The sequence below is a fragment of the Streptomyces sp. NPDC032940 genome, from assembly GCF_040636935.1.
Lineage (GTDB): Bacteria > Actinomycetota > Actinomycetes > Streptomycetales > Streptomycetaceae > Streptomyces.
Genome location: NZ_JBEZVJ010000019.1, coordinates 1 through 114,281, shown reverse-complemented (window position 1 = coordinate 114,281; position 114,281 = coordinate 1). Strand labels below are relative to the sequence as shown.

100 protein-coding genes and 15 pseudogenes (1 of these 115 running past the window's edge) are annotated in these 114,281 nt (G+C 69.7%); 55 read left to right on the top strand and 60 right to left on the bottom strand.

Annotated features, from left to right (window positions below):
• A protein-coding gene (locus tag AB0E77_RS22605; protein WP_361573373.1) for a TetR/AcrR family transcriptional regulator crosses the window boundary here: on the bottom strand, nt 1-130 show its 5' end (the start). It extends 449 nt beyond the left edge of the window; the window shows 130 of its 579 coding nt (coding positions 1-130); it begins with the start codon at nt 128-130; the stop codon falls past the left edge of the window.
• Nucleotides 131-212: 82 nt separating this feature from the next.
• Between AB0E77_RS22605 and AB0E77_RS22600 the strand changes: the two genes are divergently transcribed.
• The 3 genes from AB0E77_RS22600 to AB0E77_RS22590 all read left to right on the top strand — a co-directional run bounded on the left by AB0E77_RS22600 (nt 213) and on the right by AB0E77_RS22590 (nt 2,257).
• A complete protein-coding gene (locus tag AB0E77_RS22600) occupies nt 213-473 on the top strand; it encodes a hypothetical protein (RefSeq protein WP_361573371.1) in 261 nt (86 codons plus the stop codon).
• Nucleotides 474-724: 251 nt separating this feature from the next.
• Nucleotides 725-1,663 carry an RNA polymerase sigma-70 factor gene (locus AB0E77_RS22595; RefSeq protein ID WP_361573369.1) on the top strand — a complete coding sequence of 313 codons (939 nt, stop codon included), beginning with the start codon at nt 725-727 and terminating at the stop codon, nt 1,661-1,663.
• Nucleotides 1,664-1,783: 120 nt separating this feature from the next.
• Nucleotides 1,784-2,257 (top strand): carboxymuconolactone decarboxylase family protein, encoded by a 474-nt coding sequence (locus AB0E77_RS22590; protein WP_361573367.1) that lies wholly within the window; start codon nt 1,784-1,786, stop codon nt 2,255-2,257.
• A 292-nt stretch (nt 2,258-2,549) separates the two neighbouring features.
• Here the strand turns inward: AB0E77_RS22590 and AB0E77_RS22585 are convergent, their stop codons facing one another.
• Nucleotides 2,550-3,506, bottom strand: a complete 957-nt coding sequence (locus AB0E77_RS22585; RefSeq protein WP_361573365.1) for a helix-turn-helix domain-containing protein — start codon at nt 3,504-3,506, stop codon at nt 2,550-2,552.
• 380 nt (nt 3,507-3,886) lie between these two features.
• Between AB0E77_RS22585 and AB0E77_RS22580 the strand changes: the two genes are divergently transcribed.
• The 4 genes and pseudogenes from AB0E77_RS22580 to AB0E77_RS22565 all read left to right on the top strand — a co-directional run bounded on the left by AB0E77_RS22580 (nt 3,887) and on the right by AB0E77_RS22565 (nt 7,297).
• A complete protein-coding gene (locus tag AB0E77_RS22580; RefSeq protein WP_361573363.1) occupies nt 3,887-4,885 on the top strand; it encodes a hypothetical protein in 999 nt (332 codons plus the stop codon).
• Between the two features lie 382 nt (nt 4,886-5,267).
• Nucleotides 5,268-5,357 (top strand): annotated as a pseudogene (locus AB0E77_RS22575) (IS5/IS1182 family transposase); the annotation flags it as partial.
• 376 nt (nt 5,358-5,733) lie between these two features.
• Nucleotides 5,734-6,375, top strand: a complete 642-nt coding sequence (locus tag AB0E77_RS22570; protein WP_361573361.1) for a maleylpyruvate isomerase N-terminal domain-containing protein — start codon at nt 5,734-5,736, stop codon at nt 6,373-6,375.
• A 412-nt stretch (nt 6,376-6,787) separates the two neighbouring features.
• Nucleotides 6,788-7,297, top strand: a complete 510-nt coding sequence (locus tag AB0E77_RS22565; protein ID WP_361573359.1) for a DinB family protein — start codon at nt 6,788-6,790, stop codon at nt 7,295-7,297.
• 31 nt (nt 7,298-7,328) lie between these two features.
• Here AB0E77_RS22565 and AB0E77_RS22560 read toward each other — a convergent pair.
• The 4 genes and pseudogenes from AB0E77_RS22560 to AB0E77_RS22545 form a co-directional block, all read right to left on the bottom strand.
• A pseudogene (locus AB0E77_RS22560) lies at nt 7,329-7,915 on the bottom strand (IS630 family transposase); the annotation flags it as partial.
• Nucleotides 7,916-7,996: 81 nt separating this feature from the next.
• The gene (locus AB0E77_RS22555) at nt 7,997-8,470 is read right to left on the bottom strand and encodes a hypothetical protein (RefSeq protein WP_361573357.1); all 474 of its coding nucleotides are present in this window, start codon (nt 8,468-8,470) and stop codon (nt 7,997-7,999) included.
• A 93-nt stretch (nt 8,471-8,563) separates the two neighbouring features.
• Nucleotides 8,564-9,598: a hypothetical protein gene (locus tag AB0E77_RS22550; RefSeq protein ID WP_361573355.1), complete on the bottom strand. Its 1,035-nt coding sequence runs from the start codon at nt 9,596-9,598 to the stop codon at nt 8,564-8,566.
• A gap of 282 nt (nt 9,599-9,880) precedes the next feature.
• Nucleotides 9,881-10,300, bottom strand: coding sequence for a MerR family transcriptional regulator (locus tag AB0E77_RS22545; protein ID WP_361573353.1), 420 nt, complete (start codon nt 10,298-10,300; stop codon nt 9,881-9,883).
• A gap of 398 nt (nt 10,301-10,698) precedes the next feature.
• On the opposite strand from AB0E77_RS22545, the gene AB0E77_RS22540 reads away from it, so the two are divergent.
• Nucleotides 10,699-12,201: a SulP family inorganic anion transporter gene (locus AB0E77_RS22540; protein WP_361573351.1), complete on the top strand. Its 1,503-nt coding sequence runs from the start codon at nt 10,699-10,701 to the stop codon at nt 12,199-12,201.
• Nucleotides 12,202-12,372: 171 nt separating this feature from the next.
• Here the strand turns inward: AB0E77_RS22540 and AB0E77_RS22535 are convergent, their stop codons facing one another.
• From AB0E77_RS22535 to AB0E77_RS22525, 3 genes are all read right to left on the bottom strand, one after another.
• A complete protein-coding gene (locus AB0E77_RS22535; RefSeq protein WP_361573349.1) occupies nt 12,373-13,350 on the bottom strand; it encodes a CU044_5270 family protein in 978 nt (325 codons plus the stop codon).
• Nucleotides 13,343-13,975 (bottom strand): RNA polymerase sigma factor, encoded by a 633-nt coding sequence (locus AB0E77_RS22530; protein WP_361573347.1) that lies wholly within the window; start codon nt 13,973-13,975, stop codon nt 13,343-13,345. Before AB0E77_RS22530 ends, AB0E77_RS22535 begins: the two co-directional genes overlap by 8 nt.
• 312 nt (nt 13,976-14,287) lie before the next feature.
• The gene (locus AB0E77_RS22525; protein ID WP_361573345.1) at nt 14,288-15,721 is read right to left on the bottom strand and encodes a hypothetical protein; all 1,434 of its coding nucleotides are present in this window, start codon (nt 15,719-15,721) and stop codon (nt 14,288-14,290) included.
• A gap of 86 nt (nt 15,722-15,807) precedes the next feature.
• Here AB0E77_RS22525 and AB0E77_RS22520 point away from each other — a divergent pair, with 86 nt between their 5' ends.
• The 6 genes and pseudogenes from AB0E77_RS22520 to AB0E77_RS22495 form a co-directional block, all read left to right on the top strand.
• Complete coding sequence (locus AB0E77_RS22520) at nt 15,808-20,301, top strand: AAA family ATPase (RefSeq protein WP_361573343.1); 4,494 nt, start codon at nt 15,808-15,810, stop codon at nt 20,299-20,301.
• Nucleotides 20,302-20,429: 128 nt separating this feature from the next.
• Entirely contained in the window at nt 20,430-21,170 is a 741-nt protein-coding gene (locus tag AB0E77_RS22515; protein WP_361573414.1) for a class I SAM-dependent methyltransferase, read from the top strand.
• Between the two features lie 446 nt (nt 21,171-21,616).
• Nucleotides 21,617-22,213: an ABC transporter ATP-binding protein gene (locus AB0E77_RS22510; RefSeq protein WP_361573412.1), complete on the top strand. Its 597-nt coding sequence runs from the start codon at nt 21,617-21,619 to the stop codon at nt 22,211-22,213.
• Nucleotides 22,210-24,417, top strand: coding sequence for a polyprenyl synthetase family protein (locus tag AB0E77_RS22505; protein ID WP_361573341.1), 2,208 nt, complete (start codon nt 22,210-22,212; stop codon nt 24,415-24,417). Before AB0E77_RS22510 ends, AB0E77_RS22505 begins: the two co-directional genes overlap by 4 nt.
• A 392-nt stretch (nt 24,418-24,809) precedes the next feature.
• Nucleotides 24,810-24,995 carry a hypothetical protein gene (locus AB0E77_RS22500; protein ID WP_361573339.1) on the top strand — a complete coding sequence of 62 codons (186 nt, stop codon included), beginning with the start codon at nt 24,810-24,812 and terminating at the stop codon, nt 24,993-24,995.
• A gap of 418 nt (nt 24,996-25,413) precedes the next feature.
• Nucleotides 25,414-25,554: pseudogene (locus AB0E77_RS22495) on the top strand (IS5/IS1182 family transposase); the annotation flags it as partial.
• Between the two features lie 70 nt (nt 25,555-25,624).
• Here the strand turns inward: AB0E77_RS22495 and AB0E77_RS22490 are convergent.
• On the bottom strand, nt 25,625-26,194 hold the full coding sequence (locus AB0E77_RS22490) for an SMI1/KNR4 family protein (protein WP_361573337.1): 570 nt from the start codon (nt 26,192-26,194) through the stop codon (nt 25,625-25,627).
• 286 nt (nt 26,195-26,480) lie between these two features.
• Between AB0E77_RS22490 and AB0E77_RS22485 the strand changes: the two genes are divergently transcribed.
• From AB0E77_RS22485 to AB0E77_RS22475, 3 genes are read left to right on the top strand one after another with little or no spacing between them, the layout of a single operon-like run.
• Complete coding sequence (locus AB0E77_RS22485) at nt 26,481-26,894, top strand: GntR family transcriptional regulator (RefSeq protein ID WP_361573335.1); 414 nt, start codon at nt 26,481-26,483, stop codon at nt 26,892-26,894.
• Nucleotides 26,869-27,780: an ABC transporter ATP-binding protein gene (locus tag AB0E77_RS22480; RefSeq protein WP_361573333.1), complete on the top strand. Its 912-nt coding sequence runs from the start codon at nt 26,869-26,871 to the stop codon at nt 27,778-27,780. The genes AB0E77_RS22485 and AB0E77_RS22480 overlap by 26 nt, the downstream gene beginning before the upstream one ends.
• Nucleotides 27,777-28,655 (top strand): hypothetical protein, encoded by an 879-nt coding sequence (locus tag AB0E77_RS22475; RefSeq protein ID WP_361573331.1) that lies wholly within the window; start codon nt 27,777-27,779, stop codon nt 28,653-28,655. Before AB0E77_RS22480 ends, AB0E77_RS22475 begins: the two co-directional genes overlap by 4 nt.
• A 288-nt stretch (nt 28,656-28,943) precedes the next feature.
• Here the strand turns inward: AB0E77_RS22475 and AB0E77_RS22470 are convergent, their stop codons facing one another.
• Nucleotides 28,944-29,945, bottom strand: coding sequence for a DUF389 domain-containing protein (locus AB0E77_RS22470; RefSeq protein WP_361573329.1), 1,002 nt, complete (start codon nt 29,943-29,945; stop codon nt 28,944-28,946).
• A gap of 483 nt (nt 29,946-30,428) precedes the next feature.
• Between AB0E77_RS22470 and AB0E77_RS22465 the strand changes: the two genes are divergently transcribed.
• Nucleotides 30,429-30,794 carry an STAS domain-containing protein gene (locus AB0E77_RS22465; RefSeq protein WP_361573327.1) on the top strand — a complete coding sequence of 122 codons (366 nt, stop codon included), beginning with the start codon at nt 30,429-30,431 and terminating at the stop codon, nt 30,792-30,794.
• Nucleotides 30,795-30,993: 199 nt separating this feature from the next.
• Here the strand turns inward: AB0E77_RS22465 and AB0E77_RS22460 are convergent, their stop codons facing one another.
• Nucleotides 30,994-32,388 (bottom strand): NAD(P)-binding domain-containing protein, encoded by a 1,395-nt coding sequence (locus tag AB0E77_RS22460; RefSeq protein ID WP_361573325.1) that lies wholly within the window; start codon nt 32,386-32,388, stop codon nt 30,994-30,996.
• Nucleotides 32,389-33,226: 838 nt separating this feature from the next.
• Between AB0E77_RS22460 and AB0E77_RS22455 the strand changes: the two genes are divergently transcribed.
• Nucleotides 33,227-33,601, top strand: a complete 375-nt coding sequence (locus AB0E77_RS22455) for a metalloregulator ArsR/SmtB family transcription factor (protein WP_361573324.1) — start codon at nt 33,227-33,229, stop codon at nt 33,599-33,601.
• 152 nt (nt 33,602-33,753) lie between these two features.
• Here AB0E77_RS22455 and AB0E77_RS22450 read toward each other — a convergent pair.
• The 3 genes and pseudogenes from AB0E77_RS22450 to AB0E77_RS22440 all read right to left on the bottom strand — a co-directional run.
• Nucleotides 33,754-33,893, bottom strand: a pseudogene (locus AB0E77_RS22450) (FAD/NAD(P)-binding protein); the annotation flags it as partial.
• Nucleotides 33,890-35,006, bottom strand: a pseudogene (arsB, locus tag AB0E77_RS22445) (ACR3 family arsenite efflux transporter). The pseudogenes AB0E77_RS22450 and arsB, both read right to left, overlap by 4 nt.
• A complete protein-coding gene (locus tag AB0E77_RS22440; protein ID WP_361573322.1) occupies nt 35,003-35,311 on the bottom strand; it encodes a metalloregulator ArsR/SmtB family transcription factor in 309 nt (102 codons plus the stop codon). Before AB0E77_RS22440 ends, arsB begins: the two are co-directional and overlap by 4 nt.
• A 95-nt stretch (nt 35,312-35,406) precedes the next feature.
• Here AB0E77_RS22440 and AB0E77_RS22435 point away from each other — a divergent pair, with 95 nt between their 5' ends.
• Nucleotides 35,407-35,829, top strand: a complete 423-nt coding sequence (locus tag AB0E77_RS22435; protein ID WP_361573320.1) for an arsenate reductase ArsC — start codon at nt 35,407-35,409, stop codon at nt 35,827-35,829.
• A gap of 412 nt (nt 35,830-36,241) precedes the next feature.
• Nucleotides 36,242-36,745, top strand: coding sequence for an endonuclease domain-containing protein (locus AB0E77_RS22430; RefSeq protein ID WP_361573410.1), 504 nt, complete (start codon nt 36,242-36,244; stop codon nt 36,743-36,745).
• Nucleotides 36,746-36,814: 69 nt separating this feature from the next.
• Here the strand turns inward: AB0E77_RS22430 and AB0E77_RS22425 are convergent, their stop codons facing one another.
• Nucleotides 36,815-37,843 (bottom strand): LacI family DNA-binding transcriptional regulator, encoded by a 1,029-nt coding sequence (locus tag AB0E77_RS22425; protein WP_361573318.1) that lies wholly within the window; start codon nt 37,841-37,843, stop codon nt 36,815-36,817.
• A gap of 122 nt (nt 37,844-37,965) precedes the next feature.
• On the opposite strand from AB0E77_RS22425, the gene AB0E77_RS22420 reads away from it, so the two are divergent.
• Together AB0E77_RS22420 and AB0E77_RS22415 are read left to right on the top strand one after the other, a co-directional pair.
• Nucleotides 37,966-38,817: a phytanoyl-CoA dioxygenase family protein gene (locus AB0E77_RS22420; protein WP_361573316.1), complete on the top strand. Its 852-nt coding sequence runs from the start codon at nt 37,966-37,968 to the stop codon at nt 38,815-38,817.
• Nucleotides 38,810-40,240 carry a sugar porter family MFS transporter gene (locus tag AB0E77_RS22415; protein WP_361573314.1) on the top strand — a complete coding sequence of 477 codons (1,431 nt, stop codon included), beginning with the start codon at nt 38,810-38,812 and terminating at the stop codon, nt 40,238-40,240. The genes AB0E77_RS22420 and AB0E77_RS22415 overlap by 8 nt, the downstream gene beginning before the upstream one ends.
• Nucleotides 40,241-40,420: 180 nt before the next feature.
• On the opposite strand, the gene AB0E77_RS22410 is transcribed toward AB0E77_RS22415, so the two are convergent.
• The gene (locus AB0E77_RS22410) at nt 40,421-40,774 is read right to left on the bottom strand and encodes a MerR family transcriptional regulator (RefSeq protein ID WP_361573312.1); all 354 of its coding nucleotides are present in this window, start codon (nt 40,772-40,774) and stop codon (nt 40,421-40,423) included.
• Between the two features lie 22 nt (nt 40,775-40,796).
• Nucleotides 40,797-41,740 (bottom strand): annotated as a pseudogene (locus AB0E77_RS22405) (aldo/keto reductase).
• Nucleotides 41,741-42,096: 356 nt separating this feature from the next.
• Between AB0E77_RS22405 and AB0E77_RS22400 the strand changes: the two are divergent.
• Nucleotides 42,097-43,074, top strand: coding sequence for an L-threonylcarbamoyladenylate synthase (locus tag AB0E77_RS22400; RefSeq protein WP_361573310.1), 978 nt, complete (start codon nt 42,097-42,099; stop codon nt 43,072-43,074).
• A gap of 204 nt (nt 43,075-43,278) precedes the next feature.
• On the opposite strand, the pseudogene AB0E77_RS22395 reads toward AB0E77_RS22400, so the two are convergent.
• The 4 genes and pseudogenes from AB0E77_RS22395 to AB0E77_RS22380 all read right to left on the bottom strand — a co-directional run.
• Nucleotides 43,279-43,744, bottom strand: a pseudogene (locus AB0E77_RS22395) (carbonic anhydrase); the annotation flags it as partial.
• Nucleotides 43,745-43,887: 143 nt separating this feature from the next.
• Nucleotides 43,888-44,118, bottom strand: coding sequence for an ATP-binding protein (locus AB0E77_RS22390; protein ID WP_361573308.1), 231 nt, complete (start codon nt 44,116-44,118; stop codon nt 43,888-43,890).
• Nucleotides 44,119-44,449: 331 nt separating this feature from the next.
• A complete protein-coding gene (locus AB0E77_RS22385) occupies nt 44,450-44,746 on the bottom strand; it encodes a hypothetical protein (RefSeq protein ID WP_361573306.1) in 297 nt (98 codons plus the stop codon).
• A 373-nt stretch (nt 44,747-45,119) separates the two neighbouring features.
• Nucleotides 45,120-45,260, bottom strand: coding sequence for a hypothetical protein (locus AB0E77_RS22380; RefSeq protein WP_361573304.1), 141 nt, complete (start codon nt 45,258-45,260; stop codon nt 45,120-45,122).
• A 262-nt stretch (nt 45,261-45,522) separates the two neighbouring features.
• Between AB0E77_RS22380 and AB0E77_RS22375 the strand changes: the two genes are divergently transcribed.
• The 3 genes from AB0E77_RS22375 (at nt 45,523) to AB0E77_RS22365 (ending at nt 46,935) form a co-directional block, all read left to right on the top strand.
• Nucleotides 45,523-45,726, top strand: a complete 204-nt coding sequence (locus AB0E77_RS22375) for a hypothetical protein (RefSeq protein WP_361573408.1) — start codon at nt 45,523-45,525, stop codon at nt 45,724-45,726.
• A 153-nt stretch (nt 45,727-45,879) separates the two neighbouring features.
• Complete coding sequence (locus tag AB0E77_RS22370) at nt 45,880-46,608, top strand: lytic polysaccharide monooxygenase (RefSeq protein ID WP_361573302.1); 729 nt, start codon at nt 45,880-45,882, stop codon at nt 46,606-46,608.
• A 138-nt stretch (nt 46,609-46,746) separates the two neighbouring features.
• The gene (locus tag AB0E77_RS22365; protein WP_361573300.1) at nt 46,747-46,935 is read left to right on the top strand and encodes a hypothetical protein; all 189 of its coding nucleotides are present in this window, start codon (nt 46,747-46,749) and stop codon (nt 46,933-46,935) included.
• 119 nt (nt 46,936-47,054) lie between these two features.
• Here AB0E77_RS22365 and AB0E77_RS22360 read toward each other — a convergent pair whose 3' ends face one another.
• Together AB0E77_RS22360 and AB0E77_RS22355 are read right to left on the bottom strand one after the other, a co-directional pair.
• Nucleotides 47,055-47,726: a hypothetical protein gene (locus AB0E77_RS22360; RefSeq protein WP_361573298.1), complete on the bottom strand. Its 672-nt coding sequence runs from the start codon at nt 47,724-47,726 to the stop codon at nt 47,055-47,057.
• A gap of 360 nt (nt 47,727-48,086) precedes the next feature.
• The gene (locus AB0E77_RS22355) at nt 48,087-48,785 is read right to left on the bottom strand and encodes a TetR/AcrR family transcriptional regulator (RefSeq protein WP_361573296.1); all 699 of its coding nucleotides are present in this window, start codon (nt 48,783-48,785) and stop codon (nt 48,087-48,089) included.
• Nucleotides 48,786-48,977: 192 nt separating this feature from the next.
• Here AB0E77_RS22355 and AB0E77_RS22350 point away from each other — a divergent pair, with 192 nt between their 5' ends.
• Nucleotides 48,978-51,167 carry an LppP/LprE family lipoprotein gene (locus AB0E77_RS22350; protein ID WP_361573294.1) on the top strand — a complete coding sequence of 730 codons (2,190 nt, stop codon included), beginning with the start codon at nt 48,978-48,980 and terminating at the stop codon, nt 51,165-51,167.
• A 275-nt stretch (nt 51,168-51,442) separates the two neighbouring features.
• Here AB0E77_RS22350 and AB0E77_RS22345 read toward each other — a convergent pair whose 3' ends face one another.
• The 4 genes from AB0E77_RS22345 to AB0E77_RS22330 all read right to left on the bottom strand — a co-directional run bounded on the left by AB0E77_RS22345 (nt 51,443) and on the right by AB0E77_RS22330 (nt 55,840).
• Nucleotides 51,443-51,745: a hypothetical protein gene (locus tag AB0E77_RS22345; RefSeq protein ID WP_361573293.1), complete on the bottom strand. Its 303-nt coding sequence runs from the start codon at nt 51,743-51,745 to the stop codon at nt 51,443-51,445.
• Between the two features lie 380 nt (nt 51,746-52,125).
• A complete protein-coding gene (gene fxlM, locus AB0E77_RS22340; protein WP_361573291.1) occupies nt 52,126-53,487 on the bottom strand; it encodes a methyltransferase, FxLD system in 1,362 nt (453 codons plus the stop codon).
• A 23-nt stretch (nt 53,488-53,510) separates the two neighbouring features.
• Nucleotides 53,511-55,502 carry an ABC transporter ATP-binding protein gene (locus AB0E77_RS22335; RefSeq protein ID WP_361573289.1) on the bottom strand — a complete coding sequence of 664 codons (1,992 nt, stop codon included), beginning with the start codon at nt 55,500-55,502 and terminating at the stop codon, nt 53,511-53,513.
• Nucleotides 55,503-55,708: 206 nt separating this feature from the next.
• The gene (locus AB0E77_RS22330) at nt 55,709-55,840 is read right to left on the bottom strand and encodes an NUDIX domain-containing protein (protein WP_361573287.1); all 132 of its coding nucleotides are present in this window, start codon (nt 55,838-55,840) and stop codon (nt 55,709-55,711) included.
• A 775-nt stretch (nt 55,841-56,615) separates the two neighbouring features.
• On the opposite strand from AB0E77_RS22330, the gene AB0E77_RS22325 reads away from it, so the two are divergent.
• Nucleotides 56,616-56,771 carry a hypothetical protein gene (locus AB0E77_RS22325; RefSeq protein WP_361573285.1) on the top strand — a complete coding sequence of 52 codons (156 nt, stop codon included), beginning with the start codon at nt 56,616-56,618 and terminating at the stop codon, nt 56,769-56,771.
• A gap of 281 nt (nt 56,772-57,052) precedes the next feature.
• Here AB0E77_RS22325 and AB0E77_RS22320 read toward each other — a convergent pair whose 3' ends face one another.
• Nucleotides 57,053-58,396, bottom strand: a complete 1,344-nt coding sequence (locus AB0E77_RS22320; protein WP_361573283.1) for a glycosyltransferase family 4 protein — start codon at nt 58,394-58,396, stop codon at nt 57,053-57,055.
• 654 nt (nt 58,397-59,050) lie between these two features.
• Nucleotides 59,051-59,638 carry a helix-turn-helix domain-containing protein gene (locus AB0E77_RS22315; protein WP_361573281.1) on the bottom strand — a complete coding sequence of 196 codons (588 nt, stop codon included), beginning with the start codon at nt 59,636-59,638 and terminating at the stop codon, nt 59,051-59,053.
• A 1,304-nt stretch (nt 59,639-60,942) separates the two neighbouring features.
• On the opposite strand from AB0E77_RS22315, the pseudogene AB0E77_RS22310 reads away from it, so the two are divergent.
• Nucleotides 60,943-61,420, top strand: a pseudogene (locus AB0E77_RS22310) (DDE-type integrase/transposase/recombinase); the annotation flags it as partial.
• A gap of 73 nt (nt 61,421-61,493) precedes the next feature.
• Here AB0E77_RS22310 and AB0E77_RS22305 read toward each other — a convergent pair.
• The 3 genes from AB0E77_RS22305 to AB0E77_RS22295 all read right to left on the bottom strand — a co-directional run bounded on the left by AB0E77_RS22305 (nt 61,494) and on the right by AB0E77_RS22295 (nt 65,375).
• Nucleotides 61,494-63,374 (bottom strand): SMP-30/gluconolactonase/LRE family protein, encoded by a 1,881-nt coding sequence (locus tag AB0E77_RS22305; RefSeq protein ID WP_361573279.1) that lies wholly within the window; start codon nt 63,372-63,374, stop codon nt 61,494-61,496.
• Between the two features lie 352 nt (nt 63,375-63,726).
• Nucleotides 63,727-64,020 (bottom strand): hypothetical protein, encoded by a 294-nt coding sequence (locus AB0E77_RS22300; protein ID WP_361573277.1) that lies wholly within the window; start codon nt 64,018-64,020, stop codon nt 63,727-63,729.
• Between the two features lie 473 nt (nt 64,021-64,493).
• Nucleotides 64,494-65,375 (bottom strand): SDR family oxidoreductase, encoded by an 882-nt coding sequence (locus AB0E77_RS22295; RefSeq protein ID WP_361573275.1) that lies wholly within the window; start codon nt 65,373-65,375, stop codon nt 64,494-64,496.
• A 105-nt stretch (nt 65,376-65,480) separates the two neighbouring features.
• Here AB0E77_RS22295 and AB0E77_RS22290 point away from each other — a divergent pair, with 105 nt between their 5' ends.
• Nucleotides 65,481-66,062 (top strand): helix-turn-helix domain-containing protein, encoded by a 582-nt coding sequence (locus AB0E77_RS22290; protein ID WP_361573273.1) that lies wholly within the window; start codon nt 65,481-65,483, stop codon nt 66,060-66,062.
• 365 nt (nt 66,063-66,427) lie between these two features.
• Here AB0E77_RS22290 and AB0E77_RS22285 read toward each other — a convergent pair whose 3' ends face one another.
• Together AB0E77_RS22285 and AB0E77_RS22280 are read right to left on the bottom strand one after the other, a co-directional pair.
• Nucleotides 66,428-67,072 (bottom strand): dihydrofolate reductase family protein, encoded by a 645-nt coding sequence (locus AB0E77_RS22285; RefSeq protein WP_361573271.1) that lies wholly within the window; start codon nt 67,070-67,072, stop codon nt 66,428-66,430.
• A 222-nt stretch (nt 67,073-67,294) separates the two neighbouring features.
• A complete protein-coding gene (locus tag AB0E77_RS22280) occupies nt 67,295-67,924 on the bottom strand; it encodes a class I SAM-dependent methyltransferase (RefSeq protein WP_030400823.1) in 630 nt (209 codons plus the stop codon).
• 37 nt (nt 67,925-67,961) lie between these two features.
• Here AB0E77_RS22280 and AB0E77_RS22275 point away from each other — a divergent pair.
• Both AB0E77_RS22275 and AB0E77_RS22270 read left to right on the top strand, forming a co-directional pair.
• Nucleotides 67,962-68,851 (top strand): IS5 family transposase gene (locus AB0E77_RS22275; protein ID WP_361573269.1). Its coding sequence is split into 2 segments (ribosomal slippage): nt 67,962-68,310 and nt 68,310-68,851, totalling 891 coding nucleotides; the frame shifts between segments, so codons are not numbered across the junction.
• A 75-nt stretch (nt 68,852-68,926) separates the two neighbouring features.
• Nucleotides 68,927-69,898: an IS701 family transposase gene (locus AB0E77_RS22270; protein ID WP_361573267.1), complete on the top strand. Its 972-nt coding sequence runs from the start codon at nt 68,927-68,929 to the stop codon at nt 69,896-69,898.
• Nucleotides 69,899-70,200: 302 nt separating this feature from the next.
• Here AB0E77_RS22270 and AB0E77_RS22265 read toward each other — a convergent pair whose 3' ends face one another.
• Nucleotides 70,201-70,416 (bottom strand): hypothetical protein, encoded by a 216-nt coding sequence (locus AB0E77_RS22265; protein ID WP_361573265.1) that lies wholly within the window; start codon nt 70,414-70,416, stop codon nt 70,201-70,203.
• A gap of 198 nt (nt 70,417-70,614) precedes the next feature.
• On the opposite strand from AB0E77_RS22265, the gene AB0E77_RS22260 reads away from it, so the two are divergent.
• Nucleotides 70,615-71,103: a hypothetical protein gene (locus tag AB0E77_RS22260; RefSeq protein WP_361573263.1), complete on the top strand. Its 489-nt coding sequence runs from the start codon at nt 70,615-70,617 to the stop codon at nt 71,101-71,103.
• A 457-nt stretch (nt 71,104-71,560) separates the two neighbouring features.
• Here AB0E77_RS22260 and AB0E77_RS22255 read toward each other — a convergent pair whose 3' ends face one another.
• From AB0E77_RS22255 to AB0E77_RS22240, 4 genes are all read right to left on the bottom strand, one after another.
• On the bottom strand, nt 71,561-72,364 hold the full coding sequence (locus AB0E77_RS22255; protein WP_361573261.1) for an SDR family oxidoreductase: 804 nt from the start codon (nt 72,362-72,364) through the stop codon (nt 71,561-71,563).
• A gap of 153 nt (nt 72,365-72,517) precedes the next feature.
• A complete protein-coding gene (locus AB0E77_RS22250) occupies nt 72,518-73,456 on the bottom strand; it encodes a zinc-binding dehydrogenase (protein ID WP_361573259.1) in 939 nt (312 codons plus the stop codon).
• 1,010 nt (nt 73,457-74,466) lie between these two features.
• A complete protein-coding gene (locus AB0E77_RS22245; protein WP_361573406.1) occupies nt 74,467-76,038 on the bottom strand; it encodes a VWA domain-containing protein in 1,572 nt (523 codons plus the stop codon).
• 83 nt (nt 76,039-76,121) lie between these two features.
• Nucleotides 76,122-77,339 (bottom strand): AAA family ATPase, encoded by a 1,218-nt coding sequence (locus tag AB0E77_RS22240; RefSeq protein WP_361573257.1) that lies wholly within the window; start codon nt 77,337-77,339, stop codon nt 76,122-76,124.
• Between the two features lie 279 nt (nt 77,340-77,618).
• Between AB0E77_RS22240 and AB0E77_RS22235 the strand changes: the two are divergent.
• Nucleotides 77,619-78,823: pseudogene (locus tag AB0E77_RS22235) on the top strand (IS256 family transposase).
• Nucleotides 78,824-78,953: 130 nt separating this feature from the next.
• On the top strand, nt 78,954-79,433 hold the full coding sequence (locus tag AB0E77_RS22230; protein ID WP_361573255.1) for a hypothetical protein: 480 nt from the start codon (nt 78,954-78,956) through the stop codon (nt 79,431-79,433).
• Nucleotides 79,434-79,497: 64 nt separating this feature from the next.
• Here the strand turns inward: AB0E77_RS22230 and AB0E77_RS22225 are convergent, their stop codons facing one another.
• Entirely contained in the window at nt 79,498-80,403 is a 906-nt protein-coding gene (locus tag AB0E77_RS22225) for a LysR family transcriptional regulator (protein WP_361573253.1), read from the bottom strand.
• Nucleotides 80,404-80,528: 125 nt separating this feature from the next.
• Between AB0E77_RS22225 and AB0E77_RS22220 the strand changes: the two genes are divergently transcribed.
• The 3 genes from AB0E77_RS22220 (at nt 80,529) to AB0E77_RS22210 (ending at nt 82,026) form a co-directional block, all read left to right on the top strand.
• The gene (locus AB0E77_RS22220) at nt 80,529-81,035 is read left to right on the top strand and encodes a nuclear transport factor 2 family protein (RefSeq protein WP_361573251.1); all 507 of its coding nucleotides are present in this window, start codon (nt 80,529-80,531) and stop codon (nt 81,033-81,035) included.
• A gap of 95 nt (nt 81,036-81,130) precedes the next feature.
• Nucleotides 81,131-81,631, top strand: coding sequence for a cupin domain-containing protein (locus AB0E77_RS22215; protein WP_361573249.1), 501 nt, complete (start codon nt 81,131-81,133; stop codon nt 81,629-81,631).
• Nucleotides 81,628-82,026 carry a VOC family protein gene (locus AB0E77_RS22210; protein WP_361573247.1) on the top strand — a complete coding sequence of 133 codons (399 nt, stop codon included), beginning with the start codon at nt 81,628-81,630 and terminating at the stop codon, nt 82,024-82,026. Before AB0E77_RS22215 ends, AB0E77_RS22210 begins: the two co-directional genes overlap by 4 nt.
• A 356-nt stretch (nt 82,027-82,382) precedes the next feature.
• Here the strand turns inward: AB0E77_RS22210 and AB0E77_RS22205 are convergent.
• Together AB0E77_RS22205 and AB0E77_RS22200 are read right to left on the bottom strand one after the other, a co-directional pair.
• Nucleotides 82,383-82,575 (bottom strand): annotated as a pseudogene (locus AB0E77_RS22205) (IS1380 family transposase); the annotation flags it as partial.
• Between the two features lie 68 nt (nt 82,576-82,643).
• A pseudogene (locus AB0E77_RS22200) lies at nt 82,644-83,365 on the bottom strand (transposase); the annotation flags it as partial.
• Between the two features lie 455 nt (nt 83,366-83,820).
• Here AB0E77_RS22200 and AB0E77_RS22195 point away from each other — a divergent pair.
• The 7 genes and pseudogenes from AB0E77_RS22195 (at nt 83,821) to AB0E77_RS22165 (ending at nt 89,621) form a co-directional block, all read left to right on the top strand.
• Nucleotides 83,821-84,785, top strand: a pseudogene (locus AB0E77_RS22195) (fumarylacetoacetate hydrolase family protein).
• Nucleotides 84,782-85,729, top strand: a pseudogene (locus AB0E77_RS22190) (VOC family protein). The pseudogenes AB0E77_RS22195 and AB0E77_RS22190 overlap by 4 nt, the downstream one beginning before the upstream one ends.
• A gap of 58 nt (nt 85,730-85,787) precedes the next feature.
• A pseudogene (locus tag AB0E77_RS22185) lies at nt 85,788-86,096 on the top strand (histidinol dehydrogenase); the annotation flags it as partial.
• A gap of 121 nt (nt 86,097-86,217) precedes the next feature.
• Entirely contained in the window at nt 86,218-87,003 is a 786-nt protein-coding gene (locus tag AB0E77_RS22180) for a histidinol dehydrogenase (RefSeq protein WP_361573245.1), read from the top strand.
• Entirely contained in the window at nt 87,000-87,227 is a 228-nt protein-coding gene (locus tag AB0E77_RS22175; RefSeq protein ID WP_361573243.1) for a hypothetical protein, read from the top strand. Before AB0E77_RS22180 ends, AB0E77_RS22175 begins: the two co-directional genes overlap by 4 nt.
• Nucleotides 87,228-87,243: 16 nt before the next feature.
• Nucleotides 87,244-87,747 (top strand): hypothetical protein, encoded by a 504-nt coding sequence (locus AB0E77_RS22170; RefSeq protein ID WP_361573241.1) that lies wholly within the window; start codon nt 87,244-87,246, stop codon nt 87,745-87,747.
• A 176-nt stretch (nt 87,748-87,923) separates the two neighbouring features.
• Nucleotides 87,924-89,621, top strand: a complete 1,698-nt coding sequence (locus AB0E77_RS22165) for a subtype B tannase (RefSeq protein ID WP_361573239.1) — start codon at nt 87,924-87,926, stop codon at nt 89,619-89,621.
• Nucleotides 89,622-90,977: 1,356 nt separating this feature from the next.
• Here AB0E77_RS22165 and AB0E77_RS22160 read toward each other — a convergent pair.
• The 3 genes from AB0E77_RS22160 to AB0E77_RS22150 form a co-directional block, all read right to left on the bottom strand.
• On the bottom strand, nt 90,978-91,505 hold the full coding sequence (locus AB0E77_RS22160) for a carboxymuconolactone decarboxylase family protein (protein WP_361573237.1): 528 nt from the start codon (nt 91,503-91,505) through the stop codon (nt 90,978-90,980).
• Between the two features lie 27 nt (nt 91,506-91,532).
• A complete protein-coding gene (locus AB0E77_RS22155) occupies nt 91,533-91,814 on the bottom strand; it encodes a hypothetical protein (RefSeq protein ID WP_361573235.1) in 282 nt (93 codons plus the stop codon).
• Between the two features lie 128 nt (nt 91,815-91,942).
• Nucleotides 91,943-92,824, bottom strand: coding sequence for a LysR family transcriptional regulator (locus AB0E77_RS22150; protein WP_361573233.1), 882 nt, complete (start codon nt 92,822-92,824; stop codon nt 91,943-91,945).
• 132 nt (nt 92,825-92,956) lie between these two features.
• Here AB0E77_RS22150 and AB0E77_RS22145 point away from each other — a divergent pair, with 132 nt between their 5' ends.
• On the top strand, nt 92,957-93,985 hold the full coding sequence (locus AB0E77_RS22145; protein ID WP_361573231.1) for an alcohol dehydrogenase catalytic domain-containing protein: 1,029 nt from the start codon (nt 92,957-92,959) through the stop codon (nt 93,983-93,985).
• A 79-nt stretch (nt 93,986-94,064) separates the two neighbouring features.
• On the top strand, nt 94,065-95,141 hold the full coding sequence (locus tag AB0E77_RS22140) for an FAD-dependent oxidoreductase (RefSeq protein WP_361573229.1): 1,077 nt from the start codon (nt 94,065-94,067) through the stop codon (nt 95,139-95,141).
• Nucleotides 95,142-95,422: 281 nt separating this feature from the next.
• Here the strand turns inward: AB0E77_RS22140 and AB0E77_RS22135 are convergent, their stop codons facing one another.
• The 7 genes from AB0E77_RS22135 to AB0E77_RS22105 form a co-directional block, all read right to left on the bottom strand.
• Nucleotides 95,423-96,745: an MFS transporter gene (locus tag AB0E77_RS22135; RefSeq protein WP_361573227.1), complete on the bottom strand. Its 1,323-nt coding sequence runs from the start codon at nt 96,743-96,745 to the stop codon at nt 95,423-95,425.
• A 70-nt stretch (nt 96,746-96,815) separates the two neighbouring features.
• On the bottom strand, nt 96,816-97,679 hold the full coding sequence (locus AB0E77_RS22130; RefSeq protein WP_361573225.1) for a cytochrome c biogenesis CcdA family protein: 864 nt from the start codon (nt 97,677-97,679) through the stop codon (nt 96,816-96,818).
• Entirely contained in the window at nt 97,676-98,422 is a 747-nt protein-coding gene (locus AB0E77_RS22125) for a DsbA family protein (RefSeq protein WP_361573223.1), read from the bottom strand. Before AB0E77_RS22125 ends, AB0E77_RS22130 begins: the two co-directional genes overlap by 4 nt.
• A 633-nt stretch (nt 98,423-99,055) precedes the next feature.
• A complete protein-coding gene (locus AB0E77_RS22120; RefSeq protein ID WP_361573221.1) occupies nt 99,056-99,589 on the bottom strand; it encodes a DinB family protein in 534 nt (177 codons plus the stop codon).
• Between the two features lie 151 nt (nt 99,590-99,740).
• Complete coding sequence (locus AB0E77_RS22115; protein ID WP_361573219.1) at nt 99,741-101,219, bottom strand: amino acid permease; 1,479 nt, start codon at nt 101,217-101,219, stop codon at nt 99,741-99,743.
• Between the two features lie 138 nt (nt 101,220-101,357).
• Complete coding sequence (locus AB0E77_RS22110; RefSeq protein ID WP_361573217.1) at nt 101,358-101,822, bottom strand: RidA family protein; 465 nt, start codon at nt 101,820-101,822, stop codon at nt 101,358-101,360.
• A gap of 43 nt (nt 101,823-101,865) precedes the next feature.
• Nucleotides 101,866-103,116, bottom strand: a complete 1,251-nt coding sequence (locus tag AB0E77_RS22105; protein ID WP_361573215.1) for a MalY/PatB family protein — start codon at nt 103,114-103,116, stop codon at nt 101,866-101,868.
• An 81-nt stretch (nt 103,117-103,197) separates the two neighbouring features.
• Here AB0E77_RS22105 and AB0E77_RS22100 point away from each other — a divergent pair, with 81 nt between their 5' ends.
• Entirely contained in the window at nt 103,198-103,683 is a 486-nt protein-coding gene (locus AB0E77_RS22100; protein WP_164366969.1) for an Lrp/AsnC family transcriptional regulator, read from the top strand.
• 181 nt (nt 103,684-103,864) lie between these two features.
• On the opposite strand, the gene AB0E77_RS22095 is transcribed toward AB0E77_RS22100, so the two are convergent.
• Complete coding sequence (locus AB0E77_RS22095; protein WP_361573213.1) at nt 103,865-105,085, bottom strand: IS256 family transposase; 1,221 nt, start codon at nt 105,083-105,085, stop codon at nt 103,865-103,867.
• A gap of 61 nt (nt 105,086-105,146) precedes the next feature.
• On the opposite strand from AB0E77_RS22095, the gene AB0E77_RS22090 reads away from it, so the two are divergent.
• From AB0E77_RS22090 to AB0E77_RS22070, 5 genes are all read left to right on the top strand, one after another.
• Nucleotides 105,147-105,545: a sulfurtransferase TusA family protein gene (locus tag AB0E77_RS22090; RefSeq protein WP_361573211.1), complete on the top strand. Its 399-nt coding sequence runs from the start codon at nt 105,147-105,149 to the stop codon at nt 105,543-105,545.
• A gap of 187 nt (nt 105,546-105,732) precedes the next feature.
• Nucleotides 105,733-106,095 (top strand): Rid family hydrolase, encoded by a 363-nt coding sequence (locus tag AB0E77_RS22085; RefSeq protein WP_361573209.1) that lies wholly within the window; start codon nt 105,733-105,735, stop codon nt 106,093-106,095.
• A complete protein-coding gene (locus tag AB0E77_RS22080) occupies nt 106,092-106,256 on the top strand; it encodes a Rid family hydrolase (protein ID WP_361573404.1) in 165 nt (54 codons plus the stop codon). Before AB0E77_RS22085 ends, AB0E77_RS22080 begins: the two co-directional genes overlap by 4 nt.
• Before the next feature lie 87 nt (nt 106,257-106,343).
• Nucleotides 106,344-107,081, top strand: a complete 738-nt coding sequence (locus AB0E77_RS22075) for a transposase (protein ID WP_361573207.1) — start codon at nt 106,344-106,346, stop codon at nt 107,079-107,081.
• 18 nt (nt 107,082-107,099) lie between these two features.
• Nucleotides 107,100-107,372 (top strand): transposase, encoded by a 273-nt coding sequence (locus tag AB0E77_RS22070; RefSeq protein WP_361573205.1) that lies wholly within the window; start codon nt 107,100-107,102, stop codon nt 107,370-107,372.
• Here AB0E77_RS22070 and AB0E77_RS22065 read toward each other — a convergent pair.
• The 4 genes and pseudogenes from AB0E77_RS22065 to AB0E77_RS22050 all read right to left on the bottom strand — a co-directional run.
• Nucleotides 107,332-108,059 (bottom strand): annotated as a pseudogene (locus tag AB0E77_RS22065) (transposase); the annotation flags it as partial. The gene AB0E77_RS22070 and the pseudogene AB0E77_RS22065 overlap by 41 nt on opposite strands.
• A gap of 301 nt (nt 108,060-108,360) precedes the next feature.
• A protein-coding gene (locus AB0E77_RS22060; protein WP_361573203.1) for an IS5 family transposase occupies nt 108,361-109,181 on the bottom strand; the annotation gives its coding sequence in 2 pieces (ribosomal slippage) (nt 108,361-108,831 and nt 108,834-109,181; 819 coding nt in all).
• A gap of 103 nt (nt 109,182-109,284) precedes the next feature.
• Nucleotides 109,285-110,160: a hypothetical protein gene (locus AB0E77_RS22055; protein WP_361573201.1), complete on the bottom strand. Its 876-nt coding sequence runs from the start codon at nt 110,158-110,160 to the stop codon at nt 109,285-109,287.
• The gene (locus tag AB0E77_RS22050) at nt 110,160-111,653 is read right to left on the bottom strand and encodes an AAA family ATPase (protein ID WP_361573199.1); all 1,494 of its coding nucleotides are present in this window, start codon (nt 111,651-111,653) and stop codon (nt 110,160-110,162) included. The genes AB0E77_RS22055 and AB0E77_RS22050 overlap by 1 nt, the downstream gene beginning before the upstream one ends.
• 387 nt (nt 111,654-112,040) lie before the next feature.
• Here AB0E77_RS22050 and AB0E77_RS22045 point away from each other — a divergent pair, with 387 nt between their 5' ends.
• On the top strand, nt 112,041-112,358 hold the full coding sequence (locus AB0E77_RS22045) for a DUF3085 domain-containing protein (RefSeq protein ID WP_361573197.1): 318 nt from the start codon (nt 112,041-112,043) through the stop codon (nt 112,356-112,358).
• 1,144 nt (nt 112,359-113,502) lie between these two features.
• Here AB0E77_RS22045 and AB0E77_RS22040 read toward each other — a convergent pair.
• Both AB0E77_RS22040 and AB0E77_RS22035 read right to left on the bottom strand, forming a co-directional pair.
• Nucleotides 113,503-113,835: a hypothetical protein gene (locus tag AB0E77_RS22040; protein WP_361573195.1), complete on the bottom strand. Its 333-nt coding sequence runs from the start codon at nt 113,833-113,835 to the stop codon at nt 113,503-113,505.
• Nucleotides 113,836-113,837: 2 nt separating this feature from the next.
• Entirely contained in the window at nt 113,838-114,185 is a 348-nt protein-coding gene (locus AB0E77_RS22035) for a hypothetical protein (protein WP_361573193.1), read from the bottom strand.
• Between the last annotated feature and the right edge of the window lie 96 nt (nt 114,186-114,281).

Genomic DNA, 114,281 nt, shown 5'->3' with positions numbered 1-114,281 from the left:
GGCTGCCCTTGCCAATGCCGATCTCGTCCACGAGGTCCTGTGGCGTCGTCGCGGCGTATCCCTTGCGCCAGAACACGCCCATCGCGCGCTCCACCGCCACGTCCGGATCGAACTGCTTCGGCCTTCCCATGTCGCCACCGTAGCACCGTTTTTGACCTAGAGGTTCAAATCGGAGGGCCTCTCGGCGGCGGCCGCCGCCGGCACGCCCCTGGATGCCGAGCCAGGGATGCGTCGATTGTCTTTGGCCTTCGCCGGGCCCGGACGGAATCGTCTCGAACTCGTACTTCGAGGCGGGTACGGCGGCCCGTCTCCCGGATCGCGCCTGGCTCAGCCTCTATGAGCCTGGAACGGTCCGCAGCCTGCGCGAAGCCCCGGCGCCCGTTCCGGAGGCATCGTCATCCGCGCCGAACCTCGAGGTGGACGGCTGGCAGTACTTCACCGAAGTGGTGGATCGCGCCGGCTTCGATATTTGATCTCGTGCTGGGCCGTGGCGAGGCGACGGACGTGATGTCTGGGGACGGATGTGCGCTCCGCTGCCGGGGGAGGCGGGGCTGGAGCGGGGCCGGTGGGTTGCTGCGGGCGTCGTGTCGTGTCGAGGCCGTTCTCGTTGAGCCGTACGATCCGTTAGTGGAGGCGGGATGCCTGTTGCTGTCCGTCGCGCGCGCCGGCGGGCGCGGCCGTCCCGTCTCGTGTGCGAGGAGTCGAGTGGTGGGAGGGACCGAGAGTGGTGCGGACCGAGGAGTTCGAGGAGCTGCGGCCGCTTCTGTTCTCGATCGCCTACCGGATTCTGGGCAGTGTGAGTGAGGCCGAGGACGCGGTTCAGGAGACGTGGCTGCGTTTCGATGCCTCCCCGGCCGAGCCCAGGTCGGCCAGGGCTTTCCTTGCGACGACGGTGACCCGGATCTCGATCGATGTGCTGCGTTCGGCGCGGGTGCGGCGCGAGGAATACGTGGGGGAGTGGCTGCCGGAGCCGCTGCTCGCGGACCCGTACGAGGATCCGGCGCGGTCGGTGGAGCTGTCCGACTCCCTGTCGATGGCTGCGCTGCTGCTGCTGGAGCGGTTGTCTCCGCTGGAGCGGGCGGTTTTCGTGCTGCGGGAGGTGTTCTCGTTCGGCTTCCCGGAGATCGCGTCGGCGGTCGGGCGTTCGGAGTCGGCTTGTCGTCAGCTTGCGGTGCGGGCGCGCCGGCACATGGATGAGGGTCGGCCCCGGTTCGAGGCGGACCGCCGGGAGCGGGAGGAGCTTGCGGGGCGGTTCTTCAGTGCTCTGAAGGAGGGGGACGTCGACGGGCTGCGGACGATGCTGGCCGCTGACGCCCAGTTGGTCGGGGACGGCGGCGGGAAGGTTCCGCAACTGGCCGGTGCCGTCGCGGGCGCGGACAAGGTGACCCGGCTCCTGGCGTCGTTCTTCCCTCTTCTTGTGGAGCTGGACGTGACGCTGGAGCCGCGGCAGGTGAACGGCCAGCCGGGTGCGGTCTTCCGCGACCGGGACGGCCGGGTGCTGCACATCTGGGCGCTGGACGTGCTCGGCGGCCGGATCCAGACGATCCACTCGGTGATCAACCCGGACAAGCTCGGCCATCTGGGCCCGGTGGCGGACGCCTGGGCGGTCGACGAGGAGGCGCGGTCTCTCCGCTCGGCCCGCCGCCGCACTCCCGATCAGTGATCCCGCACCACCACCTGCCCCAATCAGAGTGACGTACGTCACATTCGCCCGTGTCACAGGCGGTATGGCCCATTTCGTCCCATGAGTGTGAACATGCACCACAACGGAAGGACCACCGCCATGGAGGCACGACTCAACCTCGCCGCCAGCCCGGCCACCGCCGATGTCCTCAAGCACCTCATGGGTGCGGGCAAGGCCGTCAAGGCCTCGCCGCTGCCGGCCACGACCCAGGAACTGGTGGCCCTGCGTGTCAGCCAGATCAACGGCTGCGCGGCCTGCATCGACATGCACACCAAGGACGCCGCCGCGGCCGGCGAGTCCGCGGTGCGCCTGCACCTGGTGGCCGCCTGGCGGGAGGCGACGGTCTTCACGGACGCCGAGCGCGCCGCGCTGGCACTCGCCGAGGAAGCCACCCGTATCGGAGAGGGCGCGGGCGGCGTCGGCGACGAGATCTGGGACACGGCGGCCAAGCACTACCCCGAGGACCAGCTCTCCGCCCTGGTGGCCCTGATCGCCTTCATGAACGCGGCCAACCGCCTGAACATCACCGTCCAGCTGCCCGCGGGCTCCTACCAGCCCGGCCTCCACCACTGACACCACCCACGACAACCCCCAACCTCCCCGGGCCACTGCCCCCACAGCAGCCCGGGGAGAGCCACGCGCGCACAGCCACACCTGAAGCGGTTGATGGTCGCTGCGATGATCACCTGCAACGTCACCGTCATGAAGCGCCCAGTGCCTCAGGCCCCCCTCGCCCCGTGTTCGTGCCGCCGATCGGCTCACGCTGCGCAGAACACGATCCCGAGGTCACTGGGACGCTGTGGCCCCATGGTCACCCGTGCCGGTCTGCCCGGTCTTCAGCCCTGAGCGCAGGTGTCCTTCACATTCAGCGCGAGGAGGTGCGGATCTCGCTCGGCGGCATCCCGTACGCCCGGCGGAAGGCCCGGCTGAAGTCGGCGGGGTGGCGGAATCCCCAGCGCAGCGCGGTTTCGCCGATCGTCTGGTGACGCAGGTTCGGGTCGGTCAAGTCGGCGTGGCAGCGTTCCAGGCGCCGGCGTCGGATCGTGGCGGCGACGGACTCCGGTTCGCCGTGGAACAGCTGGTGCAGCGTCCGCAGGGAGATGTGGTGGTGGGCGGCGACGGCCGCCGGATCGAGCGCGGGGTCGGCCAGGTTCCGGTCGATGAAACCGCTGATCCGCTCGCGCAGGACACTGCGGCGGGTCTCCCGGGGCAGCGACTCCCGGTCGCCGAGCCGGGACGCGAGCAGTGACGCGGCCAGATCCGTGCCGACAGCCCCGAGACGGGCCAGCTCCGCGGGGCCGGAGGTGCGGACGGCCTGGGGAAGTGAGGTCAGGTACATCTCGAGCATGGTGCCGGATCCGGTGTCGGTGGGCAGCGGTTCGGCGAGGAGGCGGTCGACGCGGGCGTCGGCCAGGGGCAGGAGACTGCGGGGCAGACGCAGCAAGGTCAGACGGACGGGGCCGCCGTGGTCCAGGAACTCGCAGGACAGAGCTCTGGAGGTGGAGAACACGGCCATGCCGCGGGGACCGAGGCAGGCCACGCCGCGTCCCTGCTCCAGCCGGACACCGCCGCCGCGGACCAGGACCAGGAAGTAGAGCTCCGGGTCGGCGCGACGGATGTGCACGGGCAGGCGCTGGGCCGACAAAGGGGAGAAGTCGAAGGCCGCCAGGCCGCCCGGCGGTCCTACGACCGTGACCGAGCCCTGGAAACGATCCGCGTAGGGGCTTCGCAGCGACACGGGCATGACCTCTCGGCCGACCATGTCGTGCCACCAGCCGAAGCGGTCCGGAACCGCGATGTCGTCGGTGTCGACGACTGTCACCGCACCCGTGGCAGCTGCTTCCTGCCCTGGCACATCTCTGACGTCGGGCACCCAACGAGTGTACCGCGCAAGTGAGTTGACGTAGCCGGTAATCCCAGGGGAGGAGGACCCCCGGTGCGGGCTACGTACACGCAGACGGGGATGCAGAGCGGTCCCGCATGGCGGGAGCCACCGACTCGGCGGTCTTTGCGCGCCGCCCAGGGGCATGTCACACGCTGACATGCGCTGGATGCGCAGGATGTCTGCGCTCCCGGCCAAAGACCAGGCCATCCGGTGCAGGTGACAGTGGTGCACGCTGGGTCGATTGACGCGTGCATGGCCTAATGAGCTGCCGGTGTCCGGATCTCAGGGGAGCCGGGCACCGGAACCGGGGGGAGCGTATGGAGACAACTGATCTCGCGACCACGGCCGTTGCGATTCTGACCGCGACGGCGACCGGAGCGGCGGGCGCGGTCGGTCAGAACGCCGGCACCGCGGCCATCGAGGCGTTGCGCGCCCGGGTCGGTTCCACGGAGCGGGGCAGGGCGGCCCTGGAGACGCTGCGGGACGCTCCGGAGGACCCTGCCGCACGGGAAGCCGCCCGGTCCGTGGTCCAGGAGGAGATCGAGGCGGACCCGGAACTGCGGCACCGGCTGCACGTGCACATGACCGCACCGGTGACCCACGTCAGGGACACCCTCCTGATCAGCGGCAGCCGAGTGTCCCGCAGTTCCATCTCCCTCGGCCCGCTGACCGTCAACAACACCCGGGGCGGGCGGGCCCTCGTCTCCGTGGTGGCCGCCCTGCTGGTGGCCCTGGTCGCGCTGGTCGTGTACGGAGGTGCCGGGCTGATCCTGGTCGACGATTCCCCCGATTCCTCAGGGGGCGCCGGCGCCGGCCGCGCCGTGCGAGCCCTGAACGCCGGAGAACTCAGACGGGTCGTCCCGGACCTGACGAGCATGCCCTCCGGCTGGGAGAGATCTGGACCCGTCGCGACCGGGACGGACGAGGAGCACGGGTGCTCGATGGCCGAGGCGAGGTTCGTCACCGCCGATGGGCGCAGCAGTGCGGGAAAGCTGGTGCACGCACTGTTCACTGTGTGGTCCTGCCCCAAAGCGGCGGTGTCGGCGCAGGGATACGAGGAGACCGTGTCGGCCATCGCCCACAACAACGAGGCGGCGGGACTCCCGCTCCCGGAGCTCGGCGACCAGCGCTTCGCGATCACCCACTACAACCCGGATCTCGACGAGGCCACAGCTCATGCGGTGCTGCGTGTCGGCACCGTCCTCATCGAGCTCGAGTACGACCCGGTGCTGTCGGAAGACGCCGAATGGAACGCGGAGTTCGAGCAGATGGCCTCAACGGTCGCCACCCGCGCCCAAGAGGTCCAGAACGCCTGAGCCGCCCCCGTCGAGGGCAGGGAGTCACCAGTGCGGCAGGCCGGCGACCATGGGGTCCCCCCCCCGCGGCGACGGCGACGGTCAGTGGAGGCGCGACAGCACGCGACTCCGGTTCGTCCAGTGAGTCTGTTGTTGATCGGCAGACGCCCAGGCGGTCGCACGCCTCACGTCCGCCCAGCCGGCCGTCCGCAGCGGCGGGGCCCGCAACGGCTCGCTCACCGCCACGACTCATCGGCCGGCTCACGACGACGCACCACGGACAGCTCACCCACCCCGTCACCTTGCGGACACTACCTAGGTGTATTGACCCGCAGGGTTGTTGACGCGGCTGATGGGCGGGTGTCCGTCGAGTGCGGTGTGGCAGCGGTGGTGGTTGCGCGCCGGCCGACCACGGCGACTGCCCGATGGCGTCGGCGCCGACAAGGCATACAGCAATAGCCTGATCCGCTCCTACCTGCGCCGCCGTGGCATCCGGCACGTAATCGGAGAAGAGCGATTCCAGAACCGCCCGCTGGCGCAGAGGTTCAAGCGGCGGCCGACCTCCCGGCTTCGACAAGACCCGGTACCGAGCGAGGAACACCGTCGAGCGAACGATCAACAAGATCAAGCAGTTCCGAGCCGTCGCTGCCCGACATGACAAGCGCGGATACATCTACCTCGGCACGGCGACCGCCGCCCCGCTGCTGATCCGGCTTCGTTCCTGGACTGAGCATCTGGCCGCACCCTCGAAGTCCGACGGACGCCTGGGTATCGAGCTCAATGACGAACGCACCATCCATATTTTGGACAGGGGGACCAGAATGTGGACTGTTTGGTCGCTGCGATCTTTGTATGGGCAAGATGCCCGCATGACTACGGAGATACGCAAGGCGTACCTACTGGCTGCTGAACAGGCCGTACAGCTCCTGGCCACCGAAGAGTTGGCGCGTCGCTGGGAGAAAGAGTCCGTGCTCCCAGGGATGTCGGTAGGCGGACTGGCCGGACACCTTGCGCGCAGCGTTCTGCAGGTCGAGTGGTTCCTTGACGGCCAGGTGGTCGGCGCGGAACCGGTGCACCCGGTGCACTACTACGCCAGGCTCGTGGGCACGTCCGTTCATGAGTCCGCGCTGAACGTCGGCGTGCGGGCGCGGAGCGAGGAGACAGCCGCAGCCGGCCCGACCGCCGTTGCCGAGCAGGCGCAGGCAGCATGGCAACGGCTGGCAGACCGGCTCGACAAGGAGCCAAGGGATCGGCGAGTGGCCATCCTCCATCGACCAGGAGAAGAGATGCTGCTCGACGGCTATCTTCAGACCCGCTGCGTCGAACTAGCAGTACATCTGGACGACTTGGCCCTGAGCGTGGGCGCTCGTCGCTCGGCCCCCGAAGCCGCACTGGCCATCGCAGTCGACGTGCTCGTCGCGGCTGCCCGCGAACGGCATGGCGATCAAGCCGTCATGTATGCGTTGGCCCGACGCGAACGTGACGTCGCCGAAGCCCTGCGAGTGCTGTAAGCAGTTTCACCCCCTATCGACGTCCGCTCCCACGAACATCGGGGAGACAGGCCCTACTGCTGTGACCGGGAAGGTTCACCGGGTCAGTGGGTGCCAGACAGCGTGGCGTCGATAGCGGGGGCAGGTTGACGGGTGTGCGGCAGCCGTTGACGGTGCGGGCCGCACGCTGGCGTGAGGAGCTCGGAAGAGATTGCTGCGCAGCTGGGGGAGTGTGCTGACGGCGAGAGAACTGGCTCGGTGGAAGTGCGCGTGGGTTCGGGCCCGTACGTGCTGGGCCAGGCTTTGTCGTACCCCCGGTGTAGCGTCCGGGCAGGAAGTCGGTTCATGCTCTGCGGTTGACGGAGGCGCGCGGATGACAAGTACGACAGACGAGACGTTGGTGGCGGTGCCCCGGCACATCAAGGCACCGGCGGTGAACGCCGAACTCGACGCGCTCAAGGGCGCCCTGAACGGCCAGCGCGCGCACGTCCTGGGAATCCTCGAAGGGCTCTCGGAGGAGGATCTGCGGCGGCCGGTGCTACCCAGCGGCTGGAACTGCCTGGCATTGCTGCGACACCTCACCCTGGATGTCGAACGCTTCTGGTTCCCCGGGGTGATCGCGGGCGAGCCGGATGTGGCCGGACAGCTCACGGCAGGCGCGGAGGCGCACTGGTATGTACCCGAGGGGATGAGCACCGAGGAGGTCTTCGCCGACTACCGGGCGGCCATCGCGCGGGCGGACGCCGTGCTCGCCGCCGCCACGCCTGAGCAGGAGCCCGCCGCCTGGCCCGTGGAGATCTGGCCGACCTGGCGGCTTCCTGACGTGCGACACATCCTGATCCACGTGCTGACCGAAGTTGCTTGCCACAGCGGCCACTTGGACTCGGTACGCGAACTGATCGACGGCACCACCTGGCTCGGCGGCAACCCTTACGCCGGCTGATTCTGCGGCCGGATGAGGCTCACCGAGTTCTTCAGGCCGCGGTGGCGAGGAGGCGTCCGCCCCAGCGGACACCCTTCTCACTGCGGATGCGGGCGCGTTCGCGACGCTGGGCGGCGAGGACTTCGCGGTGGCGGGCGTGGACGTTGCGCCAGCGCAGACAGGCGTGCAGGGCGCGGGTCTGAAGCACAGCTCGCCCCGGTTCTATTCGCCCAGCGCTTGATGGTGTCGCCCTTGCGCGCGGACAGGTTGTCCAAGATCACGTAGATCGGGTCGTCGTCCGGGCGGAGGGCGCGAATCGACCGCAGCGCGGCCAGGGTGTTCGCGGCGCCCTCCTTCCTGCGGTTGACGCCCCACAGGGTGTCGTCACCGGCCGAGTAGCAGCCGTGGAAGTAACGCACGCCGTGGGTGCGGTGGTAGGTCGGTAGGTCGCGGGATGCCGCCCGGGTCGGCCCTGCTCGGCCCCAGCATGACCCGGAGGTGGGCCGGAACCCGAGCGGCCCGGACTCGTCGAACGCGAACACCCGGTTCGGGAAGGCGCTCCAGCACCTCGCCGATCCGGTCCGGCTTGGCGTCGCGCTCCGGGTCTGGCGATTCCTTCCACGTCTTGGTCCGCCGGAAGGGCCACAGCGGTCGGATCGGACGTCAATCCATAACCAACCGCTCCGAGCACCGACCCGGTGAACCTTCCCGGTCACAGCACTAGAGCCGGAACCGTATGGGGCGCCAAGACCATCCCGCGCCGAGGACCGACTCTCGCAACACGTTGCTCATGTCGCGTGTGTCCCACGTCTTGACCCTACGTCGGCGGCCGTCAGGTCCCCGCTGGTAGGTCCACTCCACCGAGAACCCGCCACCACGTCCGTACTCGCGCGACGCGGACGACCTTCCTCTGGTGCTCGTGTGCTGTTCCTGCAGAACCCGCACCTCGTGCCGTTCCGCGTCCAGGCGCATCCTGAGCGTCAGACGCTGGTCGACCTGCTCACCGAACGTCCGGCGCGAGATGCTCCAGTCGGCCACGAGGTCGGCTTTCTCCGCAGGGCCGGCCGGCCGCACACGGTAGGGCACACCCGGCCCGTTCACCGAGAGCAGTGCGTCCCGGACCTCGGCAACGGCGAGCGGTGCGACGCCGCTCGCGGGACGGCTGGTTCCGGTCAATCGTTCGAAGAAGCCCACCGGTTCAGACTACGACGGGCAGACCCACGGCGGACTTCCTGGTCGCTACCGGCTCCCACACCGCCAGCTCGGGGATGCGGAGGACCCGGGTGCCTAGGGGATCCGGCCCGCGTTGGCCGTGGCGATGCGATCGGCGAGGGTACCGGCGAGTTGCCGGAGGCGGCCTGCTCGCTCCGGAGTCCCGTCGTCCAACTGGTGGGCTATGCCGATGAAGGCTCCGTGGCGGAACACCACGGTCCGGTCGAACATCGAAGCCGTCGGGCCGCTGTCCATCGCGAAACCCTGACTTTCCTCGCCGTAGTTGCCCAGGCCGGCGACTGTGCGCTCCTGGCCGGGGCCATGTTCCTCCATGCTGTTCACAAGGTCGACGTACGCCAGGTGGGCTGTCGCCGATTCGGGGAACGCCAGGACGAGGAACTCGGCATGATTTCCCGGATTGCTGTCCGCTGTCTCCCTTGGTCCATAGCTCACAAACCCGGCAGCGGTGGCGTCGTTCTGGCACACGGGTGCTGTCCGGCAGATGTGGATTCCCGCAGCGGACGTGCGGATGACCGGGGTGTCAGCCTGCGGATAGACACGGTCGTCCACAGAGTTCCGGTCAGGGAGGATCAGCCGGACCGTCTCAGTGGTAGGAGGCAGGGCGGACGCTGCCGTCGGCTTGGTGGACCCGGACGCGCCGGTTGCTGAGGGTGTGCCGTCCGGAGGTGCGTCGTCCCCCTGCACCAACTGCGCACCACCGTGTACCGCGAGCACCACGATCAGCACGGTCAGGAGCGCGCCCAGGGCAAGGGCCAGCCATCCCGAGCGTGTGTTGTTGATGGTGAGGGGGCCGAGCGCGATCTGGCTCCGCGACACCTTGCCGCCGTTCACCACCACACTGGCGACGTTCTGCTGCGAGGACGTCCGCAAGAGCATCGAGAGCCGCGCGGCGAACTGGGCATCGCCGGCGATGTTCTCAGCGACCACCTCCTCCACGCTGCGCACGGCCTGCTCGTCATCCGGCGCCGCATCCACGTCCGCCAGCGCGGCCCGCCCGGAGTCCGAAGAGCTGAGCCTGTCTCGGACGAGATCGGCTGCCGCAGTGCTTGCCGCACCGGAGGCCGCAGCTGCAACGGCCTGTGCTGCCATTGCCGCGAGATCAGGTATCTCCAAGATCAGTCCCCCCTGTCGTGCCAGTCCCCGCAGGCGACGTCGTCCCGAGGACGTGGCAGGCCCGGTCGATACAGCGGTGGCACGGCCCCGCACTTCTCGGAGCGGGGCTTCCCCGTATGCCCCTTGATCCCCACAATTCCCTTGCAGCACACCACTGTTGACGACTGTCAAAGGATCCGCTTCCCGGCGGGCGAACCGCTCGTGGAGAGTCTGCCAGGGCCCGTGCCGCATGGGCGCCGCGGGGCGAGGGACGGCAGTTCAGGCCGAGGTGTCCTGCTTGGGTGCGGCGGCATCGAGGCGGGTGCGGAGGGTGGCGGCGAAGTCCTCGGCACGGGTCAGCTGGATACGCAGTTCATCGATCTTGCGGCTGGCGTGCTGCTCGTAGCTCCTCACCCGTTCCAGGAGTGCCTCCCGCTGGGCACCGTCGGTTGACTCGGCACTGTCGAGGCGGTCGGTGGCGTCAAGGAGGTCACGCATCTGATCCAGGGTGAAACCGAGCGGCTTCATACGGCGGATGACCATGAGCCGCTGCACATCGGATTCCGTGTAGAGCCGGAAGCCGCCCTGGGAACGGGCGGAGGGGACGACCAGGCCGGTCTCCTCATAGTGCCGGATGGTGCGCAGGGACAGCTCCGTCCGCGCGGCGACCTCACCGATCTGCATGTGTTTGGCGTCCACGCCGGTGTCCCTGGCCCTTCCTGTCGTGGCGGGCTGCGTCCCGTACGACCCCACCGGTCTCTACTCTAACGTTAGGGTAGAGTTGATGACGGTGAGGGCGGCCCGGCCGCCCCGCCGCTGCCGTTCCGGGGCCGAGGGCGCCTCCGGCGAAGACCCGATTGTTGCAGGAGGCAGCGTGCGCGAGCCCATGACGCCGATCGCCGCCGTCTGCCCGCCGTGACCCTTCGCCCCCGGACGTGACCGGTCCGGCCGGGCACCGCCCAGGCCCGGCGCTCGCGTCCTCCACGACTTCTGGTCCTCATCGGGCCGCCCGCGGGATGCCGACCGGTCTCCCGCGCTCCTTCCCGCACGCCTCGGCCTGCCAGCGGCGTGCCTGAGCACGACGGGTACCCATCTCCTTGTCTTCTGCTGCTGTGACCCCCGCTGCGCGACTGCGCGGCCTCAAGCCCGACTGGCTGAACGACCCGAAGGTCTGGCGGACCGAGGTCCTGGCCGGTCTTGTCGTCGCCCTGGCTCTGATCCCCGAGGCCATCTCGTTCTCGATCATCGCCGGGGTCGACCCGGCGATCGGGCTGTTCGCCTCCTTCACCATGGCCGTCACCATCTCGATCGTCGGCGGGCGCCCCGCGATGATCTCCGCGGCCACCGGCGCGGTCGCCCTCGTCATCGCCCCCGTGAACCGCGAACACGGGCTGGGCCACCTGGTCGCGACCGTCATCCTCGCCGGCGCCTTCCAGATCGTCCTCGGCGCGGTCGGCGTGGCCAAGCTCATGCGCTTCGTGCCCCGCTCGGTGATGACCGGCTTCGTCAACGCCCTCGCCATCATGATCTTCATGGCCCAGGTGCCGGAGATGCACGACGTGCCCTGGCCCGTCTACCCGCTGATCATCGGCGGGCTCGCGCTGATGGTGTTCTTCCCCAAGGTCACCAAGGTGATTCCCGCCCCGCTCGTCTCCATCGTCGTCCTGACCGTCATCACGGTCGCGGCCGGTATCGCGGTGCCCACCGTCGGTGACAAGGGCGAACTGCCGTCCTCGCTGCCGGTGCCCGGCCTGCCGGACGTTCCCTTCACCCTGGACACCCTGGCGACCATCGCCCCGTACGCCCTCGCCATGGCTCTGGTCGGCCTGATGGAGTCGCTCATGACTGCCAAACTGGTCGACGACATCACCGACACCCACTCCTCCAAGACCCGCGAGTCCGTCGGCCAGGGCATCGCCAACATCGTCACCGGCTTCTTCGGCGGCATGGGCGGCTGCGCGATGATCGGCCAGACCATGATCAACGTGAAGGTCTCCGGCGCCCGTACCCGTCTCTCCACCTTCCTCGCCGGCTCGTTCCTGATGGTGCTGTGCATCGTCTTCGGCCCGGTCGTCTCCGACATCCCCATGGCCGCGCTGGTCGCCGTCATGGTCATGGTCGCCTTCGGCACCTTCGACTGGCGCTCCATCGCCCCCAAGACCCTCAAGCGGATGCCCGTCGGTGAGATCGCGGTCATGGTCATCACCGTGATCGTGGTGGTCGCCACCCACAACCTCGCCATCGGTGTCGTCGTCGGCACCATCACCGCCATGGTCGTCTTCGCCAAGCGCGTCGCCCGCCTCGCCCATGTCACCGCCGTCACCGACCCCGACGGCAGTACGGTCGTCTACTCCGTCACCGGAGAGCTGTTCTTCGCCTCCTCCAACGACCTCGTGGGCCAGTTCGACTACGCGAACGACCCGGAGAAGGTCGTCATCGACCTGTCCGCCGCCCACATCTGGGACGCCTCCTCCGTCGCCGCCCTGGACGCGATCGAGACCAGATACGCCCAGCGCGGCAAGACCGTCGAGATCACCGGCCTGAACGATCCCAGCGCCGACCTCCACGGCAAGCTCACCGGCGAACTCGCCGGCCACTGACCCTCGCGCCGCACACTCACAGCAGAGGACCCCGGCCCGACCGGCCGGGGTCCTGTCGTCGTCCTCGGGCACGCCACCGGCGCACACCGCCAGGCCCGGCGCGGCTCCGCGTGCCCGATCCCACCGTGCTCGTCCGGCGCCGCGTGCGGGTCCCGGGAGCGGTACGCCGGCCTACGGGCGCTGTTTCACCCGGTCGACGATCCCCCAGTCCACGACGTGCGACAGCTGGATGTACCTCTTCTGCCCCGAAGCCGAGATCCGCTCGTCGCGGAAGCCGAGGAACTCGTACGACACCGGGTCGAAGATCAGGTACTTGCTGTCGTAGGACCCGCGCCCGGTATGGGCGATGCCCACCCCGGTCCGCCCGGCGGAGTCCTTCACTCCCGGGATCGTCTTGACACCGGGTACGAGGGCCAGCGCCTCGTACGCCGCGGGGCGCAGTCCCCGGGGGAGCACCGGGTTCTTCAGGAGTTCGCCGAGCAACCAGTAGGCCTCGTACCGATCGAGCTCGTCGAGATCGCCGATCGACCGGTCGCCGGACCCGCTGGGGGAGCCGAGGGAGATGATGGCCAGGACGAGCTTCTCCGGGTCCTGGGGCATCCTGTTCAGCTCGCTCCACTTCCGGGGTGGCCACACCCCGCCGCCCTCGTCCGCGGGCTCCTCCCACATCTCGCGGCCCAGTTCCATGGACAAGGAGGGCTTGGAGGCATCCACCGAGTCCCACATCTCGTCGGTGTAGGTCTTGACCTCGCCGGTCTTCTGCTCCGTCTCCCGGATGATCCGCTTCGAATAGATGAACTGGTCGTCGCGCGGCGCCAACGGCTCCTTCTCCTGCTCGCGCTCCCACGCCGCCGCCCCGTTCAGCACCGTTGCGGCGGCGTTCTCCACCCGCGGGGTGCTCGTGCCGGGTGCGCGGCCCTCGCCGGAGCCGTCCGTGCCGATCAGCACCGCCGTCCCCGTGACCGCCGTGGCGACTCCTGCGGCCGCCGCGAGGCGCAGCGCATGGCGTCGACTGGGGCCGGTGCCGGTGTGCTTTCCCGCGTGGGCCATCGCCTTGAGCAACTGGTGCCGGGCCCGGTCCCGGGCCGGACCGGTGAGCGGGGCCTCGTCCGCGTCCCACGCCCTCAAGAGTTCGAGTTCGTCATTCATGGTCGGACACCTCTCGCAGTGCCGTCGGATCGGATCCGCCCAATGCTTCACGCAGCTTGCCGCGAGCCCGGTGCAGCCGTGATCTGACCGTTCCCACGGGGATATCGAGGGCCTGGGCCACCTCCCCGTAGCCGAGATCCCCCCAGGCCACCAGCAGAAGCACGTCCCGGTGCCGAGGGGACAGCGCGGCCAACGCCGCCGCCAGCTCACGGCGTACGGCCCGTGCCACCAGCCGGTCCGCGGCGCGGTCGGCCAGCGGCTCGTCGTGGTCGGCGAGGGCCGGGACGCGGGCCATGGCCTTGAACCGGCGGGCCTCGGCCCGACGATGCCGGCCGATCAAGTTGGTCGCTATGCCGAACAGCCAGGGCCGGGCGTCGGCGCCCGCTGCGCGGGCCGGGTCGTAGCGATGCCGCTGCTGGAAGGCGGTGGTGAAGGTCTCCGCCACGAGGTCATCGGCGACCTCGCCGCCGAGGCGGCGGGCCGCATAGCGGTGCACGGCGTCGGCGTGCCGGTCGAAGAGCGCGGCGAACGCCTCGGGTTCATCCCGGGACCGCGCGATCACTGAGGCGTCGCTCTCGGCATCGGCCCGCGCGGTGCCGATGCCGACGCCTGGTCCGACGGTCATCGGGGCTCCTCTCGTCCAAGGGACGCTCCTCGAATATCTGGGCTTTCACCCGTCCTTCGCCCATCGCGCCGAAGCGGTTCCCTCAGCCCCCCGCCGACACGGAGGTGCCAGCCACCTCGAAGCCGTCCAGGAAGCGGAGGCGATCACCCTCGACCAGGAGAGCCGCGGCACACTCGACGCGGTCCCGCACGCCCGGCCGCCACTCCACACCGGCCCGCCCGGTGCGGCCCTCGGTCAGAACGAGGCCGAGTGGGCCGGCCGGTACAAACCCTCACCGCGACCGGTGACGCAACCGGCGGGGCTTGCCCTGGGTCAGGGCGGGGCTACGACCAGGAGGTCGTCCACGCGGCTCGCTGGGGACTCCTTCGTCGTCTCGACGACGACGTGCCACATGCCGGGCGGCAGGACGAGGTCGGCGGTGTAGCTCCCGGTGCCGTCGGGACGGAGGCGGACAGGGCGGTCGTGGAGAGTTCCGTCGTGGCGCCGCAGCCAGGTGTCGAGGACGAGGTCGGGGCTGTCGGTGCGGACCCGGAGGGAGACGGCCCGTTCGGCCGTCGCCACGGAAGGCAGGTACAGGGACAGGGGACGGGCCGGTGCCAGGGTCGCCTCACGGGGGATCGCGGCGATCTTCTGCCCGAGGTTGCGCAACAACTCCGGGTGGCTGATCAGGCCGACGTGTCTCGCCGGATAGAACGTGGCGGGGGCGTCGTCGTCCCAGTGGGGAGGCACGCTGCTGAACCTGGGTACCGTCCCGTCGCCGCCGTAGTCGAGGCCGCGGTGCCGACGGGTGAAGCGGAGTTCGGACCGGCCGACCTCCACGCTCTGGTCCGTCGGCTGCCAGTCGCCCCCGAACACGTGCAGGAACCGGTCCGGCGTCACCGCCTCCCTCTCCGTGACGACGCCGTGGAAGCGGGCCGCGTGCTCCACGAGGTGCCGGCTGAGTCCGGGAACGCGGCCGTCCGCCAGAAGCACGGCCGCGGCGTCCCGCCCGCTCCCCGAGTCGTTCGCGTCCGGCGCCCCGCTCCCGTCGCCCGACGCAGTGACACAGGGGTAGACCGGAAGGAGTTCGGCGATCGACGGGAAGGTCTCCGCGACGGCGCGCAGTCGTTCCCCGAACCGGTCCATGGCGGGCGGCAGCAGATGACCCGTCAGGGCCCGTACCGCTTTCGTGGAACCCCGGTAGGGAGTACCGATGGTGTACAGCCGTCTGGTCATCTCCCCACCGCCCAGGACGTGCAGGAAGTAGCGGCCGATGAGGCCGCCCATGGAGTGGCAGACGAGCTGGAGCCGTGCGTCGCGACCGCCGCCCCCGTTCCTCCACTCGTGCAGCCACCTCGTGGCCCGGTCCAGGAGCAGGCGCGCGTTGTACGCGTTCGAGAGCCGCCAGTCGTACGGGAACAGCTTGAGCTGGCGCGCGGGATCTTTCAGACACGTTCTCAGATGCCGCACCAGTGCCGGATATCCCGCTCCCGACCAGAAGCCCGGCCAGACCTGCCATCCCGGCATCAACGACCGGGGCCGCAGGGCGTACCGCGCGGGCGGAGGGCCGTCGCCAAGGCCGGGCGGCAGCCGCAGGGACTCCAGGACCCCGGAGAAGCTCCCCAGGACGTGGGCCCCCATGGCGAGAGAGGTGTTCCACACCTCCCGACCGTCGGGCGTGCTCAGCACACTGCCGAGAATGCCCGGCACCACCACCACGAGATCGCGTTCCTGGAGGACGGCTTCCTCCCGATGCAGTGCCAACACGACACCACCCTCCCGCCGTGACGGAAAATCCCACCGAACCCGCCAAACGTCCTGCGGCGCGCACCCGAGGTGACAAAGATAGGAGAGTGCGTGAAGCAACGGGGGGTGAACGGGGCACCGTCCTCGACATCGTCGTGGACGAGTACGACGCTCCGACCTTCGAGAGGCTCAGTCTGCTGCGCCGACAGGTTCACGCGGTGGTCGACCTGCTGGTCGCCGGGGGCTTCCACCGCCACCCCGCCGGTGGGAGGCGGCGGGACGACCTGCGGCACCGCCCGCTCCGTGACCTCTTCTTCGACCTGAAGCTCCCCCCGGACACCCAGCGGCTGCTCGTCTACTGGGCCGGGCACGGCCGCCAGTTGCAGAACAGCGGCCTCTACCTGCTGTGCTCCGATTCCGGCCGCGACGCCGGGTCGGTCACCTCGGGCGACACCATCACGCCCGCCTACCTCGGGGAACACCTGGCGCTGAGCGGAGCCCGCGACATCGTCCTCGTCATGGACGCGTGCAGCTCCGGGAGCGGCGCCGGCCAGGCGGCCGACGCGTTCAGCCGGGTGGTGGACGAACGGCACATCGTTCCGAGGCCCAAGCTGGTGGTCGTGTCCTCGGCGGTCTCCGGAGAGCCCGCCGGGGAACGGGCTCTCACCGAAGCCCTGCGGGCCCTGCTGGAAGATCCGGAGGACCAGGTGGAGAAGCGAGGGTGGGGGCCTCGTGACCAGGGAATCAGGATCGACGAAATGATCAACGCGCTCGAGGCCCGGCTCGGCTCCCGCCAGCCGTTCGAGATCCGCACGACCGGCGTCTTCTCCACACCGTTCTTCCCGAATCCCCGTTACGACCCGGAACTGCCCGCCACCGAGCTCGAACGCCGCCGCACCAGGCCGGCCCTGCTGCGTGCCGACGTCCGTGAGCACTTCATGCTGAAGTTTCGCGGCATCGACGCCGTGGACGGCACGGGCTTCTTCTTCCGCGGACGCACCCGTGCCCTGCAATCGCTGGTGACATGGCTTCGCACGGCCGCCGGCGGCATGTTCGTCGTCACCGGGCCACCGGGCAGCGGCAAGTCGGCGTTGCTCGGGCGGCTCGCCGTGCTGTCCGACGCGTCGTACCGACAGGAGATCCGCGCGGCCGACCCGCATGCGGTCGACGGTGCGGACCCGGGCACCCTGCCCGACGTCGGCGCCATCGACGTGGGCGTCCACGCGCGCGACAAGGATGTGCTGGACTGCGTCGACGCGCTGGCGCGCACGCTGTCGCTGGAAGCACCCCGCGGCGGTTGGCGCACCCCGGAGCAGCTCGTCACCGCGGTCGGCCGGAGGCACGGCAGGCTCACCGTACTCGTCGACGCACTGGACGAGGCGCGGCCGCATGCGGTGGGCACCATCGCCGGACGCCTGCTGCGTCCGCTGGCCGATCTACCGGAAGTGAAGGTGCTCGTCGGCACCCGTCGCCGCGCCGTCGAAGTGCGGGACTCCGCCTCCCGAGACCTGCTCAAGGTCTTGGCACCCGAACCGGGGTGCCTTCTGGACCTCCACCAGGACTCCGACGCGGTGGACGACGTCGAGGCGTATGCGTACAAACGCCTCACCGACCTGGAGGGGTCGCCGTACGCTCTCGCCGACTCCGGGCTCACCAGGCAGACGGCCCGGCGCGTCGCGCGGGAGAGCGAGTCGGTGTTCCTGCTGGCCCGGCTGTTCACCCGGGCGCTGGCCGGCCGCTCCGACATCCTGGACCCGGACGGCCCGGAGGCGCGCGAGATCTTCCGCAGCCGCGACGTGGCCGAGGTCTTCGCGGCCGACCTGGCCCGTTACGGCGGCACACTGCGGCAGAAGGTCACCGACCTGCTCGCCCCGCTCGCCTGGGCGCTGGGCCCGGGGCTGCCCAGGCGGGCTGTCTGGGCCACCGCGGCCACGGCCCTCACCCGCGGTGCGCGGGCCTACACGGAGGCCGACGTGGCCTGGGTCATGACCCACGCCGGTGCGCACCTGATCGAGGCCGGAGAGGAGGGCGAGAGCGTCTACCGGCTCTACCACCAGGCCTACGCGGACTACCTGCGCGGCACCGTCGGCGAGGCGGACCACGTGCCCGCCCTCGTGTACGAGGCCGTCCTGGACACCGTTCCCCGCGTCGACGGCCGACGGGACTGGGAACACGCCACCCGGTACGTGCTCAAGCACCTCCCGGCCTACGCCCTGGCCGCCGGCCGGCTCGGCCACCTCCTTGGGAAGACCGGCATCCTGCCGTACGCGGACCCGGCCCGGATGATGCGGGTCCTCAACTCTCCTGAGCAACAGGGACGTTCCCTGCCGCGCCTGTATCTGCGAGTCTGGGACGAGTTGCGGAACCTGTCCCCGGAGGACCGGGCAGCCGTGCTGTGCCTGCGCGCCGGCGTCGACGAACCGGACGCGCTGCCGCGACTGGGGACAGAGGCGCTGCTGGGCTGGCGTGTGCGGTGGGGCACCGGACGCAGGACGAATTTCCACGGTGTGCTCGTCGGCGGGCCGACCGGTGCGGTGACCGCGGTCGCCATCGACCTGGCCCCGTACGGCGCGCTCACCGTGGCGGCCGGCGACGACCGAGGCACGGTCCGCCTGTGGGACGGCGCTTCAGGAGAATTGGTGCACACGCTGCTCACGGGCGAGGCCCCCGTCACCGCGGTCGGACTCGTCCGTAGCAGGGGCCGGCTGCTGCTCGCCGCCGCTGCGGGCCGTGCGGTGTGCCTGTGGGACGTTCACGACGGCGCGCGGTCGGGGAACCCCTGTCGTCACCGTCGGACCGTGAGGGCCATGGCCCTCAGCGCCACCGAGCAGGGCGAACCGCTGCTCGTGACGAGCACCCGGGGCGGCCGCCTCCGCCTCTGGGACACCGACCGGGGTGAACCGTCGCAGGTCTGGCACGGCGGCGGTCTCGGCACGCCCGCACTCAGCCTCACCGCACTACCCGGCATCGGTGACGTGCTCGTCGCCGCCCACACCACAGGCGGTATCAGCACCTGGAAGCTCGCGCCCTCACCCGGTGCGCGCGAGCCGCGGTTGTGGTGGCGCGTATGGCCGGGCCAGTTGCGCGCCCGCCACGGAATCGCCGTAGCGGCGGTCGACGGACGTGCCGTCGTCGTGGCCCGCGGTGGCACGTTCGTGGACGGAATGCGCTGCCTGGACCTGCGGACCGGGAAGCCGGTCGATGAGGAGCAGACCGACGGCCCGAAGGAACCTGCGGACGACGGATTCACGACCCTGGCCGTGGGAGTCACCCCCGAGTGCGTGGGCGGTGTCAAGGATGATCCGGCGGCATTCGTGGTCGGCGGGCCGGAAGGGAAGGTTCGGCTCAGGAGCGGACGCGGTCCCGTGGGCGGCTGGACGGGCCATTCCGGTGACGTCCGGGCCGTGGCGGGCGTGCGCAGCCCTGACGGCGACACCTTCGTCGTCAGCGGAAGCCAGGACGGAACCGTACGGCTGTGGAACACGGCGGTCTCGACCACGGACGACAACGCGCAGCACGACGAGTCGCACGAGGAGGTCGTCACCTGCGCCGATCTCGTCGCGCTGCCCGACGGCCGCCTGCGGCTGGCCACCGGCAGCGCGGACGGAACCGTGTGGATCTGGGACGGCAGGACAGGGCGGCGGATCGCCCGCTGCGCAGTCGACGCGGAGGTCGAGTTCGTCCCCTCCATGAGTGAGGATGGCACTGGGAATTGGGGGAACCTCGTCCGCTACGTCAGGTCGGGCCACGACGAAAAGGTCAGCGCGATCTCGTGGGTGCCGGCCGGCGACGAGCACACCGCGGTCCTGGTCTCCGGCAGCGTGGAGAAGTCCGTCCAGTTCTGGAACGCGGACGGAACCCCGCTCGTGCGGTACGAGGGCAAGGGGCCGGTGACCGCGCTGACGGCGGCTGCCCCCGACAAGGGCGACGGCGGTCTCGTCGTGGTCGGCCACCCCCGCGGGGTCGCTCGGTACGACGGCAGAGGCAGGGAGTTGCCCGCCCGGCTCGGCTCTCGCCCGCGGCTGCTGCGCAGCCATCGCCGCCAGGTCGCCGCGGTGGCCCTCGTTCCCCGTCCCGACGGGCAGACATGGCTGGCGAGCGGCGACCGTGGCGGCGGCATCACGCTGTGGGACTCCACCAGCAGGCGGATCGGACGGCTGCGCGGCCCAGGTGACGGAGGCAAGGCCCACCGGGGCCCCGTACGCAGCCTCGTCCCCGTCACCGCCCCCGGCGCCGAAGGCTGCTCCCTGCTGGTCAGCGCCTGCCCGGATGTCGTTCGCCTGTGGGACCCGGCGTCCCGGTCGGTCCTGGCGGAGCTCGGCCATGGGCCGGTCGGCGCGGTCGCGGCGGCGGCCGCGGGAGACGGACGGATCCTGGTCGCCGTGGCCAGTGGCGACCGGACCGTGGAGATCTGGGACGCGCGGGCGGAGACCCGGATCGCCGCCGTCCGCGGGCTGTCCCCGCGAATCTCGGCCCTGAGCATGGTGTGTGACCGTCACGCGTCCGGAAGGGTCTGGCTTGCCGTGGGCCACGGCCGAACCGTCCACGTCGTGGAACTGCTGGAGCCCTCCGGCCACAGGGTTCGTGAGGAGACACGATGACCGGCACGGTCCGGCACACGCGTGTACGGCGATACCACCACGCCGCGCGTCCTCCTGAGCACACGCTGCGCCGTGGAGAACGTAAATGCGTCGACAACGCCCCTCGACACCCGGCAAAGTGGCCGACCGTGACGAGCAGCGAACTGTGGACCCGCGCGACCGCCGACCGTTATGACGCCGAGGAGGCCGAAGCATCCTCGGCTGCCGTCCTCGGACCGACTATCGCCTTCCTCGCCGAGCTCGCCGGAGACGGCCGGGCACTGGAGTTCGCCGTCGGAACCGGCCGAGTGGGGATCCCGCTACGGGAACGGGGCGTGCCGGTAGTGGGCATCGAACTGTCCGAGCACATGGCAGCGGTGCTGCGGCGCAAGATCGACGAGCACACACTCCCGGTAGTCATGGGGGACATGGCCACCACCGTCGTACCCGGTCAGTTCTCCCTGGTCTATCTCGTCTACAACACGATCACGAACCTGCTCACTCAGGACGAGCAGGTCGAGTGTTTCCGAAACGCCGCACGGCATCTGGAGCCCGGCGGCCGATTCGTCATCGAGCTGGGCGTGCCGCCGCTGCGATTCCTGCCGCCGGGCCAGGTCGCGGTGCCGTTCGACCTCTCGGAGCAGCATCTCGGCTTCGACACCTTCGACCTGGTCGAGCAGATTCTCGTCTCGCACCACTTCACCCGCGACGGCGACGATGGCCGGTACCGCCGCGACAACTCCCGCCACCGGTACGCCTGGCCGGCAGAACTCGACCTGATGGCACGGATCGCCGGACTCGAGCTGGAACGTCGCGTCTCGGACTGGGACGGGGCTCCGTTCACCCAGGACTCCGCGAAGCACATCTCCGTGTGGCGCAAGCCGGCCTGAGGTCGGCCACTGGGCCGGCACCAGGAGAAGAGGACCTTGTGGTTGCCGTCGCGTTTCTCCCCGTCGATCCGCAGGCGGCGGAGCCCGCTCCAGGACCCAGCGCGGGGCTGCTGAATCGGGAGCCGTGCTCACGCCGAAGGCAACAGCCGTGCGGCCAGGCTCCGCAGCGGGTGGAGGGGACAGCCGCGACGTCGAGGTCGCCGGGCCCCACGGCCAAGCCGTGGGCGGCCGGCGGCCGACCGGGTCGGTCAGAGCCTTCACACAAACCGTCCATAGCGGCACAGGCCGAGCAGACCGGCGTGCGTATCCGGCCAACGGTGGTGCAAACCAGATGGTTTCGGAGTACGTGAGTTTCCGTTGCGTGTTTTGCTCGTTGGCCTGTTGTGACCAGTGGATCATGCGTGGGCCAGACACGAAGCGGGCCAAGGGCGGAAGCGCCGCTCTCCATGCAGGGGGTGTGGAAGTCCTACGGGACGCGTGCGGTATTGCGCGGAGTCGATGTGGTGGTCGAACCGGGCTCTCTGGTGGGCCTGGTCGGCGAGAACGGCGCCGGCAAGACCACCCTGTTGCGCGTGATGGTGGGTGAGCTGGCACCCGACCGAGGCACCGTGCTCCGTCAGGGCGAGGTGGGGTACTCTCCGCAGGACACCGTGATCAATCCGCTGCTGACCGTGGCACAGCATCTCGAACTGTTCCAGGTGGCCTACCGGCTGCCCGATGTGGAGCGGGCCAGGACGTTGCTGGGGGCGCTGGGCTGCCGGGACGTGCTGGAGCAGCGGGCAGGGACGCTGTCAGGTGGAACCCGGCAGAAGCTGAACCTGGTGCTGGCGCTGATGCACCAGCCGACACTGCTGGTCCTGGACGAGCCGTATCAGGGTTTCGACTGGGACACCCATCAGGCGTTCTGGCGTCTTGCACATGACCTGCGCGACGGTGGGCAGTCCGTGGTCGTGGTCTCGCACCTCATCCACGACCTGCAGCGCTTCGACACGGTCCACGAACTGCGCGACGGGGTGCTGATCGAGGGAGCGCGAGCCCTATGACCACCCGCACCACCTCGTTCACCACGGCGCTGCGGTTCGTACTGGCAGCCCATGTACGCAACCGTCTCGCGCTGTTCCTCGCGGTTGCCTTCCCACTGGTGTGGATCTTCCTGACCCGGACGTACGGCTACCACGTGACGCTGCACTTCCAGGTGTTCCCGGCCGGCGGCTACATCAATGCCGACAACAACCGCACCATGCAGCTCAACAGCGCCATGAACGCGGTCACCGTGACCACGGGATTCATGACGTTCATGGAGACCCTCAAATCCGGCCCGCTGGACCGGCGTCTGGTCCTGGCCGGATACCGACGGCATCATCTGATGGCGGCGAAGGTGGCCGCGCTGCTCGTCATCGCCGCCGCGCTCGCCGCGTACACGGTCCTGCTGCTGCGACTGTCCTTTCACCAGGAGCAGATGGGGGCGCTGGCGCTGGCGTTCTTCACCGCGAACGCCGCGTTCGGCGGAATCGGAATCATGCTGGGCACCCTCCTGCGGGGCGAACTGGAGGGGTTCTTCGCGATCATCATGACCAGCATCATCGACAACGGGCTGCAGAACCCGGGCATGAACCCGCCGGCCGACCAGCCGGGCCTGCGGCTCCTTCCCCTGCACGGTCCGTCCCAAGCCGCCTGGGCCTCAGCCTTCACCGAGGCATGGCCCGGCGCGTACGCGGTGCGGGGGCTGGTGTGGTTCGCACTGACCGCGACCGCCGGACTGCTGATCTTCAACCGGCGCACTCGCTCCCATCACCGACCACGCCCGCACAGCACCTCGGCACGCCTGCCCGCACAGGCACCGGGCAGCGGAGCAGCCGCCGGCACCGTTGCCGGTGCCCGACCGGCGCACGAGAGGATCGAGGCACACCCGGCCGCAGGTCCCGGCGGCGACTCGGAACCAGGCACCGGACCCGCCGCGAACACCGGAACGGCGGGCGCCGAGCGGGCGAGGACCTGGCCTCCTGCCGGGCCGCAGGGCGATGGCACACACGAGACGATCGCAACTCAAGACCGGCAGACCGCTGCCATGCTCTGCTCGGGCAACCCGCTTCCCGGTCTCCGCCGGCACAACGCTGCTCCAAACAGTCAGAGCGGAACACCGGAAAAACAGAGCGGGTACACAGCAAAGACGCTGGAACGAGACATCGGGCTTCTGTACCCGGTTCTGCCGCATCCCGCGACGGCCAGGGACCTCATGACCACCGTGCGGACAGAGAGCCTCCTTCCTCACTCCACCCGGCGCCTGCAGCAGCGGCTGCACACAGGGCTCATCGCACCCGTGCGGGAGACCGTGGAACACGGCGGCCGACGCTGGAGGCCGACACTCGCGGCTGCCGTGGCCGAGGCCCTGGGCGCCGACAGCCGCCCCTACGGGCCTTTGTGGGCGGCCTGCGAACTCCTGCACACCGGGTCACTGATCATCGACGACATCCAGGACCAAGCCCCGCTGCGCCGAGGACGCCCCTGCACCCATCTCGTCCACGGCAGTGCCACCGCCATCAATGCCGGCACCGCCGCCTACTTCGCCATGCACCGGGCCATCCAGCACGCTCTGCCCGAGGATCCCCGCCTGCGCAGCACGGTGTACGAGGTGTATCTCGACGCACTGCAGGCTGCACACTGCGGGCAGGCGCTCGACCTCCAGGGACATCACGAGGAGATGACCTCCGCACTGGAGACCGGGGACACCCGCGTTCTGAAGCAGTTGGTGACCGTCACCCACCGGCTGAAGTCCGGCGTCCCCGTCGGGGCTGCGTTCCGCATCGCCGCCGTGGTGGCCACGGCCAGCGTGCCGCAGTGCGAAGCGGTCGCCGCTCTGGGCGAAGCCGTCGGCACCGCGTACCAGATCACCGACGACATCGCCGACTTGCGCTGCGTGAGCCGGCAGGGCACCGCGACCAAACGCGTGGCCGAGGATCTCCTCAACGCCAAGGTCACCTACCCCCTCGTCCACGCCCTTGCGCGGCTGCCACACGACGAAGCCTGTCGGCTCTGGCACCAGGTGCGCTCCGGCCTCGACCCGGACGACGCGGTCCGTGCCGCCCGCCGCATCACTGAATGCGGCGCCCTGGAGACCTGCGCGGACGAAGCCGACCGGATGGTCCACGACGCATGGGCTCAAGCATCAGCCGTGCTTCCCCAGTCACCGGCCACCGAGTCACTGGGCAGGATCTGCGCCGAGGCCCTCCGCTCCCGGGTCGCTTGACGTCCCGACCAGACCGGAGGTGCCAGAACGGCTGCGAGGGCAGCCGCGGCCCGGGCGGCACGAGTGGCAGGGGCGAACGCGCAGCATCACCGAGAGGCAGCCGGACATGGGCCGGTGGCTCGACCGCGAGGTGTGTCCCTGCGCCGTCACCGAAGCGGGCACACCGTCTCCCGCCGCCGGTCGCGGCGGGACACGGGACCGTAGCAGGCCACCGACGGTGGTGACGGCTCGCCCGCGCAGCACCGGATCGCCCGGCCGTTCAGCCGGCCGGCACCCGCACTGCGCAGGCCGTCCCCCCGACCGGCATGTGAACGCCCCGCCCGCACACGGGTCCGGGCCCGTATGCTGCACGCCGTCCGGCGCACCGCCCGCAGGAGGGAAACCGCCCCACCGTGTTCTCGCACACCCCCGTATACGACCGCCTGGTCGCCGAACGCGGCGACATCCCCGTCCAGGTCCGCGGCGAAGCCGACCGGATCCACCGCGACCTCGCACACGTACTGCGCCAGACGTCCACCATCCAGCCGGACGCGCCACGAAGCGTCTTCGAACCGAAGCAGCCTCCAGCCGCCCTGTAGCGGCTCGGGTCCGGGGACCGCCCGGTCCGAGACCCGGCAGAACGTTGACCGTGGTCGGGGGCGCACCCTCCGCCGCGCCATGATGATGGCAGAGCGCCGCGAGGTCCTGTGGACAGGTTGTGTCCGCGGCCCGCGGTGCGGGCCAGTGCCGAGAAGGCGGGTTCGCCGCCTCGCAGACGCTGCCTGATGCGGACCTGGTCGGCTTGCTGCCCGGTGATACGAGGAGTCGATCACCGTGCGCTCGTAGCCCAGGTGGGTCTCGGAGCGCAGTCCTCATCCCACTGGAACACGACCTGACCGTCAGCCGCGCCCTTGAGGATGGCAGCCAAGACGGTCAGGTCAGGATCGTCGAGTGCGACGTGCACTCGGCGAGTTCGGCGTAGGTGAGCTGGGCTCGCCGCCACAGGGCCGGCGCCGTCACCGCATCGCCCGCAAAGGCATCCAGCCCTCCCAGCGGTGCGAACGCCACCGTCGGGCCCTCGAGCGCACCGCGTCCTGGTTGGCCGGCTGCCGACGGCTGCACCGCCGACAGGCACGGAAGGCCGAACACTGCCTCGCCTCGGTCGGGACAGTCGCGGCCTTCATCCGACACCGTCGTCTGATCCGCCGACAACATGCTCAGCCGCAGCTCAGCAGGGCGTCACCTCGGGCTCGAAAATCCGCAGGCCCCAGGCTTCCAAGCTCTTGTCGCACAGTTCGGCGAGGAACTGCACGGCCCCGCCTGCGTAGTGCCACCAGGCTCCGCCGCGGCCCGCCACGGTAACGACCCACTCCTGCGGGTTGTCTCCAGTGGTGCTCCACATGAACTTGTCACCTTCGTCCGACTCCGACCACGGAAGAAGGCCGCCCGGCGTGGGATAGGCCGGCAGACCGAGAGCCGGTTCCAGCCAAGCATCGAGAAGTACGTCCAGCGCACTCTTGAAGTCACGGTGCACGAGGTGTTCCTCGCCCGGCTCGGGCAGGTTGACGAGAATGTAGTCGCCGATGGCGAACGTCGGGTACCACTCAGCGAGGTGCTTGTAGTCGGATGGCAGCGGGGTACCCAGATCCTCCTCGACCCGAGCCCAGTCGTGTACGGCCGGCGCCGATCGGCGGCAGTCGGCCAAGTTCGGAATGGCGCGCTCAAGCGCGGCAAGAGCCTCTGCCGGATCAGTGAGGCGGCACGTCGGCGTCTGTGTCTCGATGAGGGTCTCCGTCATGGACGGTAGCCTGCCAGGCGTCTCGCCTGCGCCCCCCAGGCTGCCACGGCCAGTCCGGCCGCCTTGGCGACGTTGACCCCCGCAGGGGCGTCCTCGAACCAGCCGCTGATCGCGGTTGCGCGGCTGCCGGTGGCGTCACCCTCCGCATCGGCAGCCGCGCGGTCAGCCCTTCGGGGTGCTTTGCCGGAGTGCGTAGGGGAGCGGGACTGAGTGATCGCCGGCTTGACGTGCGAGACCAGCCAATGCATCATTCCACTACTTGATTAGTGGAATGAGGGGTGGGGCGGTGACGTTCGCTTTCCGGATCGACCGGGGGAGCGGAGTCCCCAGTTATGTGCAGCTCGTCCAGCAGGTCCAGCAGGCCCTGCGACTCGGCCTGCTGGCACCCGGCGACCGCCTGCCCACCGCCCGCGCGGTGGTGGAGGCGACGGCGCTCAACCCCAACACCGTGCTCAAGGCGTACCGCGAGCTGGAACACCAGGGCCTGGTCGAGACCCGCCGCCGGCACGGCACGTTCGTGACCGGCACGCTCGGCGCGGCCGCCGCCGACTCCCCCTGGCGGGAGGAGCTGGCCGACGTGGTCGCGCGGGCTGAGGCTGCCGGGCTCGAACGCGACGACCTCGCCGCGCTCTTCTCCGCCGTACTCGCAGCACACTTCGCACCTGAGGGAACCGATGCCGTCCACCACCAGCAGTCCTGAGCCGGCGCTCCGCGCGCGCGGCGTCGCAAGGAGACACCGGCGCCGGGGCCCCTTCGCCCTCGACGGCTGCACGTTCACCATCCCGGCGGGCGTCGTCTGCGCCCTGGTCGGGGCCAACGGCGCGGGGAAGTCGACTCTTCTGGAGATCGCCGCGGGCCTGGTCATGCCCACCGCCGGCGCCTTGGAGGTCCTCGGCGGGCGGCCCCGGGCCGGCCACCCCCGCATCGCCCATCTCGCCCAGGACCGGCCGCTGTTCTCAAGGCTCACCGTCCCCGAGACCCTGCGCTACGCCGCCCGTGCCAACCCGGGCAACTGGGACACCGAGCTGGCCGACCGGGTCGTCGCCGGGGGCCGGTTCGGGCACCGGGAGAAGGTCGGCGACCTGTCCGGCGGCGAACGCACCCGGGTCGCCCTGGCCGTCGCCCTCGGCAAGCGCGCCGACCTGCTCCTGCTGGACGAGCCGATGTCCGACCTCGACGTACGGTCCCGACGGGAGCTGATGGGGCTGCTCATGGCACACGTCGCCGACACCGGAGCCACGGTGGTCATGTCCTCGCACATTCTCGCGGAGCTGACCGACACCTGCGACCACCTTCTGGTCCTCGACCGGGGCCGCACCCCGCTGCACGGCCAAGTCGACGACCTCCTCGCCGCGCACGCCGTGGTCACCTTCCCGGGCGGTCCGGAGCGGCTCGCCGGGCACGCCGTCATCGAGGCCCGGCCGGCCGGGCGCGGCACCAGCGCGCTGATCCGTCCGGCGGGCGCACTGCCCGCAGACTTCGAGGTCCGCGCCCCCTCGCTGGAGGAGCTGGTGCTGGCCCACGTCACCGCTCCCGCCCCCCACGTCCCGTCCGGAACCGCGTACGCCGAGGATCACGCCGCATGAGCACCACCGCCCGCCCCCGCACACTGGCCCCGATCGTCGTGCGCCAGCTCTGGCCGATCGCCGCGATCCTGTCGGTGATCACCGCCGGCCTGGCCGCGCTACTGGTCCACCGCTACCACGGCTGGGACTATGCCGTCCTTCTGCGCGAGCACGTCGGCGCCCACGCCTACCAGTTCGGCCGCTACCCGGACGACGCCCACCAGAAGACCGCCGCGCTCCTCGCCGACGGCGAGCGCCTCGCCTTCCAGCCGGCCCTGTACGCCGCCCTTTGCGCGGGCGCCCTTACCGGACGTGAATGGGGCTCACGCCGCTACGCCCTGACCCTGACGCAGTCCGTGTCGCCACGGCGCTGGTTCACCGCCCGCTGGACCGGCCTCGCGCTGCTGTTCGTCGCGGTCACCGTGCCGGTGGTGGCGCTGTACCGGCTCAACGCCGAACACGCGATCGCGCTGAATCTGCTCACCCACGGCGTCGACCGGCAGACCGCGTACTTCACCATCGGTCCCGTCACCGTCGCCTACACGCTGCTCGGCGTCGCGGCCGGCGCGCTCACCGGCACCCTCCTGCGCCGTGCGTGGGCGGCGGCCCTCGCCGCACCACTGCTGACCTGGCTGCTGACCGCCCTGCTGGTCCGCTCCCGTGCGGCACTGCTTCTCGACTGGCCGGCCTTCTCCGAGGTCCATGGCATGCACCCGGGCGGCCTGCTCGGCCTGCAGTTCTACGACGTGCTGCCCACCGACTCCTACGTCACCGATGCCCTGCGCACTGGTGACTACTGGCCGTACCAACTCGCCGAGACGGCCCTGGTGCTGGCTCTGGCGGTACTGCTCACCGCGTCCGCGCTGCGCGTCCTGCGGCGGCGCACCGGGACCTGAGCAGGTCACCTCACTGGTGAGGCGGATGGTCACGTCGAGGAAGACGGCCTCCGCGTCGAGGCCCTCACGGCAACCACCCAGCACCGACCCCAGCCCGCCCCATGGGCGCCCGAGGTGCGCCCGCGCGAGTCAGCGGGGCGAGGTGACAGTGCTCGTGCAATCTGTCATGCCCGCGGTCGCGGCCGGAAACGACGGCGTCATCCGCAAGGTTCGCTGAACGGGCACCGCCAGAGCCGACGGCTGCCCAGGATGGCGGGTGCACCACAGCCCACGTTGTGCGATGCGGGCTCATTCACCGACCTCGCCGGCAGTGATCTGCCGGCCGCGTGTGGTGTCCACCACGATGGGGATGCCGTCGGGAATGCCCCCCTTCAGACTGCTGAGCAGCCCATCGATCGGAGGCAGGTCACTGGGGCTGCGCACATGGATGTACAGCGTGCGAGAGCTTGTGTCGACGCTGGTGACCGTGGCGCCGGGGCTGTGCGTGAGCCACCGCTCGGCGGCGCTTTTGGCTCTCAGGGCCCAGGTGTTGAGCAGGACGGTGGCGACCGTGTTGGCGCCCAGGGGAAGCAGCACGGCCGTGAAGAGCAGTCCGAGCATGACGTGGGCGCGGCGCGGTCGGTGGTGGGAGCGGCGGCTGCCGGTCCGGGTGTAGGCGAGGACGGTGAAGACGACCATCCCGGCGAAGACGAGGGCGAAGAGGTTGGACAGGAAGAGGACCAGGGCGCCCAGCGCGAGCCACCATGCCGTCTGGCCTGCGCAGACGCCGGTGACCACGAGGGGCGGCACGAGGGAGATGGCGATGGCCACCCCCGGAAGTACAGCGGCGACGTCTTTGCGTGCCAGCGCCACGGCGCCGGCGAAGCCGGTGGCCAGGGCGGAGATCAGGTCGAGCAGTCCCGGAGAGGTTCGGCCGGAGATCTGGCCGTTGGTCAGCAGGTCGTAGGACTGGGGCACGACGATGGAGGCCACTGCCCCGATCAGAATCACCAGCAGGCATCCGAGGGCCACGAACGCTGCGGCTGTGGTGCGGCGGCGCTGCACCGCACCGAGGGCGATGCCCATGATGGGGGTGGAGAGCGGGGCGATGATCATCGCGCCGATGACCGTGGCGGTCGAGTCCGTCAGGATGCCGCACGCCGCGATGACCGCGGACAAGGTGAGCATGGTCCAGAAGGCCGACTGCTTCGACCGGCTGTCCCCGGATGAAAGATCGAGGTCCTGCTGAAGTTCGTCGAGAGAGCGGCGTTGTCGGTCCGGCAGGATCTTCGCGCGGAGTTTGCCGGGCATACGCTCAGTATCGTCTTCGGGCCGTCCAGCCCCCGGCATCAACACGACCTGTCGGCCGCAGCCGCGACGTGGTTCGCGGGGGTGTCCTCACGGCCGTCCACCGGGTCGGCCCCGTGCCCACCGCACCCGATCGCGCCGGGCCGAGCAGTCCTTCGGGCTGCTGAGTCCTGGCGATGTCCTTCAGGCTTGTGGTGGGCAGTGCTCGGACCGCGTGGTCGAGGGTGGCGCGGAAGAGAGTGGGCAACGGTTGCATGTCAGCGGCCCGCGGGTGCGAACCTCGTTCGCGAGGAGTCGTGGGGCGGGGCGGGAGTGTGCGACGGTGGACGGACAACGAGACCGGCCGGCACCCCCGGGTGGCGGTCTTTTGGGAAGCCGGGCGTTGCCCCCATCCCGGGCACCCGGCTCCCCACCCATCGTCGTACCCCCTGCCAGGGTGTGTCTCGCCGTTGGGCTCACCAACCCCCAGAAGGGGGCACGCCCAGCATGAACACCACCAACACCTGCATCCACGGCACCTCCGCACGCATCACCGTGCGCGGGGACATCGACCACGACACCCTGCCCCCGCTGCGCGCCGCCGCCGACGCACTGCCGCCGCAGGTGACCGACCTGCTGTGGGACCTGAATCGGACTGCGTTCATGGACGTCGCCGGCCTCCACCTCCTCTTCACCTCCATTCCGTCCGGCAGCGGCCCCAGCCGCCGGACATCCGTGACGGGACTGCGCCCCCAGCCGCTGCGACTGCTGCGCCTGGCCGCCGACCTCTACCCCAACGCCTTCGACCTCGTCCGCCTGCTATCCGACTCACCGGCCAACGGCGTCCAGCGGACGGACTCTGAGCGGCCCTGAAGAGGGCACCTGGGATCACTGCCGTTGCTCCACCGGTCCAGCCGATGCTCGCCGGGACCCGCTCTGTTCTGCCGCCCGAGCGGGCGCTGGCGGGCGGTAGACGCCGACTTCATGTCGATCAGCCATTCGACGGGGGTCCGTGTCTCGTCTGGTTCCCCGCGCCACGGTGACCGGCCTGGGGGACGGAAGGCGCCGCTGGTCACGAGCCGCAGCAGCCGCCCGCAGCGGCCTGTTCGCCGGCCGCCCCGACCGCGGCGGGAGCACCGATCCGGACGAGCTGCGGCTCGGGCGCGGCGCAGCAGCCGCCGTCGGCCTCCTGGGTGTCCGGGGTGTCGAACGGCCCGGCGCCGCCGCAGACGCCCGTCTCGGGAAGGGTCAGCTCGACGCGGTCGGCCGCGTCGAGGTCGCCGGCGATCGCGGCGGCGACGGAGCGGACCTGCTCGTAGCCGGTCATGGCGAGGAAGGTGGGGGCGCGGCCGTAGGACTTCATGCCGACCAGGTAGACGCCCTGTTCGGGGTGGGAGAGCTCGCGGTGGCCGTGCGGGTAGACGGTGCCGCAGGAATGCTGGTTCGGGTCGATCAACGGTGCCAGTGCGACGGGCGCCTGGAGGCGCTCGTCGAGGCCCAGGCGCAGCTCCTCGAGAAAGGAGAGGTCCGGGCGGAAGCCGGTCAGCACGATCACCTCGTCGACCGTGTCAAGGCGGCGCCCGTCCTCACCGACCAGGACCAGGCGGCCGTCGTCCGCCCGTTCGATCGCCTCGGTGCGGAAGCCGGTGACCACCTCGGCGTGGCCTTCGTCGACGGCGGCCTTCGCCGCCAGGCCCAGAGCACCGCGGGCGGGGAGCTGGTCGGCCGCTCCGCCGCCGAAGGTGGAGCCGGAGACGCCCCGGCGAAGAATCCACAGGCCCTCGGTTCCCGTGCCGTCGTCGGACTTCGCGAGGTCGGCGAGGTGGGCAAGGGCGGTGAAGGCGGAAGCGCCGGAGCCGATGACGGCCGTGCGCCTGCCCGCGTACCGGTCGCGGACGGCGGGGTCCTTCAGGTCCGGCACGCGGTACGTGAGCCGGTCGGCCGCCGCCTTCTCGCCGAGCGCGGGCAGGCCGCTGCCGCCCGCCGGGGACGGGGTGGTCCAGGTGCCTGAGGCGTCGATGACGGCACGCGCGAAGACGCGCTCCTCAGGGCCGTCGGCGTGAGAGACGTGCACGACGAACGGCTGCTGCTCGCGGCCGGCGTCCACGATCCGGTCCCGGCCGGCACGGGAGACGCCGGTGACGGTGGCGCCGGTCCGGACGCGTTCGCCGAGTACGCCGGCGAGCGGCCGCAGGTACAACTCGGCCCAGTCGCCGCCCGAGGGGTAGGTGGCCGGGTCAGGGCGCGTCCAGCCGGTGGGAGCGAGGAGCTTCTCGGCGGCCGGGTCGACGACTTCGCCCCAGGTGGAGAACAGGCGCACGTGGCTCCACTCGCGCACGGCGGCGCCGGCGGTGGGACCGGCCTCCAGGACCAGAGGCTCGATGCCCCGATCGACCAGGTGGGCGGCGGCGGCCAGGCCCGCGGGGCCGGCTCCGATGACGACGACGGGGAGCTGCTGGGTGCTCATGGCGCTCGGTCTCCTTGAGGGGCGAAGGGGGCAGCGTGCGTGGGTGAAGGCGGCCGACTGGTGTTGCCGGCGGTGCTCGGCCGCTCGGGCGGTGCTGTCGCTGACCTGGGCGCAGGTGTCGCAGAAGGCGACGCCGGCCAGATGACGGGCGGTGCGACGGGCTCGGGCCGTGGACAGCAGGTGCGGAAGGCGAGGGACACGACGACTTGTTGTTTCGATGTCTGTCGATTGCTTGCGCGGCCCAGAATGGCACCTGTATCGATGAACGTCAACATAGACATCCATCGAAACCAGAGGCCTCGCTCATGGGTGCATCGATGTCGCCGTGATCGGCGTGATCGAGGTGGCCAGTCCGGCCTGGCCACCGCTCGCGCGCTGCTCCTGCGCGGGCTGCGGACGTGGACGCCGAGATCCGCACGGCCTGCCGCGTCGGCGCGGTCCGTCGCACCGGCGGCCTCTTCGCGGTGAAGCGGGAGGGCGCGGCCAGCTGTCCGCGCTGGCCGGCGTGGCGGCCTCGGGCGTGTTCGGGCGCCCGTACCGGCCGGCGCTGCCGGGCCTGGAGGATCGTGCTGGCCACCGGCTACCGTCCCGACCTGCCCCACCTCGCCACCCTCCCCGGCGCCCCGGACGGTGCGGGGGATCCCCGGCACCGCAAGGCCTCGCCGCCGATGCGCCGGGGGTGGCGTCCATCGGGCTGGAATGCCGGCGCAGCCCGTCGTCGAACTCGCTGCGCGGCGTCGGCCGGGACGCGGAGCGGATCGCCCGGTGCCTGGCCGCCCGCCTCGCGCACTGGTGACGGGCCTCCACAGGTTGGTTCGACGTGTGTCAACATAGACGCATGTCGAATGTGGAGGTGCTGCCGCTCCTCGAGCCCGCCGAGAGCCAGGGTGTGGCGCCGTGCTGCCCGCCGCTGACCGAACGCCCGATGAGCGCCGAGGAGGCCGAGGCCGCCGCACGGATGTTCAAGGCCCTCGGTGACCCGGTCCGCCTTCGGCTGTTCTCCGCCGTGGCCTCCCACGAGGGCGGAGAGGCATGCGTGTGCGACATCTCCGACGTCGGTGTCTCCCAGCCGACCGTCTCCCACCACCTGAAGAAACTCAAGGAGGCCGGGCTGCTCACCTCCGAGCGGCGCGGCACCTGGGTCTACTACCGCGTCGAGCCGTCGGTGCTCGCCGCGATGGGCAAGCTGCTGACCATGCCGGCCGCCGTCTGACGACCCGACCCGACCGTCACAGGAGCCGTGCGATCGCGCGGTCCGCGTCACGGGCCGGGCGGCCGACTCCGATGAGGGTGAGGGAGCGGCCCCGGATCGCAGGCAGGAGGCGCGACCACCGCCCGCCACCACGCCCTCGACGCGGGCCGCGACATGTGCTGCCAGGACCCGCCAGGCGCCGGGGCGGCGTCCAGGATCACGAAGTCCAGGCCGTGTCGGCGCAGGTGGAGCCGGTGACGAGCGCTGCCTGGCCGCCGCCGCCGACCACCACCACATCCGTCTGCCGCGTCACGGGGCTGTCGTCACCGCGCCGGCGGCGAACCTCCTGCGCCAGGCGAGCGCGACGTAGACCAGGCCGATCAGCACCGGCACTTCGATGAGCGGGCCGACGACGCCGGAGAGGGCCTGACCCGAGGTGACGCCGAAGGTGGCGACGGCGACCGCGATGGCCAGCTCGAAGTTGTTGCCCGCCGCGGTGAACGCCAGCGTCGCGGTGCGGTCGTAGGCCAGGCCCAGACCCTTGCCGAGCACGAAGGTGCCGAAGAACATGACCGCGAAGTACAGCAGTAGCGGCAGCGCGATCCGGGCGACGTCCCATGGCTGCGAAGTGATCCTCTTCCCTTGCAGGGCGAAGAGGATGACGATCGTGAACAGCAGCCCGTACAGCGCCCACGGGCCGATCTTCGGCAGGAACTTCTGCTCGTAGGCGGTGCGGCCCAGCTTCTGCTCGCCGACGCGGCGGGTGAGGAAGCCGGCCAGCAGTGGGATGCCGAGGAAGATGACGACGTTGAGCGCGATGTGCCAGACGGACACGTCCAGGCCCTGGCCGTCGCCGAGGTTCATCCAGCGCGGCAGCAGGTCGAGGTAGAACCAGCCCAGCAGGCCGAACGCGAGGACCTGGAAGAGGGAGTTGAGGGCGACGAGGACGGCGGCGGCCTCGCGGTCGCCGCACGCCAGATCGTTCCAGATGATCACCATGGCGATACAGCGGGCCAGGCCGACGACGATCAGGCCGGTGCGGTACTCGGGCAGGTCCGGCAGGAACATCCACGCCAGGGCGAACATCACGGCAGGTCCGACGAGCCAGTTGACGACCAGCGAGGAGACCATCAGCTTCTTGTCGCCGGTCACGCGGTCGAGCCGGTCATAGCGGACCTTGGCGAGCACCGGGTACATCATGACCAGCAGGCCGAGCGCGATCGGCAGGGATCCCGCCGACCTCGATCTTCGCGAGCGCGTCATTCATCCCCGGGATCAAGCGGCCCAGGGCCAAGCCGAGGGCCATGGCGAGCAGGATCCACACCGCGAGGCAGCGATCGAGGGTGGAGAGCTTCCTGGCGACCGAGTCGTCCCCGGCCGGGCCGGCGCCTTCGGCGCGGGCGGTGGTGGGCTCGGTGGAGGTCACGGGCAGGCCCTCTTGTTCTCGGCGGCGGTGCGGGCGGAGGCGGCGAGTTCGGCGAACTGCCCGGACAGGCCGGCCAGGACCTCGGGCTTGAGCCTGTAGTAGGTGAAACGGCCGCACGGCTCGGTCTCCACGATCCCGGCCTCGCGCAGCACCTTCATGTGGTTGGACAGATTGGTCTGCTTGGCTCCGGTCTCCTCGACCAGGTGCGTCGTGCAGAGCGTCTCGCGCGCCAGCAGGGTCACGATCTTCAGGCGGAGCGGATCACCCAGCACCCGGATCACATCAGCATCGACTGAAGTCAGCATGCGCTGATATTGTCACATTATCGCCCGATGATGTCAGTGAGGGCTGAAGTCATCGGCGGCTGGACTCCGCCGTGCGACGAGAGAGAACGATCACCATGGCCGACAAGCCCTCCGTCCTGTTCGTCTGCGTCCACAACGCCGGCCGCTCCCAGATGGCCGCCGCGTGGCTGACCCACCTGGCCGGAGACCGCGTCGAGGTCCGCTCCGCCGGCTCCGACCCCGGTGACCAGGTCAACCCGGCCGCCGTCGAGGCCATGGCGGAGGTCGGCATCGACATCTCCGCCGGGGTGCCGAAGATCCTCACTGTCGACGCGGTCCGCGAGTCGGACGTCTGCATCACCATGGGCTGCGGCGACACCTGCCCCGTCTTCCCCGGCAAGCGCTACGTGGACTGGAAGCTGGCGGATCCGGCCGGCCAGGGCGTCGAAGCCGTGCGTCCCATCCGTGACGAGATCAAGACCCTCGTCGAGGGGCTGATCGCCGAGATCGCTCCGGCGAAGCCGGAGGCGGCGACGTGAGCGAGATACGCGACGCGACGCCGACCAGGGCGTAGGACTCTCGTGCCCACTTCGGCTCCGCCGCCGACCGTGACGCCTGGCAGGCCGGCATGCGGCACATCGTCCTGGAGGGCCGCTGCTTCGTCCTCAGCGCCAGCCAGTACCTGCGCCGCGACGGCCTGCCCGCCGACCTCCACCCCGTCCAGGGCGACCAGCCCGACACCGTCCCGCTCGGTGGCGGCTCGACGGGGCAGAGCATGGAGGAGCAGCGAACTCCTGGGAGGCATACGACGATCTGTGGGGCGATCACGTCGTACTGGTCTCCCTGTTCCGCCCGTCGTCTGACAGGCTGGGCACGGCACTTCATGTCAGTGACGCCCGTTAATGTCGGCTCGTGGCGAGTGGACTGGACTGGGTCGACGATGATCCCGAGATGTGCCGGATATGCGATGAGTGGGTACACGCGGACGAGCGTAAGTACGGACGCGCTCTGTGTGTCGACTGCGGTCCGGCCGTACGGCAGGCGAAGCGGTTCGGGCTCTCTGTCGAGCGAGTCAACGCCATCTTGAGAGTCCAGAACGACTACTGTCCGCTCTGTGACGACAGTCCGGGGGACAGTGCTGCCGAGGGGCCGATCTGGTGGCAGATCGACCACGATCACAGCTGTTGTGCAGGCTGCCCGCGTTGCGTGCGAGGGCTTCTCTGCAAGCCTTGTAATACGGACCTCGGCCGTTACGAAAAGCGTCTGCGGCAGCATCGCCTGCGATGGCGAGTGCCGCGGGTGGATGCCTATCTGGCAGCCCCGCCGGCCCGCAGCTCTCACGCGCGCCAGCTTCACCCGGACGACCTAGGCTGGGCGCGAGTCAGGTACACCAGCCTTTCGTGGCGTACTCTGACCTGGAACGGTCACGAGTCGAGTCTCGACGCCGAGCGCTAGTCCGCAGACGAGAGAGGCTTCCGGTCCCTCAGCCCTGGCAGGGCCCGCCCCCGGGCGGAGACAGCCGGCTCAGGGCGCCTGCGCCGCTCCCGGATCGGTGCTGCCCCGTACGACCAGGCGGTGCGGGATCGTCAGGTCGGAGGCGGGGACCTCGTTGTCCGGGCTGTAGATGCGGTCGGCGAGGCACTGCAGAGCGCGCTGGGCGATCTGGCGTTTGTCGGGGGAGACCGTGGTCAGCGTGGGGTGGCTGTAGCGGCCGTCCTGGATGTCGTCGAACCCGACGACCGCCAGCTCCTGCGGCACCCGCATCCCCCGTGTGTGCGCCAAGTGCAGGGCGCCCAGGGCGAGTTCGTCGGTGAAGGCGAACACCGCGTCAGGGGCGGCGTCACCGTCGAGCAGTTCGGCCATGGCTCGCGCGCCGTCCTCACGGTGCAGTGCGCCGACCGGCCGCTCCCACTGCGGCTCGGGTGTGATGCCCGCGCGGCGCAGCGCCCTGCGGTAGCCCTCGGCGCGCTGTTCCGCCGTGCCGTTGTGCAGGTGCGGCTGCAGTCCGATGGCGGCGATGCGACGGCGCCCGAGCGACAGCAGATGCGTGGTCGCCTCGTCGGCCGCGGCCACGTTGTCCACCGCCACGCGGTCCGCCCGCCCCTGGGGGCTGCGCTCACCGAGCAGCACCACGGGCAGCGGGCGCGCTATGTCCGCCACCTCTCGCGTCTCCAGCGCCCACGGCGTGATGATGAGGCCGTCCATCACCCGGCCGCCATCGCCCTTGAGCAGCCGGCGTTCCGCCTCGGCGTCTCCGTGGGTCTGGTCGATGATCACCGTCCACGACCGGCGTCCGGCCTCGTCCACGAGGAGACCGGCGAGCTCGCTGAAGTAGGGCGAGTGCAGCTCCGGGATGGCGAGACCGATGATGCCGGTCCGGCCGGCGCGCAGGCTGCGGGCGGCGAGATTGGGGCGGTAGCCCAGCTCGTCGATCGCCTCCTGCACCCGACGGCGGGTCTGTTCGGAGACGCGGGCGGTCCCGTTCACCACGTTCGACACGGTGCGCGCCGAGACCCCGGCGCGGGCGGCTACGTCTTTCAGGCTGCTGCTCACCCGCACATCGTGGCATGCCGCGAGGCGCTGACCAAGATCTGCCCGGCAAGGTATTGCCACGTTGCATTCAACGATGCAACATGTGCGGAACAGGTTCGACTGCACGTGCAAGGAGGCACCGCATGAGTCCCCACGCCTACCCCGGTATCGCCCCGTCCGGCCTCGACGTGGACGTGACGGCCGACGTCGAGGCTCTGTACTCGGACGGCATCACCGCGCGCAAGGGTGCCTTCACCCCCGAGTGGGCCGACCAGCTCCGTGAGGACATCGACGTGGCGTTCAAGGAGGCCCTGACCCGGCCCGGCGGCGCCGTGGGACGCGGACCGCACCGCTACTACGTGGAGATCCACCCCGAGCAGCTGCGCGGCTTCGTCGACCTCGTCGACCACCCCTGGGTGCGCTCCGTCTGCACCGCCGTCCTCGGCCCCGACTACCGCATCGTCGAACTCGGCTTCGACGTACCGCTCGAGGGCGCCGTCAACCAGCCCTGGCACCGTGACTTCCCCATGCCGGAGGAGACCCGAGCCGAGCGCCGGCTGACCTCCCTCGCCTTCAACGTGACGGCCGTCGACACCGAGGAGGACATGGGCCCCTTCGAAGTCGCGCCGGGCACGCAGTGGGACGACAGCCCCGAGTTCGGTCACGGCATGTTCCCGCCCCGGCCGCACTACCCGCGCTACGAGGAACTGGCGGTGCGCAAGTACCCGCAGCGCGGCGACATCTCGGCGCGCACCGCGCTGACCATCCACCGCGGCACCAAGAACAACTCCTCGAAGTCCCGCCCCGTGCTGGTCCTCGGCGTCGACGGCCCCGAGGCCACCAACGGGGACCGGCACGACACGGCCGTCACCCGCGCCTACTGGGAGTCCCTGCCCGAGCGGGTCCGCCGCCACCTGGACTGCCCTGTCGTGGACGTGCTGGAGCCGGTGACGCAGAAGCACACCATCGAGGGTCTGGTCATGGGCGATGCCTGAGCTCGCCACGGCACCCGGACCCGCCGGGGCGCCCGGGCCGTCCGTCGGCGACTCGCGGAAGGTGCCGGCCACCGTCTACGCCGTCTCGGCAGTGTCGGCCCTGGGCGGACTGCTCTTCGGCTACGACACCGGCATCATCTCCGGCGCCCTGCTGCACCTGCGCGACGACCTGGACCTGACCTCCCGGCAGCAGGAGATCGTCGTCAGCGTCATCCTGCTCGGCGCCATGGTCGGAGCCCTGCTCGCCGGCCGCCTCGCGGTGCGCCACGGCCGCCGCAAGGTCGTGATCGGCGTAGCGGTGGTCTTCGCGGCCGGGGCCGCCGCAGCTGCCGCGGCACCCGGCACGGGCAGCCTCATCGCCGCGCGCTTCGTCCTCGGGCTGGCCGTCGGCGGCGCCTCCAACATGGTGCCGGTGTACATCGCCGAGGTCGCGCCCGCCCGGATCCGCGGCCGGCTGATGGTGCTGTTCCAGCTGATGGTCGCCTGCGGCCAGCTCATCGCGTACGTCTGCGGCTGGGCACTGGCGGACAGCGGCGGCTGGCGTCTGATGTTCGGTCTGGCCGCCGTGCCCGCCGTCGTCCTCGGCGTCGGCATGCTGTTCATGCCCGAGAGCCCGCGCTGGCTCGTCGAGCGTGGCCGGCACGAGGAGGCGGCGACGGTCCTGACCCGGCTCCGGCCGCCCGGCACGGACGTCCACCGCGAGATCGACGAGATCACCGAGGTGGCCACGGCCACGCCCGCCGGCGGCTGGCGCGACCTGCGGCACCGCTGGCTGCGCCCCGCCCTGCTGATCGCCGTCGGCATCGCGGCCTTCTCCCAGCTGACCGGCATCAACGCCGTGGTCTACTACGCGCCCACGATCCTCGTGGACGCCGGCTTCGGCGACTCGGTCGCACTGCTCACCGGAATCGGCATCGGCGTGATGCTGGTGATCGCCGGAATCGTCGGCGCGGTCGCCGTGGACAAGGTGGGCCGCCGGAGCATCATGCTGTGGTTCCTGCCGGGCTCCGGCCTCGCCATGGCGGTCATGGCGCTCGCCTTCCTCGGCCCGCAGGGCTCGTCGGCCCAGCGCTGGACGGTGATCGTCGCCCTGTTCGCGTACATCCTGTTCAACGGCATCGGGATCCAGGCGGTGGTCTGGCTCATCGGCCCGGAGATCCTGCCGCTGAGCGTGCGCGGCCCGGCGACCAGCCTGGCCACCGTCACCCTGTGGGGCGTCGACCTGCTGATCGCGATGACCGCCCTGACCGCCATCGAGGCGATCGGCCGCTCCGGGACGTTCTTCTTCTACGCGCTGATGAACGTCGCCTGCATCGTGTTCGTGGTGGCGAAGGTGCCGGAGACCCGGGGGAGATCCCTGGAGAGCATCGAGCGTGCGCTGAAGCGCGGTGGCTCGTTCCGGAAGTCACTCGAGCACTCTTGAGGCAACAGCTGCCTCCGCCGCCGAGCCGGCCGCCCTGGACGTCCAAGGCTGGGACGACCGTGTCCTCCGCTACCGCATGTTCACCGAAGGACCCGACGCACACCTGCCGTTCGAGACCTGTCGGCGCCTGCGGGACGGCGCCGCGCTCGGCGGCCGGGACGCTGCCCTGGCCGACAGCACTCAGCTGTAGTAGGCGATCTTGTCGTCAAGGACCCTCAGGGCCCGGCGCAGCGCCGCCACACGCTGCTCCAGGGTGGCACGGCGCTCGCGGAGGAAGGTGACCCGTTCCTCTGCGGAATGCTCGGCGCGCAGGATGGCGACGAATTCCCGCAGGTCCGCGATGCCCAGGCCGGCATCGCGAAAGCACGTGACCAGGCCGATCCAGAAGAGGTCGTCCTCGGTGTACTGCCTGCGCCCACCGGGGGAGCGCCGGATCGGTCCGATCAGCCCTTCGCGCTCGTAGTAGCGCAGTGTGTCCAGGGAGACACCGGTGCGGCCGGCCGCTGCTGCCGGGGTGAGAAGGGGAGTGGTCACAAGGCTCCTTGTCCGGCCGTTGCTACCGCGCTCCGGCGAAGCGCGCCAGGTGCTCGTCGCTCAGCCGCACACGGCGTGCGGCGAGTGCCTCCTCGATCTGCTCCACCCGGCTCACGCCGACGATCGGGTCGATCCCCCGGCGCATCAGCCATGCGAGGACGACCTGGTTCCTCGTGGCCGCCAGCTCGCCGGCCACCTCGTCCAGAACGGAAAGCACACGGGTGGTACCAGGATGATCACAAGTCCGTGGAAGCGGCTTGTCCGCGCGCACGTAGGAACCCCACATCAGCGAGCTGTACGACCACATGGTGAGCCCTTCCGACTGCGCGAAGTCCATGTCCTCGTCGGTGAGCAGGCGATGGCCGCCCTCCGCGAGCGGGGTGAGCGGGCGCGGTTGGACAAGTGAGTGGCGCAACTGCAGGGCCGTCCAGGGTTCCACGCCCTGTTCCCGGGCGAGCGACCGGGCGCGCTCGACGCGCCAGGCAGCATGATTCGCCGCGCCGACGCGCAGAGCTGTGCCCTTCGTGACCAACTCGCCGAAGGCACCGACGGTCTCCTCCAGCGGCACAGCGCGGTCCTCGGCGTGAGCCCAGAGGAGATCGACGTGGTCGACGCCGAGACGCCCCAGGCTCCCCTCGACACCGATTCGTACGGCGTGGGCGGAAAGCCCTTCGGCGCTCCGGGGCCAGGAGTGCGGAACGAGCGGGTTCTGCCGGACTTCGTCGCGATCCGCACTGCGTCGCGCGCGCCGGGGCGGGAGCGAAGCCACGCGCCGATGACGCGCTCGCTGGCCCCGCCGACGCCACTCGGATCGACCCAGAAGGAGTAGCAGTTCGCGGTGTCGAGCCAGACACCGCCTCCGCCGACGAAGGAATCGAGGATCGCGAAGGATGCGTCCGGCCCGACGCGAGTGCCGAAGTCCATCGTCCCGAGGACGATCTGGGGTTCAGTGGTGGTGATGTCCATGCCTCCGATCCTCGGATCTGGAGCGCGCTCCAGGTCAAGTGTGCTCGGAGAGACGATTCGAGCTCCGGCCACCGGCGGCGGTGGTCTGGTGCGGCGGGCGCGTGTCGCGAAGCCCGGGGAGGGCGATCCCGGGCGAGCGGCCCGCCGTACGGTTCATCACCAGGGGTGCTGACCGCCGCGCAGCTCTCTGGCGGCGGTGGCCCGCTGCATGTCCGCCTGAGGCGACACCTTGTGTCGTCCGTCCACGCGCAGATCTCCGCGGCACCTCGCCGGACCCCTTCGTCCATGCCGGACCGAAGTCCCCCACGAAAGAGCCAGCCGAGACCTGGTCCTTGACGCATTTAGGATTGCGAGGTGTGACGGCAGGAACTACTGACATCGAGAAGGCAGCCGGTGTGCTGCGCGCCGGGGGCCTGGTGGCCCTCCCGACCGAGACCGTCTACGGTCTGGGTGCCGACGCAGAGGACGCCGCCGCTGTCTCGCGCATCTTCCAGGTCAAGGGACGCCCGCCCTCGCATCCTCTGATCGTTCACATCAGCGGGGCGGAGCACTTGGACGACTGGGTCCAGGAGGTACCCGCGACGGCCCGTCTGCTGGCCGAACGCTTCTGGCCGGGGCCGCTCACGCTGGTCCTGCGGCGCGGGCACCGGGTGCCCCTCGAGGCGACGGGCGGCCTGGAGACGGTGGCGGTGCGTGTGCCCGGCCATCCTGTGGCCCTCGCGCTGCTGTCGGCCTTCGGTGGCGGCGTCACGGCCCCTTCCGCCAATCGGTTCGGCTCGGTGAGCCCCACGACCGCGGACGACGTCCGCGCGGAGCTCGGCGACGCCGTCGACTTCGTGCTGGACGGCGGCCCCTGCCAGGTCGGTGTCGAGTCGACCATCGTCGACGTCACCGGCGAGCTCCCGACCATTCTGCGTCCCGGCGGGGTGACGCGCGAGGACCTCGAAGCAGTGCTGGGATGCCCGCTCGCGGTCCCTGCGACCAGCCACGTCCGGGTGCCGGGCCAGCATCCGTCCCACTACGCGCCGCGTGCTCGGGTCGTTCTGGTCGAGCCGGAGAGGGTCGTCGCCGAGGCGGAGGCGGCGCAGGAGTCAGGGCACCGGGTCGGTGTCTTCCTTCCGGCAGCCTTCGCCGGCGCCGAGGTGAAGGTGCACGCGGTGGTGCAGGTTCCCGGTTCGACGGCCGCCTACGCGCGCGGGCTGTACGGGTTCCTGCGCGAACTCGACCAGCGGGAGTGCGACCTCATCGTCGTGTCACTGCCGGCGCAGGAGGGGCTGGGACTGGCGATCGCCAACCGGCTCCGTCGCGCCGCGGGGCCCCGGACCACCGTGTGACCGGAGCCGTTCCCCCGGTCCCGGCACACTTCGCAGGCCCTCGCGCCAGGTCGGCACGGGGACTGCCCGCGTGGTCGGCTCCGTGAGCCGTCGGGCGGTGCCCTTTCCGACGTGATCGAGCCGTGAACCCGGTGGGTTCCCCGCCGTGAATACGGGTCACCTCCGACCGGGGCACATCACGCCGGGCCGGCCACCCCGGTGCGGTCATGACGCGGTAGGGACCGTTGCGTCGAGGCCGCGGGAGGCGACGGGCTGTGCACTGCCGCCGGCCAGCCGGTAGGACAGCCCCACCACACCGAGGCGCCCGGCCGCCACCCGCTCGGCCAGGGCGCGGGAGCGTTCCAGCAGCAGGTCCACGGTGTTCTCGATGTGCTCGGCCAGGGTCTCGTCGGCCTGGTCGTGTCCCGCGGTGCGGGCTGCCAGCAGGATCGGGGTCTCCCGTTCGACGACGTCTCGGAGGAAGCCGCCGGGTACCTGGCCGCCGTCGGGTGTGGCACGGGCGGCCGCGATGGCCCCGCAGGAGTCATGGCCGAGCACGACGACGAGCGGGGCGTCCAGCATGCTCACGCCGTACTCGATGGAGCCAAGGAAGGACTTCTGCACCGGCGACATGCCCTGCGGTGCGCACCAGAAGCAAGTCCCCGAAGATGATCTCGGCGGCCAGCCGGGAAGACCGTCGCCGTCTGGGGGACGAGGAGCAGAAGCGCCGCTGGCGGCCTGGGCCGAGCTCCGGCGAGTAGGCCCGCGCAACGACTGCCTCGCGGCCCTCGACGTCGTCATGAGTGACGGGTCCCGGCAGTTGCACGTCGCGGCTCACTGGAGCAAGTGGCCGGCCACAGGCGGCGTGATGCGGAACGTGCAGCCCTGCCCGGGTGCGGTGTCGAGGGCGATGCGCCCTCCGTGAGCCGTGACGAGGGCGTGGGCGATGGCGAGGCCGAGCGGCTCGGCGAGCACCTTGATTGCCAGGCCTCCGATGCCCACACCGAGGATGGCCGTGAGCAGTGGAAGCCCTGCGGCGAGCAGCGAGCCGAAGGTGAGGACCACCGCATCGTCTCCGGTGCCCCCGAGGGAGCAGAACCCGCGCACTCAACCGCGGAGATCCCCTACACCACACAGCGGGACGCCATCCGCGACCGGCCAGCGCCTCCGGAAGGAGAGCCGGCCCAGCCGGGAAAGGAATGTGGCCACAGCGAAGGCTCCACGCCAGGTCGGTGCGGATCGGAACAGGCACCGACGCTGTCAGCCCGTCCTGATCACCTCCGGAGAGATTCTGGGAGCTTCCTGAGAGTTTTGAGCAATGCGTCGAGCCCGGGGCGAACGGCCGTCGGCCGCCCTGGCGACAGGTGCGGCTGCGGGCGCCGCCGCCGTCCGCCGCTCAGTCTCCGGAGCTGTCGGGCCTGAAGGCCTGGGCGATCTGGGCGTACCGGGTGGCCAGTTCGAGGTCGTCGGACTGGTGGAGGGTGCTGTCGTAGCGGGCGAGGCACAACCGCGTCCAGGCCAGGCAGTAGGCACGGATCTCAGCGTCGGTCATGTCGTGGATCTGGAGGCCGGCGATCCCGGGGTGGTGCAACTCCGGCATCGGCTCTCGGATGAACTGGTTCGGCGGCCCGGCTGTGGGCTCGGGAGCTGGGTGCGGCTCGGGTTGACGATTCCAGGGACGGTCCTTGGCCATGGGCTCATCCTTCCGATGGTGGCGGGGCTGCCTTCCGACTTCTCGGCACCTGGAGACCGTTCCACCAGTCGCTGATCAGGGCAAGCAGCCATGACAGATGACGGGGAGAGTGAAGTAGGCGAATCAGAACAATGGCAGCTTGTCCGCGTTCTTGGTCATCGACGCGGGTGGCGTCGGCTGGGTTCGTCTTCGCACCCTTGGTCGCGGTCTGGGCCACCGCCGTGGGTGATGACGAACCGGTGCACCTGGGGAAGGGTGCAACCCTTGTCAGTCCAGGTGCCGGCGATGGCTGTCCAGGTGGCCCCTGTCTTGTCCGACCAGGCCTGCTGGAGGTCGGTGCTGGTGTGCTCGTAGGTATGCGCATGGGAAATGGTCAGTCGCGGTCGTGGATCGTGTCGGATGAACTGCGGTCGCCGATCGAGCCGTTGCTGCCGAAGCCGGGTCCGATGGAGACCGAGGGCAGACCGCGGGTGCCGGACCGGCAGGCCTGTGCGGCACCCTCTTCGTCCTGCACACCGGCATCCAGTGGGAGTCCTTGCCCCAGGAGCTCGGCTTCGGCTCGGGCATGACCTGCTGGCGGCGCCTGGCGGCCGGGAACGAGGCCGGCGTCTGGGACCGGATGCACAAGCTCCTGCTGAACGAGCTGCGTTCGAAGAACCAGCTGGGCTGGGAACGGGCGGTGCCCGACACCTCGCCCCTGCCGGGGCCGCCCGGCGGGCCCAAAAGCCGGGCCCAGGCCGGTCGACCGCGCACGGCGGGGCAGCAAGCACCACCTCATCGTCGACGGACAGGGCCTCACGCTGGCGGTGTCGCGGACCGGTGCAAACCGCAACGACGTCACCCGACTCGAGCTGCTGCCCGACAAGATTCCCGCCGTCGCGGGCCGGGGCGGCAGACCCCGCCGACGCCCCGACGCACTGCTGGCCGACCGCGGCTACGGACCACGACAACATTCCCCGGTGAGCCAACCTTGTCGGTAGTCGACTTGGCTTGCGGGGCCCTCTTGACGGCACTTGGAGTGGCGCTAAGGTCTAGACCTGCGCACGTTAGGTCTAGACCTGCGTGGTGGCCTGATCGGCGAAGTCGCGGTCCGGGGCGGGCTGGTTCGACGTGACCGAAGGGATGGAGATGTCATGCACATGAAAAGAAGGGTGGCCGTCGCGGTCGGGGCTCTGATCGCCCCGCTGGTCGCCGTCAGCCTCCCGGCGAGTACGGCGAACGCCCACGGCTGGGTGGTCTCGCCGAACAGCCGGCAGGACCAGTGCGCCTCGCGCGTGGTCAACTGCGGCCAGATCAAGTGGGAGCCGGCGAGCGTCGAGGGGCCCAAGGGGCTCCGCAACTGCAGCGGCGGCGACGCCCGGTGGGCCGACCTCGATGACGACAGCAAGCCCTGGAGGGTATCGCCGGTCGCCACCAACCAGACCTTCACCTGGCGCATCGAGGCACGGCACGCCACCTCCAACTGGCAGTACTTCATCGGCAACCAGAAGATCGCCGAGTTCCCCGGCCGGGGCGCCCTGCCCCCTGCGGAGGTCAGCCACCAGGTGAACTTCGGCAGCTTCACCGGCCGCCAGAAGGTGCTCGCCGTCTGGAACATCGCGGACACCGCCAACGCCTTCTACGCCTGCATCGACGTCAACATCGGCGGGGGCGCCGGAGACGGCGGCGGCACCGGCGGCGGAGACGACGGCGGCGAGCCCGGCGACTGCACGGCGGTGCCCTGGGCCTCCGGCACCGTCTACAACGGCGGCGAGACCGTCTCGCACAACGGCCGCAACTGGCGCGCCAAGTGGTGGGTGACGGGCGAGGAGCCCGGAACCACCGGCCAGTGGGGCGTCTGGGAAGACCTCGGCGCCTGCTAGCGCCCCTGTGCAGCCCGGCACGACCGGGCCGGCGCGCACCCACCCCGGGTGCGCGCCGGCCCCGGCGCACACCTCGGTGCCCACACCGCACCTCCGCCACCGGCTGCGTCTCCTCCACTTCCACCAGGAGCCTTCGCCATGAGAGTCCGGAACAGAATGCTCGCCTGCACCGTCGTCGCCCTGCTGGGCGGTGCCGGCACGCTGGCCACCCCCTCCGCCGCGCAGGCGGCCAACCTGTCTACGCGGACGACGACCGGAACGTCTGCTCCGCTCTCCGGCTGTGGCTCCAGGTCGGCTGAACCCGCCGCACCGGGCGCCAGCCGGTGAGCGCGCCCCGTCCCACGGGTCACTCACCGGCTGCCACTCCGGCCGCCGGTGGGCCCCCGGCCGGGGTGGCGGCCAAGGCCCTTGCCGGCCCGTGGGAGTCCGTCCCCGCCGACGGCACGTCACCAGTCGACGTGCGCCTCGATCCAGCGGTCCAGCCCCGCTGGGTCGTCCGCGGGCGGCAACTCGGGGGCCAGCCCGAGGGGAGAGGCGGCCAGTTGCAGATGGGTGAGGTAGCCGTATGGGCCGTTGTCCGCATGGGGCCCCACGATCACTGCGTGCGTGGCGGTGCGCCAGATCCGGTGGGGCATGGGCGGGCCCGTCACCACGGCCGCGTCGCTGGCGACCGTCCGCTCCGGTGGGGCGCCGAGATGGGCGGCGACGGCGTCCGCGGCCCGGTCGAGCACCCCGATGCACGCCTCCACCGTGGACGGGCGCCGGACGGTCCAGCCCGGGGCGCGGCCCCAGTCGTCCACGAGGTCGCCCAGCCAGGGCATGTTGTCGAGGTCCTCGTCTTCAGGGTCGACTGGATAGAGCTCGCCGAACGCCAGGAAACTCCGCGCCGTCAGATCCCCGAACGGGGCATCGCCCTCGGTGCACAACGGATGCCCGAAGCCCGTGCGGTAGGAGTCCGGCAGGCATTCGTGCTCCCAACTCCAGCCGTGGGCGCGCAGAGCGGCATCGACCGCGTCGAAGTCATCTGCAACCGCGGGCTGTTGCGGCAGGGCGAGGAACTCCGCCACGGCGGCAGGAGTCAGGGAGCAGTGCGCCAGTGCGTGCACAGGGGAGGGCATGGCGTCAGGTTAGGGCGTGCCTGCGGGGCCCGGTCGAGCCGCTGCCCGCACCTCAGCGCGCCCCACCCTCAGCGGGGCGGGGCGGATGCCGTGCCGGGTGGGGAGGAGGTGCCGGGCTGCTTCGTCGGGGTGGTGGAGCACGAAGGTCGCTCGGAGGCGGGGTGCCGCCCGGGCCGGGAGCGTGACGCACACTGTCGACGTCAGCTACTTCGCCACGGCAGCCGACGCCCCGGCGATCAGTTCGTCCGCGGTCACCGACACGCGCTGAGCCGGTCCCACAACGAGTGTCAGCCGGCCTTCTGATGCGACTGACGCTGCGAGACCGGGGGCGGGCCGAAGAGAGACGCTCCTCGGTGCCCGTCACCGCTTCCGCGGGACGCCGCAGAGGGCAAGAAGGTCGTCCATCATGCTCTCGAACAATGGCAAGTGATCATCAAACGACGAGGCCAGATGCCCATAGACGGCCATGCAGAGCAGTCCGTAGATCTGGCGCCAGCAAGTGATCATCACCATGGCGACACCTGGTGGGTAATCGTGCCCCATCAGCCGTCCGTACGCCGCTACCTGCGGCCACAGGCGCGGATCCGTCTCCTGCTCCGAGGGGTATGTCAGGATGCCCCGACGCCACAGCTGTGCAAATGTCCTGCCGAACAGGCCACCGAGCTCTTGGATCAGTACCTGGTCGACCGGCCGCCCGGAGGCGACCAGTCGCGCGTAGCCCGCGCCCATGAGGAGATCGAACTCACCTGGGTTTGTGACCGACCAGTCCAGCACTGCCCTGGTGGCTGTGTAGAGCTGGCCACCGAGATCCTCCGGGTCGACCGCGCCCACCGCCTGGGCGACGATCGTCACGAAGTCACGGGTGACGGCCTCGTAGACCCTCAGCGTGAGGCCTGGTTTTCCCTCGAAGTAGCGATACAGCGCCGGGGGAGTGACCCCCAGCTCGCGAGCCACGGCTGACAGACTGAGGGCCTCGACGCCCTGGGCTGCGATGAGCTGGCGCGCCACTGTGAGCGCGTCGCGCTCCAACTCGGCGCGTAGGCGCTCGCGACGTGACACGGACCGACCGGCATCTCCCGTGGTGGACGACGGCATCCTCACCTCTCTGGGGCGTCGAGAGTGACAACTCGGCAGATCGTCAACAGGTCTGCTGGAAAGCCGAGTTGCCGTGATCCCATGCTATGTGGTTAATAGTCTTCACTCAATTGATGGGTGTAACGTCAACACCCTGGCGCTGTGAAGGGATGGCGCATGATGCAGCACAGACGGGCCTGGCTCAGCGCAATCGTGGTCCTGGCCGTCCTGACCGTCGCCGGGATCTCGTGGTGGAGGACCCAAGGTTCTGCCGCCCGCCTCACCATCACGATCGCCGGACTACCGGGCAACGCCCAACCGGTGGTTGCCGTCACCGGGCCCGGCGGATTCAAGCGGTCCGTGAAGGCATCCAGCACGGTGGAAGTACCCGCCGGGCGCCTGCACCTGGCACCAGTACCCGTCAAGGCCGCACAAGCCACCTACTACACCGCAGACGATGTCCTCAGCGTCGAAATCGACGAAGGTGAGGCTTCTCGTGTGACAGTCGACTACCGCGTCGCTGTCTCCGACAGAACAACGATCCTGAATCCTGAGTCCACCGGACTGCTGGAACAACCGACCACGTCCCGGCTGCTGTTCGCCCGCACGTCTCAAGACGCCCGGTCTCTCGAGAGCGGCGACTTCGTCGTCGCCGCAGAAACGCCACTCACCCCTGATGGCCTGGTACGCAAGGTCCTTGGCGTGAGAGAGCAGGGCAACCAGCTCGTCGTGCAGACCGAGGACGCCTCACTGCGCGAAGCCATGCCCAAGGCGGTGCTCCGCTTCGGCCAACCGGACAAACGTCAGGCCGGCCAACTCTCACCTGCTGCCTACACGCTACCGGCACAGGCCCCGGCCGACCCGGAACCCGAGAGCCAATCAGAAGGCACCATCAAACTGGACACCATCGCGGGCAAAGGCAAGCTCGAAGGCCTCAAGTGTGGTGGCACGCTCCCGCTGATGAAGGCCGAGAACAACGGCATCGTCGTCAGTTTGGACGGCACCGAAATCGGTTGGACCCAAAGCAGCCTGAAGCTGCACGTGAAGGAGACGACCAAGCTCACACTCGGCGCTACGCCGGGAACATACTGCAGCTACGACCTCGAGCTCGGACGAATGCGTGCGCCGTACGTCACTGCACAACTCCTGAGGGTGGGACCGTTCAAGGTGGTGCCGGAGCTGTCATGGCGTCTGGGCGGTGAGCTGAAGGGCGGCGCCCCCGCGAAGCTCGAATACAGCAACCCGATTGACTACCGAGTCACGGCACAAGTGGGCGTCAAGAAGAACTCGGTTACGGCGACCGGGTGGCCACCGAAACCCTCAGTCGACTTGATCGAGGCGGGTGATCTCAAAGCGAAGGCGACGCTCGGCTGGCGGCTTACGCTGGAAGCCAGCCCTGTCATCGACCTGTTCCTCACCGAGGTGCACGTCGGCACCTCAATGGCACTCGAGACCGAGATCGAGGTTGTCAAGCAGACAGCGCAAGTCAAGTTCTTCCCCGAGGGCATGGTCGGCGTGGGCGTGGTCCCCGGTCCGCTGGGCGAAGGCCGGTCGGCCGAAATTGCTTTCCCCCTCGCCAAACCGACAACGATCTGGGAGGCAAGTCCCAGTGAACTGGCGGCCGCCAAACCCCAACCTGAGCCGTCGACATCGAAAGCGGCGAACCCCTGCCCCACCACAGCCTCGTTGAAGGCCGCCGTGGGGGCATCGCTCCGGACCCCCGCTGACGTGTACCTGGGAGCACACGAGTGCTGGCCGGGGTGGTCGGCGGTTGTCTGGTCCGACACTCCCGCATCAGATACCGTCACCATGAGCGTCTTCACACGCACCGCAGGAAAACTGGAACTGGCAACCCACTTGGTACCCGTTCTGAACGACCCGAACGATCCACACTGGCTCAGTGACTGCCGAGAGCTCCGAGACATGAAGCCTCCATCCGAACTGGTCGACTTTGTCGGGTGCCCCGAATCGACACCGACTCCCTCCACCACCATCGACGCTGCCGCAGCTCTGCGACACATCGAGCAGCAGAGCTACACCGCGATGATCACCGCCAAGGAGTTGGCCGCCATGCCCGGCCCGCTCCGAGCCGTCGAGGCCTCCTGCGCCGGCAGCGCGAATGGCAACTGCACCGGCGTGTTCTTCTTCTACGGCAACCGGTACGTGGGCAACGCCTTCGCCGGCCAGCTCCGCATCACAGCCCAGAACGGTACTGAAGTGACACTGCAGCGCCCGATCTTCAAGGACACGGATCCGACCTGCTGTCCATCGGGAGGAACCGAAACCCATCAGGTTCGATGGAACGGCACCGCAATCGACAGCAGCCCCGCCCTGCCCCATCTCGAACCAGCGGACGAGCCCATGTAGCTGATCGGCCCCGTAGACTCGCCACCCAGGCACGTATGGCGCACGCATGGACACCGGCGGCCCAACCCGCACGTGCTCAGTGCGGGGTCCGGGGCTCCGGTCCGCGACGGCTACCCACGTGTCTGGGAAAGGGCGGGTAACGCTGACGTGTTCTCGTTCAGCGAAGGTACAGATGCCACCGGAGGGCCAGACGCGAACACCGCGCCAAGCTCTCAGTGTCCTGCGCACGCGGCGGTAAGAGGCCTAACAAAGGCGTCGGACGTGGCGGTGGACGGTCAGGTAGACGGAGAGGTCGAGGAAGGCCTCGTGCGATGGTCCCGTGCCAGAGACGTGATCATGTGGCTGTAGCGATCGGCGTACAGGAGCCCTGCGGGCACCACGTGGAAGCCGGCGTTCAGTGCTTCGCGCGCGATCCTTCCCAGCAGGGCGATGTCGGCGCCGCGTGCGGTGTCGTGTTCCCTGAGCACGTTCCGGCGGATCACGTCCTGGCCCAGGATAGCGATACCGCTGACGTAGTGATCTCGCAGGCCTTGGGCCACGCTTGACTTGCCTGAGGCCGAGTTGCCGCGGATCACCACAAGGCGAGTGTCCTCACGGCCGCACGCAGTGGACAGAGGACGGTGTGTGCGGCTCGGTGTGCCGGGCATGAGGGCCAGCTTGGACCGGCATACCCGGACAGTTGCTCACATGATGCGCGGATCGCATCCACCTGGTCGACGGTGAAGGTTGCCCGCGCCGGCAGATGGCGTGCGGGTGTTCGCCGGCTTCGACGACGCCTGTGGCAGTGGCCACGAGTCGTCCTTGCGGTGGGTGGGGTGCGCCAGCCAGCAGCCGGCCGACCTCGTCTGTGACGACCGCGATGGCACCGAACCACGCCGCATGCCGAGACGACGCGGCGTACTGCGCTGCGGGCACAGCGGCATGCGGTGAGACGCATCCGGAGGGGAGAGGGGAGAGGTCATGTAGCTCTGCCTTCCGAGACGTTGGACGGGCGGGTGTGCAGCGTGCCGGCGAAAGGTGTGCAGAGGGCACCGCCGTTCATCTGGTGCTGGGGCTCCCGGTGCTGCGGGGCACGATCTGGCCAGTTCACGGTGATCTGGGTGTGCTTCTTGGTGAACACGTGTGGTTCGTGGTCCGTGTCCGCCGAGGCACGGTCTGCTGCCGGGCGGACGGTGATGAGGGGGCAGCGGACGCCCCTGTGGTTGCGTTGCCAGTGCTCGACCTGCTCGGCCATCTCCTGCGCGGCGAGGTGCCCCTGGGCGCCGTAGCCATGGACGACGAACTCATATTGGCCCTTGCCGTCCTCCCCGTCGCCGATGCGCTCATGGGCCAGCCGGGCGAGGGACGCACCGCGGACGATGGCGGCGCCGGGCCAGTGCTTGGGTGGCGGGTTCAGGACTCCGTTGTTGACGTCGGGGGCGACTTCCAGGCGGCAGAAGCCGGGCAGGGCGCCGGCGAGGTAGAGCATGAGGGCGTCGAACGGTTCCTGGCCGCCGACGGTGATGTTGGTGCGGGTGACAGTCGGCTCGCGGGTGAGTGCGGGGGCGAGCTGGTCGACAGGCAGCGGGGTGCCGTCTTCCCAGAACAGGTGCACGCCGGTGCCGGGGACGGTGCGGCGGTTCGTGTTCCAGGCGCCGTCACCCTGCATGGCGACGAAGCCGCAGACGATGAGCGGCTCGTCGCTGTGCAGTGCTCCCTTGACCTTGGTGAAGCCGATGGCCCAGTGGTAACCGTGCAGACGCAGGGGCGCGACGAGACGGCCGCTCTCGGCCAGGGCGTCGATCCATGGCAGGTCCCAGGTGTCGACGGTGACCACGATGGCGTCGAATCCGCCGTCCGGGATCAGTCGTGTGGGCACGTGCTCGGCGTCTGCGGTGACGACGCGGACGCCGTCGTACCCGCTCTCGGTGAGGAAGCGGGTGGCCCGCTCGGTGACGGCAGGGTCGATGTCGAGGGTGGTGACGTGACCGGTTGGGCCGACGAGTTCGGCGATCAGGGCGGCGTTGTAGCCGCCGGAGCCGATCTCCAGCACGTGGTGGCCGGGCTGGATGCGGGCGGCTTCGAGCATGTCGGCCTGCAGCCATGGGGCGGAGATGGAGCTGATCACTTGGCCGTCGGGCGCATGGCGGGTGGCGACGATGTCGTTGGCGTACGCGGCTTCGAGAGACACCTCGGGGGCAAAGGCGTGGCGGGGTACGGTGCGCAGGGCGTGGTCGACTGCGGGGGTGCGGAGGTGTCCGGCGGTGGCCAGGTGGTCGGCCAGTTGGCGGCGCAGGGAAGCGGCTGCGTCGAGGTCCGTGGTGGTAAGGGGCGTGGTCACGGTAGGCCCTTCGGGCGAGTCGGTCATACCTGGTCCGGGACGGTGGGCGCGGTGGGGCGGGGGATGGCCGTCGTCGGGGCGTACTGGGCGGCTTGGGCGTCGAACATGGCGGCGTACCGGCCGCGGGCGGCGATGAGTTCGTCGTGGGTGCCGTGTTCGGTGAGGTGCCCGTTGTTGAGTACGTAGATGTGGTCCGCCTTGCGGACGCCGGACATGCGGTGGGTGACCAGGACGACGGCCCGGTTCGGGGCGGCGAGGCGGCGGATGCGGTCGAAGGCTTCGATCTCGGCTTCGGGGTCGAGGGCTGAGGTCGGCTCGTCGACGATGAGGACGCCGTCTGCCTGTGATGTTGAGCTACGCCAGTGTGTGCGGGCCAGGCCGATTTTCTGCCATTCGCCGCCCGACAGTTCGGTGGCGCCGCGGAACATGCGGGCCAGCAGGCTGCGCAGTCCGTCGGGGAGTTTGGCGATGACGGGGCCGGCGACGGCGTAGTCGACCGAGGGTTTCAGGTGGTCGTCTGTTGCGGGGTGGTCGGGGCGGCCGAGGCGGATGTTCATGGCGGCGGTGACGGGCCAGCGCTGGAAGTCCTGGGTGAGCAGGGAGACGCGCTCGAAGACCTGGGCGCGGTCGAGGTCGACGAGGTCGGCCTCGCCCCAGCGCAGCGTGCCGGAGGCGGGCAGCAGCATCCCGGAGAGGATCTTCATCAGGGTGCTTTTGCCGGAGCCGTTCTCGCCCACCACCGCGGTCACCGACCCCATCGGCAGGGTCAGGGACACCCCGTCCAGGGCGGCCGTGTCCCGGTCGGGGTAGCGGTAGGTGACCTGGTCGAGAACGATCTCCTTGACGCGTTCCGGTACGGGAGCCCCGCCGGTGGGCAGTGTCCGCTGGGCGGCCTCGGTGAGGAAGCGGCCGTGGTCGCGGACGTAGAGGCTCTCCTCGTGGAGCTGGTTGATGTTCATGACCAGGGCGCCCAGGCTCGCCGAGCCGGTGCGTACGGCGATGACGGCGGTCCCTGCGACGGCGAGGCTCATGTGCCCTGCCATGATCAGCCAGAACATGGTCCCGTAGGTCGCGGCCATCGCCAGTCCCGACAGGGCGGAGGCGACCCACTCGGTCAGGGCCTTGCTGGAGGCGAGGCGTTCCTGCTCGGTTTCGGCACTCTCGGCCATGCGTTCGTAGCGGCTGAGCAGGAAGGGGCCTACGGCATGGAGTCGGACCTCCTGGGCGGCGGTGCGCTCGGTGAGCAGGTTGCCGATCAGGCGGCTGGCCCGCACGTGCTCGATCCAGCTCATCACCGACACGTACCGCTCCTGCGCGACCCGCATGGCGCCCCAGCCGCGCGGGGCGGCGATGAGGATCAGCATGGGCAGCAGCGCGGGGTGCAGTACGGCGAGGACGCCGGCGGTGGTGATCAGGGAGATGAGGCCGTTCAGTGCGGCGACGCAGGAGCTGATCATGCGGCGGGCGGAGCCAGGGCCGTGCTGGGCGATGTCCACGAGCCGCCGGAAGTCGGGATCGTCGATGGCCTCCAGCTCTACGCGGGCTGCGGCGGCCAGGTACTGGGTGGTGGCGATCCGCTCCACCTTGGGCTCCAGCCGCCCGGCGCGGGAGGTGGACCAGGCCGACAGAGCAGAATTGACGACGCCGATGACCGCTGCGGCCAGCAGGCCGGGTAACAGGGCGTGCAGCCGCTCGGCAGCGCTGCCACTGCCGGCGAGCAGGGCGTGCATGACCGCGTTGACCGCCAGCAACCCGGCGGCTGCGGCAATGCCCTGGCCGATCTCGCTCACCCCGACCGACAGCAGGGCACGCCGGTCGGCCTGCCACGCCATGCGCAGTGTCGCACCGACGAGGCCGGGCATGGAGCGCAGCGCCGACATCATGGTCAGGTCCAACGTCGCGTGCTCGTGCTGGGACCAGCCCATGTCGTAGCGCAGAGGCCCCCCGAACAGCTCGTGCTCGGCGTCGGAGACCTGTGGGTCGGCCATCGTGACCGGGCCGAAGAACCTCTTCATCGGGCGCCTCCTGCGGGCCAGTTGGTGGCCCGGTAGGGCGGGCCGAGGATGAGTGTGTGGAAGATCGTGGCGGCATAGGGGTAGTAGTCCGAGAGGGCCTTTCTATGGGCACCCGGAAGCGCCCTTCGTGCTTGTCCGGATCGGCGTTGTACGGCATACCCGTCCACGACTGGGCCACGAACACGGCGGTGATCCGATCGAGCTCGTCATCGGCGTCGGGGGTGAGTGAAGCTGTGCAACTCCTGCTGCTCCGCGCTGGTGAAAACCCCCGCCTCCGTCTGTGCTTCGCGCCGAGCGGCGTGGTCGAGTGGTTCACCGGCCTGCAGGTGGCCGCCCACGAGGTGAGCTGCCCCGGTGCGAGGGTGGCGTCCGTCTTGCGGTGCACGCACAGCGCGGCACCGTTGGACGGGAGCAGGACCGGGCGACGTTGGCGATCAGCAGTGAGGCTCCCCGCTCACGGACGACCTCCTGCGGCAGGTGCCCGGCGGTGTGCCGGTCCAGACCGTGGGCGCTGGCGTGGGTCATGCCAGGTACCTCGTATCCGATTGTGACCCACGGACGGACGGGGCGTTGCGGTGGGCGGCGGAGCGCAGGGGGGTATCCGAGGAAGGGGTGGTGTTTTCGAACGCGGGATGAACAAGCGCAGGGCGGCGTACGGGATTCACGGGGCTCCTCGGACTGAAATGCGGACAGGTGATCGGATAACGGCGGGTCGGTCGTCGCCGTAACGGGTGGAGGCGGGCGAAATCTAGAATTCGAGTCCGAATACCGGGCTCTCTCCTTCTGTGGTCGGGCGGGACGGACTGTGATGCTGCGTTCGATCACTCATGTGGGTTGCGGTACCCCCATCGGGGGCTTGCCTGGTGCCGCCTGGGCGTCTCGGAGAAGTCGCCTCAGCTCGGATTCGCCGAGGGCGACGGTTTCGGTCAGGGACCGCTCGTGATCGGCAGGCAGGGGTCCCGGCGTCCAGACGTGCGTCAGCGATCACCGTTCCGAGCGGCGGATACCCGCTCGACACTGAGCAGTGCCAGGGTGGTTGGGTGGTCCAGCACTTCCCGCGCGGCATAGGCGTCAGGCGGGCCACGTCGGCGAGGGCTGAGGAGGCGAGCCCACGTGTGGACCGTTGACGTCGACTTCCACGGCGGCCAGGCCCGTCCGGGTCTGGAACACGGCGATGGAGGGTTCGGCACCGGCCAGGAGCGAGACCGCTGCGTGCTGGGCCTGTTCGACGTCGGCTCGCGCAAGCGGCGCCGCGACGGGCGGCAGTAGGCGCGCAGGAGGGTGGCCACTGCCATCTCCCAGGGCTCGTGGGCTGGATGGTGTCGATCATGCCGCGTGCCTGCTGGTCCAGACCCTGCTCCATCAGGGCCAGGAGACAGTCACGGTCCCCGAGGAGAAACCGCCGCCAGCACCTGTGGACCCGCCGCCTGCGCTGCCTCATGCACGGACATCGAGAGAAGTCACCCCGTCAGGAACCCGAATGTCCTGGATCTTGCCCGTGACGTCGAACCGCTGAAGGCGGTGATAGCCCGGCGTGGAGTAATGATGGTCTAGCGTCCCTGCCTCATACGATCGGTATCCTCCGTCGCGGTGTGCCGGGGACCAGCAGCAGCACCTCGAGTGCCGACGGCGGCGTGTCCCGGCTCGCTGGCACGCTTCTCATTGCGGTCCGGCCCGGCGGTTGCGCGCGTTTCATCCGGCACTGCCGAGCCGGACCGTCCTTTGTCGTCGCCGACGGCGCGCAGTGGACCGCGGCGGTCCTCGAGCATCCGCCTCATCCACCGCGGGGTGGAAAGCCGGGGCCGGCCGGGAACGGGTGGGCCCTCACGGAGCGCGTCTTCACCCTCGGAAGCCGTCCCGTCCGTGTCCCTGCTGGCGCAGCCGGCCGGGACGACGGTGTGCCTGCGCGAAGTGCCGCCGGGGAGGGACTGACCCAGTGATGCGACAGCCTCACACCAAAGCTCCAGGTCCGAGGCGGCGCTGAGTTCGTCGGAGCGGGCCCGTGCCCGGCGGGAGGCGCGTGCCCAGGTGTCCGGGTCGCGCAAGGAGTCCAGGGCGTCGATCCACGCGGTGGGATCGTCGCGGTAGGCGAAGATACCGGCCCCACCGAGGGCTTCCACGAGGCCGGGGGTGGGGTGGGCGATCACCGGGATCCCGGAGGCGAACGCCTCCACCGCCACCCGCCCCCACGACTCGTACAGGCTCGGCATGAGCACCACCCGCGCGTGGCTGTAGACGTGCTCACGCATCCGGTGCCCGGGTACCGAGTCGACCACCTCGCAGTTCGGCAGTCTCGGCGGCGGCATCACCTGCTGGCCGTAGGCGCCGCGCACGCCACGGAACCGCCACTGCGGGCTCCAGGCGGCGATCTGCCAGAACAGCTCCCCGCCCTTGTCGGCGTTCAGATTGACCAGCGTTGCGCACTCGCCCGGCTGGGTGCGGTACTCCTCCGCGATCACCGGCGGGCGCACCACGATGCTCCGCCGGGGCAGGAACTCGGGCGGATAGCGGGCGTAGAAGATCTCCCCGTCCCGGCGGATCCACTGGCTGTTGTAGACCACCAGGTCGGCGCCGGCCGCGTTGTGGAAGCTGGTGTCGAAGTTGTCGTGGCAGATCACCACCAGCGGAATGCCGGCCTCGCGGGCCAGGCCCGCGACCAGGGGCACGTTCTCGTAGTGGGACACCAGCACATCCGCCCGCCGGGCGCGGGCCACGAAGTCGATACCGGCCTGGAACGGCACCACGTGCACACCGTCGATCTCATAGGGCCGCTCGCTCCGGCCCGGGTGGGACAGCCACACCTCCACCCGGTGACCGCGCTCGGCCAGCGGGCGCAGCATCGAGTGCAGCATCCACTCCGAACCGGCGTTGTGATCCGGCGGATACCCGTACACGCGCGCCACGATCGACAACCACCGCCCGGCCGGCGCTCCCACCGCTGCCCGCGACGAACGCGGCGCCGCCCCCCGGTTCGTCTGCAGCGCATCGCTCACCAGTAGAGGGGAAACTGATGACGCGCGCAGCGGTCCCGGTCCGCCTGGGCGATCCCGGGCTTGAGGCACAGCGTGCTCAGTGGGCGCAGCAGCGGTGCGCGACAGTGGCGGCGGTGTGTCCGGTGGCGGCCAGGGTGCTGCCGGCGTCCTGATGTCCCTGCTGTAGAGCATCGTGGCGCGACGGCCCACGGACGCCGTCAGAGCCTGCAAACCGGCATTCCTGCCGTCGCTCACACCGTCTCCCAAATGAAGATCAAAAGACGACCGGCAAGAAGCGCACGGCATCGCCGCAGCACCGGGCCGAAGCGACCCGTCTCTCATCGGCCTCTCGCACCCACACCACAGGCCTGGACAAGACGTCCCGCGAACAGATCATGCGCACACCCGTTCGCACGAGATTTCACCAAGACGCCGGTCGGTAGCGGCGTGCACTGCCGGGGCGCACGCTGTCGTGCAGCGAGCGCCGGTGCACGCCCCGTGCTCGGGTGTATTGACCACGAGCGTCGTTGACGGCAGGCGTGCGGGTCCGATGGCAGACAGCGGGTGGCGGAGTTCTCACTCGAAGCGGCTGCTGTCGATGCCTTCGGTGAGCACGTCCCGGAGCGACACGACGACTGCGTGGAGGCAGGTCGCGAAGTCCTTCTCGCCGTATCCCTCAGCCCAGCGGTCGAGGGCGTTCTGGGATGCGACGGTGGCGACCTGCGCCGCCAGTTTCGCGCTGTCGTCGTCGACGCCCCGTTGCAGGAGTGCGTCCTGGATCGCGCTCGTGACCGCAGCGAGCTTGGTGCGCTCCCGCTCCTGAAGCTCCGGGCTGGAGGCGATCACAGCGCGGCGTTCGGCGGTGCGGTCGACGTGCTCGGCGAGGGCGGCGCCGACGTGAGTGAGAGCCTCGAGGGCTGCCGACAGAGGAGAAGCAGCCGGGTGGGCGTCCAGGACTGCCGCGCGCACTGCGGCGGGCAGCCGCTCCGAGCCGGCGAACAGGACCTCGCGCTTGTCGGGGAAGTAGCGGAAGTACGAGCGGCGGGTGATGCCGGCCCGCTCGGCGATCTGCGTCACTGTCACGTTGTCGTATCCATGCTCCGTGTAGAGCTCGAGCGCCGCTTGTGTGAGGCGCTCCGCGGTTCCGGGATCCCATCTGGCCATAGTCGGACGATAGCAAGTGATGTCTCACTGTGTCATCAGTGCTAGAGTCTGTGATGACACAGTGAGACATCACAGTGAGGGGGACGACCCCTGTCTTCGGCGAGGCGGACGACCGCCCGCATTCATGGCGCGACAGGAGCAGGCTCATGACCGACACCACCCAAAGCGCACGACCCGAAGAGATCTGGATCCTCGGCGCAGGAGGCCGCACCGGAAGCGCCGTCACCGCGAACCTTGCCGCCCACGGACTCAAGCCGGTACTGGTCGGACGCGAAAGCGACGGCGACCGGCTGCGCAAGACCGCTGCGGACCTCGGGAGCCGAGTCGTCATCGCGAACGGCATCGACAACATCGCGGCCGAGGTCACCCGGCAGCGACCTGCCGTGGTCTTCAACGGCATCGGGAACTACGCAGAGACAGCCCCGGTCATCGCCCGGGCGTGCATGCCCGGTGGGCACTACCTTGACCTGGCCGCAGATCTGACCGCCGTCCCCCGCCTGCTCGACCTGGGTCAGGAGGCCGAACAGGCGGGCAGCACGCTGGTGACCGGATCGGGCTTCGGCGTGCTGGCCACCGAAGCCGTCGTGATCAAGCTGTGCGAGGACCGCCCGGCCCCCGCCGCCGTGCGCGTAGACGCTCTGGCCTCGGTGTCCCTCAGCGCCGGAGTCGTCGGCGTCGCCTTCGCCGCTTCCATGATCGACATGTTTGCCACCGGTGGACGTCGTTACACCGACGGACGCATGGTCACCTCACGCCTCGGCGCCGATCTCCAAAGCCTCACCCTGCCCGACGGGGAACAGGCGAAGTCCGCGGGCGCTCCCACCGCCGAGCTCCTCGCCGCCCACCGGGCCAGCAATGCGCCGTCCGTCACGGTGACCACGGCGATGGCTCCCACCTCGCGCGCCGTGCGGGCCGTGGCCCCACTCGTCGGAAAGCTGTTGTCCATCGCGCCGCTGCGCCGCTTCGCCCTCGGCCAGATGGCCACGGCCAAGATGAAGGAATCCCCGGCCCCTCGCCGTCACTCGTGGGGGCACGCGGTGGTCACCTGGGCTGACGGCACCCGCCGGGAGGGCTGGCTGCGTGCCGACGACGGCATGGCCTACACCGCCTCGGTAGCAGCCACCGTGGCCGGCAAGCTCGCCCGCGGCGAGGGCCGGCCGGGCGCCTACACACCCGGCGCCCTGTTCGGTGCCGGCCTCGCGGAGCAGGCGGGCGGACAGTTCCTCCTCCACGACACGACCGGTCCCACCCAGGCGACCGGTCATGGACTGACGAGGTACCCGCGTCTCACCCCAACGCGCGCGGTTGACCGTATCAAGAAGCTCGGCGACATCCCCGACGGCGGCGGTCACCGCATCATGCCCAGGAAACAAGCCCTCGCCAACCGGTAGGCCGCTACGCCGCGCGCCAGGGCGACAGCCCCGTCATCGGCTACAGCTTCGTCCATCCCGCCGTCGACGACCACTCCCGGCTCGCCCACAGCGAGGTCCTGACGAACGAGCGCACAGAGACCGCCTTCTGGCAGTGCGCGCACGCCTTGCTCACCGCTCACGGCATCACCGTCGAACGCGCGTTGACCGACAACGGCTCTTGCTACCGATCCCGGCTGTTCGGACAAACCATGAGCGCGGCCGGCATCGTCCACAAACGCACCGGTCGTACCGACCGCAGACGAACGGCAAGGCGGAGAGGCTGAATAGGACCCTGCTCGACGAGTGGGCATACATGCGCCCCTACTCCAGCAACGCCGAACGCACCGACGCCCTGGCAGATTTCCTTCACATCCGCCCGGACTTCCCACCGCGAGTGAGCGCACCTTGGCCGGTCACCTCCGTGCCAGGCGCAGCCGAAAGAGTCACTCTTCTACGACCTCGATGGTGGTGGAGGCCGATTCGATGGCGCCCACCCGGAAGGTCAGATGAGTAGTTCCGGTCGCCGCGGTGACGGTGGCCGTCACGGCTACCCACACCCTGGAGTTCGGATGCTTCTGCAAGAAGTCGAGGTCCACGTTCTGGCAGGTCAGGGTCTGTCCGTCGTCGGACAGTTCCGCGTCGAAGTTCTGTGTTCTATCCCCGCCACGCGAACCCACGCTCATCTGATGCCTGACTCCGTGTTCGGGTTTGAAGGCCAAGCCGGCTCCTGGGGGCAGAGTCGCGGTGATGGTCTGCGCAGGAACTGGTCCTCCTTGGCGGACTTCCACCCCCGGGTACTCGCACTCGTTGCTGGCCCGCACCAGTTTCTTCGGCGCCCCTCCTGGCGTCACGGAGAACTGGGACCCCTCGATGATGGTGCCGCTCAGCCGGATGCCCGGGTGGCGGCCCACGACCAACTTTCCGTCGTGGTAGGTGTCGGGAGGTACCGCGGTGACTGCTTTGACCGGGATGGTGTAGATCAGTGGTCCCTTGTCCTCGGTGCAGGTGTTGAGGTGCAGGTTGCTGGTGACGACCATGACGCTGCGGTCGCGTTCGAACCGGCTGCTCAGGCTCCCTCTCTGCGCGTCGTTGCCGTTGTAGGAGTAGGCGGGCCATTCGGCGAAGGCGAAGCCTGTGGGCGCGGTGAATGTCTGCACGACGGGCCCGGCGTCGACGGTCTGTCCGGCGCGGCAGGCGGTGATCTCCACGGTGAGCTCGGCACTCTCACCGAGACCGGCCTGCGGGACCTTGACCTGGCGGATCATCAGGCTCCGCTCCTGGGGACCCGCGACCCTCCGCACTCGATCGTTGTAGGTGTCGGCGATGTACAGGGTGCCCTGCTGGTCAAGCGCCAGCCCGTAGGGGAATTTCAGCCCAGCCTTCGTGGCCTGCTCACCGTCGCCGCCGGACGCGGCCTCCCCCGTGCCCGCCACCGTTGTGATGATCCCGTCCCGGTCCACCTTCCGTACCCGGTGGCCGCCCGCATCGGCGATGTACAGGTTCCCGTCGATGTCCCGCCCGAGCCCTTCGGGAGCGCGCAGTCCGGCCCCGGTGGCCGGTTTGCCGTCGCCTGGGTCGTTCGACCCGCCGCCGGCAAACGTCGTGATGATGCCTTTCCGGTCCACCTTCCGTACGCGGCCGTTGTAGTGATCAGCGATGTACAGGTTGTCGTTGTCGTCCACGCACAGCCCGGCGGGGTAGTAGAGGCGGGCGGCGTCTGCAGGCTCGTTGTCACCGCTGAAGCCCTCCCTGCTGTCCGTGCCGGCCACCGTGGTGGTCTCGTCGGTCTCCAGGTTCACCTTCCGCACCCGATGCCGACTGCTTTCGGAGATGTACAGATTCCGCTGAGAGTCGAGCGCCAACCCTCTCGGCCAGGCCAGGTCGTCGACCGCCGTGGTGATCTTGCCCTCTGGTGTGACCTTCCGTACCCGGGAGTCCTCGCCGATGTACAGGTTGCCCTCGGCGTCAAGCGCGAGCGGCCCAGGACTGTCGAGCTGGGCAGCCCTCGCGAGCCCGCCGTCACCTCCGTGACCTTTCGTCCCGTCTCCGGCCACCGGGGACATCTTGCCGTCCGGAGTCACCTTCCATACTCGGTGGCCGCCGTGTTCGGAGATGAACAGAGCGCCGTCACCGGCCACTACCACGCCCTTCGGATCTCTGAATCTGGCGTCCACAGGGGCCCCGCCGCCCCTGCCGCCGTCCTGTGACTCGATGACGGAAACCGTGGTGATCACGCCTTCCACGGCCACGGACGCCTGGCCGTCCGGCGAGGACGGAAGTGTCAACAGCATATTCACACCGGTAAAGTCCACACTCTGAGTCACCCTTAGATCTCCTGTCTCGCGTGCGCGACGCAAGTGGCAGTGGAAGGTCTCGCACAGCCCCACCGCACTTGCTGGGAGCGGCTCGTGGCGGCACTTCCGCTCCATGGGAAAAGGGGATGCCGAGGAAGGCCGGCCGGCACATCCCCCTACGAGCATCGTCTATCAGGACCTGACAGTCCGCATCCGTATGACAACGCCCCGCATCACCGCCCCCGAGTCGGCATGACCACTCGCCGCCCAGCCTGGAAGTCCCGTAACGGGCCGCCGAGGGAGCCCGCCCACCGTCCTCCCGTCGGTGGGCTACGCAGGACCGTGCCCCGAAAGCCGCCTCCTGCCGAGCGCTGCTCGTCACTCACGGCTGCCGGGTGCCGTCCAGGAACGCGGCCCTCAGGCCCTTCTGCGGTTTCGAATGGATGTCCTCCTGCTGCTTCCCCACGGCCAGCGCATCGTCCCGGAAGTCGACGGAACCCAGCAGTAAACCCGCGACCGGGGCCGCACCCCCGACACCGCCAAATACGCGGCCGTGGTCGCCGCCGACCGCGACCTCGGGCTCAGCGGCTACGAGGCCTACCGTTTCGGCCACGACGAGCTCCCGGGCGAGACCACAGCGGAAGAACCGCTGGTCAACGATCACGGCCAGTGCCACGAGCGGCGAGATCCCACAGTTCAGCCCGCGGACGGCCCTGGGGCCACGCCTGTCGGCGGGAGCGTGTCCGGTGGGCTGGCGGCTCGGTCGAACAGGGCGGGCGCCGTTGTGGGATCTCAGACTCCGTGCCACATCTCGTGAGCGATGGTCACTCTGTGGCTCCGAACGCGACCGCGCCGCCCTGCGCCGGGTCTACGACGACGGCGTGCAGCACATGGCCGGCCGCTCCCCGGCAGCGAGCACTTCGGCATCTTGGGCACGGCCCTCGACTGCCCCTCCGTGTTCCGGATACGGGGCATCTTCGACCCCAAGCTGTTGAGGGCGAGGCCCCGACGCAGCCGCGCCCCTGATCCTCGGCACCATTCCCCGCGCTTCGCCCCGCAGGCCGAGCCCGTCGTCGAGCACGGCGTACGGGGCTGCGAGCGGTCGCCGCCGGTTCCACGGCGCACGGGACTGGCTGAGCCGGCCGGGCCTCAGGGCTGGATCTTCTCCAGGTCCTCCAGGAGGCTCGGACGGGTCGGCTGCCAGCCGAGGGCGGCGCGGGTGTGTGCGCTGCTCGCCGGCTGGTCGGCCGCGAAGATCGGCCCGAGCGCGCCGAAGCTCTCCTCCGGCACCGACTGTGAGGGGATGCCGAGGCGCCGCCCGATGACCGCGGTGATGTCCCGTACGGCGTCGCCCTCGTCGGCGACGGCGTGCCAGGCGGTACCGGCCGGGGCCTTCTCCAGGGCGAGCCGGAACAGCACGGCGGCGTCGAGCGCGTGCACGGCGGGCCAGCGCTGGGTGCCGTCACCCGGGTAGCCGGCCACGCCCGTGCTGCGGGCGATCTGGGTGAGGAGCCCGGCGAACCCGCCGTCTCCCTCGTTGTGCACGGTGCGCGGCAGCCGGATCGCCGAGGTGCGCACGCCGCGCGAGGCCAGGCCGAGGGCGCGCTCCACCGAGACGCTGCGCCCGCCGACCGGCCCGTCTGTGGGCAGCGGGTCCTCCTCGGTGGCGGGGCGTCCCTGTGCACGGGGCGTACCGGAGACGGTGACGAGCGGCTTGTCGCTACCCACGAGGGCGTCACCGAGCGCGCCGAGCGCGGCGCCCTCCTCGGAGACGGCCTGTGCGAGCGCTTCCGGTGAGCTGAAGTCGTTGCTGAAGGCGAGGTGGACGACGCCGTCCGCCTTCTCCGCCTCGTCGCGCAACACGTCGAGGTCGGTGAGCCCACCGCGGACCACGTCGGCGCCGGCTGCCCGGGCCTTCTCGGCGGAGGCGTCGGAACGCGCCAGGGCGGTGACCGTGTGTCCCGCGGAGAGCAGTTCGGCGACGACGGCGGAGCCGATCAGGCCCGTGCCGCCGGTGATGAAGATGCGCATGGCGGACTCCAAGGTGCGAGGGATCAAGTGATGCGACAGATGTCGCATCACTCGCCACGCTACACCCGATGATGCGACATGTGTCGCATCGCTTAGGATGGTCGTATGCCGAGATGGAAGCCGGACGCCCGGCAACGCCTGGTCGTGGCGGCGCTGAGCCTGTTCGCGGAGCAGGGCTACGACGACACGACGGTCGCCCAGATCGCCGAGCGTGCGGGCCTCACCCGCAGCACCTTCCACCGGCATTTCACCGACAAGAGGGAGATCCTCTCGGCTGGGCAGAAGACCCTCAGCCGACTCCTGGTCGAAGGCATCGCCGACGCCCCCGCGGACGCGACGCCGATCGCCGCCGTCGCGGCGGGTCTGGAGCGCGCGTCGGGGGAGATGACCTCGTTCAACCGTGAGCTGAGTCCGCTCCTGCACGCGGCGATCGAGGCGAACGAGGAGCTTCAGGAGCGCAACGCGCTCAAGAGCATGGGTATGGCCGCCGCGATGGTGGGCGCCCTGAAGCAGCGCGACGTCCCCGAGGCCACCGCCCAAGTCGCCGCCGAACTCGGAGTCCTGGCCTTCAAGCTGGGCTTCACCCGCTGGGCCGACCCGGCACGGGACGACGCCCCCGGTGAACTGGCGACGCTGACGCTGGCGGCGCTCGAGGAACTCCTCGCGGCGGCACAGGGCCTCGACTAGCCGTCGGAGTCGAGCTGGTGCTCGGCCCGCACCTGGCCTTCGGGGCGACAGACTCCGTACGGGCGCGGCGCACCGGCGCTCCCCGCTTCCGAGGATGACTTCGACCCCGGAAGATGGGCGAGGCGCGGGCGGCGGCGGAGCCCCTGCTGGGTGACGATCGCGCCGGTGACGGCGACGCCCGCGTACCTGTTCAGCTGCCTGCTGCCTTGAGGCGCACAGCAGCCGAGCAGGCCCGTTCCCCGTGCGGTTGGTTGATGAGTGTGGGCGAGTCCCGTGGTCCGTCTCGGCAACTCGCCCGCGGTCATGCGTTCATTCGCCGGAGCGCCCGCGTCGGCCGTACTGGGATTTCCGGGCGAGATCCGGCGTCACTTGCGCCAGAACAGGTGATGCGTTACGCCGCTGGGGCTGGGCACGACCTCGAGATCGAACCGGTCGAGCAGCTCACCGGGCGACTCCCAGAGGCGGAGGCCGCGCCCGAGCTTCACCGGCGAGACGGCTACGTGCATGGTGTCGACGAGGTCGGCGTCGAGGAACTGCCGGATGGTGGTGACCCCGCCGCCGAGCCGGACGTCCTTGCCCTGCGCCGCTGCCCGCGCCTGGTCGAGGACGGCAGCGGCGTCGCCGTCGACGAAGTGGAACGTGGTGTCGGAGAGAGTGAACGAAGGACGCTTGTGGTGAGTCATGACGAACACCGGGGTGCGGAACGGGGGCTCCTGCCCCCACCAGCCGCGCCACTCGTGGTTCTGCCAGGGCCCGCGCTGGGGACCGAACTTGTTCCGACCCATGATCTCGGCGCCGATGTTGCGTGCGAAGTCCCGCGTGAAGTAGTCGTCGAGACCGCGGCTGCCCCCGGGATCGGTGCGCATGGGCCAGCTGGCCGTGGCGCCCGCCCAGGAGAACAGCCTCTCGGGCCTGTCGTGGCCGAACGGGCGCTCAAGGCTCTGGTTCTCGCCGGCACCGATTCCGTCACTCGAGACGTTGAAGTTCATGACTCGCAGCAGCTGTTCCACGCGTTCCCTCGTCAGGTCCTGGCACATCTTCCGATCGCGATGCGCCCCACATCTGGTCGTCGAACGGGACGTGGCCGGATCGACAGTGGCTCGCGAGATTTCTTGGAGAACGAGGTCCTGGAACTAGAGCCTGTCTGACAATTCGCGTTAGATCAGCGAACCTCTGCCGAGTTGGCAGTCCCGAGTTGCGCTGGCAGTCCGGCAGGTATTTCCGGGCAGGACCTACGCGCGGCGGGCCAACAGATGAGCGTCGAGGAAGCCCCGCTCGGAGGCCGGATCGTGGAGCAGCCGGGCGAAGGGAACGAGCCCGGCATCGGCCAGTAGTTCAGCGAGGCGATCCGTCGGCCAGCTGTAGGCAGGCGCCACCTTGTGGTCGAACTGGACCGGTTCCTGTCCGTCGGTCCCGAAGAAGGAGACCAGGAGCAGACCATCCGGCGCCAGGACGCGTGCCTGCTCGGCGAGCAGCTCCGGCAGTTCTCCCGGAGGGGTGTGGATCATCGAGTAATGGGCCAGCACGCCGCCGAGCGAGGCGTCCTCGATCGGCAGGGATTCCATCCGCGCCTCCTGGAAGCGCAGCGTCGGATGGGCCTGCCGGGCGTGGTCGATCATGCCGGGGGCGAGGTCTAGTCCGAAGGCGTCCAGGCCCAGTTCGTGCAGCATGGCTGTCAGATGTCCGGGTCCACACCCGACGTCGGCTGCCCGCGGGTTGCCCGTAGCGCGCACCAGTTCGGCGAAGGTGCCGATCATGGTCCGGGAGAATGGCTGTTCCTCCAGCCGGTTTGCGAACAGCGATGCGTACAGCTCGACGACTCCGTCGTAGGCCGCCCTGGTCTCGTCCTGATGATTCGCCACGGGCAGGACTCTATATGGCGGTCTGATAATTGATCTTGTGGCAGGTCGAGGTGAATTGGCAGATGCGGCGTGGGAGCGAATTGAGCCCCTGTTGCCGCAGTTGGACGGGCGCGGCCGTCCGTGGCGTGATCACCGGAAGGTGGTCAACGGCGTCCTGTGGCGACTGCGGACCGGTGCTCCTTGGCGCGACCTGCCGGAGCGGTACGGGCCGTGGCAGACCGTCTACGAGCGGTTCGCCCGCTGGGAGGCCGACGGCACGTGGGCGAAGTTGCTGGAGTACGTCCAGGTCCGTGACGACGCGGTGGGCCAGGTGGAGTGGACCGTCGCCGTTGACTCCACGGTCAACCGGGCCCACCAGCACGCCGCGGGCGCCCGTAAAAGGGGGACGCGGCCGGGGACGAACTGGATGATCCGGGCCACTCGCAGGCGCGCCAGGCCCTCGGCCGGTCCCGCGGCGGGCTATCCACCAAGATCCACCTCGCCGTCGACGGCCGGGGTCTGCCGCTGTCGATAGTGCTCACACCCGGAAACGCCCACGATGCCACCGCGTTCGCTGATGTCCTTGACGGGAGCCGCACCCCGCGGGTGAGCACAGGACGGCCGCGCACGAGACCGGATCGTGTGTTGGGTGACAAACCCTATTCCAGCAGGGCCATCCGTCACCTGCTGCGGCATCGGGGCATCGCCGCCACGACCCCCGAGCGCCGTGACCAGGTAGCCAACCGCCGACGCCGGGGACGCCGCGGTGGCCGGCCACCCGCCTTCGACACAGAGATCTACCGCGACCGCAACGTGGTCGAACGATGCTTCGCCCGCCTCAAGCAGTTCCGTGCAATCGCCACCAGGTTTGACAAGCTCGCGGACCGCTACCGCGCAGGAGTCATCCTGGCCTCCCTGATCCTCTGGCTCCGCGAAGCGGCCAGGTGATCATTTGTCAGACAGGCTCTAGTAGTGCTCGTTACGTTGGGTGATCTTTCCGAGGTGAGTTGTCGGAGTTCCGAAGTGATCGTGCCCGAGGCGTGGGTGGTCGACGACGTGTCGTTCCCCAAGTGCGGCACCGCGTCGGCCGGGGTGGCCCGGCAGTACTGCGGGGCGGTCGGGAAGCGTGCGAACTGCCAGGTCGCGGTCAGCGTCCACGCCGCCACCGACACCGCGTCCTGCCCGCTGAACTGGGATTTGTATCTGCCGCGCGAGGGGACGGATGAGCCGGACCGCTGCCGCAGGGTTGGAGTTCCCGACGGCACGGGCCACCAGGAGAAGTGGCGTCTGGCGCTCGGCCTGCTAGACACGCTCGGAGAGTGGCAGCTGAAGACGCCGGTCGTGGTCGCCGATGCCGGCTACGGCGTCAGTACCCCCTTCCGCCTGGGTCTCGAGGAGCGAGGACTGTCCTGCATCCTGGCCCTGACCGGGAAGGAAGTCGCTCACCCGGAGAATGCTCTCCCGCACCAGCCCGCTTACGGCGGACTCGGGCCGCCGACGCTGGCCCGTTACCGCACTCCGCCGCGAGCAGTCTCGGTCCTCGCAGCCGAGGCCGGTGCCGGCCGGTTCACCGCGGTGACCTGGCACCGGGGCAGCAAAGGCACGATGGCCTCACGGTTCGTGGTCCTGACCGTCCTACCTGCGGGCAAGCAGTCCCTGGCCGCTGCCCAGGAAGCAGGCGGCGGCCGCAACCAGTGGGACGGTGTCCTGCCCACCCAGACGCTCCTGGTCGAATGGCCGGACGGGCAGGACGCTCCGAGGGGCTACTGGATATCGAACCTGCCCGCCACCACCCCGGTCGCCGACCTGGTGCGGTGGGCGAAGATGCGCTGGCGGATCGAGCACGGCTACCGCGAGCTCAAGCACGGCCTGGGCCTGGACCACTTCGAGGGCGGAACCTGGCGAGGCTGGCACCACCACGTCACCCTCGTCACCGCCGCCCAGGCCTTCCTCACCCTCAGGCGGCTCGACCCAAAAGCCCACACACCGGCCTGACCCTCTACCAGGTCCTCGATCTCCTCCAGGACCGGCTGAGGTGCTGGACCGGTGCATGCGACACCTGCGGACGACCTCTATCCAACCCGCGAAGCCGCCGCAGACCAGCCAGAACCCAACGAAGCACTACTAGGCGGTTTCGTTCGGATCAGCGAGCCGGTCCAGAGGAAGATGCCCGCTGCTCCTCGTGCTGCGCCTGGAGCCCGTCGAACTTCCGGTCGGCGGTGTCGGGGTCGTCCCACCAGCCGTCGAGGATCCGTACCCCGTGGCGGTCCAGGGCGAGGTGATAGTGGCCGGGCGGGTCACAGCACTCTGATCGGCGCGCCGAAGGTGCGGCGCTCCCTGCTGATCACTCCGAGTTGTTCGAGGCACCCCAGCTGGTAGTGGACGCTGGAGGCGCTCGCGAGGCCGGCTCGCCGGGCGAGCTGCGCCATGCCCGGGTAGTCGCCCGTCTCGGCGACGTGCTCCTCGACGGCGCGCAGGATCTGGCGCTGCCGGTCCGTGATGTCCACGGTCATCGCTGCCTCCTCTCGACACTCCTCCTCTCCGATTAGATCGTGTGTTCGATTCGCGCGCCCAGTGGACGCGGTACGGGGCAACGACCGTTCCGTACGTTTTTCGGACCGCGACCTCTCTGCGCGTCCTCTCTCTGGGCCGGTCGTTCAGCCAGGGTGGATTGATCACGGGCGAGCGCCCCTGACGAAAGGCTGACCCTGATGAAGAAGCTGAAGGCTACGGCTGCGCTGTGCGGCGCCATCGCCGCTGTCAGTATTGGCGCGCCGGCGTTCGCCGACGACGATGCTCCTGCCTCACCGTCAGCCGCCGCGCTGGTGGACAGCTTCGGGAGGATGGGCAGGGTAGACGCCACCCTGCTCTCAAGTTCCCCGTCGGCCTTCACCGCGCCGGGCGGCCTGGGCGGCGTGGCCCCCGCCCTGGGTGCCGACGCGGAGAAGGAGGCGGACCTGGGGAAGTACGCGTCCCTGAACGACATCGTAGACAGTGGCGATGGGCCCGCGGCGAGGCCGGAAAACGATCCGGGGCGCGAGAAAGCGGAGAAGGAGGCCCGGGAGAACGCAAATAGCCCGGCAATTGGGTCGGCAGACGCGAACCTTGCCGCCTGGTTCGAGAAGCGTGATGGGAAGACGGCGAAGGATCTCGCGGACTCGCAGTACCTGGGCCTCAACCCCATCATGCCGGGCTACTAGTTAGTCGGTCCCGTGTCGAGGGCGACGGCGAGGACGCCGTCTCGGGCCCGTCGACCTGGGCGGAGGCGGTGGCCGCGACGGTGACGGTCGGGCCGTCGACCGGCTCGCCCCGCACGTCGGCACCGACTGGCCCGCCCCGCTCCCGGCGCAAGCCCTGCGACGAGTACGGCATCCACACCGCCGGCCTGCCCGCCGCCGTCATCCCCGCCACGGCGCAGCGCCTGCTCGAAAGGGGGGCCGGATGCCTGGCCGCGGACCGGGCCCGCGGCGTTGTTCCCCGCCCGGTCGTCCTCCGCGTCCTGCCCGCATCCGCCGCACCTTCGACCAGCACACTCTGGACGGCGCCGCAACCCGCGCCGCACTGCTGTACCTGGGCGTCACCCGTGGACGCCTGCTGCGCCACAGCGGCCCGGCCGCCCGGGTGCCCTGGCGCTGGCCCTGGAGTTCGCGGGCGGGACTAGGCGATGCCACCGTTGCTCGTCAGCAGCTGGCCGTTGACCCACTGGCCTTCTCTGGAGCACAGGAAGTCCACGAGGTGGGCGGTGTCCTGCGGAGTGCCGAGACGGCCGAGCGGGGTGTGGCGGATGCAGTGCTGGCGGATCTCCTCGGACATCCAGCCGGTGTCGATCGGTCCGGGGTTGATGACGTTGGCGGTCACGCCGAGGTGGGCGAATTCGCGGGCGGCGGCCAGGGTGATGCGGTCCAGCGCTCCCTTGCTCGCTCCGTAGGGCAGGTTGCCGACGGTGTGATCGCTGGTGAGGCTGATGATTCGGCCGGTTCCCGGTTCTGCGGCGAAGCGGCGCCCGAACTCGCGGATGAGCAGCCAGGGGGCGCGCGCGTTGACGGCGAAGTGGCGGTCGAAACTCTCGACAGTCGTGTCGAGCAGTCCGGAGTCGACCGACTCGCAGTGGCACATCACCAGCGCGGTGACGCTGCCCAAGCCCTGCTCGACCGCGTCGAAGACGCGTGCCGGGGTGTCCGCGTCGGCGAGGTCCGCCTCGATCGACGTGGTGGAGGCACCGTGTTCGGCAAGGCCTCGGCTGATCGTTTCGGTCGCGCCCGGCTCCTTGCCCCAGGCCATCCGTTCGTCGTAGGGGGTCCAGTAGGTGAAGGCGATGTCCCAGCCCGAGACGGCCAGGCGGCGGGCGATGCCGGCTCCGATACCCACGGTGCGGCCGACACCGGTGACCAGTGCGATCGGGCGGGTGGCGGCAGGCTTCCGGCCGGCAGTGGTTCGGTCTTGATCGGGACTCCTCGTCACGGTCCTGGATCTTCCATGACCGGCGCTGCAGCGTCAAACGCTTCCGCTGTGGCCACCGGCGGCGGAGGACGGACGGCTTCGCCGCTGACAGCCTGTGTCTCGTACGGCCTGCCGCTGGGGGCCGGGACCAGGCTCCCACCGGCAGAGCCCCGGTCAGCGCACGGCGAGCACGGTCTTGGCGGGTGCCTGTCGTCGTTCCAGAGCACGATGGACGTCGGCGGCCTGGTCCAGCGGCAGCACGGCCGGGGCGGGCTCCCGCAAGATGTCACGGTGCGTCAGGCCGATCACCGCCGACAGCGCCGCGGCGACACGATCGGGCACCAGGTGCGCCACTCCGCCCAGGCTGAGGCCGAGTACTTGCCTGCTGCCCAGCCACGCCGAGTCGGCCGACACCGGGTGCTCATGGCCGCTGGCGTTGCCGAGCACGACCAACCTGCCGAACGGGGCGAGCAGTTCGTAGGCGTGCCGGCTCAGCTCACCACCGACGGGGTCGATGACAACGTCCACCTCTCCATGCGCGATGCTGCCGAGGTCGTCGCTGCCGACGGTGTGCGTCCAGGGGCCGGTGGCGGACGGCCCGGTGGAGGTGCGGCCGAAGACACCGGTCACGGATCGTGCCGGGTGGCCGGCGGCGATGCGGCCGGCGATGCCGCCCAGACCGCCACTGGCGCCGAGCACGAGGACGTTGTCGTGCACGCCGAGCCGGGCCAGGTCGTGCAGAGCGAGCCACGCGGTGACGCCGTTGACCAGGACGGCGGCGACGCGTGCCAGGTCGGCGTCGCCGGGCAGGCGGCTCACCATCGTCGCGTGGGCAACAGCGACCTCGGCGTAGCCACCCGCCCGCATGCCCCGGCCGAAGTCGTTGAGCAACGCGGCCACCGGCTGCCCGGGACGGAAGCCGACCACACCGGGTCCGACCGCGCGCACGTGCCCGGTGACCTCGATCCCCGGCGTGAACGGCGTCGGTACCTCGAAGGCACCCGAGCGGAACAGGGTGTCGACGAAGCCGACGCCTGCGTACGAGACGTCGATCGCCAGCTCGCCCGGTCCCGGTGAGGGCTCCGGCACCTCCGCGAGTTGCAGGGAATCCACCGGTCCAGGGGTCCTGACGACCACAGCGCGCACCATGCTCCTCCCGCGTCGGCCACTCCGACAGCCCCATCAACCAGGGCAGTGCTGCCCGCATTCCGCCGCCGGGTCGCCGAGGTTGCGCCCAGCGGAGAAAGCCGCTACGCCACAGTGCTTCGAACACAGTGGTGACGCACCATCTCGGCCGGCGTTCCTGCCCGCGCCTGGCACTCCAGCACGGTCGGCCCTTGAAGGACATCGGAAGGGTGGGTGTGCCGGCCGGTGGCGCAGTCGTTGTGCTCGCCTTCCACACGCGGCGGCCCGACGGCCAGCTCCGGACCGCTGTCCTCGAGGCCGAGGGCGGCTCGAAGCCGGGCCACGACCTGCGGTGCGGCTTCCGCGTCCCCGTAGATCGAGGCGTCGCGTTGGGGGAGTCCGGGCCGAGAGGTGAGGGTCCGCGATCATTCATCACACGCACCTTCTGGAGTTCCCGCCGGTGCGAGGGCGAGGAATACGGGCCGTGGGGGACCCGCCGCCGTGCACCGTCGTCGCTGACATCGTCCAGCTGCGCCGTGACGGCTACGACGGCGCGAAGCGCGCATCGACAGGTCCGACGCCGCGGCCATGCGTAGGGCGCCGCCTCGCGGGCCGTTCGTGTCCTGCCTGCTGCTTCGCGAACAGCTCACGGAGGTGGGGCTCGGTGCTGGGCACCCGCTTGCCGAACGCCCTTCTGCCGGCCCGGAGTGATGGCGGTGGCGTGGTGCTGGCACTCGCCGACGTCCGGGCCGAGGAAGACATCGAAATGATCGGGAGCTCTTCCGGCTCGGGCGAATCCGGTGTTCTGGCCCGCATCAGCGTCCGTCGATGCCTCCGGATCAGGTGGCACCACCGTTGGATCATCGACGACAGGGAGGAAGCCGTGCCGGACCCGCACGCCGGGGGTCCCGTTGCGGAGCCGACGAGGACGTCGCGAGGTACGGGGCGGTGGCCGGCAAGCCCTGACCACCCGGCGCGCACGGTGTCGGGCGGCCGGGTCAGATCACGCGGAACAGATCAGCGGCGGCGTGGACGTCGGTGAAGTCCTCGACGCAACGGAGGTTGTCGCACAGCGCCGCGAGGACCGAGCCCGCCGCCGCGACGCGCGGGGCGCCGATGCTCACGCCGAAGACCCGGAAGCCCAGCCGGCGCTTGGCCTCGTTCCAGTGCCGCATCCACGCCTCGGTGACGCCGCAGTCGTCGTCGGTGAGCATCACGATGTCGCCCCGGGTGCGGGCGGCGTCGTTGAACTCCTCCTCGAGCAGTTCGCCCGCCGCCGACAAGGGCCGCTGGTAGCTGGTGCCGCCGCCGAGGAAGGTCTCCGCGAAGTCGAGGGTGTGGGCGAGGTCCGCGGGCCGGCCGGCCGGGAAGCGGAAGACCCGGAGCCGGTCGGCGGCGGAGAACACGATGCCGACGAAGTCACGACCCGCGTGGCGGGCCTGGTCCAGCAGGGCCAGCGCGCACGCCTTCGCCCATGCCTCCCGGGTGATGCCGCCGGGCCCCGTCTCGTACATGGAGTGCGAGGTGTCCACGCACGCGATGACGGCGCCCCGGCCGGTGGCCTGCTCGCCCTGACTGTCGTAGAGCATCAGCTCCCCGGCGGCGTAGCGCGCGGCGAACACCGCGCGCAGTCCGGGCAGTCCGAGATTCGCGAGTTCGGACGGGATGACCCGGGAGAGGTCGTCGCCGAGCGTGACCCCGACCAGCTCGCCGGTGGCGTTCTCCACCTTGCGGGCCCGTTCGCCGTCGGCCATCTGCCGGAAGCGGCCGATCAGTTCGGCCCACTCGGCGAGCCGTCCGGTGCGCAGCCGCTCGGCCAGCCGGGCGCGCTCGTCGAAGGGCATCCGCTCCAGCTCGCCGGAACCGACGCCCCAGGCCCGCATCAGCGCGGCCTCCTCCCGTGCGGCCGCCGCCGACTTCGCCACCGCACTGCGCGCGGCGGCACGGACGCCGGGCACGGTCACCGCGAGCGACCGGGCGGCGTCGGAAGCGGCCCGTTCCGCGGCGGCCTTCGCGTACTGGACCGCGCGTCGTACGGCGTCGGCCGCCGGTCCCGGCACGGTGCCGTCCTCGTCGGCCTCCTCGGCGGCCTGCCGGAGCGCCTCGGCCACGGCGTCCGCCGCGTCCCCGGCCTCCCGCCGGGCCCGCTCCGCCCGCTCGTCCCGGTCCCGGGCGGGCCGGGAGTCCTCCAGCATCCGGCGCAGTGCGGTGCCCTGGGCGAGCACAGCCATGGCGGCGGCGTACGGATCGCCGACCGTCTCCCGGTGCAGCTCGGCGAAGTCCGGCGACTCCAGGAGCCCGGTGATGATGCGGTGGTTGACCAGCCGGGAGGGTGTCATCTCGCGCGGCTCGCGCAGGCGCGGAGCGGCCTTGTACGCGGCCAGGAACGCGTCGGTGAGGAGGTCGGCGGTGTGCGGGTGGCGCTCGCCCAGTTCTCCGGCCAACTCACGCAACGCCGCCGACTGTTCGTAGGTGTCGCGCCAGGTGATGCGGTCGAAACGGTCGGCGGACACGGCCCCCGTGTGCCGTACGGAGGCGGCGGCCGACCGAGCCAGCCACACCCCGGCCAGGTCCGTCAGTACGCGGAGCCGGCTCGCCGCCCCGCCCGCCTCGACATCGGTGCCGTCGTTCACACTGCTGTCCTGACCCGCGCTCAGAGCTGGGCCTGCACGGTGCTCGCGTCCACGCCGAGGGCCTCGGTGAGCACCCGGGCGCGGACGGCGCGCTGACGGCCGGTGACCCGGTCGATGGCGCTGGTGGAGCGCCCCGCGCTCACCGCCTCCGCGCGCAGTCTCTCCAGGCGTTTGCCCGCCATGGCCAGCTGGTTGTGCGCCTTCTTGATGACCCACTCGCTCAGCGCCTCGCGGGACTGCCCGGCCATCGCGTCGAGCTGGGCCTCCAGCTCCTCGATGGTGTCGGCGAGGTCGAGGGCCTCCTTGGCGTCCGGGTTGACCAGGTGCAGCACCTCGCGCTCGACGGTCGGGCGTTCGGCGGGGGAGTCCCACAGCACGTGGGTCAGCACCGACAGATCGATCTCGGCGACCGAGGGGCGCCCGTCGAGGTACGCGGACGCCTGGAGCAGCCCCACCGCCTGTCGCCAGCGGCGGTCGGACGCGATCAGCTCCTTGCGGCGCAGGGCGGCCCGCAGTGTGCAGACCGCGTCCACGATCCCGTCGGGCACCTCCACGGCGGGGACGGCCTCGGCCACGGCGTGCTGCAGCGCCGCCAGGTCCACGGTGGTCCGCTTCGGCGCGGCCGGACGGCTGACGGCGGAGCGGACCAGAGCGGCGAAGTTCGAGGGGTCCTCCAGGTACTTGACCTCGATCCGCACCAGCAGCCGGTCGTAGATCGCGGCCGAGTCCTGACCGTCGGGCAGTTCGTTGCTCGCCGTGATCGCGCCGATGAGGGGGCAGCGGACGGGGGCGCCGCCGCTCTCGGGGTGGTAGATCCGCTCGTTGAGGTAGCCCAGCGTCTCGTTCAGCGCCGCAGTGGAACACTTGAAGATCTCGTCGATGAACGCGATGTGCGCCGTGGTCGCGCGCCCTTCGTAGACCTGGCGGTACTCCCCGCGTGCCAGCGCGGCCACGTCGATGGGGCCGAACATCCTCGTCGGTGCGGTGAACTTGGACAGCAGGATCTCCCAGTAGGACGCCCCCACGATCCGGCCGGTCAGCTCCCGGGCCAGCTCGGACTTGGCCGTTCCCGGCGGGCCGAGCACCAGCGAGTGCTGACCGGCCAGCAGCGTCACCAGCAGCGTCCGGACGACGTCGGCCCGCTCGTAGAAACGGTCCGACAACTCGTCGCCGATCGCCCGGAGCTGCTCGGCGGTGTCCGGTGCGGCCGGTGCCTCCTGCGGGTCCTGTGGGCCCATGGCCGACTCCTCCTGTGGCGGTCCTGGCGGTCCTGGCGGGCTGGCGGTGACCCGAGCCTATCCCGCACAGACGTCCGCACCGTCGCCCCGCCTCCAACCGGTGGGCAGCTTGGCTCGCGCACCTCCCCGGCGGCACCACCGTGGTGCAAGCGACCAGACTGTCCGTTCAGCGTCTTGATCAGCTGGTGGCATCCGTGTCGGGGGAGTCCGGCGTTTCGGACGAGTCGGCAGAGAGTCCCGCCACACGACGACGGCAGCACCACCAACGGCTCCTCCTTCATCGACGAGATCGTCCGGGAGGGCGCACGAAGGATGCTGGCTGCCGCACTGGAGGCCGAAGTCAACGCCTACATAGCCGAGTTGGCAGATGAGCGCGATGAGTGTGGCCGTCGCCTGGTGGTGCGCAACGGCTACCACCAGCCTCGGAAGGTCACCACCGCGGCCGGCGTGATCGAGGTGAAGGCTCCGCGAGTCAACGACAAGCGCGTCGACGCCGAGACGGGCGAGCGCAAGCGGTTATCCTCCGCGATCCTGCCGCCGTGGTGCCGCAAGTCCCCGAAGATCAGCGAGGTGCTCCCCCTGCTCTACCTGCACGGCCTGTCGTCGGGGGACTTCGTGCCCGCCCTGGAGCAGTTCCTCGGCAGCTCGGCCGGACTCTCCCCGGCCACGGTCACCCGGCTGACGACGCAGTGGCAGGCCGACCACACTGCCTTCACGGACCGCGACCTCTCCGAGGTCGACTACGTCTACGTGTGGGCCGACGGCATCCACCTCAAGGTCCGCCTGGAAAAGGCCAAGGCGTGCGTGCTCGTGCTTATCGGCGTGCGTGCCGACGGCTCCAAGGAGCTAATCGCGCTCAAGGACGGCTACCGTGAGTCGGGCGAGCCGTGGGCGGATCTCCTGCGTGACTACGCCCGCCGGGGCATGCGCGCCCCCGTGCTCGCGGTCGGGGACGGCGCCCTGGGCTTTTGGAAGGCGCTGGCCGAGGTGTTCCCCGACACCCGTGAGCAAAGGTGCTGGTTCACAAAACGGCCAATATCCTGGACGCCATGCCGAAGTCCGCGCAGCACGGAGCGAAGAAGGCCATCCAGGACATCTACAATGCCGAGGACCGCGACCACGCGGCGCAGGCGATCAAAACGTTCGCCAAGCTCTACGGCGTGAAGTTCCCCAAGGCGGTCAAGAAGATCACCGACGACCAGGAGGAGCTGCTGGCGTTCTTCGACTTCCCGGCCGAGCACTGGATCCACCTGCGGACCACGAATCATCTCGAGTCGACCTTCTCCACCGTCCGGCTGCGGACCAAGGTCACCCGCGGCCCCGGCTCCCGCACCGCGGCCCTGGCCATGGTCTTCAAGCTCGTCGAGTCCGCCCAGCAGCGGTGGCGGGCCGTGAACGCGCCCCACCTCGTCGCCCTCGTCAGGGCCGGAGCTCGTTTCGAACGCGGCCACCTGGTGGAGCGGCCCGAGGCGGCGGCCGCGTAACCCATGCGCGCGCCCCAAGCTCCGCAGCGAACTGGGCCGAGCCCGGCCAGCCCGACTCCTTCGCCAAGGAGGTGATACAGGCTAGGGTCCAGCCCGACGGTGCAGACAGCTGAACAGGACTGGAGCCGGGATGGGTTCGTCATCATGGCAGTACATCGAGCCATATGCCGGAGATGTTGGCGAAGCCTTGACCGCCGTGCGTCAGCGTGAGTTCGAAAGACTCTTCGTGCACGGCGTCGAGGGGGACGGGCTCCTGCCCGCGGGGCGGTCCTTCGCCTCGATCGCGGACCTCGACGACCTGTGGGAAGACGAAACCTTCGGCAGCGAAGGCACCCACACGATCATCGATGTGTGGGAAGTGATCGACACCGAGGCATACGACGATGATCACACCGTGCGTCCCCTGTCGGACGACGAAGCGATCGAGATATTCGGAACCGCGGAGCCGACCCAGGAGGACTTCCAACGAGCTATCGAGCGGTACCGAGCACGACAGCCCGGCTCGGGGGAACTGTGGGAGATGCCGCGTTGGTCAGCGTGGTGCAGGCAGTTGAAGAGCACCGACAGCACGACGACATCGATCGCCTTCTGGGGCAAGTCCGGCGATTAGAGCGATCGCCGGATCCACAGATCTTGACTATTTCTCCGTATAGCGTCCGGGCTGTCGGTGACGGTCAGAGGTTCGGTGCAGGTGCCTGTACCAAGTTGAGTACTGTCTCGCTGAAGGCGCGAACGCGGGCTGTCGCACCGTCGGCGGGCCATACCAGGCCCCAGTCCACTGGCGCTGCATCCTCGAAAGGGACATAGACGACGTCGGGGCGAGCGAAGTAGCGCCTGGTGTGGGCGCCGACGGCGAAGACTCCCTCCCCGGCGCCCACGAATGTCAGCGTCTCATTGAGCGTCATGGCCGACGGACCGAGTGCGATCGGTCTCCCCGTGGGGGTCCGGCCCGGCGCCCGGTCCTCGCGCAGGGACTTCGGCAGCGTCTCGGGAATCTGCAACACGGTCACGCGAGCCAGATCTTCCACGGAGACGGTTGCGCGGCGGGCGAACGGGTGCCCTGTCGGCACGGCGAGCATGCGCGCCTCTCGCACCAGGACCGGCCCCATGACGATGCCCTCCTCGTGCATCGGATGGCAGGTCAGCGCGATGTCCACCTGGCCGCTGCGCAGCCACGGCAGGACTTGCGGCAGGTGTGCCTCTTTGATCTGGGCGTCGCAGTCGGGGTGCCGGGTGCGGAACGCCCGCGCCGCCCCGACCAGCAGCTGGCCCGCCGCCGGCCCCGTGAAGGCGACCCGCAGCAGCCCGGTCAGGCCCCTCCCCGCGTCGACGGCCCGCTCGAACGCGTCGGTGATCCGGGACCAGGCGGGGCGTGTCTCTTCGTACAGCTGTCGTCCCAGCAGGGAAAGCTCCACCCGGCGGCTAGTGCGGTTGAACAGCGGGACGCCGATGCGACGCTCCAACTTGGCAATGGTCTGGCTGATCCGGGCAGTGGAGACGTGCAGCCGCTTGGCGGTGCGGCCGAAGTGCAGCTCTTCGGCGAGTGTCAGGAACGCCTCCAGCTCGTGCCGCTCCAGCATCCGTACCTTCCCATCGTTAATCGAGACTTCACGATCGTTGCACAGGTGCGCATTGATGCCCTATCCGGACCGCAGCAGGATCAGAGGCGTTGAAAGGCCACCTCATCTGCACAGGAGAGAACATCATGTACGTCACCCGCGACCGGGCCCTGACCACCCCTGCGCACGACACCTCCGCAGCCCTCGCGGAACTCAGGGACCGGACGGAGATCATCGACGCGCTCTACCGCTTCGGCCTGGGCCAGGACGTGAAGGACAAGGAGCTGTTCGCCTCGGCCTTCGCCGCTGACGCCGAGCTGGACTTCCGCCCGGCTGCCTCCAAATGGGGGGCCAAGCCACCACTGATGACCGGGCGCGACACCATCGTCACCACCATTCTGGCCATGTTCACCGGCCGGGTGGACACCACACACCAGGTCACCAACACGCGGATCACGATCGATGGCGACAGCGCCCGGCTCACGGCCCTGGTGGAAGCCCAGCACCTGCTCATCTCCGACCCCGCCACACATGCGCTGTTGAAGAACCCCTACGACGTCGACCTGGTCCGCGACGGCGACCGCTGGGTCATCCGCCGGCTTCGCATCGACAACACGTGGTACACCGGCGAACCCACCATGATCTTCGGTTGACGCCCGCTCTGCAGAACCGAACACGGGCCTCCCGGAGAGCTCATGGCCCCTCTCGACTCCCTGCACAATTCCCCGATCCCCTGGAAGGACACGACATGAAGATCGCAGTGACCGGCGGACGGCCGGTACTGACCCGTCACGCCGAGGCCGAGACCTGTGCCGACCCCAGCAGTGTGATGACGCTGCTCGCCGACTCGGACAGCACCACCGACGGCTTCACCAGCTACCGGTCCACGTTCGCCCAGGGGGCCGTGGGGGCACCCGCCCACTTCCACACCAAGGCGACGGAGCTGTTCTTCGTGATCAGCGGCTCCCTCCAGGTGCTGGTGGGTGAGGAGGTCACCGTCCTGGAGACGGGCGACTTCCTGGCCGTGCCGCCCCACATCCCGCACGCCTTCGCCGCGGCGCCCGGCTGCGAGGCGGACGTACTGTTCGTATTCACGCCGGGCATGGGCCGGTTCGACTACCTGCGCCTGCTCGGCCGCGTGATGCGTGGCGAGGCCGACGCGAAGGAGATCGCCGCCTCCGCGGAGCAGTTCGACAACCACTACGTCGACAGCCCCGTCTGGCGGGCTGCCCGGGAGGTCTCGGCGTGATCGACTCTACCGTCCCGGTCCGCGTGGCCCGGCCCTCGCGGGACCTCGCCGCCGCCGAACGCTTCTACGTGGACGGCCTCGGCCTGGCCGTCCTGTGGCGCACGACCGAGCGCGTTCCGGGCAAGCACGACCTGCTGATGGTCGGCCCGCCCGGCGCCGCCTGGCACTTCGAGCTGACACACGACCCGGAGCGGCCGCTGGAGCCGACCCCGACAGTGGATGACCTGTTCGTCGTCTACCTCGGCAAGCCGGCGGACGAGTCCCTGATCGACCGCCTAGTCGCGGCCGGCGGTACCCGCGTTCCGGCACACAACCCGTACTGGGACGAGCACGGTGTGACGATCGCCGACCCGGACGGCTACCGCCTGGTGCTGTGCTCCCGCACCTGGGCGTGAGCAGCGTCAGGCGGGTCATGAACTGAACGCAGTCAGAGCCGGATCGCGGCGACGGTGCTCCGCTCAGCGGTGCCTGCCGCGGACAGCACGACGTCACCAAGTGGCCCAGTACTGCGACCATGCCGGAGCCCGGTCCGGTCGTGAGCACTGAGGCTCCTGCTCTGCCTGAAGCTCAGGGCTTTGACGCTGAAGGGAGCAAAGAGGTCGCGCCTGCGCGCAAGGAGCAGGAGCGGACCTTCCTCAATCCGGACGGTACCTACACCACCCGCTTCTACAACGAGCCGGTCATGAGGTTCCCGAATTGCTCTTCGGTGTTGCGGACGGTCTCATCCCGATTGCCCCACCGACAGGGGAGACCAGGCCAGCAGGTCGAGAGCGATCTGCACGATCTCCAGCCAGATCCGGTTCTGGGCCGTGCGGCGCAGTGGCAGGTTGCGCAGTCCGGGGGCGCCCCGGGTGTCGCCGTTCCTTCCTGACGATCAGCCGCATGCCCTCCGGCCAGCCGTCCAGAACGCCGCCGGTGAGTTCAGCGCCCCAGGCGCCGTCACGTCGGACGGATGGCCGGCCGGGAGGCACCTACTGAGTTTTCGTCAGTTCTGTGGTGGTTGGGGCTTCGGCAGTTCGGCCAGGACCTGGAGCCAGTACTTCGCGCCCTCCCCGCCGTCGCCGATCCACAGGCCCAGGATCTCCCGGTGTCCCTCGGCGATGACCGCCACCGCCATGTAGACAGGCCGGTTGGCGACCTGTCCGTCCCTGACCTTCACGCTCACGCAGTCGATGAAGACGACCGGGTAGACGCTGTCCAGGGGACGGTTCTGCCATTCGCTCATGCCGGCCATCACGCTGTCGGTGATCGTGGAGATCGTGGACTTGGAGATCTCCGCGCCGTAGACCTCGGCGAGATGCGTGGAGATCTCCCCGTGCGTGAGCCCTTTCGCCGACAGCGACAGGACCATCTCGTCCACCCCGCCCAGACGCCGCTGCCGCTTCTTGACCAGCTGCGGCTCGAACGACCCGGCCCGGTCCCGCGGCACCGCGATCTCGACCGGCCCCGACTCGGTGATCACCGTCTTGGAGATGGTGTCCGTCGCGGTGGTTCTCCCGGCCGCCCTCGGCCCGTTCACCGGGCTCGTGGCCCAGATGATCGGTGAGTTCGCCTTCCAGCGCGGACTCCAACACCCGCTTCGTCAGCTGCTGCAGCAGGCCACCCTCCCCGGGGTGAGCTCACCCCACCAGCGTGGGCCCGGGCCACCAGCTCGGCGACCAGCCCGTCATCCACGGCGCCCGCCCCACTCACAGCGGCCTTCCCGGCCTCGCTGTCACTCGTCACGTCAGCCATCACAGCTCGGGAGTTACACCGCTCACCGGGCTCTTCCAAGACTTCCGTAGGCGTTGATCATCCGAGACTGCGCGTCAGTTGAGCAGGATGATGTGACGCAGGAGGCGGTGGCCGGCACCCGGCCCGTGCGAGGGCGAGCTGGGCGGCGAGGGCCGTAGCGCGTCGTGGGTGTGAAGCCGGCTTGGTGGAAGGCGTGCAGGATGGCCTGTCCGGGCTCGGGATGCTCCGAGCCTGGTCGGCGGTCCGTGCAGGGTCAACGGATCGAGGCATCGGCAAGGGGCACCCCATGCATCCCGTACGGCGATGGAGCCGCCGTACGGCGCGGCGGACGTCGCCGCAGGCAGGGCCGGGACGCCCGCCGATGGCAGCCATCGCCAACAGCCACTTCCGCCGCCCGCCCCCGGTGCCTAGCGTCGACGGCGACCCACCGTCCGTTCGAGGAGCGCGAGCCGCCCGTGCCCGATCAGCTTCCTTCCCATGCCGGAGCGTTCGCGCTCGGCACCTTCCGCAGCGCCTCGGGAGTCTTCCCGGGCCCGGTCACCGGCGCGCGCGTCCGTGACCTGTCCGATCTCGTGCCGTCCGTGCGCGCCCTGGTCGAGGACTGGGACGCCTGGCTGCCCCGCCTGCACGACCTCGCCGGCGCGCGGGACCGCGTGTGGCACGACCTGGTCGACCTTCGCGTCCTCACCCCGATCGAGCCCGGCCAGATCCTGCAGAGCGGCGCGAACTACCGCAAGCACGTGGTCGGCCTGGTCGCCGCCGAGAAGGAGAGCATGCACGGCGCCACCCCGCAGGAAGCCGCGCCGACGCCGAGAAGATGATGGACGAGCGGATCCGCAGCGGAGTCCCGTACGTCTTCCTCGGCTCCCCCCGATCCCTGACCGGCCCCTACGACGACATCCTGCTGCCCGCACTCGGCGAGCAGCACGACTGGGAGCTCGAACTCGCTATGGTCATCGGCAAGGAGGGCCGGAACATCCCGGCCGAGAAGGCGATGGAGTACGTCGCCGGCTACACCATCAACAACGACCTCACCATCCGTGACCGTCTCTACCGGCCCGACCTGAAGGCCATGGGCACGGACTGGTTCACCGCCAAGAACGCCGACACCTTCCTGCCGACCGGGCCATTCCTGGTCCCGGCCGACTTCGTCGGTGACCCGAACGACCTGCGGATCACCCGGCGCCACAACGGAGTGGTCCGCCAGGACGAGTCCACCAAGGACATGATCTTCGACATCCCGCAGCTCATCGCGTACGTCTCCAAGACCACCACCCTGCGCCCCGGCGACCTGCTCCTCACCGGCTCCCCGGCCGGCAACGGCGCGCACTGGGACGTCTTCCTGAAGCCGGGTGACGTCCTCGACGCGGAGATCACCGGACTGGGCCACCAGCGCAACACCGTCAGGAGCGGACAGTGACCGACAGCACTACCTTCCAGCCCATCAGCCACCTGCGCCATGTCGACCTGGCCGTACCGGACTTCGACCGGCAGCGCGCCTTCTACGGCACCACCTGGGGACTGACCGAGGTCGCGAACGACAGCGGCCTCGCGTTCTTCGCCGCCGAGGGTAGCCCCGAGCAGTACGTCGTCAGGATCCGCAAGGACGAGCGCAAGCGAATGGACCTGGTCGCCTTCGGGGCCGTGTCACCGGCGGCCTCGACGAACTGGCGGTGCGACTCGGCCGGGCGGGCGTCCGGCTGATCCACGAGCCGAAGCCACTGGACACACCGGGCGGCGGCTACGGCCTGCGGTTCTTCGACCCGGACGGCCGGGTCGTCGAGGTGTCCGCCGACGTGGCCACCCGGACCCACCGCAAGATCGAGGAACGGGAGGCCATCCCGGTACGGCTCTCGCACTGCGTCGTCAACTCGCAGGACCCCGAGGGCCTGAGGGACTTTCTACGTCCGGCATCTCGGCTTCCGGCTCACCGACACCCTGTACTCCACGCACATGGGCGACCTCATGTACTTCCTGCGGTGCAGCCCCCTGCACCACTCCTTCGCCATCGCCCGCGGACCCCATGCCTCCCTGCACCACGCCTCGTTCGAGATGCGCGGCGTCGAGGAGTACATGCGTGGCACCGGCCGCGCGCTGCGCGCCGGGACCAGGCTCACCTGGGGACCGGGCCGGCACCTTGCGGGCGACAACACCTTCGCCTAGTTCCACGACCCGCACGGCAACACCGTGGAGTACACCACCGAACTCGCCGTCCTCGAGGAAGACCTCTGGCACCCGGGCCGACACGACGTCGACGACCCGATCACCCAGGACCAGTGGGGGACCGCCGACCCGATGAGCGAATCGGTCGCCAAGGAACAGTTCAACGACCCCGACGTGCTCTTCGAAGCCCCGCCCGTCTGACCCCCGTTCCCTCCGACCACCCCACCGATCGAGAAAGGCCGCAACCGTGGCAGACATCATGAAACACGCCGTACCCAAGGCGCAGGTCACCGCCTCACTCGACCAGGTGCGCGCGTACTCCGAGAAGTTCGACGACCGGAGCCCCGCCTCCTTCCGCCTGACGGACGAGGAGGTCGAGAAGATCTTCGCCTCGGTGCCCCAACAGGTCATCGACGACATCCGGTTCGTCCAGGAGCAGGTGCGCACCCTCGCCCGCCACCAGCTCGACTCGATGCGCGAGTTCGAGGTCGAGACCCGGCCGGGCGTGCGCCTCGGCCAGAAGCACATCCCCGTTCAGGCGGCCGGCGCCTACATCCCCGGAGGCCGTTACCCGCTCACCGCATCCGCCCACATGAGCATCGTGACCGCCAAGGTCGCCGGGGTGCCCCCGTGTGGTCGCTTGAACACCGCCGATCCGCGGCGAGATCACCGCCGCCACGGTCGCCGCCATGCACCTCGCGGGCGCGGACGAGATCTGGCTGCTCGGCGGGGTGCAGGCGGTGGCCGCGATGGCCGTCGGCACCGACAGCATGGAGCCAGTCAACCTGATCGCCGGTCCCGGCAACGCCTACGTCGCCGAAGCCAAGCGCCAGCTGTTCGGAGAGATCGGCATCGACCTGTTCGCCGGCCCTACCGAGATCCTCGTCCTCGCCGACGACCAGGCCGACCCGTTCGTCTGTGCCGTCGACCTGCTCTCCCAGGCCGAACACGGCCCCGACTCCCCGGCCGCCCTGATCACCACCTCCCGCGAGGTCGCCGAGAAGACCCTCGCCGAGGTGGAGCGGCTCCTGCCCGGCATGCCGACCCGCGACTTCGCCGAGCCCGCCTGGCGCGACCACGGCCAGGTGCTCGTCGTCGACGGCATCGACGAACTCTACGAGCTCGCCGATACGTTCGCCTCCGAACACGTCGAGGTGCTGACCGCCGAGCCCCGGCTCGCCCTTGAGCGCATGACCCAGTACGGCGCCCTGTTCCTCGGCGAAGGCACCTGCGTGTCCTTCGGCGACAAGGTCATCGGCACCAACCAAAGGTGGAGCGGGAGGCGGAGGGCCAGTACCGGGTCGAGGCGTCCGCACACGGCACCCGCACCCTGGACATCGGCGACGGCGCCCGTACCGAGGTGCTCTTCCATCTCCCGCTGGAGTAGGTCGTGTGCCGCCGCGTCGCCTACATCGCCTGCCACCAGCGGGCCGTGGAGCGGCCCGGTCTGCTCGAGCATGCCTTCGTCCCGGTGAACACCCGGACCGGGCTGACCAGCGCCACCAACGGCTGGCCGGACTGGTCCGACGGCTCGGAGCGGATCGCCATGCCGCTGCTGCTGCAGGCCGCCACCGTCCGCGGCCTCGCAGAGCCTGAGGAGACCAGCCCCCTGCTGGATGGCTGGTCCCGCTTCGCCGTACGCCACCTCCTCGACGAGACCGACGCCCCCCGCCGCGGCTCGCAGATCCTGGCACCTTGAACCGCGGCTGTACGACATGCCCTGGCTGGCCCGCTTCTTCCTCGACCGGCACCGGGCGCACGGCCGGGAAGAGGACCTGGAGCCCGCCGCCCGCATCATCGAGCGCCGCTTCGACCTGGGCGGCGCCACCCATCTGTCCATCGACGACTCCCCGACGACGACGGCCGTCTGCGACGCCCTCGACACCGCCGGCCTGCACGGCATCGCCATCCGCCACTGGGACGGCTACTGGTTCGGCGAGAACCGGCTCTGGGGCGACGTCTTCCCGCACTACTGGAGCACCCTGACCGCCACGACCCTGCTGCGCCTCCCGGCCACCCTGCGCACCCCCGACACCGACCGCCTCGCCGAGACGATCTTCCGCGCGAACCTGGCCAACTACCACGAGGACGGCTCGGCCACCTGTGCCTTCGTCATGCCTTCGGCCGTGGACGGACGCCCCGCGCACACCGCAGATCCCCTCGCCAACGACCAGGACTGGCACCTCGTCCTATGGCTGCGCCACCACGACGGCCGATAATGTCCACGATAATGCTAGGCCTATTGTTAACAATCTTGTAGCGTGCGTCATGCCTTGACCTCGAGGCATCCGCGAAGCACCTGGTGCTCGATGAGGGGAGACCCATGCAGAGGTTGACCACGTACTGCGGACGAGACGCACTCGCCCACCCGCCGAGCGTGCGGGCGGAACGCCCAGTGATCCGCACACGCCTCCTGAGAGGTGTGGCGCTCGCGGGTTCCCTCGTCCTCACGTCCGTCGCCGTACCGGCCTCCGTCGCGGCGGCCGCCCCCGCGCAGAGCCGCAGCCACGCCGCGGGCTCCCAGGACGCGGCGCTCGCCTTCGACCCCTCCCGCTACACGACGATCACCGTCACCGTCGACGGCCGTCCCCTGCAGGTGCGCTGGTACAAGGAGATCTGCTACGTCGCGAACCCGGTCGCCGCGGCGGCACAGCAGCCCGGCGGTCCCAGCGGCGGCACCAGCACCATCTCCAACACCGCCTGCGGCTACCAGAGCATGAACGTGTTCGTCCCCGAGAGCGCCTTCGGCGACCAGCGGGCGCCGATCTACTTCGCCGTGAACAACAGTGGCTGGATGGCCAGTTACATACGGGCGAGCGTGACCGCCAGCGCCGCCTACAACAGCGCGACGAGCAACGTCGGCGCCGCCCTGAAGGCGGGCTACGTCTTCGTCGACGTCGCCAACCGCAGCCGCGGACTGATCGGCGCCGACGGCTCGTCCCCCGGCAAGGCACCCGCGGCCGTCACCGACGCCAAGGCCGCCGTGCGCTACCTGCGTCTCAACGACACCGCGATGCCCGGCAGTGCGGAGCGGATCGTCGTCAACGGCACCAGCGGCGGCGGCGCGCTGGCGTCGATCCTGGGCGCTTCCGGCAACAGCGGGGAGTACACCCCGTACCTCGCCGCGATCGGCGCCGCCGGCATCGACGCCAAGGGGCGCAGCACCCTGCGCGACGACGTCTTCGCCGTCAACGCCTACTGCCCGATCACCGACCTCGGCAACGCCGACATCGCCTACGAGTGGCTCTACAACGCCCTCGGAACCCGCGACACCACCGGGCAGAACCCCTCGCCCGAGGAAGCCGCGGAGATTGCGGCCAGGTTCGCGGCGTACGAGAAGAGCCTCGGCCTGCGCAACCCCGACGGCTCCCGGCTCACCGCCGCCACCATGCTCGACACCATCCAGCAGGAGGTCGTCCGCTCCGCCGAGACCTACCTGAAGGAGGATCCCGCCCACACCATCCCGCCGCTGGGCGGCACCTTCCAGTTCACGGCGGGCGGCACCACCAAGTCGTACGTCAACGACTGGATCGACGTCGACACCGCCACCCGCACCGTGCGCTCCGTCGACATGACGAAGTACCTCGCCTTCGTCGCCACCCAGGCCGCCCTCAAGACGACCCCGGCCTTCGACGCCGTGGGCGTCGCCGGGAACACCGCCAGCCGCACCGAGACCAACCTCTTCGGCCCGCCGACCCAGATGTACCTCAACTACACCGAGTACAGCTGGAACCACAACGACGTGCCAGGCGACGGCAGTGGCCTGGATGACACCGGGCTGACCTGGAAGCAGTACACCGCGCAGCCGAGCACCACCGTCGACGACCAGATCCACCTCATCAACCCGATGGACTTCATCGGCACCAAGGCCGACACCGCGCCGAACTGGTACGTCCGCCACGGCACCCGTGACCGCGACACCGCCTTCACCGTCTCGGTCAACCTCGACCGCGCCCTCGCCGCCGACAAGCAGGTCGAGGACCTGGACTACCGGATCGCCTGGAACCAGCCGCACGCTGGGAACTATGACGTGCCCGAGGCCATGGCCTGGATCGACAGGATCGTTCAGAAGGCCGGCGACCCGCTCGCATAACGGACAGGACCGCCACCGGCCGCCCCGTCCGGGGACAGGGCGGCCGGGCGATCGAGCACGCTGACTGCAAGGTCCGGCCGCATCCTCCAGTCCCCCGGCCCCCGCCCAGGAGAACGGAGACCATCATGGCCGACAACGGCCAGCAGCTCATTGAGAAGGACCTCGTCCGTCGAGGCCGGCGTCTGCAGTAGATAGCCCAAGCCCGGGCACGCCGGGAGCGGGAACGCCGACAGCGCGCCGAGTTCGCCGCATCGTGGGCCGTCAGCGTCCGCTACGTGACTTGTGGGAGGCCGTGTACCGGAAAGAGGGCTCGAAGCCGTTCGTGCGATGCGATGAAGGGGCGACCGCGCGGCGGGCCAGACGGCTGTCCGTCGTTGCCGGTCACCAGTGGTCGGGGATTCGACTCATTCTCAACCTGCTCCAGCCAGGTTGGGTGCTCGTTGGGGCGAAGCCATCCGGCTGTGGTCGGGACGTGCCGATGCGCCGGGACCGACGGGACGGTTGCGCGATGCCGTTCCGTACGGGGGTCTGACCCTTGAGATCTTTGACCGAAGTGCCCAGTCACAGGCATGTCGACCGTCGTTGCGGGACGCTTTCTGCTGTCACCGAGCCACAGGGCGTGTCCCAATAGGGGCCTTGCCGAGTTCCAGGCGCCATCACGGTTCAGACCGTCCGAGCAGGCCGGTGGTGTTCCCCCAGCCAGCACGTCACCACGTGGGAGGACAACGATCATGACGACCCGACAGCGCAGCACCACCTCGAGCACGGATCCTCCCGTTCGGCGCGAGGTCGTCCTGGGTGTGGACACGCACGGGGAGGTTCACGTCGCCGCCGTGGTCTCCACGCTGGGGAAGGTGCTGGACACAGAGTCCTTTCCGGCCGTTGGCTACCGTCGGTTGCTCGTGTGGGCCCGACCGGCGATTCGGGGCTATGTTGCCCCGCCTGCCGTAGAGGGCCCGCTCTGATGGCACGATGCCGGAGAGGAGCCGGCAGCATCCAGCACGCCACGCCACTACCCGGCACTGTGACGAACGGCAGCAGTCATCGCAGGTGAGTTGGGGTTGCATGGGATTCCGATGACTTCGCACGTTGAGTGCGTGGCGATTCCTGAGCCTACGGGCAAGGGGCTCTGACCTGTGCTTTTGTTGTTCGGGTGGGCTTTGCGACCTTTTTCCTTCCGTGCAGCGGTCCGAGCGGACGGACCGGTCTGGTGCTGCGAGCGGCCGTCATCGTCCCCGCGTTACTAGGGAACGCGGCTCGACCGAGTCACTCTGATACAGGTCATGCATGCATCCGTACCGACCACCGCGACGCCGGCAGCCGGTACGTGACGTGTCGCCGTGGCGTCGCCCGGGGTCAGATGGCCAGCGCCACCAGGAAGCGGGAGACCATGTTGTACGCCGCGACCGTGGCGACCGCCTCCACCGTCTGTGCCTCGCCGAACAGACGCTTGAGGTGCTCGATCACGTCGGCGTCCACCTCGACCCGGCGTGTTGACTGGTCGGTGAGGGTGATCAGAGCCCGTTCCTCCTCGTTGAAGAGCGTGCTGTCCGCGTCCTCTTCCCGAAGGGCCTGGCTCTTCTCATCACTCCCGCCCGCATCCAGGTATGCGGGGTGGTGCACGCCCCATTCGAACTCCGCCCTGTTGAGGGCGGCCACCCGGAGCATGATCAGCTCGCGGTACTCCAGACTGAGGTCGAACTCGGCACGGACCCGGCCCAGCAGGCCGTTCCAACCCGTGGCGAGCGGAACGCTCCGCAGCAGAACGCGGTCGATACCGATCAGCTCGCCGCCCGGGCGGCGGCCTCGCATGCCCGCGAGCAGCTCGGACGGGGGAGACGGAACATCGCCTTCCTGCCAGGGGGTGACTCGCACGGTGCTCACACTGTCCTCCTTCGCAGAACGGGGATGTCAGACGGTGTCGTAGACCCGCACGTCCGGGTCGGTCGACAGCAGCGGCGCGAGTTCACCCACGATGTCCTGTGTGAACAGCTCGCTGTCCAGGTACGCGCGGGCGTCCGCGACCGACCGGAAGCCGTGCAGCACCTGGACGTCCTCGTCCCGGATCAGGAGCTCCTTGCTGGTGGCGCCGGAGACGCCGTCCAGGAACTGCTGCTTGTACTTCTCGTAGACGGCTGCCGCCGCGGGACGGTTGGCGGGGTCCACGGTAAGCGTGACTTCAAGATAGGCCATGGTTATGTCTGTCTTTCCAGCTCGACGGGTGTGCTGCGACGTCGTCGCTGCACACCGCCAAGTTAGGCAGAAGGAATGTCATCCGGTAGGGGAGCTTTTTGAATCCCCGCATAAGCGGCCTGTATGGGTTACCGGGATGCGCTGAGCTGCTGGACGAGCAGAGTGAGGTCCGTGTGAAGGGCCGAGTCCGGGTTCCATACGGCCTCGAAGGAGATCTGGACCTCCCGGCCCGCGTTCAGCAGTGGGCGGTGCGGGACGGCCGGGGAAGTGAGCCGGGACCGGGGGAGCATGGCCGAGCCCAGGCCGAGAGCGGCCCATTCCTCCAGGACCCGGTAGCTGGCCGCTTCCCCGGGATAGGTGTGCAGCGGTACCTCGTTCGCATGGAAGAGCTGGGTGGTGAACGTGGTCAGCCCGCACGCTTCCGGTACGAGGATGAACTGCTGGTTTCCGGCCTCGGTGAGTTCCAGTGAGGTGCCGTCGTCGGCGGTCGTGCCGACGATGACGACGGGCTCGACATCGATGACCCGGTGCTCGAAGCGCGGCATCGCGGTCACGGCCGGGATCAGCATCAGGTCGAGTTGTCCGGCCTGTAGCCCGTCGCGCAGGTCCTGCATGTTGGCCTCGCGCAGGACGAGGTCGCGGGGCGTGGGCAAGTCGCGGACGGCGGCGAACGCGCGGCCCACCAGGTGCGGGCCGATGAGCGGGGAGACGCCCATGCGGATCTTCGGGTCGTCCGGTTCGGTGAGCCGCCGGGCTTCCGCGGTGACGGCGTCCAGGGCGGTGACCGCGCGTTCGACGAGTGGCAGGATGCGGCTGCCGAAGGCGGTCTGTGTCACGCCGCGAGGAGAGCGGTCGAAGAGCCTCCCTCCGAGCCGTTCCTCCAGTTTCGCGATGCCGTTGGACAGGGCCGGCTGGGTGACGCCGTACGCCCGCGCCGCCGCACTGAAGGAAAGGGTCTCGGCGACCGCCTGCGCGTAGCGGAGACCTTCGACGTTCAGTCGTTCCGTCATAGCCATCGCTTATCGCCTCATTCGCTGGAGTCGCCTACCGCTGCGGCTCAGCCCTGGTTACCGTGAGCCGTCGATGACTTCGTCATCATTCACCCTTATAACACTCATCAGCGTCGCCCCAGGAAGTGCACTGTGTCGGATCCCGCCGTAGCCATGGTCGTGACCGAGCCGGACGGGCCGTTGGTGGCGTCCGCCGTCGACACCGTCCCGCTGGAAGGGCATCAGGTCCGGATCTCCGTGCAGGCCAGTGGCGTGTGCCACGCCGACATCGGCACGGCCAGTGCTCCGAAGGCCGGCCGGGACACACCGGTGACGCCCGGACACGAAGTCGCCGGCGTCATCGCCGAGGTGGGCGACCGGGTGCGTGGTTGGACGGTCGGGGAACGCGTGGCCGTCGGCTGGTTCGGCGGAAGCTGCGGGCACTGCGCCTTCTGCCGTGACGGCGACGTCGTGCACTGCCCCGAGCGGAAAGTGCCCGGACTGTCCTACCCCGGTGGCTGGGCACAGAGCATCACCGTGCCTGCGGACGCGCCGGCGCGCGTCCCCGACGTCCTGGACCTCTTCGACGCGGCTGTCTTCGGCTGCGCGGGCGTGACCACCTTCAACGCCGTCCGCAACGCCGGTACGCGGACCGGGGGCAGGGTCGCCGTGTTCGGACTGGGCGGGCTGGGGCACCTCGCCGTGCAGTTCGCGGCGAAGCTCGGCTACGAGACGGTTGCGGTCGCCCGCGGCGCCGACCGTGAGGAACTGGCCCGTGGACTCGGCGCCCGGCACTACGTCGACAGCACGCGCGAGGCCCCCGGTGCGGCACTCGCTGCCCTCGGCGGCGTCGACCACGTCATCTGCACCGCCTCCACCACCGACAGGCTGGGCGAACTGGTCACCGGCCTGCGGCCGCACGGTCGGCTCACGCTGGTGGGCGTGGACGACGGCGCCCTGTGTCTCCCGGTGGGGCTGCTGGTCGGTCAGGGCGTGAGTGTGACCGGGCACCTGACCGGCAGCGCGCGGGACACGGAGGAGGCCATGGCCTTCGCCGTCACCAACGGAGTCCGGCCCATGATCGAGCGGATGCCGCTGCGGGAAGCGGGGGCGGCCGTCGCGCGCCTGCGCTCCGCGGCGCCCCGGTTCCGTATCGTGCTGGACCCGTCCCAAGTGTTCTGACCTCGCCGGATATCTCCCGTCCGCCCGTCGCGCCGGCAGCGTGCGGGGCGGTCCTCCACCGTCCCGAAGGGAACCCGCCATGCTCGACAGCGGCACTCATGACGTCATCGTGATCGGCGCCGGCGCGGCCGGGACGACCGCCGCGACCGTACTGCACGAAGCCGGGCACAGAGTCCTGTGCCTGGAAGCGCGGACGAGGGTCGGTGGCCGGCTGCTCAGCGAGCCCGTCGACGGCGGCGTCCTGGACCTTGGGGCCACCTGGTTCTGGCCGGGGGAGCAGCGCGTCGCGGCGCTGGCCGCCCGGACCGGGGCCGAGGTCTTCGACCAGCACCTGGCAGGGGACGCCGTCCTGCACGACCGGTCCGGTGTCCACCGGTATCCCGGCAACATGATCGACGTTCCGTCCTACCGCTTCGCGGCCGGGGCGCAGCAGCTCACCTCGGCACTCGCGTCGAGTCTGCCCCCGGACGCCGTCCTGCCGGACACGCCAGTCACCGCTATCCGTCCCGCCGGTGCGGACGGAGTCGACGTCCACGCTGCGGGGCGGGCCTTCCGCGCCGCACAGGTCGTCCTGGCCGTCCCACCCGCGCTGGCGCTGGAGCGCATCGACTTCGCCGACGCCCTGCCCGACGACCTGGTCCGCCTGGCCCGCTCCACTCCGGTGTGGATGGGGGCCGTCGCCAAGGTCGTCGCCCGCTACTCCACTGCCTTCTGGCGCGAGGACGGGCTCGCGGGCGCGGCCTTCAGCAGGATCGGACCGCTCCAGGAGATCCACGACATGTCCGGCGTCCACGGACGTCCCGCGGCGCTGTTCGGCTTCGCGCACGCCCGGACCGTCCGGCCGGGCTTCGAGGCGGCAGTGGCTGCACAACTCGGTGCGTGCTTCGGGCCCGCTGCCGCCGCACCCGAGGCCGTGTACGTGCAGGACTGGAGCCGCGAGACCTGGACGGCCCCGCGTTCCGTGCACGCCCTCAGCGACTACTCCTTCTTCGGCCACGACCTCTACCAGCGGCCGTTCCTCGACGGCCGACTGCACTGGGCCTCGACCGAGACGGCCACCGAATACGCAGGGCACATCGAGGGCGCGCTGCACTCCGGCGAGCGCGCGGCCCGCGCCGTATTGTCCGCGACCGCGCACGGCCGCGGCTCCCCCTGAGCTGACCCGGACAACCCGCGCGGCGTCCCGACGACGTCTACTTCGGCGCGGGCAGGACGGTGCGTCGGCTCTCCCACGCGCTGATGCTCGAGGCCACCTCGGACACGGGGCCCCACACCTGGAGACGTCAAGCCGGCCGTCGCGGGCCCGGGACGGCCGTTTCCCCCCGCCGTCCGTGCGAGGCCACCGGCCACGTCCGGGCCCGCACGAGGCCGGGCGGAGGCCCGGCGGCGGTCGCCCGCGGATGCGGTGACATACGGCCGCCGACGCTCGTGGTCGATTCAGCGTGCGCGCACCAGGGCCGCCCAGAAGGCGAGCACGGGCAGGACCAGGACGGCGGCGACGGCGTTCAGAGCGCCGAAGCCGGCCCAGCCCATCAAGGGCCCGGCGAGGCCGGCGCCCACGGCCGCAACGACGTTCATCGTGGTGTCCGTGGTGCCCTGTACGCCGGGCAGAAGGGCGAGTGGTGTGGTCTCGCTGAGCATGGCCGAGCCGGCCACCAGGCTGAAGGACCAGCCCAGTCCCAGGAGGAACAGCCCTGCCATCATCATGCCGACCGAGCCGTGGCCCATGCCCGACAGCGCGGCGGACACCAGGAAGACCGCCTGGCCGGCCACGATGGTCGGCATGTGACCGATCCGGTCGGAGAGCCGGCCGACGAGCGGGGAGAACGCGTACATGCCCAGCAGGTGACCGCTTATGGTGACGCCGACCACGGTGAGCCCGTGACCGTGCTCCGACATGTCGACCGGGGTCATCGTCATGACCGCGGCCATGACCGTGTGGGCCACGACGATGGTCACGAACGCGAAGGCCGCTTGCGGGGTGTGGCGAAGGTGCCGCAGGCCCGCGCGCACGGTCCCGTTCTGCCGGTCCTCCTTCTGCCCGCCGGTCTCGTCTTGTGCCGCCGGGAGGCCCGTGTCCTCGTCCACGGGCGCGTCGGCGTCCTGGTACCGGCGGGAGAGCGTGAGCGGGTCGGGACGCATCAGACCCCACAGCAGAGCCGATGCCGCCGCTGTGCAGACGGTGGCCAGGACGAACGCCCCCGACAGGCGTGGAAGGTGCAGAGCCGATGCCACGGCGGCACCCGGATCGGCGAGGTTGGGGCCGATCACCGAGCCGATCGTCGTGGACCACAGCACGATGGACAGCGCATGGGCCCGCCGGTGCGGCGCGGCCAGGTCCGCGGCCGCGTAGCGGCTCTGCTGGTTGGTGGCGCTGCCGACGCCGAACAACAGCATGCCCACGATCAGCAGGGGTACCGACCTGATCACCGCTGAGGCGATGAGCAGGCCCCCGCCGGCTGCGGCGACGAGCCATCCTGCCCCGAGAGAGGTCCGGCGACCGCGCCGTTGGGCGAGGAGGGCGAGCGGTATGCCGACCAGGGCGGCGCCCGCTGTGGTCGCCGTGCGCGCCAGTCCGGCGTAGGTCTCGCTCTGGGCCACGGACTCCGCGAGCAGGGGACCGACGGACACCGAGACGCCCACTCCGACCCCGCCGACGATCTGTGCCGCGGACAGGATCCGGACCGTGCGCTTCTGCACCGCGCGGACTCGGTCCTGCTCCTGCCACGGCGTCGGGGCTATGTCCTGTGGCGTGCTCACGTGTCGGCGCTCCTTGATGAGTCGGCTGAGTGGGTGGCGGGAGGGCGAAGGGCCTGCGGGGAGCCCGGGTTCAGAGGTCGTGCCGGGATGGTCCGGAGCGGGATTTCGGCCGGGGGCCGTCCCGGCGTGCCAGCAGGACGACGGCGGTGAGCGCCGCGGCCGCGGCCAGGACGAGCAGGAGGACGCGGTCCGGTACGGCGCCGCCGAGGCGTGCGAGGTGCTCCTCCAGCCCTGCCTCCGTCTCGACGCTGATCAGGGAGGGGAGGGCCGCCGTGCCGTCGACCAGCAGGAAGACCACTCCGAGCACGATGAAAAGAATGCCGCCGACGAGGGAGGTGGTGTGCCAGGAGAAGCGTCCCAGCCGCAGGGTGCGACCGCGCAGCCAGCGTTTGTGCCCGAGGTCGAAGCGGTCCCAGAGCAGCGCCAGGGCGAACAGGGGGACTGCCATGCCGAGTGCGTAGACCGCGAGCAGCAGGCCCCCGTGGGCGGGCCGGCTGCCGAGGGCGGCGAGGGTGAGGATGGAGCCGAGGATGGGACCGGCGCAGAAGCCCGCCAGGCCGTAGACGGTGCCGAGGGCGAAGACGGAGACGGCCGACCCGGAACGGCGGGCTCCTGCGGCTTCCTGCAATCGGCGCACTCCGAATCCGATCCCGAGGATCTGTGCCGCTCCCAGCGCGATCACGGTCCAGCCGCCGATGCTGACCAGCAGGTCACGGTGGCCGTAGAAGAGACGGCTGGCGAAGGAGCCCGCGACGCCGACCGGCACCAGGGTGGTGCACAGGCCGAGATAGAACAGGCCGGTGCGCAGCAGCAGTTTGGCCGGCCTGGTGAAGGAGTAGGCGAAGAAGGCCGGCAGCAGCAGCGCGCTGCAGGGGCTGAGCAGGGCCAGCAGGCCGCCGAGGAAGGCGGCCAGCAGGCTCGCGTCGCCGTTCACCGGGTGGCCTTCGCGGCTGCCTCGATGGTCTGCTTGAAAGTGTCGACCGGCTGGGCGCCGAGGACGGGGATGTCGTTGACCAGGAAAGCGGGGGTGCTGGTCACGCCGAGGGAGTAGCCCTCGTTCTGGTCCTGTCGGATTGCCGTGTCTGCCGCGTCGGAGTCCATGTCCGCGCGCCACTTGTCGAGGTCAGCCACCCCGGCGGCCTTGGCCATCGCGGTGAGCTTGTCGGTGGAGAAGGCGCCGGTGTTCTTCTTGCGTGTCTTGCTGTACGCCTGGTCGTGGAACTCCCAGAACCTGTCCTGTTGGCCGGCCGCCCAGGCCGCGCGGGCTGCCGCTTCCGATTCCTCGCCGAAGATCGGGAAGTTGCGCCACTCGATGCGCAGCACGCCCTCGTCGACGTAGGAGCGGAGCAGCTCCGGTTCGGTGTCGCGGGCGAACTTCCCGCAGTACGGGCACTGGAAGTCGGAGTACTCGATCATGACGACAGGGGCGTCGGCGTCCCCCACGGCCAGCGGGTCGTCGGTGTCCCGACGGGCCAGTGCGAGCAAGGCGCTCGACTGGGCGTCGGGCGTACTGGTCTCGGCGACGGCGGAGTCCTGCGACGCGGTGCGGGACGGCGCGTCGTCGAGGGTGAGGGCGAGAACCGCTGCGACGACGGCGGTCAGTCCGGCGGCGGTGGCGGCGAGTGTGCGGTTGCGTCGGCGGACGCGGGATGCGGCGGGGGCGGAAGAAGACGGCATGGTGGGAGACAACCTCGTGCTCTGTGGGTGAGTGACGGACAGCCGTAGGCGCACGGCGCTGTGGCCGTGCGCCGGGCCGTGACCGAAGGACGGCCGGTCGGCGCGCGGCGCGCGGGGAACGCGCGAGCGTCCGGCCTAGATCCGCATTCGGTCGGGTACGGCCCGTCCCGCCGGCGGGGAGAGTCCCGACGTCACCACGTCCCGGCACACGTCGGCCGAGAGCGTGTCGAGCCCTGTTGAGGCCAGGGCGGCCGTCCGGGCCACCGGCTCCGCCGTCTCCAGGAGGCGTACGTCCGGCTGGGCGGGGAGCACTTTCCTGCACGGGGGCGGTGTGCCGGGTGCATCGCACTGGGAGGAGCCCGGTCGCACCCGGTCGGTGGCCTCGCCCGGGCCCTGGACCGCCGCATCCGCCGAGGCGGTCACGGCCCTGGGACTCGACAACCCCGTGCCGACGTCGAGCGTGCGTGTTCCGCAGGCCCACGCACTCAGCACGACCAGCAGCGACAGCGAGGCGAGAAGACCCCGCCCCGCTCGCGCGGAGCGCGTCACCACGGTCACCGCACGGAGCCGGGGAAGAACTGTCATCACCTCACGTCACGTCCGGAAGGCGCCGATCGCCTACAGCCGCGCCTGTCACGTACAGGGGTGCAGGCACAGGTAGCCGTCGATACGGCGCACATGGTCGCAGTCCGGGTCGCCGGGCAGTGCGTGCCCGAGGTGCTCGGCGCGGACCTCGCCGATCCATTGGTCGTGCTGGTACTCGTGGTTGACGAGAGCGGTCAGCAGATGCGTCGCGACGATGGTCATCTGGGTGGGCGCGCCGGTCCTCCCGGACGCGATGTCACCGATGCGTGCGTGCACCCGCTCGGCGACGGTCTCCCGGAAGGCCGTGAGCCGCTCCACCGTCGGGAGAGCGCCGCGGAACTTCTCCGGGTTGGCCGAGTCCATGAGTCCGTCCAGTTCCGGATCCGGGCTGGGCTCGGCGGCCGTGAGGTTGCGGATCATGAAGTGGGCGACGTGGGCCTGGTGCCCGAGGTGCCAGCCGATGGCGCTGAAGTCCTCTCTCGGCCGCCACACCACCTCGTCCGGCGTGAGGTCCCGCCACAACTCGTCGGTGTACCCGCGGGCACGGTCGTACTCGTCCAACAGCGCCTGCAGTTCGTACACGGCTCTCCTCCACATGTGTGGTCGGGTCTGCGGGTTCGGGTTGCGCGAGGAGACTCCGGGCTCCTCGGACGGCGCGGCTGGTGGCGGCGGACCGCCGCCACTGTAGAGAGCCGCAGCGCGAGCCGGTAGGAGACGAACCCGAATGTCCTCATCACTGATCTGTATGGCCCACGCCGGGCACGGCGCGGTGGAGCGGCTCCGCCGGCCCCGGCGAGCTGGGCTCCCGAGCCGGTTGGTCATCGGCCGACTTCCCCTTCGGGTCCCTGGTGTAGAAGGTGTAGGCGGCGAGTACCACCAGTACCCAGACGCTGGAGACGACCAGCGAAACCCGGGTGTCCGGGAGGATCGCGACGCAGACGAGGACGACGGCTATGAACAGCAGGGCGAGGTAGTTGCTGTACGGGTAGAGAGGCATCCTGTACCGGATGCTGTCCGCCTGACCGCTCAGGACCTTGCTCCTGCGGAACCTGAGGTGGCTGACCACGATCGATCCCCAGGCGCAGATCAGCCCGAAGACGGTGACGGACGAGAAGACCGTGAAGACCTGGTCGGGCATCAGCAGATTGAGCAGCACACCGGCGGCCATCGTCACGAACACCGCCGTGACCGCCTTCGACGGAACGTTCCTGTCGTTGACGGTGCCGAGGAGCTTCGGCGCGTTGCCCTGGAGGGAGAGGTTGTAGAAGGTGCGGCTGTTGGTGAAGACGGCCGAGTTCACGGCGGAGAGGACGGCGGTGATGACGACGACGTTCATGACCGTTGCCGCGGCCGGTACGCCGATTCTGGCGAAGACGGTGACGAACGGGCTGCCCGAGCCGTTCAGCGAGGTCCAGGGGAAGACGGTGACCAGGACGGTGATGGCGCCGACGTAGAAGATCATGAGTCGCCAGAAGGTCGCGTTGACGGCCTTCGGCATGGTCGTGGCGACGTCCTTGGTCTCGCCTGCCGCGATGCCCAGGTTCTCCACGCCGCCGAAGGAGAAGGCGACCATGACGATGGCGAGGAACGCGCCGCTGATGCCGTTGGGGAGGAAACCTCCGTGCTCGTGGAGATGACCGAGACCGATGGCGTGTCCGCCGTTGCCGACCCCGAAGGCGACCATGGCGAAGCCGAAGAGGATCAGCGCGATGATCGCCACCACTTTGATGAGCGCGAACCAGAACTCCGCCTCACCGTAGAACTTCACCCCGACGACGTTGACGACGAACATCACGGTGACCGCCACGGCCGCCGTCGCCCAGATCGGCACCGCGGGGAACCAGTACTGCACGTAGTGCCCGAGGGCGTTGAGTTCGGCTGCGGTGGTGGCGAGGAGGAAGATGAACGCGTTCCACCCGTTGAGGAAGCCGGCGAACCGGTGGATGTAGCGGTTGGCGTAGGAGATGTAGGCCCCGGACACCGGTTCGGCCACCGACATCTCGCCCAGGGCCCGCATCACGAAGTAGATCGCCACGGAGGCGACGACGTAGGTGACGACGATGGCGGGGCCGGCGGTGGCCACCGCCGATCCGGAACCGTAGAACAGGCCGGTTCCGATGGCACCGCCGATGGCGATCATCTGGATGTGCCGGCTCTTGAGGTCCCGTTTGAGCTCTTCCTTTTCGTAGTCCTTCGCGGCTCTTGCGGTCATGTCACTGCTCCCTGGAGGAAAAGGGTGGTGCTCTGACGAAGGGACGTGCAGGTACGCGAAAGCCGCAGCGAGGGCGCTGCGGCGCGCGCCCGTGGCCGGCCACGGGCGCGTAAGGAGTGCGGGTGTGCAGGGGTTGTGTCAGACGGTGGCGATGATTGCTTCGATCTCTACCGGGGCCCGCATCGGCAGGGCGGCGACTCCGACGGCGGAACGGGCGTGCTTGCCCGCCTCGCCCAGCGCATCGACGAACAGGTCGGAGGCCCCGTTGGCGACCAGGTGGTGTTCGGCGAACTCGGGAACGCCGGCGACGAACACGGTGATCTTCAGCAACTGGCGGATCTGGCCGAGGTCGCCCAGGGCTGCCTTGGCCTGGGCCAGGACGTTGGCCGCGCACCAGCGGGCGGCGAGCTGTCCGGTGGCGACGTCCAGGTTCTGTCCGAGCAGTCCGGTGGCGACCAGCGCGCCGTCCCGCAGCGGGAGTTGTCCGGAGGTGCGCAGCAGGCTGCCCGACCGGGTCCAGGGCAGGTAGTTGGCCACCGACCGGGCCGGCTCCGGCAGTGGCACGCCGAGTTCGGCGAGGCGGGTTTCGACGGCGGATGTCATGGGTGTCCTCCGGTGGGGGCTGTGTTCGCTGTCCGTGCGGTGTTCAGAGGTTTTCGACGGCCGTGAGCAGCCGGTCGATGGCCTCGTCGACCGTGGAGCGGGGACAGCCCAGGTTGACCCGCATGTAACCGTGGCCTTCGAGGCCGAACTTCTGTCCCTTGTCCAGCCACAGCCGTGCCTTGGTGAGCATGAACTTGTCGAGTGAAGCGGCGTCCATCCCCAGTTCCCGGCAGTCCATCCAAGCCAGGTAGAGGGAGTCGGCCGGCAGAACCCGCACCTTGGTCGTGGCGGAGTTGACCGACTGGGCGAAGTGGGCGTGGTTGCCGCGCAGGTAGGTGAGCATCTCCTCCAGCCAGGGCTCGCCGTGCGCGTAGGCGGCCTCGGCGGCGACCATGCCGAGCACGTTGACCAGCGGGAACATGTTGCGGTCGTACTGGCGGGCCAGTTCCCCGCGCAGCCGTGGGTCGGGAACGAAGACGTTGGCACTCTGCAGGCCCGGGAGGTTGAACGTCTTGCTGGGGGCGGTGCAGGTGATGCTGTTGCGTGCGAACTCCTCGCCGAGCGAGGCGAACGGGATGTGCTTGCGGTCCGGGTTCATGACTAGGTCCTGATGGATCTCGTCGGAGACGACCAGGACACCGTGGCGGGCGCAGATCTCGCCCATGGTCCGCAGCTCGTCCTCGCTCCACACGTTCCCGGTGGGGTTGTGGGGGTGGCTGAGGATGAACAGCTTGGTGTCGGGCCGGATGGCGGCCTCGAACGTCCGGGCGTCGAAACGGTATCCGTCGTCGGTCCGCACGAGCGGCGCGAACGCCAGGTGGCGGCCGTTGAGCAGGATGTCGTCGTGGAAATGGGCGTAGACCGGTGGCTGGATCAGGACCGAGTCACCGGGCGCGGAGAACGCCTGCACCGCCGTCTTCAGTGTGGTGATGATGCCGGCGGTCTGCATCACCCACTCCTTGGGGACCTCCCAGCCGAACCGCTTGGCCTGCCAGCCGGTGACCGCGTCGAGGTAGCTGTCCGTCGCGCCGCCGGGGTAGCCGAAGACGCCGTGGTCCACGGCTTGGTGGAGCGCGTCGATGACGGCTCGGGGGGCCCTGAAGTCGGTGTCGGCGACCCACATGGGCAGCGGATCGGCAGCGACCTCGTCGGCCGTCAGGAGATCGTGGGCGTAGGCCCACTTCATAGAGTTGCTGTTCCTGCGGTCGACGACGATGTCGAAGATCGAACCAGAGTCGGCTGCGGGGGTGTCCCGTCGAGCTTGGTCGAGAGGGGTGGTCGTGTCGGTTGCCATGGCTGGATGCTAGCTACGACAAAGGGCAAAGTGTTCGTGAACTTTGCCCATCTGTCGGCTCCAGTAGCTAAGATTTAGCGTATGGATGTCACTGACCGGAAAATTATTGCGCTGCTTCAGTCGGAGGGGCGGATCACGCTCACTGATCTGGCCGAGAAGGTCCGGCTCAGTGTGTCCAGGTGCCAGCGACGGGTCCGGGAACTGGAGGCGGCCGGGGTCATCCGTGGCTATCGCGCGGTGGTCGACGCCGCAGCCCTGGGATACGGATTCGAGGTGCTGGTGTTCGCCACGCTCAGCCGCCCCGACGCCGTCACCGAGTTCGATGCGGCGCTCGCCGAGGTTCCGGAGATCATCGAGGCGCAGCGGCTCTTCGGTGAACCGGACTACCTGATCCGCGTGGTCAGCGCGGACCTGGAGTCCTACCAGCGGCTGTACGAATCGGTGCTGATCCACCTGCCGGGCGTCCGCGGGCTGAACTCGACCATTGTGATGAAGCAGGCCGTCCATCCCCGGCCGCTGCCCGGGCGGCCGTCGCGTGAGCTGCCTCCGCCGGCAGCCGCCACCTGAGCGAGCGGACGTCACCCATCCACCCCGGCACGTCGGTGAGCCGAACGCGGTCGTAGCCTGCGACCCATGAGCGACGACAACTCCGACAACCCCGTCGGCCCCCGCGACGGCGCCGAAGTCGAACAGCCGATGAGATCCGCGTCACCGCTCCCGGTCATGTCCCTTGACGTGGTGTAGGGGATCAGTCGTTTGATGCGGCCGGCAGGACGGTCGTGTCGTCGGGATAGAGGGCGTCCATGCTCTCGTTGGAGAGGTAGCGGCGGGGGAAGGCGATCCATTCGTCGTGGAGTTCGGCGAGGACCGCGGTGGCCAGGCGGAGGACTGCGGTCGGGTTCGGGAAGACCTGGACGACGTCGGTCCGGCGCTTGATCTCCCGGTTCAGCCGTTCCAGCGGGTTGGTGGACTGGATCTTCTTCCAGTGCTGGTGCGGGAAGTCCGCGAACGCGGTCAGGTCCTCCTTCGCCTCCAGCAGCATTTCTCTGACCTTGGGGAACTGGCGGCCGAGCATGTCGGCGACCGTGTCGAGCTGGGTGCGGACCGCGTCCGCGGTGGGCTGGGCGAAGACGGTGCGGATCGTCGCGGCGACCATCTCCGCCGACCCCTTCGGGATCACGGCGAAGACGTTGCGGACGAAGTGAACACGGCACCTTTGCCAGGCGGCGCCGAGCATGACCTTGCGGATCGCTTTGACCAGGGCGCTGTGGCTGTCGGAGATGACCAGGCGGACGCCACTCAGGCCGCGTTCGCGCAGGTGACGCAGGAACTGGGTCCAGAACGCTTCAGTCTCGCTGTCGCCGACCATGACACCGACGACCTCGCGGCCGCCGTCCTGGGTGACACCGGTGGCGATGACGACCGCCTGCGAGACGATGCGGTGGTCGACGCGGGCCTTGACATAGGTGGCGTCGAGGCACAGGTAGGGAAACCGAATGTGGTCCAGCGGCCGGGTCCGGAAGGCGTCCAGTTGATCGTCCAGCTCAGCGCAGATCCGGGAGACCTCGCTCTTCGATACCCCGGTGTCAGAGCCGAGGGCTTTGACCAGGTCATCGACCGAGCGGGTGGACACGCCGTGGACGTATGCCTCCATGATCACCGCGTAGAGGGCCTGGTCGATGCGCCGCCGGCGCTCGAGGAGGCTCGGGAAGAAACTCCCGGCCCGCAGTTTCGGGATGGCGAGTTCCAGGTCGCCGGCCTGTGTGGTCACCGTCTTCTCCCGGTGGCCGTTGCGCCAGGTCGTGCGGGTCTCGGAGTGTTCGCCCCACCCGGCGCCGATCTTTGTGGTGGCCTCGGCCTCGATCAGTTCCTGCAGCAGCCGCTCAGCGACCTCGCGGACGAGTTCAAGACCATCGGCCGAACGTAGTGACTCAAGCAGGCGAAGTAGGTCATGCTGGGACAAGGCCACCGTGCACCCCCTGGGGTCGAACTGCCCGTTCACTCCGGACAGTTGCACGGTGGCCTGCCGGTTGAGCAGGGAGCAGACACCGGCAGACGGTGCACCCGAGGGAGCAGAACCCGCGCACTCAACCGCGGAGATCCCCTACACCACACAGCGGGACGCCATCCCGCTCCCCGAAGCCGACCTGACCGTCGATGGCACCGGCCTGCTCTGCGTCACCCTCCTGCTCCGCCTGCGCGCGCAGATCGACGGCGCACCCCCCGGCACCGTCGTCCATGTCGTCGCCACCGACCCGGCGGCGCCGCTCGACCTGCCCGCCTGGTGCCACATGACCGGCCACACCTACCTCGGCCCCGTCCCCGGCGAGCGGCCGGTCTACGCCCTGCGGCTTGCCGCGGACGCCCGAGCCACCCGCCGAGACGCACCGTGGCACCTGGTCGGGCCGGAGCACACACGGGACCGGTGAGCGGTCCTCCCGTTACCCCGCCGTGGCGTTGCCCGGCACGCAGGTGCGACAACCGGGCAGGGCAGCCCCCGTGCACTGCCCTCCGCCTCCTGGAGAAACCCGCGACACCCGTAAACCTTCCTGCTCGCCTCGCAACCAACAAGCACCACGCCGCGCAGGCGTACGTGTTGACGAGCAGGAGGAACCCGTGACGACAGCGCCTCACTCACCACCCCTTGCCGTGCCCCGGGCGGCCGGCCTCCGCAGGACCCGACGGGTGCTGCTCTCCCTGGGCGCGGTCGTCGCCCTCGTCGCCGGCGGGGCATCCGCGGGCACCGATCACGATGGACGGCACCGGGCCATTTCCACGCCGGACGCGCCCGCGGCCATCGGGCCCTACTCGCAGGGTGTCTCGGCCGGGCACCTCGTGTTCGTCTCCGGGCAGCTCCCGATCGACCCAGCAACCGGTGAGATTCCCTCCGATGCCACCATCGAGGAGCAGACACGCAGGGCGGTGCGCAGTGTCCAGGCGGTGCTGAAGGCCGACCGGCCGGCGCTGAAGCACGTCTGAACACCACGGTCTACCTGTCCGACCTCGACGACTTCGAGCGCTTCAACACCGCGTACGCCGAGTTCTTCGGCTCGTCCGCCCCGCCCGCCCGGGCCACGGTCGAGGTGGCGCGACTGCCACGCGACGCAAAGGTCGAGATCTCGGCGATCGCCGTCCGATGAGTCACCACCGAAAGGAGAATGGCATGCCCCTGATATTTTCGGGTGCCCGTGAGAGCACCGGGGTTTTCGGCGCGAGGGGTTCTGGGTGTGGACACGCACGGCGAGGTGCATGTCGCCGCCGTGGTCTCCCCGCTGGGGAAGGTCTTGGGAACCGATTCCTTTCCGGCGACGGCGGCCGGTTACCGACAGTTGCTCGTGTGGGCCCGCAAGCGGGGAACGGTGCGCCGGGCCGGCGTGGAGGGCACGGGCACCTTCGGTGCGGGCCTGTCCCGGTACCTGCTGGCCCAGCAGATCCTGGTGTACGAGGTGAACCGGCCCGACCGCACGGCCCGCCGGCTGCTCGGCAAGTCGGACCCGCTCGATGCGCAGGCCGCAGCGCGAGCCGTGCTCAGCGGTCGCGCCCGTGCCCAGGTCAAATCTGGCGACGGACCCGTGCACGCCGCCCGGATCTACAAGCTCGCCAAGGACTCGGCGGTCAAGGCTCGCACCCAGGCCGTCAACCAGCTCAAGGCCCTCTTGGTCATCGCCGAGCCCGCCCTGCGGGAACGGTTGTCGAGCCTGGGCAATGCCGAGTTGTTCCGCACCTGCGCGCGCCTCGGCCCGCAAGGTGGTGGGGGAGACGAGGACGCGGTTACCCAGGCCACCTACATCACGTTGCGCATGCTCGCCGAGCGCATCGAACAGCTCACCGGACAGATCAACGAGCTCAACCAGCGCCTGACCCGGCTCGTCGAGCACCATGCCCCACAACTGCTCGAACCGGTGGGCATCGGCCCGGACAGCGCCGTCATTCTCCTGATCACCATGGGCGACAACCCCGAGTGACTGAACACCGAGGCATCCTTGGCCGCCCTTTGCGGAGTCAGCCCCATCGAGTACTCCTCCGGCCGGCGGCGCACGCGTCGGCTCAACCACGGCGGCGACCGCCAGGTGAACGCCGCCCTGCACCGCATCGTCTTCACCCGGCCACGCCATGACCCGCGCACCCAGGCGTACTACGAACGCCGCACCCAGGAAGGCAAGACCCGACGGGAGATCATCCGATGCCTCAAGCGATACACAGCCCGCGACGTCTTCAACCTGGCCAGACCGGTTCCCCGCACCCCCGCGTTATAGGGGGGGGTCCGTTGACCTTCTCTGTGCCCTGAAGGACGGAGATTCCCGCCTGCCCGCCGGTTGTCGCCGACTGGGGCTCCGGGTGGGTTCCTGTTTCACTGCGCTGTGCCGGGACGAGTCCCGGTCTTACCCGCGCTCCGCAGGCTGACACGGCCAGTCCGGCCGCCTTGGCGACGTTGACCGCCGCATTGATGTCCCGATCCAGGACGGCCTCACATGCCCCGCACGTGCGGTGGAGGGGGCGGCCGAACCTGGCGGCCTTGTACTCCAGCATCGTGATGAACGCCGGCCATCCGGCGTCACGCACGCACTTGGCTATGCAGGTGCGGGCGAGCCCCTTAACTGCCAGGTCTTCCACGGCAACTGCTTGGTTCTCGCGGATGATCTCCGTGGAGAGCTGGCGGTGGAACTCGCGCAGCGCATCAGCGGTCCGTGAGTGGGCACGGGTAGCCTTGATCCGGGCCTTCGCTCGGTTGTTGCTGCCCTTGGTCTTGCGGGACAGGACCCGCTGCGCCTTCTTCACCTTCTTCTCGGCCCGGCGCAGGAAGCGCGGGCTGCCGATCTTCCTGCCGTTGGACAGGATCGCGAAGTGGGTCAGGCCCGGGGCGACACCGACCATGCTGTCCGTGACGGGTAGCCCTCGGGCTTGGTCGCGACCACGAACGAGGCAGAGTGCCGGCCCGCGCTGGCCCCCGCCCGGCGCCGCACTTCACCGATCTCTTCGACCGCTACCTGGAGCCGGATGCGGACTCTCCTCCGACCGAGCGCATCGTGGCTTACGTTGCCGCGCTTGTTGAGCGGTGGGGTGACGTGACTGACGATGTGGAGGACGCATCGCCTTGGGCCGCAGGGCCGTTGATCGGCGGGGCCGGTGGTCCGCTCGTCTACTTCCCGATGAGTTGGAGCAGAGCTGAGGAGGTCTCCGCTTGGGCAGCGGCTCTCGCGGACTCGATGGGGCTGGTCTGCTTCGATCCTCAGCAGAATCGACTCAGGTCCTGACGGACTTGGTCAGGCGGCGGTCTCCGATCAGAAGCGCCGCCAGACCGACGAAGGCGAGGAAGTGCTCGGCCTTGCGTTCGTAGCGACGGTGCAGGCGGCGGCATCCGGCGAGCCAGGACACCGTCCTCTCCACGACCCAGCGGTGGCGGCCCAGCCGCTTGGAGGGCTCGGTGCCCTTGCGGGCGATGCGGTGGCGGATTCCGCGCTTGCGTAGCCATCGGCGCAGGTGGTCGTAGTCGTACCCCTTGTCGGCGTGGAGCTTGGCCGGACGCCGGCGGCGCGGGCCGCGTCGGGAGCGGATGGACGGGATGCCGCGTACGAGCGGTTCCAGGCCAAGGCTGTCGTGCATGTTGGCGCCGGAGATGGCCAACGACAGAGGCAGCCCGTTCCGGTCCGTGATCAGGTGGATTTTCGATCCGCTCTTGCCGCGGTCGGTCGGATTCGGTCCGCTCAGGGGCCCCCTTTTGTCGCCCGGACACTGACGGAGTCGATCGCGCACCGCGACCAATCCAGCTGTCCTCGGGCGCCGAGTTCGTCGAGGATGACCCGGTGGAGCCGGGCCCAGACCCTGGCCCGGCTCCACTGGGCGAAGCGCCGGTAGACCGTGGGCCAGGCCGGCCCGAACACCGGCGGCAGCTGCCGCCAGGTGCAGCCCGAGGTGGCCACGAAGATGATCGCCGCCAGCGTCTCGCGGTCACCTGCCCGCCGCCGGCCCCCGCCCTGGGGACGCTTCACCTCCGTCTGCGGGACCACCCTCCGGAACAGCACCCACAACTCATCCGGCACCAACCGCTCAACCAGATCCGTCATGCACTGCTCAACGAGCGATCACGCCAAAAGAAACGACGTCTAAGCCAGTCCAGCAGGTTGGAACAGGCTCGTTCACCGCGGAGCGCCCGTGCCGCACCGGTCTTCACCCCGCAGCGATGTCCCGGAACCCGCCCTCGCAGTACCAGGGGCTGTCGGCGAGCGCGCGGTACAGGGCCGCCATCCAGTTGTTCTGCCGGGGCTTGCTGCGAAAGCGCATCAAGCTTGCGAGCTCGGCCCGGACGTCCCCCGCCCCACCAGCAAGGAACACCTCCTCCAGAGCCGCGCCGACAGTGACGAGTTCGTCGGCGCACTGCTTCGCGAAGAGCGTGTCCAGCTCGAAGGCATCGAAGTGGAACCGCACGCGGTCGGCGAGGTCCTCGCCCCAGGCGGGGTGCGGGTCCACGAAGTAGCGGACCCGCCAATCGAGCGGCCCCGGGACAGGTTGGACGAGGAGTTCGGCGCGCAGCCAGAGCTGGTCTTCGATGTCGTCGTAATAGGGGTGGAGGCTCTGCTCTCCCCCTGTGGCCGGGAAGCGATCGAGCTTGACGGTATTGCAGTCGGCGCAGACAGGGATGAGATTGTCGGGCGCCACCGCCAGGAAGGGGTAGTGGGCTTTCGGCAGGTGATGGTCCACCTGCTTGATGCGGCCGATCCCGCACAACGGGCACTTGCCCGGAGCGTTCCTGATCCGGTCGTAGAGCGGGCGCCCGGGGTATTCCTTGTTCCGCAGCCGCCGGTCGTAAAGCCCTATCAGCGCCTTGGTGTGATTCTTATCGGGCGGGTTCGGGCCGAACGCCCCGCGGTCCAGTGAGTGCAGCGCAGACGCGGTGCACGCCGCGTCGAAGCTCTCTGCCGCCTTGACTATGGACTCCTCGTATCCCGACAGAATCTCTTCCTGCACCTTGCCGACCTTGGTGCTGGTGCAGAGCTGGAAGACTTCACGGGCGGATTCGTGCACCGGGCGGTCAATGTGCAGCATCAGCGCGTCCCGTTCCGGTGGCGGCGAGCGGCCACACGGGCCAGCCCACGGCCCTCTGCCCCCAGCGCGTCGCCGAAGGTGCCCAGAATGTCCTCGTAGGTGTACCCCTCCCTCGCGAACTGCTCGATCATGGCGTGGAACCCGGTGCGGGTGACTTCCAAACCAAAGATCTCCCGGGTGATGACCCCCACGTTCTCCCCGAACGTCTCGATCTCGGGGTGATCCACCGCCACGTCGCTTCCCGCCCGGCGCAGCGCCCACACCGCGCGGCGCGGTGTCTCCTGGAGGACCACCGGCGAGTGCGTAGCGATGAGCGCGACCCCGTTGGTGTCCAGGAGCAGTGCGGACAACACCCGGATGAAAGTCGACAGCAGCGGCGGGTGCAGGTGCGCCTCGGGCTCGTCGACCAGGACCAGGGTCCGCTCGGTGCAGTGCTCGACCAGTCTGGCCAGGGTGAGAAGGACAATCTTGTGCCCCGAGCTCAACGGGGCGAAGACGCTCTTCGCGTCGGGCCGTTCGCCGTCGGGGCCTGCGAGGAGAGCGATTCGCTGGTCCTGGAAGATCGGGTCGGTCTCCTCCAGGCGCTCCAGGACATCACGCCAGCGCTGTTCGCGTACGGGGCCTTGGGACACGCAGGCGCTCGCGCTGTCGGCGAACTCCTGCCCAAGCTCGGATGGCCCTTTCAGGCTGCTTTCCCCGCGCTTCTTCAGGCCGACGTACTGGTAGCCGACATGCCGGGTCCGGGCGAGCGGCTCAAGGGCATCGAAGGCGCTGAACCCTACAGAAACCAGGTTCGCGAACGGATGGGCATAGTTCCCCGCACGGTCGATGAGCCGACTTCCATCAATCGGCTGAAGACGCGCGCCAAGCACTGTGCGGGCGAGCGTGTCCAAGAGGTGGGTCTTGCCGACACCGTTGCTGCCGATCAGTGCGTGCACGTTGGTCGGCGGAATGGCATCGGGATCGACTTCAAGGCCCAGGCGGATCCACGACCGATCGAGCTCCGATACGCGCTGGCGGTAGTCGACGTCGAATTTGGAGCGTGTCGGCCCTCCGGTCGCGATGCGGTGGAACTGGCCGGTCACCGTCTCGGGTTCCGTGCCTCGCAAGAGCGACGTTGTCATCGCCGCCTCTTCGGAAGCGACCTCGAAGAGGTGGGGATCGAACGCGGCGTCCTTCAGCGCCCTGAGGATGGACTCGCGCGTGCTGGAGTCGAACTCGTCACGCAACTGGGTGTAGTAGCTTTCGTCGACCCCCAGCGAGAAGTACCGGTCGGAGAGACGCTCGAACGTCTGCGGGAGGTCAACCCTGCCCGATTCCATCCCATAGCAGGCAACCTTGCATGTACCGATCTCTATCTGCCGTGAGCCATTGAAACACCACAGTGTGTAACTGGTCTTGAACCCGAAGTCGTCCCACATGTCCTGAACAAGGAACGCACCCGGTGCCTCCCTCGGAGGCACACTGCGCGGCGGTATCTGCGTGAAGAGCACCCGCGCACGCTACCCGGACCGGTCGCACCACGTCCGCCCGATACTTCTCCTCGCCCGGAGCAATCACCGAATCGCCTCGATACTCGGTGCATCGCGGGAGGGTCTGGTCACCCTCGCGTCGTCAGCGGCCACGGCCAGGAACGGCAGGGCGAACATAGCCAGAGTGATGTGCTTGTGTCCGGCGATCCAGCCGCGGGCCTGGTAGTGGTTTAGGCCGCCCTGACCCTTTGCGACCTGGCGCACCGCCGTCGGGCAGGCGAGGAACGTCGTCGCCGTTACCGTCCCCGTCCCCGTACCCGCGGGGATGGTCCCAGACCTGGGACATCGCGATACCGCACCCATGATCGCCGTGACTTTGCGGACCGCCTTCCGTCTGCGCCGAGTCGGATGCGAACGCGACGTCGTGGCCTGTGCTCCTTGCTGATGCAAGGCACCTACCTCATGAGCAACGGCAAGACCCGCGACCACGACGGCCGTCTGCCCCACGCCGTCTACGCCGACGGCTTCGGACCCGACACCGACGCCCGCTCCATCCTCGGCGGCGACGACTTCCGCGAATCCCTCAACCTGACCACCCCCCTCTTCGAGGACGGCACCACCCTCCTGGGCATGCTCCGCGAAGCCACCGCCACCGGCGGCACCCGCTTCCTCCTCAAAGCCGTGTTCAACGACGAGTACATGAACCTCACCTACAGCGTGGAGTAGCCCACCCGCCGCCCAGCCCAGCCCGGCCACCCCCCGGCCCCACCGGCGCCCGGCACCAGGCCGCCGCCACCCCACACCGGCGCGACGCCCGACCCCGTCCGGCCCCCCGGCCCCGCGCCCGGACCCCGCCCCCGCCGCAGCACCCTTTCTACGGCCCCGCGCCCGGACACCCGTCCCGGCACGGGGCCACACTCGTGTTTCCCGCCACCGGCACCCACCAGCACCACCCGCATCCCGCCACCCGACACCCCACCCCCACACCCCACGCCCCGCCCGGCCCCAGCCGCCTACCGTCCCCCCAGACCGCCACACCCACCGGCCACCACGAAAGGGGGGAAGCGCGCCGTGAAGCACGAGACGACCATCAACAACCTCGCCGCCTTCGCCGGTCTCTTCAGCGCCGTCGACCACATCACCGTCCCCGAAACCAACCCGGACACGAACATCACCGAAGAGGTCACCCTCCCCCCACCCCTGATCCGCCGCACCCAGCGCCGCGACGACACCACCATGTGGATCCTCACCCCACCCGGCATCCACGAACGCATCTTCGTCGCCGACCACGCCCCCATCACCGTCTACCTCAAAGACCCCACCCCCGCCCCCGCCCGGCAGCACGAGGCCCCCGCCCAGCACCAGGCCGCCGTCCACCAGCCCCCCCGCGCCCGCCGCGCCCGGCGGCTGGCCGCCCCAGCCCGCCGCACCCGTCGCCTACCCGCCCCTGCAACAGACGCCCGTCACCCCGCAGCCGGCCACACCCCACCGGCCCGCCGCCCCCTGGACCACCCAGCAACCCCACAACTGAACCCCGCACCCCCGCGCCCCGCCCCCGCGCTGCCCTGGCCCCGGCCGCCGCCCCCGCGGCAACCGGGGCCGCCCCATGCCCGCACCCACCGCGAACACGCCCACTCGCCCCGGGCCACGCGCCGCCGACCGAACCCGACGTCCCCGCACCCCGGACGACTCGGCCACAGGCCCCGGCGCGAAGGGCGAGACCAGCGGAGGGCGAGAACAGCGCCCGCGCCAGCGGCACCCGGGCTGCTCCCGCCGCCCAGCCCGCACGGCCCGTCCAGCCGCTCCCCGCCTACTGCCACTCCCGCGGGAGCGCGCGGCAGACACCCGACGGGGCTTTCCAGCAGCCAGCTCAGAACATGGCGCCCCGGGCCGTCTGCGGGTAGCCGATCTCCGCGATGTCCTTGGCCAGGTCCGACAGGGTGGCCTCCGGGTTCAGAGATGACACGAGTTTCTGATTCAGCGGACGCAAGGCATACACGTCGCGCACTGCTTCCAGGTCCACGCGCACCTCGCGGTAGTCCCCGGCGAAACGCCAGAACGCTTCCGGGGAACGGTCGACCAAAAGCGCGAACAGACGCGACGCCCCGTCGGGAGCGGAACAACCGGCGGGAAAGTCGATCGCCCCGTGCTGCCACCGATCGTCCGTCACCTCCCGCCACAGACACGCCGTCACAACCGGCACGTTTACTCGTCCGTGAACGCAGGCTCCTCGACGAAGGGCTGGAAAACCTCTGGGACATCGTCGATCACCCCCGGCCAGGGCTCACCATCGTTGCCGTACGGGCTCATCGCGGCTTCATGGTCGAAGCCGCGGACGTAGGCCCCAGCCGCCGAAAAGACAATCGAGTACTCGTCCCCCGACCCGTTGTGTATCGCAGCCAACTCCCCGCCTCCGGCCCAACCGGCGTCGAAGGAGTAGTACCGGCCCTCCCAGTCCGGGCTCAAGATCGCATCGAGCATCGCCATGGAGCGGCACACGTTCCGCAGGCCGGCTATCGAGGGAAGCAGACCAGCTACGTCATAGACAGTCACGGAGCCTTTTCCATCCTCACTCTGAGCTGGTCAGATGAAGGGTGAGGACGGCCTGGACGAGTTTGGTGATCCGGGTGGTCGAGCACCGGAGTTTGC

Excerpts from the sequence above, each read along its gene's own strand:
- AB0E77_RS22600 (WP_361573371.1), top strand. The coding sequence starts at position 213 with ATGCCGAGCCAGGGATGCGTCGATTGTCTTTGGCCTTCGCCGGGCCCG.
- AB0E77_RS22590 (WP_361573367.1), top strand. The coding sequence starts at position 1,784 with ATGGAGGCACGACTCAACCTCGCCGCCAGCCCGGCCACCGCCGATGTC.
- AB0E77_RS22580 (WP_361573363.1), top strand. The coding sequence starts at position 3,887 with ATGGAGACAACTGATCTCGCGACCACGGCCGTTGCGATTCTGACCGCG.
- AB0E77_RS22570 (WP_361573361.1), top strand. The coding sequence starts at position 5,734 with ATGACTACGGAGATACGCAAGGCGTACCTACTGGCTGCTGAACAGGCC.
- AB0E77_RS22550 (WP_361573355.1), bottom strand. The coding sequence starts at position 9,598 with ATGGCAGCACAGGCCGTTGCAGCTGCGGCCTCCGGTGCGGCAAGCACT.
- AB0E77_RS22535 (WP_361573349.1), bottom strand. The coding sequence starts at position 13,350 with ATGAATGACGAACTCGAACTCTTGAGGGCGTGGGACGCGGACGAGGCC.
- AB0E77_RS22530 (WP_361573347.1), bottom strand. The coding sequence starts at position 13,975 with ATGACCGTCGGACCAGGCGTCGGCATCGGCACCGCGCGGGCCGATGCC.
- AB0E77_RS22510 (WP_361573412.1), top strand. The coding sequence starts at position 21,617 with ATGCAGGGGGTGTGGAAGTCCTACGGGACGCGTGCGGTATTGCGCGGA.
- AB0E77_RS22505 (WP_361573341.1), top strand. The coding sequence starts at position 22,210 with ATGACCACCCGCACCACCTCGTTCACCACGGCGCTGCGGTTCGTACTG.
- AB0E77_RS22490 (WP_361573337.1), bottom strand. The coding sequence starts at position 26,194 with ATGACGGAGACCCTCATCGAGACACAGACGCCGACGTGCCGCCTCACT.
- AB0E77_RS22480 (WP_361573333.1), top strand. The coding sequence starts at position 26,869 with ATGCCGTCCACCACCAGCAGTCCTGAGCCGGCGCTCCGCGCGCGCGGC.
- AB0E77_RS22475 (WP_361573331.1), top strand. The coding sequence starts at position 27,777 with ATGAGCACCACCGCCCGCCCCCGCACACTGGCCCCGATCGTCGTGCGC.
- AB0E77_RS22470 (WP_361573329.1), bottom strand. The coding sequence starts at position 29,945 with ATGCCCGGCAAACTCCGCGCGAAGATCCTGCCGGACCGACAACGCCGC.
- AB0E77_RS22465 (WP_361573327.1), top strand. The coding sequence starts at position 30,429 with ATGAACACCACCAACACCTGCATCCACGGCACCTCCGCACGCATCACC.
- AB0E77_RS22460 (WP_361573325.1), bottom strand. The coding sequence starts at position 32,388 with ATGAGCACCCAGCAGCTCCCCGTCGTCGTCATCGGAGCCGGCCCCGCG.
- AB0E77_RS22455 (WP_361573324.1), top strand. The coding sequence starts at position 33,227 with ATGTCGAATGTGGAGGTGCTGCCGCTCCTCGAGCCCGCCGAGAGCCAG.
- AB0E77_RS22440 (WP_361573322.1), bottom strand. The coding sequence starts at position 35,311 with ATGCTGACTTCAGTCGATGCTGATGTGATCCGGGTGCTGGGTGATCCG.
- AB0E77_RS22435 (WP_361573320.1), top strand. The coding sequence starts at position 35,407 with ATGGCCGACAAGCCCTCCGTCCTGTTCGTCTGCGTCCACAACGCCGGC.
- AB0E77_RS22430 (WP_361573410.1), top strand. The coding sequence starts at position 36,242 with ATGTGCCGGATATGCGATGAGTGGGTACACGCGGACGAGCGTAAGTAC.
- AB0E77_RS22420 (WP_361573316.1), top strand. The coding sequence starts at position 37,966 with ATGAGTCCCCACGCCTACCCCGGTATCGCCCCGTCCGGCCTCGACGTG.
- AB0E77_RS22415 (WP_361573314.1), top strand. The coding sequence starts at position 38,810 with ATGCCTGAGCTCGCCACGGCACCCGGACCCGCCGGGGCGCCCGGGCCG.
- AB0E77_RS22385 (WP_361573306.1), bottom strand. The coding sequence starts at position 44,746 with ATGGCCAAGGACCGTCCCTGGAATCGTCAACCCGAGCCGCACCCAGCT.
- AB0E77_RS22370 (WP_361573302.1), top strand. The coding sequence starts at position 45,880 with ATGCACATGAAAAGAAGGGTGGCCGTCGCGGTCGGGGCTCTGATCGCC.
- AB0E77_RS22365 (WP_361573300.1), top strand. The coding sequence starts at position 46,747 with ATGAGAGTCCGGAACAGAATGCTCGCCTGCACCGTCGTCGCCCTGCTG.
- AB0E77_RS22360 (WP_361573298.1), bottom strand. The coding sequence starts at position 47,726 with ATGCCCTCCCCTGTGCACGCACTGGCGCACTGCTCCCTGACTCCTGCC.
- AB0E77_RS22350 (WP_361573294.1), top strand. The coding sequence starts at position 48,978 with ATGATGCAGCACAGACGGGCCTGGCTCAGCGCAATCGTGGTCCTGGCC.
- AB0E77_RS22335 (WP_361573289.1), bottom strand. The coding sequence starts at position 55,502 with ATGAAGAGGTTCTTCGGCCCGGTCACGATGGCCGACCCACAGGTCTCC.
- AB0E77_RS22315 (WP_361573281.1), bottom strand. The coding sequence starts at position 59,638 with ATGGCCAGATGGGATCCCGGAACCGCGGAGCGCCTCACACAAGCGGCG.
- AB0E77_RS22295 (WP_361573275.1), bottom strand. The coding sequence starts at position 65,375 with ATGCGCATCTTCATCACCGGCGGCACGGGCCTGATCGGCTCCGCCGTC.
- AB0E77_RS22290 (WP_361573273.1), top strand. The coding sequence starts at position 65,481 with ATGCCGAGATGGAAGCCGGACGCCCGGCAACGCCTGGTCGTGGCGGCG.
- AB0E77_RS22265 (WP_361573265.1), bottom strand. The coding sequence starts at position 70,416 with ATGACCGTGGACATCACGGACCGGCAGCGCCAGATCCTGCGCGCCGTC.
- AB0E77_RS22260 (WP_361573263.1), top strand. The coding sequence starts at position 70,615 with ATGAAGAAGCTGAAGGCTACGGCTGCGCTGTGCGGCGCCATCGCCGCT.
- AB0E77_RS22240 (WP_361573257.1), bottom strand. The coding sequence starts at position 77,339 with ATGGGCCCACAGGACCCGCAGGAGGCACCGGCCGCACCGGACACCGCC.
- AB0E77_RS22230 (WP_361573255.1), top strand. The coding sequence starts at position 78,954 with ATGGGTTCGTCATCATGGCAGTACATCGAGCCATATGCCGGAGATGTT.
- AB0E77_RS22225 (WP_361573253.1), bottom strand. The coding sequence starts at position 80,403 with ATGCTGGAGCGGCACGAGCTGGAGGCGTTCCTGACACTCGCCGAAGAG.
- AB0E77_RS22220 (WP_361573251.1), top strand. The coding sequence starts at position 80,529 with ATGTACGTCACCCGCGACCGGGCCCTGACCACCCCTGCGCACGACACC.
- AB0E77_RS22215 (WP_361573249.1), top strand. The coding sequence starts at position 81,131 with ATGAAGATCGCAGTGACCGGCGGACGGCCGGTACTGACCCGTCACGCC.
- AB0E77_RS22180 (WP_361573245.1), top strand. The coding sequence starts at position 86,218 with ATGCACCTCGCGGGCGCGGACGAGATCTGGCTGCTCGGCGGGGTGCAG.
- AB0E77_RS22170 (WP_361573241.1), top strand. The coding sequence starts at position 87,244 with ATGCCCTGGCTGGCCCGCTTCTTCCTCGACCGGCACCGGGCGCACGGC.
- AB0E77_RS22155 (WP_361573235.1), bottom strand. The coding sequence starts at position 91,814 with ATGGCCTATCTTGAAGTCACGCTTACCGTGGACCCCGCCAACCGTCCC.
- AB0E77_RS22150 (WP_361573233.1), bottom strand. The coding sequence starts at position 92,824 with ATGACGGAACGACTGAACGTCGAAGGTCTCCGCTACGCGCAGGCGGTC.
- AB0E77_RS22140 (WP_361573229.1), top strand. The coding sequence starts at position 94,065 with ATGCTCGACAGCGGCACTCATGACGTCATCGTGATCGGCGCCGGCGCG.
- AB0E77_RS22125 (WP_361573223.1), bottom strand. The coding sequence starts at position 98,422 with ATGCCGTCTTCTTCCGCCCCCGCCGCATCCCGCGTCCGCCGACGCAAC.
- AB0E77_RS22115 (WP_361573219.1), bottom strand. The coding sequence starts at position 101,219 with ATGACCGCAAGAGCCGCGAAGGACTACGAAAAGGAAGAGCTCAAACGG.
- AB0E77_RS22110 (WP_361573217.1), bottom strand. The coding sequence starts at position 101,822 with ATGACATCCGCCGTCGAAACCCGCCTCGCCGAACTCGGCGTGCCACTG.
- AB0E77_RS22105 (WP_361573215.1), bottom strand. The coding sequence starts at position 103,116 with ATGGCAACCGACACGACCACCCCTCTCGACCAAGCTCGACGGGACACC.
- AB0E77_RS22100 (WP_164366969.1), top strand. The coding sequence starts at position 103,198 with ATGGATGTCACTGACCGGAAAATTATTGCGCTGCTTCAGTCGGAGGGG.
- AB0E77_RS22055 (WP_361573201.1), bottom strand. The coding sequence starts at position 110,160 with ATGCTGCACATTGACCGCCCGGTGCACGAATCCGCCCGTGAAGTCTTC.
- AB0E77_RS22045 (WP_361573197.1), top strand. The coding sequence starts at position 112,041 with ATGCGAACGCGACGTCGTGGCCTGTGCTCCTTGCTGATGCAAGGCACC.